The 87,803-nt window shown below is 45.8% G+C and carries 78 protein-coding genes; 43 read left to right on the top strand and 35 right to left on the bottom strand.

The annotated features are described in order from the left end of the window. Together QUB16_RS05450 and QUB16_RS05445 are read right to left on the bottom strand one after the other, a co-directional pair. On the bottom strand, positions 1-562 hold a 562-nt coding region (locus QUB16_RS05450; RefSeq protein WP_333314592.1), incomplete at its 3' end, for a hypothetical protein. Positions 563-696: 134 nt separating this feature from the next. Further along, the gene (locus QUB16_RS05445; RefSeq protein WP_333314590.1) at positions 697-960 is read right to left on the bottom strand and encodes an HNH endonuclease; all 264 of its coding nucleotides are present in this window, start codon (positions 958-960) and stop codon (positions 697-699) included. A 1,045-nt stretch (positions 961-2,005) separates the two neighbouring features. Here QUB16_RS05445 and QUB16_RS05440 point away from each other — a divergent pair. Next, positions 2,006-4,180, top strand: coding sequence for a glutamine synthetase III (locus QUB16_RS05440; RefSeq protein WP_333143841.1), 2,175 nt, complete (start codon positions 2,006-2,008; stop codon positions 4,178-4,180). Positions 4,181-4,342: 162 nt separating this feature from the next. Here the strand turns inward: QUB16_RS05440 and QUB16_RS05435 are convergent, their stop codons facing one another. Then, entirely contained in the window at positions 4,343-7,261 is a 2,919-nt protein-coding gene (locus tag QUB16_RS05435) for an S-layer family protein (RefSeq protein ID WP_333314589.1), read from the bottom strand. 428 nt (positions 7,262-7,689) lie between these two features. On the opposite strand from QUB16_RS05435, the gene QUB16_RS05430 reads away from it, so the two are divergent. Continuing rightward, a complete protein-coding gene (locus QUB16_RS05430; RefSeq protein ID WP_333314587.1) occupies positions 7,690-8,244 on the top strand; it encodes a ubiquitin-conjugating enzyme family protein in 555 nt (184 codons plus the stop codon). Positions 8,245-8,507: 263 nt separating this feature from the next. After that, complete coding sequence (locus tag QUB16_RS05425) at positions 8,508-8,813, top strand: hypothetical protein (RefSeq protein WP_333314585.1); 306 nt, start codon at positions 8,508-8,510, stop codon at positions 8,811-8,813. A 151-nt stretch (positions 8,814-8,964) separates the two neighbouring features. Here QUB16_RS05425 and QUB16_RS05420 read toward each other — a convergent pair whose 3' ends face one another. The 7 genes from QUB16_RS05420 to QUB16_RS05390 form a co-directional block, all read right to left on the bottom strand. Beyond that, a complete protein-coding gene (locus tag QUB16_RS05420) occupies positions 8,965-9,558 on the bottom strand; it encodes a pentapeptide repeat-containing protein (RefSeq protein WP_333314584.1) in 594 nt (197 codons plus the stop codon). A gap of 545 nt (positions 9,559-10,103) precedes the next feature. Further along, on the bottom strand, positions 10,104-11,513 hold the full coding sequence (locus tag QUB16_RS05415; protein WP_333314583.1) for a cation:proton antiporter: 1,410 nt from the start codon (positions 11,511-11,513) through the stop codon (positions 10,104-10,106). Positions 11,514-11,856: 343 nt separating this feature from the next. Next, entirely contained in the window at positions 11,857-12,630 is a 774-nt protein-coding gene (hisA, locus tag QUB16_RS05410; RefSeq protein WP_333314581.1) for a 1-(5-phosphoribosyl)-5-[(5-phosphoribosylamino)methylideneamino]imidazole-4-carboxamide isomerase, read from the bottom strand. A 146-nt stretch (positions 12,631-12,776) separates the two neighbouring features. After that, a complete protein-coding gene (locus QUB16_RS05405; protein WP_333314580.1) occupies positions 12,777-13,454 on the bottom strand; it encodes a TIGR02117 family protein in 678 nt (225 codons plus the stop codon). Positions 13,455-13,597: 143 nt separating this feature from the next. Continuing rightward, complete coding sequence (locus QUB16_RS05400; protein ID WP_333314609.1) at positions 13,598-14,800, bottom strand: glycoside hydrolase family 10 protein; 1,203 nt, start codon at positions 14,798-14,800, stop codon at positions 13,598-13,600. A 259-nt stretch (positions 14,801-15,059) separates the two neighbouring features. After that, complete coding sequence (locus QUB16_RS05395; RefSeq protein ID WP_333314578.1) at positions 15,060-16,196, bottom strand: serpin family protein; 1,137 nt, start codon at positions 16,194-16,196, stop codon at positions 15,060-15,062. 113 nt (positions 16,197-16,309) lie between these two features. Next, positions 16,310-17,719 (bottom strand): amidohydrolase, encoded by a 1,410-nt coding sequence (locus QUB16_RS05390; RefSeq protein ID WP_333314575.1) that lies wholly within the window; start codon positions 17,717-17,719, stop codon positions 16,310-16,312. Positions 17,720-17,928: 209 nt separating this feature from the next. On the opposite strand from QUB16_RS05390, the gene QUB16_RS05385 reads away from it, so the two are divergent. The 4 genes from QUB16_RS05385 (at position 17,929) to QUB16_RS05370 (ending at position 21,542) form a co-directional block, all read left to right on the top strand. After that, entirely contained in the window at positions 17,929-18,699 is a 771-nt protein-coding gene (locus tag QUB16_RS05385) for a cysteine hydrolase family protein (protein ID WP_333225831.1), read from the top strand. A gap of 161 nt (positions 18,700-18,860) precedes the next feature. Continuing rightward, the gene (locus QUB16_RS05380; protein ID WP_333314574.1) at positions 18,861-19,313 is read left to right on the top strand and encodes a cupin domain-containing protein; all 453 of its coding nucleotides are present in this window, start codon (positions 18,861-18,863) and stop codon (positions 19,311-19,313) included. Positions 19,314-19,582: 269 nt separating this feature from the next. Beyond that, positions 19,583-21,181 carry a CocE/NonD family hydrolase gene (locus tag QUB16_RS05375; RefSeq protein ID WP_333314572.1) on the top strand — a complete coding sequence of 533 codons (1,599 nt, stop codon included), beginning with the start codon at positions 19,583-19,585 and terminating at the stop codon, positions 21,179-21,181. Positions 21,182-21,194: 13 nt separating this feature from the next. Continuing rightward, positions 21,195-21,542 carry a DUF952 domain-containing protein gene (locus QUB16_RS05370; protein ID WP_333314570.1) on the top strand — a complete coding sequence of 116 codons (348 nt, stop codon included), beginning with the start codon at positions 21,195-21,197 and terminating at the stop codon, positions 21,540-21,542. A gap of 262 nt (positions 21,543-21,804) precedes the next feature. Here the strand turns inward: QUB16_RS05370 and QUB16_RS05365 are convergent, their stop codons facing one another. Then, complete coding sequence (locus tag QUB16_RS05365) at positions 21,805-23,055, bottom strand: CCA tRNA nucleotidyltransferase (protein ID WP_333314606.1); 1,251 nt, start codon at positions 23,053-23,055, stop codon at positions 21,805-21,807. Between the two features lie 107 nt (positions 23,056-23,162). Here QUB16_RS05365 and QUB16_RS05360 point away from each other — a divergent pair, with 107 nt between their 5' ends. The 3 genes from QUB16_RS05360 to tsaB all read left to right on the top strand — a co-directional run bounded on the left by QUB16_RS05360 (position 23,163) and on the right by tsaB (position 26,277). Next, complete coding sequence (locus QUB16_RS05360) at positions 23,163-23,411, top strand: Ycf34 family protein (RefSeq protein WP_333314568.1); 249 nt, start codon at positions 23,163-23,165, stop codon at positions 23,409-23,411. Positions 23,412-23,698: 287 nt separating this feature from the next. Next, on the top strand, positions 23,699-25,411 hold the full coding sequence (locus QUB16_RS05355) for a serine/threonine-protein kinase (protein ID WP_333314566.1): 1,713 nt from the start codon (positions 23,699-23,701) through the stop codon (positions 25,409-25,411). A gap of 2 nt (positions 25,412-25,413) precedes the next feature. After that, positions 25,414-26,277, top strand: a complete 864-nt coding sequence (tsaB, locus tag QUB16_RS05350; protein ID WP_333314564.1) for a tRNA (adenosine(37)-N6)-threonylcarbamoyltransferase complex dimerization subunit type 1 TsaB — start codon at positions 25,414-25,416, stop codon at positions 26,275-26,277. A gap of 43 nt (positions 26,278-26,320) precedes the next feature. On the opposite strand, the gene QUB16_RS05345 is transcribed toward tsaB, so the two are convergent. Further along, positions 26,321-26,650: a hypothetical protein gene (locus tag QUB16_RS05345; RefSeq protein WP_333314562.1), complete on the bottom strand. Its 330-nt coding sequence runs from the start codon at positions 26,648-26,650 to the stop codon at positions 26,321-26,323. Between the two features lie 84 nt (positions 26,651-26,734). On the opposite strand from QUB16_RS05345, the gene QUB16_RS05340 reads away from it, so the two are divergent. Further along, positions 26,735-29,557 (top strand): CHAT domain-containing tetratricopeptide repeat protein, encoded by a 2,823-nt coding sequence (locus QUB16_RS05340; RefSeq protein ID WP_333314559.1) that lies wholly within the window; start codon positions 26,735-26,737, stop codon positions 29,555-29,557. Positions 29,558-30,115: 558 nt separating this feature from the next. Here QUB16_RS05340 and QUB16_RS05335 read toward each other — a convergent pair. Both QUB16_RS05335 and QUB16_RS05330 read right to left on the bottom strand, forming a co-directional pair. Then, the gene (locus QUB16_RS05335; RefSeq protein ID WP_333314558.1) at positions 30,116-30,937 is read right to left on the bottom strand and encodes an SDR family NAD(P)-dependent oxidoreductase; all 822 of its coding nucleotides are present in this window, start codon (positions 30,935-30,937) and stop codon (positions 30,116-30,118) included. Between the two features lie 697 nt (positions 30,938-31,634). Continuing rightward, positions 31,635-33,068 carry a carotenoid oxygenase family protein gene (locus QUB16_RS05330; RefSeq protein WP_333314555.1) on the bottom strand — a complete coding sequence of 478 codons (1,434 nt, stop codon included), beginning with the start codon at positions 33,066-33,068 and terminating at the stop codon, positions 31,635-31,637. A gap of 73 nt (positions 33,069-33,141) precedes the next feature. Between QUB16_RS05330 and QUB16_RS05325 the strand changes: the two genes are divergently transcribed. From QUB16_RS05325 to QUB16_RS05295, 7 genes are all read left to right on the top strand, one after another. Next, positions 33,142-34,155, top strand: coding sequence for an LD-carboxypeptidase (locus QUB16_RS05325; RefSeq protein ID WP_333314604.1), 1,014 nt, complete (start codon positions 33,142-33,144; stop codon positions 34,153-34,155). 104 nt (positions 34,156-34,259) lie between these two features. Then, positions 34,260-35,018, top strand: a complete 759-nt coding sequence (locus QUB16_RS05320) for a class I SAM-dependent methyltransferase (RefSeq protein WP_333314553.1) — start codon at positions 34,260-34,262, stop codon at positions 35,016-35,018. Between the two features lie 221 nt (positions 35,019-35,239). Beyond that, positions 35,240-36,241, top strand: coding sequence for a cytochrome c oxidase subunit II (locus QUB16_RS05315; protein WP_333314550.1), 1,002 nt, complete (start codon positions 35,240-35,242; stop codon positions 36,239-36,241). Positions 36,242-36,319: 78 nt separating this feature from the next. Next, positions 36,320-38,125: a cytochrome c oxidase subunit I gene (gene ctaD, locus QUB16_RS05310; RefSeq protein ID WP_333314548.1), complete on the top strand. Its 1,806-nt coding sequence runs from the start codon at positions 36,320-36,322 to the stop codon at positions 38,123-38,125. 290 nt (positions 38,126-38,415) lie between these two features. Then, positions 38,416-39,039 (top strand): heme-copper oxidase subunit III, encoded by a 624-nt coding sequence (locus QUB16_RS05305; protein ID WP_333314546.1) that lies wholly within the window; start codon positions 38,416-38,418, stop codon positions 39,037-39,039. Positions 39,040-39,232: 193 nt separating this feature from the next. Then, the gene (locus QUB16_RS05300; RefSeq protein WP_333102328.1) at positions 39,233-39,613 is read left to right on the top strand and encodes an HNH endonuclease; all 381 of its coding nucleotides are present in this window, start codon (positions 39,233-39,235) and stop codon (positions 39,611-39,613) included. A 165-nt stretch (positions 39,614-39,778) separates the two neighbouring features. After that, positions 39,779-41,011, top strand: a complete 1,233-nt coding sequence (locus QUB16_RS05295) for a hypothetical protein (RefSeq protein ID WP_333314543.1) — start codon at positions 39,779-39,781, stop codon at positions 41,009-41,011. A gap of 14 nt (positions 41,012-41,025) precedes the next feature. Here QUB16_RS05295 and QUB16_RS05290 read toward each other — a convergent pair whose 3' ends face one another. The 4 genes from QUB16_RS05290 to QUB16_RS05275 form a co-directional block, all read right to left on the bottom strand. Continuing rightward, positions 41,026-41,325, bottom strand: a complete 300-nt coding sequence (locus QUB16_RS05290) for a (2Fe-2S) ferredoxin domain-containing protein (RefSeq protein WP_333314541.1) — start codon at positions 41,323-41,325, stop codon at positions 41,026-41,028. 123 nt (positions 41,326-41,448) lie between these two features. Continuing rightward, positions 41,449-42,423: a cysteine synthase A gene (locus QUB16_RS05285; RefSeq protein WP_333146687.1), complete on the bottom strand. Its 975-nt coding sequence runs from the start codon at positions 42,421-42,423 to the stop codon at positions 41,449-41,451. A 65-nt stretch (positions 42,424-42,488) separates the two neighbouring features. Then, positions 42,489-43,070 (bottom strand): Uma2 family endonuclease, encoded by a 582-nt coding sequence (locus tag QUB16_RS05280; RefSeq protein ID WP_333314538.1) that lies wholly within the window; start codon positions 43,068-43,070, stop codon positions 42,489-42,491. A 300-nt stretch (positions 43,071-43,370) separates the two neighbouring features. Beyond that, positions 43,371-44,009, bottom strand: a complete 639-nt coding sequence (locus QUB16_RS05275; protein ID WP_006632618.1) for a peroxiredoxin — start codon at positions 44,007-44,009, stop codon at positions 43,371-43,373. Between the two features lie 160 nt (positions 44,010-44,169). Between QUB16_RS05275 and QUB16_RS05270 the strand changes: the two genes are divergently transcribed. From QUB16_RS05270 to QUB16_RS05245, 6 genes are all read left to right on the top strand, one after another. Continuing rightward, positions 44,170-44,445 (top strand): hypothetical protein, encoded by a 276-nt coding sequence (locus QUB16_RS05270; protein WP_333145777.1) that lies wholly within the window; start codon positions 44,170-44,172, stop codon positions 44,443-44,445. 628 nt (positions 44,446-45,073) lie between these two features. After that, complete coding sequence (locus tag QUB16_RS05265; protein ID WP_333314535.1) at positions 45,074-45,235, top strand: cupin domain-containing protein; 162 nt, start codon at positions 45,074-45,076, stop codon at positions 45,233-45,235. 561 nt (positions 45,236-45,796) lie between these two features. Next, positions 45,797-46,672 (top strand): ChaN family lipoprotein, encoded by an 876-nt coding sequence (locus QUB16_RS05260; protein ID WP_333314533.1) that lies wholly within the window; start codon positions 45,797-45,799, stop codon positions 46,670-46,672. 52 nt (positions 46,673-46,724) lie between these two features. Beyond that, complete coding sequence (locus QUB16_RS05255; RefSeq protein ID WP_333314531.1) at positions 46,725-47,978, top strand: AAA family ATPase; 1,254 nt, start codon at positions 46,725-46,727, stop codon at positions 47,976-47,978. Beyond that, positions 47,975-48,625, top strand: a complete 651-nt coding sequence (locus QUB16_RS05250) for a retron system putative HNH endonuclease (RefSeq protein ID WP_333314529.1) — start codon at positions 47,975-47,977, stop codon at positions 48,623-48,625. The genes QUB16_RS05255 and QUB16_RS05250 overlap by 4 nt, the downstream gene beginning before the upstream one ends. A 493-nt stretch (positions 48,626-49,118) precedes the next feature. Next, positions 49,119-49,700 (top strand): NAD(P)H-dependent oxidoreductase, encoded by a 582-nt coding sequence (locus QUB16_RS05245; RefSeq protein ID WP_333314527.1) that lies wholly within the window; start codon positions 49,119-49,121, stop codon positions 49,698-49,700. Positions 49,701-49,777: 77 nt separating this feature from the next. On the opposite strand, the gene QUB16_RS05240 is transcribed toward QUB16_RS05245, so the two are convergent. Beyond that, the gene (locus QUB16_RS05240; protein WP_333314524.1) at positions 49,778-50,401 is read right to left on the bottom strand and encodes a hypothetical protein; all 624 of its coding nucleotides are present in this window, start codon (positions 50,399-50,401) and stop codon (positions 49,778-49,780) included. A gap of 90 nt (positions 50,402-50,491) precedes the next feature. Here QUB16_RS05240 and QUB16_RS05235 point away from each other — a divergent pair, with 90 nt between their 5' ends. Continuing rightward, the gene (locus QUB16_RS05235; RefSeq protein WP_333314522.1) at positions 50,492-50,962 is read left to right on the top strand and encodes a helix-turn-helix domain-containing protein; all 471 of its coding nucleotides are present in this window, start codon (positions 50,492-50,494) and stop codon (positions 50,960-50,962) included. A 3-nt stretch (positions 50,963-50,965) separates the two neighbouring features. Continuing rightward, positions 50,966-51,535: a PIN domain-containing protein gene (locus QUB16_RS05230; protein ID WP_333314520.1), complete on the top strand. Its 570-nt coding sequence runs from the start codon at positions 50,966-50,968 to the stop codon at positions 51,533-51,535. A 196-nt stretch (positions 51,536-51,731) separates the two neighbouring features. On the opposite strand, the gene QUB16_RS05225 is transcribed toward QUB16_RS05230, so the two are convergent. The 3 genes from QUB16_RS05225 to QUB16_RS05215 form a co-directional block, all read right to left on the bottom strand. Continuing rightward, positions 51,732-51,896, bottom strand: a complete 165-nt coding sequence (locus QUB16_RS05225) for a hypothetical protein (RefSeq protein ID WP_333248978.1) — start codon at positions 51,894-51,896, stop codon at positions 51,732-51,734. 154 nt (positions 51,897-52,050) lie between these two features. Beyond that, a complete protein-coding gene (locus tag QUB16_RS05220; protein WP_333314518.1) occupies positions 52,051-52,881 on the bottom strand; it encodes an inositol monophosphatase family protein in 831 nt (276 codons plus the stop codon). Between the two features lie 75 nt (positions 52,882-52,956). Next, the gene (locus tag QUB16_RS05215) at positions 52,957-54,390 is read right to left on the bottom strand and encodes a BCD family MFS transporter (protein WP_333314516.1); all 1,434 of its coding nucleotides are present in this window, start codon (positions 54,388-54,390) and stop codon (positions 52,957-52,959) included. Positions 54,391-54,540: 150 nt separating this feature from the next. On the opposite strand from QUB16_RS05215, the gene QUB16_RS05210 reads away from it, so the two are divergent. Both QUB16_RS05210 and QUB16_RS05205 read left to right on the top strand, forming a co-directional pair. Further along, on the top strand, positions 54,541-55,485 hold the full coding sequence (locus tag QUB16_RS05210) for an aldo/keto reductase (protein WP_333314601.1): 945 nt from the start codon (positions 54,541-54,543) through the stop codon (positions 55,483-55,485). Positions 55,486-55,643: 158 nt separating this feature from the next. Then, on the top strand, positions 55,644-56,159 hold the full coding sequence (locus QUB16_RS05205) for an isoprenylcysteine carboxylmethyltransferase family protein (protein WP_333314515.1): 516 nt from the start codon (positions 55,644-55,646) through the stop codon (positions 56,157-56,159). Positions 56,160-56,270: 111 nt separating this feature from the next. On the opposite strand, the gene QUB16_RS05200 is transcribed toward QUB16_RS05205, so the two are convergent. After that, entirely contained in the window at positions 56,271-56,486 is a 216-nt protein-coding gene (locus QUB16_RS05200) for a hypothetical protein (protein WP_333314514.1), read from the bottom strand. 471 nt (positions 56,487-56,957) lie between these two features. Between QUB16_RS05200 and QUB16_RS05195 the strand changes: the two genes are divergently transcribed. Then, the gene (locus QUB16_RS05195) at positions 56,958-57,356 is read left to right on the top strand and encodes an ASCH domain-containing protein (RefSeq protein WP_333314511.1); all 399 of its coding nucleotides are present in this window, start codon (positions 56,958-56,960) and stop codon (positions 57,354-57,356) included. Between the two features lie 158 nt (positions 57,357-57,514). Next, positions 57,515-57,643, top strand: a complete 129-nt coding sequence (locus QUB16_RS05190) for a hypothetical protein (RefSeq protein ID WP_333314506.1) — start codon at positions 57,515-57,517, stop codon at positions 57,641-57,643. A gap of 137 nt (positions 57,644-57,780) precedes the next feature. Here the strand turns inward: QUB16_RS05190 and QUB16_RS05185 are convergent, their stop codons facing one another. Continuing rightward, a complete protein-coding gene (locus QUB16_RS05185; protein WP_333314504.1) occupies positions 57,781-58,395 on the bottom strand; it encodes a pentapeptide repeat-containing protein in 615 nt (204 codons plus the stop codon). A gap of 74 nt (positions 58,396-58,469) precedes the next feature. Here QUB16_RS05185 and QUB16_RS05180 point away from each other — a divergent pair, with 74 nt between their 5' ends. The 5 genes from QUB16_RS05180 to QUB16_RS05160 all read left to right on the top strand — a co-directional run bounded on the left by QUB16_RS05180 (position 58,470) and on the right by QUB16_RS05160 (position 63,810). Beyond that, positions 58,470-59,903, top strand: a complete 1,434-nt coding sequence (locus tag QUB16_RS05180) for a hypothetical protein (protein WP_333314502.1) — start codon at positions 58,470-58,472, stop codon at positions 59,901-59,903. 411 nt (positions 59,904-60,314) lie between these two features. After that, entirely contained in the window at positions 60,315-61,898 is a 1,584-nt protein-coding gene (locus QUB16_RS05175; RefSeq protein ID WP_333314501.1) for a chloride channel protein, read from the top strand. A gap of 62 nt (positions 61,899-61,960) precedes the next feature. Further along, positions 61,961-62,836: an Rpn family recombination-promoting nuclease/putative transposase gene (locus QUB16_RS05170; RefSeq protein WP_333314600.1), complete on the top strand. Its 876-nt coding sequence runs from the start codon at positions 61,961-61,963 to the stop codon at positions 62,834-62,836. Positions 62,837-62,967: 131 nt separating this feature from the next. Continuing rightward, a complete protein-coding gene (locus QUB16_RS05165; RefSeq protein WP_333314498.1) occupies positions 62,968-63,447 on the top strand; it encodes a J domain-containing protein in 480 nt (159 codons plus the stop codon). A gap of 90 nt (positions 63,448-63,537) precedes the next feature. Further along, entirely contained in the window at positions 63,538-63,810 is a 273-nt protein-coding gene (locus QUB16_RS05160; protein ID WP_333314495.1) for a DUF3143 domain-containing protein, read from the top strand. Between the two features lie 138 nt (positions 63,811-63,948). Here QUB16_RS05160 and QUB16_RS05155 read toward each other — a convergent pair whose 3' ends face one another. The 3 genes from QUB16_RS05155 to lysA all read right to left on the bottom strand — a co-directional run bounded on the left by QUB16_RS05155 (position 63,949) and on the right by lysA (position 67,258). After that, the gene (locus QUB16_RS05155) at positions 63,949-64,695 is read right to left on the bottom strand and encodes an isoprenyl transferase (RefSeq protein WP_333151307.1); all 747 of its coding nucleotides are present in this window, start codon (positions 64,693-64,695) and stop codon (positions 63,949-63,951) included. Between the two features lie 20 nt (positions 64,696-64,715). Beyond that, the gene (gene cdaA / locus QUB16_RS05150; RefSeq protein WP_333314492.1) at positions 64,716-65,609 is read right to left on the bottom strand and encodes a diadenylate cyclase CdaA; all 894 of its coding nucleotides are present in this window, start codon (positions 65,607-65,609) and stop codon (positions 64,716-64,718) included. Between the two features lie 230 nt (positions 65,610-65,839). Continuing rightward, positions 65,840-67,258 carry a diaminopimelate decarboxylase gene (gene lysA, locus QUB16_RS05145; protein ID WP_333314597.1) on the bottom strand — a complete coding sequence of 473 codons (1,419 nt, stop codon included), beginning with the start codon at positions 67,256-67,258 and terminating at the stop codon, positions 65,840-65,842. A gap of 180 nt (positions 67,259-67,438) precedes the next feature. Between lysA and rimI the strand changes: the two genes are divergently transcribed. From rimI to QUB16_RS05115, 6 genes are all read left to right on the top strand, one after another. Continuing rightward, entirely contained in the window at positions 67,439-68,053 is a 615-nt protein-coding gene (rimI, locus tag QUB16_RS05140; RefSeq protein ID WP_333314489.1) for a ribosomal protein S18-alanine N-acetyltransferase, read from the top strand. Positions 68,054-68,475: 422 nt separating this feature from the next. Continuing rightward, positions 68,476-69,036, top strand: a complete 561-nt coding sequence (locus QUB16_RS05135; protein WP_333314486.1) for a hypothetical protein — start codon at positions 68,476-68,478, stop codon at positions 69,034-69,036. 221 nt (positions 69,037-69,257) lie between these two features. Beyond that, a complete protein-coding gene (locus QUB16_RS05130; protein WP_333314483.1) occupies positions 69,258-69,866 on the top strand; it encodes a hypothetical protein in 609 nt (202 codons plus the stop codon). Between the two features lie 218 nt (positions 69,867-70,084). Beyond that, positions 70,085-70,693 carry a hypothetical protein gene (locus QUB16_RS05125; protein WP_333314481.1) on the top strand — a complete coding sequence of 203 codons (609 nt, stop codon included), beginning with the start codon at positions 70,085-70,087 and terminating at the stop codon, positions 70,691-70,693. A gap of 402 nt (positions 70,694-71,095) precedes the next feature. Beyond that, entirely contained in the window at positions 71,096-71,611 is a 516-nt protein-coding gene (locus QUB16_RS05120; protein WP_333314478.1) for a hypothetical protein, read from the top strand. 49 nt (positions 71,612-71,660) lie between these two features. Further along, positions 71,661-73,382, top strand: coding sequence for a hypothetical protein (locus QUB16_RS05115; RefSeq protein WP_333314475.1), 1,722 nt, complete (start codon positions 71,661-71,663; stop codon positions 73,380-73,382). Positions 73,383-73,508: 126 nt separating this feature from the next. Here QUB16_RS05115 and QUB16_RS05110 read toward each other — a convergent pair whose 3' ends face one another. The 8 genes from QUB16_RS05110 to QUB16_RS05075 all read right to left on the bottom strand — a co-directional run bounded on the left by QUB16_RS05110 (position 73,509) and on the right by QUB16_RS05075 (position 83,513). Continuing rightward, positions 73,509-74,939: a mechanosensitive ion channel family protein gene (locus QUB16_RS05110; RefSeq protein ID WP_333314473.1), complete on the bottom strand. Its 1,431-nt coding sequence runs from the start codon at positions 74,937-74,939 to the stop codon at positions 73,509-73,511. A gap of 168 nt (positions 74,940-75,107) precedes the next feature. Next, positions 75,108-75,359: a hypothetical protein gene (locus tag QUB16_RS05105; RefSeq protein ID WP_333314471.1), complete on the bottom strand. Its 252-nt coding sequence runs from the start codon at positions 75,357-75,359 to the stop codon at positions 75,108-75,110. Positions 75,360-75,548: 189 nt separating this feature from the next. Further along, complete coding sequence (locus tag QUB16_RS05100) at positions 75,549-76,352, bottom strand: hypothetical protein (RefSeq protein ID WP_333314470.1); 804 nt, start codon at positions 76,350-76,352, stop codon at positions 75,549-75,551. Positions 76,353-76,693: 341 nt separating this feature from the next. Then, positions 76,694-78,613 (bottom strand): globin domain-containing protein, encoded by a 1,920-nt coding sequence (locus QUB16_RS05095; RefSeq protein ID WP_333314468.1) that lies wholly within the window; start codon positions 78,611-78,613, stop codon positions 76,694-76,696. A 133-nt stretch (positions 78,614-78,746) separates the two neighbouring features. After that, on the bottom strand, positions 78,747-79,064 hold the full coding sequence (locus QUB16_RS05090; RefSeq protein WP_333314467.1) for a hypothetical protein: 318 nt from the start codon (positions 79,062-79,064) through the stop codon (positions 78,747-78,749). Positions 79,065-79,275: 211 nt separating this feature from the next. Beyond that, positions 79,276-81,285 (bottom strand): EF-hand domain-containing protein, encoded by a 2,010-nt coding sequence (locus tag QUB16_RS05085; RefSeq protein WP_333314466.1) that lies wholly within the window; start codon positions 81,283-81,285, stop codon positions 79,276-79,278. Positions 81,286-81,441: 156 nt separating this feature from the next. Then, positions 81,442-83,409: a histidine phosphatase family protein gene (locus QUB16_RS05080; RefSeq protein WP_333314465.1), complete on the bottom strand. Its 1,968-nt coding sequence runs from the start codon at positions 83,407-83,409 to the stop codon at positions 81,442-81,444. Continuing rightward, a complete protein-coding gene (locus QUB16_RS05075) occupies positions 83,373-83,513 on the bottom strand; it encodes a hypothetical protein (RefSeq protein WP_333314463.1) in 141 nt (46 codons plus the stop codon). Before QUB16_RS05075 ends, QUB16_RS05080 begins: the two co-directional genes overlap by 37 nt. A 713-nt stretch (positions 83,514-84,226) precedes the next feature. On the opposite strand from QUB16_RS05075, the gene QUB16_RS05070 reads away from it, so the two are divergent. Beyond that, a complete protein-coding gene (locus tag QUB16_RS05070) occupies positions 84,227-86,704 on the top strand; it encodes an ATP-dependent Clp protease ATP-binding subunit (protein WP_333055947.1) in 2,478 nt (825 codons plus the stop codon). A 398-nt stretch (positions 86,705-87,102) separates the two neighbouring features. Then, a complete protein-coding gene (gene lepB, locus QUB16_RS05065) occupies positions 87,103-87,696 on the top strand; it encodes a signal peptidase I (RefSeq protein ID WP_333314462.1) in 594 nt (197 codons plus the stop codon). Positions 87,697-87,803: the final 107 nt, after the last annotated feature.

Here is an 87,803-nt window from a genome sequence, read left to right as displayed (position 1 = left end):
CAGGAGGTTCTTTTAATACTCTTCTCATGCTGAGGAATTGGCAGTTGCACTCCGGGTTAGAACGAGGGTAGCTATTTCTTAGCTTGCCTTCTGGATCTTGTTCTATGTAAAGTTCAAGTTCGAGACCAATCCGCTGAATAGTTTCTTTCTGAGAACTTTCAATCATGCCATCCAACCCGCTGAGCGTAAAATCGGGTAATACTTCGAGCCGAGTTGTTTCCCCAGCATCCACCGCAATCGGTGCATCTAAACTAATTGGAGCATCTGTGTCAGGAGAGTACAAATCTTGAATTCGCCAACCCAGGTAGCCGTTGATCCAGTTGACAAAACTTTTTGAAACAGAAGGCGATCGCGGTTCAAATTTAGCAATGTCGCGGCTGACCCATGCTAAAGTAAGGTTGAGGGCTTCAGGATAATTTTGATGGGCTGATTTTTTGAGTCCTGGTAGTTGCTGAATTTCCCATAAGAGCTTGTGCATGGCTGTTCGCCCTTTTCTACTGTTAGCTGGGTTGTCGCGCACCTCTGCAATTAGAGCGCTTAACCGTCCATCTAGGTCATCCATGCGACTTTTTTGAGGAGCAAGTTAGTTTGTTAGACATCTCCCATAATTGTTGTGGAACAGGCATCCTGCCTGTTCTTGACAGGCTTTTTGGGAGATGTCTATTAGCTATGAAAATTCGCGATCGTGCGAAAATCCTAAGCTATTTTCTCATGTGGTTGAGCTCTTTGTGTGCGTAAGTTCTTGCCGGGAGGAGGCAAGAGGCTATTTCCACGCGAATTATTGCAACTGAAGCAGGCTAAACGCAGGTTGGAGAGTGCGTTAGACCCGCCTCGGCTTTTCGGGAGTAAGTGTTCGATGGTTGTTTCTGATTTCTGCATCGACTTGTTGCACCAGTGGCAGCGGTTTCCGTACAGTTCCAGAAGTTGGCGTCTTTTGTTGCGTCTTGAAGCTGGGGACATAAAGCTTTGGGATGCTCACGGCTGTTACGTGTTCATTTACGTATCAGCTCCCTGCTAAAAATTTACGCAGCAGTTTCTAACAGAGGGATAACATTTGCCTTAAGTCTTTTCATCACCTTGAAATGAATTTAAATATCCAGCTATACGTCTGTCGCTTGTTGTATAAGAGAGTCGGTGATTTTGTGAGAAGTTAAATTTTTAATTTGATGACGATTGCTCAAAAGTTTGAAAAAGCGAGATCCCTTTCTTGGTACACTATATATAGTATCCCTCGATAAGTCCTGTAAATGTACGATCGCCCTCAGTTTCAGCGCCCCGCGTCCTGTTACACTGAAATCCTGCGGTTGTGTGCGATCGGTGCGACCCTTCTGAAAAAAAACATAAAATTCTGTAGCCTACAATACATTTATTTGGTTAATGATTGTTTAAACTCTCCAAGTGTAGATTGTGTACTCTCCATAATTCTCCAAAACCCCTAAACGAGTGCGTTGTTTGCTGGACTGCGATTTATCGATCGTCGAACCGTTAAAAACCATAAGTAGTTTTGACCTGAATTCATCGGAATTGATTCGCACAAAATTTTTGAGCTGACCAGGGTGAATATTAGTTACTAAATTTGTGCAGTGCAGACATCTATAATGTTGACTCAAGTTTGTACAGGCTCTTGCCATCTATCTTCTTGCTAATAACCGAAATCCAACCGCATCTCACACAGGATTGTCACGCCCGGTGGACGGCGAAGTGATTGCGCCTCGCTCATCCAATCTTGTAGAGCCTGCCAAAAAAGGCATTCTCGCAAAAGTTAGCTTTGACAAAAAATGTTGGGTAAATCTCATATGTTGCACCATTCTCAATTAGCCTTTTATGAACAGGCTGGACGGGCTGTGAAGCGAGAAAATTGATCTCTTGTGGAACGGGCCGAAGAGCCCGTTCTTGAGAATGGTGCAAAATCTTGGGTAAATCCAACATATTCGTCAATCGTTAGACTTTTGCTAACATCTATTTTTTATCAACAACTCGTCCTGCAATCCCAATAAAAATAACCATGAGTGGAAACCAATCGCGCGTTCAAGCAATTTCTCAAATCGTCAACCGCAAACAGATGCCTGCCCAGCCTCCCAAGCGGCTAGAAGATTTGTGGGCAACAGACGTTTTTAGTCTGAGCAAAATGCAAGAAAGTCTGCCCAAAAGTATTTTCAAATCAGTAAAAAACACCGTTCAAACAGGCCAAAAACTAGATGATTCCGTAGCTGATGTAGTTGCCGCCGCAATGAAAGATTGGGCTATTTCCAAAGGAGCCCTCTACTACGCCCACGTATTTTACCCGCTAACCAACAGCACCGCCGAAAAGCACGATGCTTTCATCTCAGTGCAAGGCGATGGCTCCGTCATCTCAGAATTTGCCGGCAAAGTTCTGGTACAAGGCGAACCCGATGGCTCCTCATTCCCCAACGGCGGCATCCGTTCCACCGCCGCCGCTCGCGGATATACAGCCTGGGATGTCACCAGCCCTGCTTATGTCATGGAAACAGACAACGGCATGACATTGTGCATTCCCACTGTTTTCATCTCCTGGACAGGTGAAGCCTTAGACAAGAAAACGCCGCTTTTGCGTTCCATTGCCGCAATGAACAAAGCAGCAATCCGAGTGTTAAAGCTATTAGGAAATACCGAAGTTGCTCCCGTCAATTCCAGTTGCGGGCCCGAACAAGAATACTTCCTGGTAGATGCCAATTTCACCACCAGTCGCCCCGATTTACTGCTAGCAGGTCGCACCCTTTTTGGCAAACCTCCTGCGAAAGGTCAGCAATTTGACGACCACTATTTTGGAGCGATTCCAGAGCGCGTTCAAGTCTTCATGCAGGAAGTAGAAGAAAGAATGTACCGTCTGGGAATTCCTGCCAAAACCCGCCACAACGAAGTAGCTCCCGGTCAGTTTGAAATTGCACCAGTTTTTGAAGCTGCAAACGTCGCCAGCGACCATCAACAATTAACCATGACAATTCTCCGCAACACTGCGAAGAAACACGGTTTTATGTGTTTGCTGCACGAGAAGCCTTTCGCCGGCATTAACGGTTCTGGCAAACACGTCAACTGGTCGGTCGGCAATGCCACCCAAGGAAACTTATTAGACCCAGGCGATACACCGCACTCGAACATACAATTTCTAGTATTCTGCGGCGCTGTGATTCGCGGAGTTCACAAATACGGGCCGCTATTGCGCGCGGTAGTTGCGACTGCCAGCAACGACCACCGATTGGGTGCAAATGAGGCTCCGCCAGCAATTATCTCTGTCTATTTGGGTTCGCAATTAGAAGATATCTTCGGGCAAATTAGCCGGGGAGAAATTAAGGACTCTCAATGTCGGGGAATTATGAACTTAGGTGTAGAAACACTGCCTACTTTCATGAAGGATGCTGGGGACAGAAACCGGACTTCGCCCTTTGCCTTTACTGGAAACCGATTTGAATTCCGTGCAGTAGGTTCCGGTCAGTCTGTTTCCGGGCCGCTGGTGGCGATGAATACAATCCTTGCAGATTCTTTGGACTGGATTGCTAACAAATTAGAAAGCGATTTGGCTAACGGAACTGAACTGAATGCTGCCATCCAAACTGTTTTGAAAGAAGTGATGGATGAGCACGGCGCGGTTATATTTGGCGGCAATGGCTATTCGGAAGAATGGCACAAAATGGCTGTTGAGGAACGGGGTTTAGCTAACTTGCGGACTACGGCAGATGCTTTGCCCGTATTGAAGGAAGGATACATTGAAGACTTGTTTGAAAAGACAGGTGTTCTGACTCCCGTTGAATTGGAAAGCCGTTACGATGTTTATGCAGAGCAGTATTTGCTGGCAATTGAAGTCGAAGCAAAACTGGTATCAAGCATGGCAAAAACCATTATTTACCCGGCAGCGGTGAGGTATTTAGCTGAACTTTCCGGCACGATTTCTAAATTGAAAGAGATTGGGATTGAACTGGAAAAGGAAAGTGCTGAAAAAGTAGCGGTGCTGGTTAAGTCCATGATGGATACTGCGAGCAAGTTGAGTGATGCTTTGAGCAAGCACGATTTTGCTTCGACAGAAGACCATATGCAGTATGCTTCGCAAACAATTCGTCCTTTGATGGATGAGGTTCGCCAGTATGCGGATGCTCTGGAAGGTGAAGTGGCTGATGATTTGTGGCCTCTGCCTACTTATCAAGAAATGCTGTTTGTTAAGTAATAGCAAACCTGGTTAATTTCCTGTAGGGACACGGCACTGCCGTGTCCTTTAATATTATGGTTAAAATCGGAATGATTTAACCACAGAGAACGCAGAGAACACAGAGGGAAATAAGAGAGATGAATAATGCTGATGAAGAGCGGATTTGATATCGATCGCATTTCAGCGCTCCTGGCAAACAGGCAAAGTTCGTCCCGATCGCTGCTGCGGAACTTGAGCAGTTGGATTGTACGCTACAAGCGTTACTTGCCCTCGATCGTCCATTACCCAACTTTGAGCGGGAATAACTTCTCTCGAATTACCTGTACCACCCGCCGGCAATCTCTCTGTTAAATTCGGAACCGTTTCCGTTGTCGAACTCCTGACAGCACTCGGTTCGACCCAACTAAACTGAGCAGAATCGCTACTTAGCACATCATTCGGATTCGGCGGTACTCCTCCTTTACCAGTAATCGTAAACTCATTCCCAGCCTCTTGATTGCAAGGATTAGCCACAATTAACTGCGTTGGATCGACAACATTTTGCGGCAATTCTACTAATCCTTGAGCAGGATTTACTCCTGTAGTGCTAAACGTTACCGCCCCTTGCAAAGCCGGCCCAGCCTGTTGAGAAATGGCGGCGATATCGCTAGTGGGAAGTAAAGAAGTTGGATTGACTTGTAAGGCAGCAAATTCCGCATCAGTTAATCCTAAACTGCTTCTAGCTCGATCGCGATTAACGGCACTAAAACCAAATATATTCGGTACATTGACCCTAACTTGTCCTCCAGTAGCCGTGCGAGCATTAGCTGTAATGTCGCTATTTTCTCGCGGGATGGCAACCAAAAGATCGCTGTTAATTCTGATATTTCCACCCTCAGAAATACCTGCATCGGTGGTAATTCTGCTGCCGCGCCGCAACTGAATGGATCGCGCTTGGAGGTTAACATTTCCCCCACCACCAGAGTCAGTTGTACCGTCAATACTGGCTTGATTATCTAGGGCAATTGAGTGGGCTACAACATTAATATTGCCAGCTCTTCCCGTTCCCAAAGCCTCAACATTGACTGTGGCTCCATCTCGGACAATCAATCGATTTACATTCAAATTCAACGAACCCGCATTCCCCGTAGCGTTGGGATTGACAAAAGTATTCGCGCTGCCAACCGAAGCCTCAATTTTACTCCTAAAGCCACCGTTACTCGCCATGCCTTGCACTTCTGTGCGATCGGCATTAATTGTAATATCTCCCGCATCTGCTGCACCCAAAGAAGCCACAGAAATAATTCCCCCATCCCGTACAGCGAGCATGGGCGTTGAGACGCGGATATCTCCACCCCTACTAGAGGTTGTAGTTTGAGTACCCAGAGCACTCGGTGCGACGAAGCCGGCATTCCCCAAAACTCCAGACACGCCGCTCACTTCGATCGACTCCGAGGCTCTGACAGTTAAACTTCCTCCAGGTCCCCCACTCCTAGAAAAAACGAATCCGCCAATAATCGCACCCGTCGATAAAGTAATTACAGCTCCATCCGAAACAGTCAGCCGCTTAGTGTCGATCGTAATATCTCCGGCTTTTCCATTCCCATCGAAAGAGTTAGCGCCGATCGCAGTTTGTGCCGTACTTCCAGGGAGACTCCCCGACAATTCTACAGATTCATTCGTTTTAATCGCGATATTCCCCGATGCTCCATTACTGCGGCTGATGCTGACGAGATTGGAGCCATCGCGCAGGATTAACCGTTGTGCGTCAACAGTTATGCTTCCGCCAGAGCCGGTACTTCCCCTAGTTGTTCCGTTGTTGAGTACAGAACTAACGATCTCGACGCTATTCGCGCGAAAAGTCATATTTCCGCCATTTCCAGCACTAAATGTGCTGCTACCGCCCACTACCCCATCGCGCACCAGCAGCCGAGGAGTGTCAACGTTAATATCTCCGGAGGCTCCACTGCCAACAGTACCAGCATTCAGAACAATTTGCGGATCGAAGGGGTTGAGCGTTCCAGATGCCACATATTGGGTGTAAACTCGCTGATAGCCTTCAATTCCCAGCCCCCTAAGTTCTACTGAGTCAGTAACGCGGATGTTGATATCACTCCCCTTGCCCTCTCCTAGTGTAGAAGTGAAAATTTGCGACCCTTTATCTACTCGCAAGTTTTGGGCATTGATGTCAATCCCTCTGCCATCAATATTTCCCAGTGTCAGTCCATAAATTCCCGAACCGCTGAGGGTGACGTTTGATCCCCTGATGTCGATTTTTCCACCTCCTAATCCGCTGGTATTTATAAACGCACCGTTCATTTCAATATTGCCGAAGTTCTGAATATTGCCGTAGTTTAAATTCACACTTAAAGCTGTTGGTTGAAATTGTACCAAACCTGAACTCTTGACGCTACCCAGCAAAATTTGTCCGCTATAAGCTGTTAAATTTCCTGCTTGCAGTTGGATGTCTCCCCCGATTAACCCTAAAGTTTGACCGGGGTCTACTGCTAAACCAACTTTGTTAGAAATTGGAGTTTCTACGGTCAGTGGCGGTAAGGTTGGTGTTGGGCCAATTGCTTGGGAAGTGTTGACAATTGTGCCGGGATTTTCTCGAAATCTCAAACCCACAGGAATATTAATCGCTAACAACGGTACGGCGCTGGGGTTCGCGCTGCTAAATTCAAAGCCGTTGTTAAAAACAATACTATCAGCAGTTGAACCGATAAACGAGCCGCGCACATCTAACCGCGCATTGGGGCCGAAGACAATTCCTTTGGGATTGAGTAAAAATAAGTTGGCGTTTCCTTGTACTCCTAATGTTCCTAAAATATTGGAAGTATTGCCGCCTGTGATGCGGGTGAAAATGTTAGCAATGCCGTTAGGATTGGCAAAATATGCGCCTCTGCCTTCACCAATATTGAATTCGCGGAAACTGTGAAATAAGTTAGGGCCGCGAGCTGCACCGCCTTCAATGCGGTCTGATGGTATGTTATTGATGGTGTCGGAAACTGTGCGGGAGTTTTCAGTGCCTAAAGTGCGATCGGGGACGATTTGAGCAATTGTCGCAGTGGGAAATAGCAATAAGAAAGCAAACAAAAGAGTGGAAGATAGGCGGGACATAGTTTAACCTCTCTTAGAACTTATATCAAGTCCGAGCGATCGCTTATAATTAGGGCTTGCTGAATAATCTATCGCAAACTAAGAACAGGAGCGATATATCTAGGGGTGGCCCACTGATTCTAATTCCTTTTTATTTGCACCATGCTCGGTTTTCTCTTGTACGGTAAATGCGATCCTCTTCTGCAAGCTTCGCTAACGGCATGAACTGATTCTGGATAGTATCCCGTGAACCTATGATATGCTTCTACTATTCAGCAAGCCCTATCTAGAAGTTTCAATGCTCTATCTACAGGCTTTCAGCCATCTCGTTGCACTGAGCCTCAAATTATGCACCTGCCAAAGTGACAGGCACCCGATTCGCTTCCACTACTCGCTACAGCAACCTCATTGACCACCGCTATTCTTAACGCGCTTAGGAAATTAAATCTATGAATGCAGCTTTGAAACGAATTGACGAACAAATGCAGAAGTTAAGGCAGAATCCTCCGTATTGTGCCTCGGCAGAAGCTGTACCCGGTAATCCTTGGCAGTGGCAGGGGCTGATTAATGGACCCGTTGGTTCTCCTTATGAAGATGGAACCTTTCATTTTGAGATTAATTTTTCAAATGAGTTTCCCTACGAACCGCCCAAGATTGTGTGTACAACTAAAATTTGCCATCCCAATATTAGTAGCGCAGGAGAAATTGGCTTGCAGAGCCTTAGCCCGCAATTCTGGTCGCCATCGATTACGGTGACAAAATTGCTTAAACAAATTGTGGATTTGTTTAAACAACCGATCTTGAATGAACCTGAATCAGTGCTAGAGACCAAAGTAGATGCAATTTTGAGGCTAAATCCACATAGAAATCGAGATGAAGTCAAAGCGAGACTTCCAAAACCCGTAACCGTGGAATTAAACGCAGAGGTTGCTGATCTTTTCAAAATGGATGAAGGACAATACAGAAGAACCGCAGCGGATTGGACGAAAAGATACGCCTTGTAAGAACTACAGGGCGTATGCAAAAATTTCTGTATCAATCAACAGCTTGCTTTTTAGGCTCTATTGCTTGCTAAGCATGACTTATAAGCTTCTCACGGGTTGAGTCTGCTAATTGTCTCGCGTCAATTATACGTAGATCTGTATTGCCTATGCTGCTTGACCTCATGCATCTTCTATAGTCGCCAGTTAATAGTTTCCAGCTTCACTTCTTGTTGACATCTAATACTGGAGTTTGCTAGTATTAAAAAGTACTAAAGGGTAACAGTATGTCAAATCAGCCTTTGGATAGCAGCTTCAATTCACCGAGTAACTTGCCTTCTCTTGTTGACGAAGCTCTTCAGAAAATTCAAGAATACGCCCAACAATCTAGTGCTTCTGTTAGTCGCTTTGCGAAAGCTGTTGAAGAACAAAAAGAGCGTGCAGAAAGCAATCACTCTCCTCGAAAACCCTTGATTGATACTAGTGTATCTGCTGAAGCAAACAAAATGGCAGGGCTTAATGTATTACAGCAGTCATCAGTCAATATGCAGAATAATCACATGCCTCATCTAGCTAATGAAATAATTAGCTAGATTTCGTGGGTAGCTGAGGTCTTAAGTTGCAGACTCTAACTAAAGTTTGCAACTTGTAGCCTGCTGCAAATGGGCATATGCAGCGTCAATTCGTTAATTGGCTTAATTGTACTTCCCTGCTTGCTCCTGGCTTGAATCCGACTTCTTCTACCTAATCCTTTTTCCACTTATCTATACGCTCGTAATTTAGTTGAGCATCATCATATCGAAAGCCAGCCTCGTACTCACTGAAGTCCCTCAAACTAGCTAGCTTAGTAGTTATATCACCAATCGCCCCCTGCATCTTTACACCCCTGAGTCTCGCTGCATAAAAGATAGCTCCACGCAGGTTGGTGTTACACAAATTGGTACTAATCAAGCTAGCATCACGAAAGCTTGCGTTACTTAAATTAGCGCCTTGAAAGTTAGTTGATAAAAGGCTGGAAGACTTCAGATTTGCATTGCTTAAGTTTGCATTGCTTAGGTCAGTTCCATCTAGCAGAGTTTGACTTAAGTTGGTACCGCTTAAATTTGCTCCGCTTAAGTTGGCACCATTTAAATTCGCTCCACTTAAGTTGGCACCGCTTAAATTCGCTCCACTCAGATTAGTCCCTTGTAGGGCGGAGTGAGTCAAGTCAGCATTGCTAAAATCGGCATTGCGAAAGTCGGCTTCCCATAGACAAACACGACTCAAGTTCTTATCGCCGGATCTCGCTTTTGCGATACCCCGAGCCAATATAGCTGCATTGTGGGGGTTATCAAACATTACCTGTCTCCTTAAATTAGGTTTAGGACTATATATATGCTAACTTTAATCGCATTTCTCAAAAAAGTCAATATCTGAAAGCTCGGTTAAAGATGTTTGATTGGGGTGATTCGGATGGGGGGCTTGGGGCAAGCGAGCGCTTTTCTGTACACTATCGCAGGTGGTGATGCACGGGTTTTGACCTATTCTACCTGTTTATTTTGCACTTTACCCTCGATAGGAGCGATCGCATAACCTTTCGCTACGTCAAGTGCGATCGATATATTCAGCAAGCCCTAATTATTGTTTAGTGCGAGCGTCTAGGTCGCGAGCTAGACGCTCGCACTCAAATGATAACTAATTAACCGGACATGATATTACGGCGAAAAAAATTGGACGCTCGACATTTGTGTTTCCAAATCAGCCGATCGCCCTAATACAAAATCCGGGTTAAAAACCCCTTTATTGTTGGAGAGGGGGAGAGGGGGAGAGGGGGAAAAATGAGCTGCGCGAGTTCCCCAAGGGGGTGAGTAACCCGGATTTTGTATTAGCTCAAATTCTCTCAATCAAACGATTTGCTTGCTCGCAGGTTCCCCGCTAGCTGGAGGTTCAACCGTATCGCCAAAAGCAACCCGCAGAAAAGGCGGCGCTAAAAATGTCGTCAGAATCACCATGATAATAATCGAGACTTCTAACGGTTTATCCAAAATCCCACTCGCCGAACCGATGCCGGCAAACACTAACCCGACTTCGCCCCGAGGAATCATCCCCACTCCGATCGCCAATCGATTGATTCCCGGCAGACCAAACACCACCCAACCAGTCACCAGCTTGCCCAAAATCGCAACCACAATCAAAAATACGGCAATCAAAAGACCAGCCCGATTATCCGGCACTGTTGGGTTCAAAACCCCCAAATCCGCCCGAGCTCCCACGGTTACAAAAAAGATTGGCACAAATAAATCGGCGATGGGTTTCACCAATTCATCCAACTCCTCGCGGGCATCGCTTTCATCCAACACCAAACCAGCCGCAAACGCACCCAAAATCGCTTCGAGATGAATTGCATTGCCCAGAAAAGCCATGAAGAAAGCAAAGATAAATGCCGGGATGACTATATTGCCGCGAGTTTTGAGTGTGTCTACGACGGCAGAAAAGCTTTTGTTAAACACACCGCCCAATAGAATCGAACCTAGCAGAAAGGCAGTTGCACTGACTATCAAATAGATGACATTAACAACATCAATCTCACCGGTTTTCGCTAAACTGGCAACAACAGCCAGGACAATAATTCCTAGCACATCATCAATCACCGCCGCACCAACAATGATTTGACCTTCTTTAGATTTGAGTTGTCCTAATTCCGACAAAACTTTGGAGGTAATTCCGATGCTGGTTGCCGTCAAAGCAGCCCCCGCAAAAATCGCCGGAATCGCCGCGGTGTGGAAAATGAGCATCAAGCCCGCAGTACCGGCGGCAAAGGGAACTGCCACGCCGACACAAGCGACAACGACAGCTTGAACCCCCACTTCTTTGAGTTGTCTGATATCCGATTCTAAGCCAATTTCAAACAGCAGAATAATTACGCCTAATTCAGCCAGCACTGAAATGACTTCACTCTGGGATTCAAACACACTGGTGAGGGCGGCAGGAGACAGATGATTAATCGATTGCAGAACTGTCATAATCCCTGAGTTGGATGCTGACAGCCCTGCTTCGGGAAAAATGATTAGGTGTAAAGCAGATACGCCAACAATTACCCCTGCTACAAGTTCACCCAAAACCGGCGGAAAATCGAAGTTTCTAGCCGCTTCTGCGCCTAATTTACTGGCGAGATAAATCACTACTAAAGTGAGCAAAACTCCGCTGAGGACGATCGGCGAATTTTCTGCCTCGACTGTTGCTAACAGAGGTATGGGAGCAACTAGGGATGCCATCCCAGAACTTAAAGCTGTAATTGTATGGTTCAAAAACATGGTTACGATGATGGTAAGAAAGACGATTCTACGTTAATTGATGATTGAATTTATGAAGTGTAGTAGGGACACTCCAAGAGTCCATTAGTGTCCACTTAAGCCGAAAGACCGCCAGGGACTGAAGTCCCTGTCTAATAGCGAAAGTCCTCGCTATGAGGACTGATGAGTTGTTACCCATTTCTTTAGTCCTCATAGCGAGGACTTGTGCTTTGAGACAGGGGTTTCAACCCCTGTCGGACTGCGGGTTTGACGTGGAAAGTTGACACTCCTTGGGCGAAAGCCTTTGTCCCTACGGGGATTGAGCCATAGGCGGGTGTACTTCATAAATGTGGAATTTGCTATATCAAGCAAAGCTTGAAGAACCCAAATCTGGCGGTACATCCTGCCACCGCCCTTGGCCGACTGCTTGAATTGCTTCTTTTAGCAAGATGTCGCCGGTATAAATTGCCCTACCGACGATCGCACTTTTGACACCAATTGGTTCCAAAGCCAGCAAACTCAACAAATCGGCGATCGAACTAACGCCGCCGGAAGCAATCACCGGAATCGAAATAGCGTTAGCAATCTCGCGCAAAGATTCCAAATTCGGCCCTTCCATAGTACCGTCACGGTGAATGTCGGTGTAAATAATTTCAGCCGCCCCTAACTCGGCCATTTTTTGCGCCAATTCTGTGGCTAAAACTTCCGAAGTTTCTAGCCAGCCTCTAGTAGCAACTTTACCATTTCTGGCATCGATGCCGACCAGAATTCGATCGGGAAATTCGGCGCACAATTCGCCGACTAATTGCGGTTGTTCGACGGCGACAGTGCCGAGAATGACGCGCCGCACGCCTAAATTGAGGATACCAGCAACCGAGGCGCGATCGCGCATTCCCCCACCTACTTGACAGGGAACGTCTACCGATCGGACGATCGCTTCAATGGCTGCTTGGTTGACTGGATGACCTGCTTTGGCACCGTCGAGGTCTACTAAATGCAGCATTGTCGCGCCTTCATTTACCCACTGTCTCGCGACTTCGACGGGGTTGTCGTTAAAAGTTTGAGACTTCGCGTAGTCTCCCTGATACAATCTGACGCATTTTCCATCCAATAAGTCGATCGCTGGAATTACATTCATAATTTTTCCTCAAATTGCTAATTATACCAGTTAAAAAAAAGAATGCAACTTTAGGCAATATCCAAACCCATACATAATCATTCATTCCGAATTCTAAAATCTAAAATCTCAAATCTAAATTCTAAAATCGTATTACCTAATACCATTTATTTGGGACATTCGCAACCGCTATTTAAATGAAACATAATCGCCGAAGAAAGCGTTGACCATAAAGGAGTATTGACATCGGTTTTTTGCAAAGCTTCGGCAGTCCAGTCGTTGCAAGTTCTCAAAATAGAGTAACTGCCTTTTGCTTCATAAAAACTATCGCTGTTACCGTAGCCGTAGCTAATTTTAATTTTATTACCTGCTGCGTCTAATAGGAATGAATTATTAATAAAATTTACCATATTACGATAATTTTTGCCGCTGATTTTAACACATTTGGTTTCTATAATTGAGGGGAAAACCCGATAACTTTGAACGTGTACGGTAGACGGAGTAGCGAGAAATAGCGCCTTGAAAGCTGTAACTGGGTTGATACTTCCTGATGTGGGAGTTTCCAACATAAAAGCTCTATCTCCCCAGCCAAAAGACAAATATTGATAATCAGAAGTGGCATCCCGCCCTATTTCTGTTAGCGGTAAAAATTGATTCCAGTCAAAATATTCATTTTTAACTGGAACAATAATTTCGGTGTGAATGCCTTGGTTGGAAATGTATAGAGAGATTGTGCAATCTGCCTGCGAGTAATTTCCCCATTTTCTGGGAGTGAGATAGCCAATTATTAGGAAAGCGGTCAAAGATAAGATGACAATTCCTAAGCGCTGTATGATTTTTCTCATTTTAACCGTGGGTTTCAAATTCGGGAGCATCTCAGTTTTGTAAAAAGCATTTTTTTTATTGTAGTGCGAGCGTCCCCGCTCGCGTATTGTACAATACGCGAGCGGGGACGCTCGCACTGTAAATGCAAAACTGAGATGCTCCCTCAAATTCTGCCTTCGGATGGCGGGCGCTGCATCTTTGTGGGGAATAATTCTTGTAAGGCATAATTGCGCTGTTCGGGGGTTTCCCTCGCCCAATTTGACAAACTTTCGTAGAAAAAGAACGACACGCCAGCGAAATCTCTTTTTCGCACTTCTTGCACTTGTTCTTGAATTTGTTTGAGGGGAACAGAATTATTTTTAAGACCGGTTAAAATGCCGATCGCAGTTGGAATGTTAAGTTTAGCCAATTTAACTTCTTCCCGTTCCAGTTCGGCACTAAAACGCTTGATATCGCTGCGATAAACCTGCAACACAATTTCGTCGATGAAGCCGCGTCTTTCCCAGGTAAACCAGTCCTGCAAGTGGGCGGGTAAAGCAAAGTGAAAAGGGTTCGGAGATAAGCTGACAATACATTTTTCTTTGCGGGATTTGATGGCGCGGGAAACTCGCCCCACGAAGTCGTTAATTTTGTCAGCGCGCCACCGCACCCAGAAGGTTTCGCGGGGGTCATCAGAGGGAGGGCTTTTGATTTGTTCCTGATACATTGACACTGTTAGCGGCTCGTAGCCAAATTCTACTGGCAAGCCAAAATGGTCGTCAAATTGAATGCCATCTATATCATAATTATCGACAACTTCTAGGATTAAATCTAAGATAAATTGCTGCACTTGGGGATGAAAGGGATTCAGCCAAACTCGATCGTGTTTGCCTTCTTTCCAAATAGTTGAACCGTCGCGCCGCTGCGCCAGCCAGTCGGGGTGAAGTGTGGCTAATTCTGATTCGGCGGGAGCCATGAAACCAAACTCAAACCAGGGGATTACTGCTATACCTTTTTGGTGGGATTGTGCTATAATTTCTTTGAGGATGTCTCGGTCTTTCAATCCGGGCGATGGGTCGATCGACTGTCCGAATACTCGTTCGGCTGCAGCACTGGGATAAAGCGTATAGCCTCCTTGCCAAACCGTGGGATAGATGGTATTAAAATTAAGTTTGTCCAGTCGATTTACAGCGTCAATGATGTTGTTGCGGGAGAAAATAACCTCGCTGTCAATGTTCGTCAGCCAGACGCCGCGCAATTCGGTTGTTGGGGTTTTGGGCGGGGTTTGAGCCAAGAGACGCGGGGATAAAATCGCGGAGGAGGTAAGGGCGATCGTAAAAACAACTATTAAAGCCAGTATCCGCTGCCATTTGTGCAGTTTAATCATCAATTTGTCGCAAATATGATTATTTTTAGACTGATATTTTACCGTATAATTAGCTTGGTAGGGTGCGTCAGCTAGGGTTATTTGATTAAAAGTCGATCGAACATGGGAGCATCTCAGTTTTGTAAAAAGCATTTTTTTATTGTAGTGCGAGCGTCCCCGCTCGCGTATTGTACAATACGCGAGCGGGGACGCTCGCACTGTAAATGCAAAACTGAGATGCTCCGTCGAACATTTCCTGACGCACCTACTATTTTTGATATTATTGGGGGTCAACAATGATACCCATAAATAATATTGTTCCTGTAGTATGGTCTTGAATGGCACAAAAGAATGGACGGTTTACATTCATTTTAAAAGGCGGACAGAAGAACGCCTTTGAACTCACTGCGGCTGCTTCTGTACCTTCTTCGTTCACTTCGACAAATGTTTTGTGTTTTACTGAATCTACTGCTACGTTGTCATCAGTCATCGGAGAAAAGTCGGTTTTTGATATATCAAAAATTCCTGCCATTCCCAAAGCTATGAGTGTGCTGTTGAGTTCAACTTCATACTCCATTTTGAAGCGCGGTATTTCAATACTCCCAACTTCCCTACTAAATTTTAAAAATTGCATCCATTGATTCCAGTTTTCTGGTGTTAATTCCTGCAAGAAAGTTGCCAAATTGCTATTGGAATTGGGCAAGAAAATATACATGGCCAGAGCGCCTTCTTCTCCGTAAGGTAAACTGACTGCTTGAAATTTGTCTGTTTCGTAGTACCCATAACTGTCTTCCTGAGACATGATCGGATGCTGCTTGGAAGTGCCATCGGGTAAAGAGAAAGTTTTGTTGGCAGTTTGAGATTTATCAAAGGGCGTTTCCCAGTTGCCTTTGAAATAGATGGCGTTAATCAAAAACAAGAGTTGATCGGCGCTAATTTGATCGACTATTCGATCAATTTTTCCGTGAGTTTTTTCGCTTACCCAGTTGTTAATGATGCTGGGAGCTTGCGGATTCATAAAGTCGAGTTCGGTAAGATTAGCTTTGTAGTATTCTTGATTTGTTTGCAGAAATTCTGGTTTGAAGGAGAAGCCTTGTTTCGCCCAAAGCGAGTTGGCAATTGATACTTGGACAGTGGGGTCAACTTTCTGCAAACTATTTTGCAAAGCTTGATTTGCTGCGTTGATTTCTTGGGGAGTCATTCCCGTTAATTCGAGAACTTTTGTCATTTCTTGTTTCGTTTCTCCGCTGACTCCGTTGTATGTCATTGACAGTGCGAGGGCGACAGAAGTAGGGGAAATAAAGATATTTTGATTCGGCTGTTGTTTGCTGAGGGTGTTCAACAAGTTAAAACCAAATTTGGTATTAGCTGCAACAAGTCTGGCGTCTACATTTATCTGGTTGTTAGGGGGTGTCATGGCTAGTGCTTCTGAGTGATTGGGATTTGCGAGGTTGATTGCGTTAATTTTTAGTGGCGACGCTAATTATGTGATTCAACCGGACATGATATCATATTCTATTGGTTAATTTTTTAAGAATAACCTTGCAGTTTCATAACTTGGCGGTAGTGCGCTTCAATCTCGCTCACCGTTTGCGATTGACGCTTGCTATTCCACTCGCTGCGATCGAATAAGTCCCGCCTCAAAGCATCAACATCGATCGTTTTTACCTTACCTTCGGCGATAATTTGCTTGCCGTTTACCCAAACGCTGTCTACCGCATTAGTCGGGCGTCCCAAAATCAGCAAGCCAATTGGATCGGTGCGCGGCAGCAATGATAAACTGGTTAAATCATAGAGTACAAAATCGGCTTTTTTACCGACTGTCAGCGAACCCATTTCATCGGCGAGATTCAAGCCTTTTGCTCCTCCCAGGGATGCCATTTCTACAGACTGGCGCGGTGTAATCCATTGGCGGTAATCCAAATCCGTGATATTGTGCAAAATCGAACCAATTTTAATGGCTTCCAGCAAATCTTGAGAGTCATTGCTAGCAGCGCCGTCGCAGCCAAAAGATACGTTGACTCCCGCTTGACGGTATTTCAAAATCGGTGCAATGCCGCTTCCTAGCCGCAAGTTGCTGAGGGGATTGTGTACGACTGTCGCTCCCGTTTCTGCCATAATCGCAATGTCGGAATCGTCCAGCCAAACGCAGTGCGCTAAGGAAGTCCGGGGACTCAAATAACCAATTCTTTGCAGGTGTTCGACAGCGCTACAGCCGTATTTTTCATGAGCTAACTGTTTTTGAGCGGGGGTTTCCAAGAGGTGGGCGTGGCGGCAAAGATTGTAGCGATCGCTCAATTCTATGCAGCCTTCAAACAAAGCATCGGAACACAGTTGAATTCCCGTCGGCGCCACCAACATATTAACACCTTTTGCGGGATTGTGAAACTGTTTTATGGCTGTTTCCATTAATTCCAAAGTTGCCTTAGTCGATCGAATGTAAGCCGCGTGTTCGATGCCGCTATCGCCCGCCGGCATTCCCGCCGTCAGGGATTCATCTTGAATTAACGGCCCGATAAAAGCGCGGATGCCGATTTCTTGATAAGCGCGAACTGCGGCGGCGATTGTCTCTAATTCTTGCCCCGGAATCAAAACTAAATGATCGACTACGCTTGTACCGCCCGACAGCAATGTTTCTACCGCAGTTCCCAAGGCACTCAAATAAACTTGTTCGGGATCGAGAGGTGTAAAATCGTATAATTCGGCAATCCATAATTCCAGCGGCAAAGGGGGAATTATGCCCCGTTGCCACATTTCTGAAGAGTGAGTGTGCGCGTTGACAAAACCGGGTAGCAGCAGCTTATTTTTGCCGTTAGTAACTGTTTCCGCAGGTTCTAAATTTGGCCCGATCGCACTTATGCAATTATCCACCACTTGCACATCTGCGGTTTCATAACCGCTATCAACCGGAATTAAAGCATTTTGAATTGTAAAGCTCATAGATTTACCCTTTTTGTAAATTTACCTTAATTTTTATTTGATGATTCCCCGGCGTTAACATTTGCGATCGCCTGTAATAAAGTTAATAAATCCTAAAATTTCTCAAAAAGTTGCCACGGATACTTAATTATAACAAAGATTTAAGATATGACAAGTTAGTAACAATCAAATAGTTATAAGATTGAAATTGTTTTTGAGCCAAAATCCCTATGAATCCTGATTCTCTCCGCACCTTGGGCGTACCGCCGAATGCTTGGAAAGTTGATGCCAAAATTGCCGATATCACCCGATCGCCGATCGCGCCTCAACCTGTTACCCTGGAAACAGAAACTAAAACCCTGCGTTTGGACTTAGCAAAAGCAGCAATGTTGGTGATAGATATGCAAAACGATTTCTGTCATCCCGACGGTTGGCTAGCACATATTGGCGTAGATGTAACGCCCGCCCGAACTCCAATTAATCCTTTAAAAAATTTGCTGCCAAAATTGCGATCGCACGCAGTACCAATTATTTGGATTAACTGGGGGAACCGCCCCGATTTGCTCAATATTAGTGCAGCTTCCCGTCACGTTTACAATCCCACAGGCGACGGCGTAGGTTTGGGAGATCCGCTGCCAAAAAACAACGCACCTGTACTGATGGCAGGGAGTTGGGCGGCGCAGGTTGTCGATGAATTAAAACCCAAACCGGAGGATATTTGTGTTGATAAATATCGAATGAGTGGCTTTTGGGATACTCCTTTAGATAGTATCTTGCGGAACCTCGGCCGAACTACACTTTTCTTTGGGGGAGTAAACGCCGATCAGTGCGTCATGGCTACCCTGCAAGATGCTAATTTCCTCGGTTACGACTGTATTTTAGTCAAAGATTGTACAGCTACCACATCTCCAGAGTATTGCTGGCAAGCTACTCTTTATAACGTTAAACAATGTTTTGGCTTTTTGTCGGATTCTCAGGCTATGTTAGAAGCAATTAAATAGTAGTCAGCAATGATTCCTAGAATGAGTGTAGGGGCAATCCCCCCGTGGTTGCCCCTCTTGATTAAGAAACTGAGTAGGCGGGTACGGGGCTGGGCGGGTACGGGGCTGGGCGGGCACTCTTGGCACCGCCCCTACGATAATTAACAATTAAGCACAAAAAAATGACAAACCAGTGCGTGATTCCTGTTATAAAGTCTCCGAAAGACTACCAAGCATTTCGCATCAGTCCTGGCGATACTAATAGATTAGCTATCGTCTTCGATCCGGTAATAGCTAATGTTTCATTAACAGTTTGCGTGGAAATTTTCGATGTGGGTGGCAAAACCCCTCCCAACCGCCATCAATTTGCAGTAGAAATGTTTTTTGTACTCAAAGGAACAGGGCAAGCAACCTGCGACGGCAAAACAGTTAGTATTCAACCGGGAGATAGTTTGTTAGTGCCTCCAACAGGCACTCACGTAATTGAGAATACGGGCAGTGGACGTTTGTACACTTTGTGCATCATGGTGCCGAATGAGGATTTTGTGGAACTAATTCGCAGCGGCACACCAGTCGAACTCGATGAGGAAGATATGAGAGTTCTCAGGCGATCGGATGTACTCGTACCGTGCTAGGTTTGTACTAAGGACTTGAGTTCTAGGTTTGTAGTAAGAACTTGAGTGCTTAGAGAAAAAGCTAAAGCCCTTACTACGGAGATGTTGCACCATTCTCAAGAACAGGCTTTTCGGCCTGTTCCACAAAATTTATCTCTTGTGGAACAGGCCGAAAAGCCTGTTCATAAAAGGCTTATTGAGAGGTGCAAGATGTTAGTTACATTACGAACGTTTTTATTTGATGTTTTTTAGGATTTATGCTGAAACTTTGCCCGAAAGAAACAGCGTCAATGCTAACTAAAGATGGCGTGCGTTTAGATGCTGACATCTACCGCCCCGATGCGGAGGGCGAATTTCCAGTATTATTAATGCGGCAACCTTACGGAAGGGCTATCGCCTCTACAGTAGTATATTCCCATCCCGCATGGTACGCCAAACACGGCTACATCGTTGTCATCCAAGACGTGCGGGGACGAGGCACTTCCGAAGGCGAATTTAACCTATTTGTTAGCGAAACACAAGACGGTTTTGATAGCGTCAATTGGGCAGCTAATTTGCCGGGAAGTAACGGCAAAGTCGGAATGTACGGTTTTTCCTACCAAGGCATGACTCAACTCTACACTGCCGCTGCTAAACCGAGGGCTTTAATCACAATTTGTCCGGCAATGGTAGGCTGCAATTTATACGCAGATTGGGCCTATGAAGGCGGCGCATTTTGCCTGCAATCAAATCTCGGCTGGGCAATTCAGCTAGCGGCAGAAACCGCTCGCTTAAAAGCCGATATTTCTGCCTATCAAGCCTTGTATGCAGCTTCGAGAAATCTCCCGCTATACGATACCGTGCCGGCGCGTCCTGAGATTATTAAAAAGCTGGCACCAGACTCATATTATCACGATTGGTTGGATAATTATCGACCGAGCGAGTATTGGCAAAAGTTATCGCCAAACATCAAAGATTTAGACTTGCCCATGCTGCACGTGGGGGGTTGGTTTGATACTTATTTGCGGGGAACAATCCATCTTTACAAGGAAATGGCTAGCCGGAGTTCCTGTCCGCAGCATTTGATAATTGGCCCTTGGGCGCATTTACCTTGGGGGCGAAAAGTGGGAGCGTTGGATTATGGTTTGGCAGCTTCAAATCCTGTGGATGAGTTGCAAATTCGCTGGTTCGATCGCTTCCTCAAAGGAGTTGATACAGGAATATTAGACCAGCGGCAGATTTCACTATTTGAGATGGGGAGGAATGATTGGCTAAAATTTGATAAATGGCCTAATAATAATCATAAATCTTATTTTTTAGCAAGTACCGGACTTGCCGCGATGAGAGAAGATGCGGGTATTTTAACAGAGAGTGGCGCGGATGTTTGCACTGATGATATATTCGTACATGACCCTTGGCGGCCGGTGCCGTCCTTGGGAGGTCACGCTGCATTTCCTGCAGGTGCGATGGAGCGATCGACTATTGACTGCCGCACCGATGTGTTAACATACACAACGGCCCCGCTAACAGCCGATTTGCACTTAGCTGGAGATATAATTGTCGAAGTATTTTGTACCGCCGATGCGCCGAGTTTTGATTTGTGTGCGATACTTTCTGAGGTCAAAGATAGCGGCAGCGTCTACAATTTTACTCAAGGTTACGTGCGGGTGAATTCAGATGAAACACCTGTAAGAATTGTGCTGCAAGCAACTTGTATGCAAATTGCCAAAGGTAATGCGTTGCGTCTGAGTGTGAGTGCGACTTGTTTTCCCGCTTACGACGTGAATCCGGGAACGGGTGCGCCGGACGGTGAAGCGCGGGCGATCGATGCTAAAATTATCACGCTGACAGTAAGTTGTGGCGGGCATTGTCCCTCTCAAATTTTGCTGCCAATTGTCAATTCAACCTAGAACTTATTCAATTATGAGCATTATTTTTCACATCACCCGCAGCCAACAGTGGGAAGAAGCAAAACAAGTTCAATCCTATCGCGGCGATACGCTAGATACTGAAGGATTTATCCACTGTTCGACTCTGACACAAGTTCTTAGATCTGCTAATAAATTTTTTGTGGGACAAACAGGATTGCTGCTGCTTTGGATTGACTCGGACAAACTAGAAGCTGAACTTAAGTATGAATTGGCGGCGGGTGAGAATTACCCGCACATTTACGGGCCGCTGAATGTTGATGCTGTGTTGAAAGTTCTTGAGTTTAAAGCGGGTGCAGATGGCAAGTTTGACTTGCCGGAAGAATTAAGGGATGTTGTTTAATACTCATATGTTGCACCATTTTCAATTAGCCTTTTATGAACAGGCTTTTCGGCCTGTTCCACAAGAAAATTTATATTTTGTGGAACAGGCCGAAAAGCCTGTTGCTGACAATGGTGCAAGATATCAGTTAATATGCACATTTTGCACCATTGTATACTAACTTTTTAGGGCGTTGCTCAGAGCAACGGCCCACAATACAATTAAGTGTCTTGTGGAACGGGCATCTTGCCCGTTCTAATTTCTGCAATATATCAATTTAAACTTACTGATTAACCAACTCTGCCGCCAATTTCAGCGCATCTTCGCGAGTCGCAATTCTCCCCTCCACCCGCGCTAATTGAATCTCCATTAAAAATTGACCGATGCGCGGACTTCTCGGCAAATTTAAATATTCCATTAAATCATTGCCGCTAACTAATTGTGTGGGATGAGCAATAATATCATCAGCATCCAGATAGCGATTAATTAACAGTGAAATCTCATCAACCGCAACTCCCGCCGCCACCGCCAAAACCGCTAAAACTGGAAATACTATTCCCACATCCCGAAACAAAAAATACTGTTCTCGCAAAGACATTTGGGCGATTGGTTTTGCTGGCAATTTTGGCAAGTATTTCAAAATCCCGATCGCACTTTTAATCTCCGCATTGCTGTACTTCAACCGCAGCAACTGGGTTTCAGCAATTGTCGGGTCGGAATCTGCCAAAACAGCCAACTTCGCAACCGCCAACAACGGCGTTTTAATCGTATCTCGAATCGATCGCGAAAATTCTCTCCCTAAATCTGGATAAATTGCCGCTAACTTGGCAGCAGACGCATCAATTTTTGTCAAAATATCAAAACGGTCGATCGCACTTTCAAACCAAATCGAAAACAAACCATCTTCGCAACCGCGACAAATCCAAGGAACACCGTCAGGATTGCTCAACAAATAACCCAATTCACTCCGCACCCGTTCCACGGCTACCCGACTCAACAGCGGCGCCAATTCCCGAATCGCCGATTGAGTTTCAGCTTCGATCGCAAAACCCAACTGCGCCGCTTGGCGGTAAGCTCTTAATAACCTCAGCGGATCGTCCTCCAAATTTGACCGCGAAACCATCCGCAGCACACCCAACCGCAAATCAGTTTGACCGTCCAAAGGATCGATGATTTCTCCTGTAAAAGGATTGCAGGCGATCGCATTTATCCGAAAATCCCGGCGCAGCAAATCCCCCTCCAGACTCCCCCCTTCCGCTTGCGCCAAATCCACCGTACCGCCCGCAAACACCACCCGTGCAATTTGGCGTTCCGCATCCAACAAGACAAATCCACCATTCGTGCGATCGGCAATTTTTCGAGCAGTCTTCACGGCCCGTGTTAGCATAACGAAATCTAAATCAAAATAGTGCGATCGCCTCCCCAGCAGCGCATCCCGCACCGCACCGCCCACCAGATAAGCAGGCGGTGTCAGCAGTTCCAAATCAAACGGCCAAGAATCAGGAGATAATGAAGAGGGCAAATTAATCGGCATCGCAACAAAAATCAACAAACTTACAAACAATTAAGCTCTTGCTACGCTAGATTAACAGAAAGCTCAAATTTAACCAATCTTTTTGAAATGCACAGAGGATATCAAGAATGTGTATTTGTATTAACTGCCACTATGTAGACCGCTGCTTCACCTACCACGCCGTAGAAGAACAGCACGAACAGCTTCACCTTACCGAAACACCCGATTTCGACCCCGTAGAACCCACCATCAACGTCAACATCCGCCCGCGCCAAGACGCAATTGAAATGGAATGGGATGTCGTTGGGTGTGAGAGTTTCAAGCAAGAGACCGGCAAATGGGCCTCATTGCGGCCAGGCGAACTCGTCCCGACTTAAGGAAGAAGTCATTAGTCATTAGTCATTAGTCATTAGTCATTAGTCATTAGTCATTAGTCATTAGTCATTAGTCATTAGTCATTTGTTGGTTGTTGGTTGCTATTTGTTGTTTTTTATAGGTTTTTTGTGAGTTGTTGGCGATAACAACCAATAACCAATTCCCAATTCCCAATTCCCGATGCCCTGTTTGGCCGATGCCCTGTTTGGCCGATGCCCTGTTTGGCCGATGCCCAATTCCCCATTCCCCATTACAAATCTAAAATCTAAAATCTAAAATCTAAAATCCAATGTGCTATTGCTTAAACCCAACTTGTCAGAATCCGCAAAACCCAGGGGATGCAGAATTGTGCCAAAGTTGTGGCTCAAAATTGTTGTTAACTCTTGATTCAGAAACGCCATCAGCATCTCGCTACCGAACCCTAAAGCCGATCGGGCAAGGAGGCTTTGGCCGAACATTTCTAGCAGTTGATGAAACCAAACCCCTGATTTTTTCGCAGTGCGTAATCAAGCAATTTTTGCAGCAAAATACCTCAGCCGAAAAAGCCGCTCAACTATTTCACAAAGAAGCAGCCCAGCTAGAAACCTTGGGAAAACATCCCCAGATTCCAGAATTAATCGCGCATTTTGAACAAGACGGGAGACAGTATTTAGTACAAGAATTTATAGACGGCAAAAACCTAGCCAGAGAATTAGAACAAAAAGGAGCATTCACCGAAACTCAAACTCGGCAAATCCTCAACGATTTATTGCCAGTGCTCCACTTCGTCCACAAATCCAAAGTTATTCACCGCGATATCAAACCCGAAAATATCATTCGCCGCCGACTAACTCCAACTCCTTTACCCGCCTTAGAAAATTCCTATCAGCCCTCTCCTTTCCAAAAAGATATTGTTTTAGTAGACTTTGGTGCAGCTAAGAAAGTAACAGCAACCGGGTTGCCGCAAACTGGTACAATCATCGGCAGTGCTGCTTATACAGCCCCAGAACAATTGATGGGGAAAGCAGTTTTTGCTAGCGATATCTACAGTTTGGGCGTTACTTGCATTCACTTGCTGACTGAAATTCCTCCCTTCGACTTGTTCGACAGTACAGAGGATTCTTGGGCTTGGCGAAATTATTTGAAGACTGCTGTTAGCGATGATTTCGGCCGCATCCTCGACACCATGCTTCAAAGTGCCACCAATCGGCGCTACAGTTCAGCATCAGCAGTCATCCGGCACTTGAACCCCAAACCGGTGTATTTAGACGCACCGCCGGTGCTAGACGCGCCGGAAACGCCCGCAGAACGGGTGGTTACACCTGCGCCCGGTGTCTCGCTTTTCACTCGCCAACAGCAAGCCGAAATTCAGCAAGCTTTACAAGAGGATCTCGCCCCGTACAATGTTACAATCCAAGTCAGTCAAGCCAAGCAACAGCTCAATATCGTCATCAACAGAACCGAAGACAACCCCGTTTACTATCCGCACTTATCTCAAATAATTGCCACCAGACTCACCGATTTGCAGTTAAATAAAGTCGCAGCCGTAAAGCTGTTGGGAAGACTCAACAATTCTCGCCGCCCGGAGTGGAAGCAAATATTGCAAATCGATCCCAAGATTAAATTGAGAAACAAACTCGTGCGGCTGCAACACAATCAATTACTCAAGAAAGCCGCCTCTGTTACTACCCAAGAATTTTGGCTGCCGAAGTTGAAAACTCAAGATTTTTGGATAGATGCGCTAATGTTTGCCTTAGTTTGGTTTATCTTTGGCTCTCAAATAGTCATTTTTAATTCTTGGTTTGCGCTAATAGTTACGTCGGGTTTTATGACGGTGAAGCATCAAGTTTCCCAACATAAAGAATTTGCTAATAAAAATTTATTTGCAAGTTTAGTAGTGCTGTTTTTGATGACTGGGGGCATGGGTAATTCTAGGATTTTAAATACGGGAATATTTGGCATTCTTTTGGGTTGCTTAGTTGTGGCTTTACCGCTGTTTTTTGTTAAGGAAAATTATCAGTAATCGTGAATAGCAATCCCCAAGACGGAACATCTGTTAAAAAATACGGCTTAGCCCTGCACACAGCTAGTCGCGAACTCGGTTTAGCCATCAGCAATTTTGCCGGGGATTCTCGCTGCCAAACTTGGAATTTGGATCGGGATTTAGCGACTCATTTGCATCAGTATTTAGTCGAGTTTATTGGACCGCAAACTTGGGCGGATTTGGCTTTTATTGCAGTGGCGAAGGGGCCCGGAGGTTTCACGGGGACTCGGATGGGTATGGTGACGGCGCGGACTTTGGCTCAACAGTTGGATATTCCGGTTTTTGCGATTTCCACTTTGGCGGCTGTGGCTTGGGCGGAACCCCCCCAACCCCCCCTTGCTAAGGGGGGGCTTTTGAGTGCAGAACCTCCCCGCGATTTTGTAGGGGCGGTGCCCCCGTGCCCGCCCCCACCTACAGATGATTTCATGGGCATTTCAGGCATCGGGGCAACCACGGGGGGTTTGCCCCTACAAGAAAATGAAACCGCCCTGCCCCAACCAGGGCGGGTACGGGGGCACCGCCCCTACAAGGGGGGGCTTTTGAGAGAGGATATGGCTCTGCAAATGCCTGCACAGCGGGGTCAATTGTTTGGTGCTGTTTATTCAGTTAACAGTAATTCTGGTGTAATTGAGTTGTTTCCTGAGACGGTGATGACTCCTGAATCTTGGCAAGAAAAGCTGGATAATTGGGGGAAGTCTTATCAGTTAATTGAAGTTGGTAGCGAGTTGGGTTGGTCGGTTTCTAGTGTGTTAGAATTGGCTTATTTGGAGTGGCAAATGGGAAGCCGTCCTGATTGGTCGGATGCTTTGCCTTTTTACGGGCAACATCCGGTTAAGGGACACTGAATATTGGGAATAGGGAATTGGTAATTGGTAATTGGTAAATTGTTTATTTAAGGGCGATACAAACTTCGAGGCAAAAAGTTAATGTTAGGGGGTCTGGGCTTTCGGTTCGCAATCGATCGATCTCAGCTCGATCGCAGCCGCGAGATTCCATAAAATCAAGCATCCAGTTCGTTATTGTAGCGAGATCGATGTATTTTGCTCCGAGACAAACAGGGCAAATTTCTGGGCTGAGGGTACCGGTGCCCCCGCATTCGGGGCAATCCCAGTGGGTTGTTACGGGATCGGGGGTAGTTAGGATGTTGTTCATGCTGGGAAAAAGTACGCGCGGCGTAGCTATCCGGCAGGGAATCGCATTACTCGTTAACTCTAGCAAAAATGCCGATCGCCCTGACTTCTTCCTGCCTTTACACTAAGGGGGCTAGCGACTAAAATTGACAACAATACAAAAGGGGTGGCTATGTTCGATCGCACTCAATGGTTTTTGGCTGGTATGTCGATCGCACTTTCGGTTCAGTTAAGTCAGCCACTTGCAGCAGCCGTGCCCGTTGGTAAAGTCGTACAAACAGCACAAACTAACGGTAACGAGGCTGCTAAAAAAGTATTTGAAGAGGCAGAAAAACTTTACCAGCAAGGAACAGAGAACTCAAAAAGAAATGCGATCGTCAAATATGAAGAAGCATTAAAACTGTATCGGGCAATCCGCGATCACCGTGGGGAAGCTCTCACCCTCAACAACATAGGTAAAATCTACGGACTATTGGGAGAATACAAAAAAGCGCTAGAGTATTACAGTCAGTCCCTTCCCCTATTTCGGGCAATCGGAGATCACCGTGGGGAAGCTCACACCCTCACCACCCTTGGCAATCTCTACGGAGTATTGGGGCAAATACAGAAAGCGCTAGACTATCACACTCAGTCGCTTCTCCTATATCGGGCAATCGGCGATCGCAGTGGGGAAGCTGCCGCCCTCAATAGCATCGGCGGTAAATACTCAGCTCGGGGAGAACACGAGAAAGCACTAGAGTATTACAACCAGTCGCTTCCCCTGAGTCGGGCAGTAGGCGATCGCGGTAAGGAAGCTCAAGCTCTCCTAGGCATCGGCAGTGTCTACTTAGAAGTGGGAGAAAAACAGAAGGCGCTAGACTATCACAGTCAATCGCTTCCCCTGTTTCGGACAACAGGAAATCGCCGTATGGAAGCTTTCACCCTCAACTACATCGGCGGTATCTACTCAGAATTGGGAGAACAAAAGAAAGCATTAGAGTATCACAGCCAGTCGCTTCTCCTGAGTCGAGCAATCGGCTCTCGTCTTTTTGAATATCGCAGCCTCACCAACATCGGCAATGTCTACTCAGCATTGGGAGAAAAAAAGAAGGCGCTAGAGTATTACAGCTCGTCCCTTATCCTGATTCGAGCATCAGGTGGTGATCGCGTTGGGGAAGCTATTATTCTTAACAACATCGGCAATGTCTACTCAGCATTGGGAGAAAAACAGAAAGCGCTAGAGTATTACAACCAGTCACTTTCCCTGACACGCGCACTAAACGATGTCGCTGGGGAAGCAAACACTCTTTACAACATAGCTTCTGTCAAACGCAACCAAAACAATCTTTCTGAAGCCCTCAACTACATTGAATCCTGTCTCAAAATAATTGAAAATCTCCGCACCAAAATAGCCAGCCCAGAATTTCGTACTTCATACTTTGCCACAGTACAAAACTATTACGAATTTTACATCGATTTGTTAATGCAACTGCATAAAACTAATCCTAAATCCGGTTATAATATCAAAGCACTAGAAGCCAGCGAACGTTCAAGATCCCGCAGTCTTCTCGAACTTCTTTTTGAAAGTAACGCCAACATTCGCGAAGGCATTTCACCCGACTTAGTGCAACAAGAAAAGAGCGTGCAACAAGAACTCGATGCTATTGAAAAGCAGCGCATCAAAACAATCAGCATTCCCAGTCCCAACGCAGCTAAAATTGCTGAAATTGATAAACAGCGCCTCGTACTTTTGGAACAATATCAGCAAATTCAAAACAGGATTCGTACTGCTAGCCCCCGTTACGCAGCCCTCACCCGGCCCCAACCTTTAACGCTACCAGAAATTCAGAAACAGATTCTTGATAAAAACACTATTTTATTGCAGTATTTCCTTGGCGAAAACCGCAGCTATTTGTGGGTGGTAACATCAACAAGACTAACCAGCTATGAATTAGCAAAACGCGCAGATATTGAAACAACAGCTAAGAACTTCTTAGAAGCAATAACTAGCCCAGTCCAGAGAAATATTTCCCAACAAGTTGCCCAAGCAAGTACAAATCTGGGTCAAGTGATTTTGCAACCCGCCGCAGCCCAATTAGGCAATAAACGGTTATTAATTGTTCCCGACGGCGTGCTGCACTATACCCCTTTTCAAGCTTTAACTCTTGCCAAAACCGCCGGAGAAAATACCACTGTTCCCTTAATAGCCGAACATGAAATTATTACCTTGCCTTCGGCCTCAACTCTCGCCATTCTCAGGCAAAACTACGGAGATAGAAAACCACCCAGCCAAACTTTAGCAATTTTAGCAGATCCTGTTTTTAGTCCAGATGATGAAAGAATTAAAGGCAAAATTACCCAAGCAACGACAGAAAAATTAGAAGCAAACAACCTCGGTTTAAATCGCTCGCTTCGTGCTTCTAATCGGCAATGGCCGCCCGAACGCCTCGCATTTACCCGCCAAGAAGCCCAAACAATATCCAGCTTATTCCCCTCAGCTTCTAGCAGTCAAATACTTGATTTTGATGCCAGTCGCACTACGGCTACCGAGGGGAGTTTAGTTAATTATCAAATTGTTCACTTTGCCACCCACGGCCTTGCCAATAGCAAAAATCCCGAACTGTCAGGAATTGTGATGTCGATGGTAGATGACAAGGGCAATCTTGTCAATGGTTTTTTGCGCCTCACGGATATTTTCAACTTGAAACTGTCAGCAAATTTAGTGGTTTTAAGTGCTTGTCAATCGGGCAGGGGACAGAATATTAAAGGCGAAGGAATGGTGGGATTAACAAGGGGCTTTATGTATGCGGGGGCGCAGCGGGTGGCGGTGAGTTTGTGGAATGTGGATGATGAGGGAACTTCTGTGTTAATGCAAAAGTTTTATCAAAAAATGGTGCAACAAAAGTTAGCGCCGGCGGCAGCTTTGAGGGCGGCGCAGATGGAAATGATGCAGCAGGAAAAATGGAAATCGCCCTATTATTGGGCGGCTTTTACCTTGCAAGGGGAGTGGAAATGATATACAGCACTTTTGCTGGTAAGTAAGTACATAGCCCTTGTAGGGACACGGCAATGCCCATTGGTGTCAACTTAACGTTAAACCAGTAGTCCGACAATCCGATAGTCCGATAGTCCGACAGTCCGATAGTCCGATAGTCCGACAGGGAATGAATTCCCTGTCTCATAGCTAAAGTCCTCTGAAGAGGACTAATGAGTTTAAAAATTCGGCGTTGCTGGGCGTTGCTACATACAGGTAGGAATTCAGATTTCCCAATTGCTATAAGACAAGTAGGGTGAGTTTTGTAACATCAAGCAAAAAGTTGATTCCTACCGTGAATCAGCAACGTCAAAAATTCTTTTTCCCAGTCCTCTTCAGAGGACTTTCGCTATGAGACAGGGATTTCAATCCCTGGCGGACTACGGGGTGGGCGGGCAGACTACCGGGTGGGCGGGCTGACAGCTTAAGTTGACACCAATGGGCCGAAGAACCCGCAACGGGCAAGATGCCCGTTCCACAAAGAATGAGTTTTCTTGTGGGGAGTAGGGGTTGGGCCGGAGAGCCCGCCCATAAAAGGGTTTATCGCCCGCTAGCTAAAGCCTCCCGCAATTTGCGGCCCCGCGATTTATCCCGAAGTTCGGGAGTTGCCATCCGCAACACAAAATCCAGCAACCAAGGCGCAATTCGGTGACACCAAACTGCTAGATGACTTTGCCATCCTACCAAGATTTCCGGCGCATCTTTCTGCAATCCGGCGACAAGTGCTAGGGCAACTTTTTCAGGAGTTGTGGGCACTACCCAGCGGAATTGCTCCAAGTCTCGCACCATGTCGGTATCTGTTAGTGATGGCAGCAAAGCTGTGACTCGAACATTGTACTGAGTTAACTCGCTGCGTAAAGCTTGGGTGAATCCCAAAATGGCAAATTTGGTAGCAGAATAAGTCGCCATTGTGGGAGCGGCTATTTTGCCCATTAAGCTCGAAACATTGACGATTGTTCCCTCTTTTTGAGTCGCCATTCGCCGAGCTATCAAGCGGGTAATTGTGTAGGTTCCGAGCAAGTTTAAGGCGATTTCTTCCTCGATTAATGGCAGCGGCGAACGCAAGAATGATGCTTGGTGCGCGACGCCTGCACAGTTGACTAGCAGGTGAATCGGGCCCCAATCTCGCCAAGCTTGGGCGATCGCAATATTCACCGCTACTGACTGAGTTAAATCCAAAGCTAACGGCACTACTTCTGTGCCCAAAACATCGATTTCCTCTGCCAGTTCAATTAATTGCTTGCGGTTGCGCGCCACAATCAACAAGCGTTTGACTCCTTGTCTCGCTAATTCCAGGGCGATCGATCGCCCAATTCCGCGCGAAGCTCCTGTAACAAGAGCCGTTTTTCCTTGAAGTTGCATAGATTAAACCTTTTGGTAGATGCTCACCGCGGCACGGAGTTATGAGTTGTGAGTTGTGAATTATTAGTTATGAGTTGAATGTTTTGGCGGTAACAACTCATAATTCATAATTGTTGAAAAGGCTATCTTGTTTCGATAGACCTCATTTACTTGTGGGGTTAACTCAAAACTAAAAACTTTTGAATCGCTAACGTGCGCGTGAGTTGAACTAAACTTTGGGTTGGCCAGAAATCAGTCAAATATCTGGTCATTTAACCTCATTCAAGCAGACAAACCTGAGATGGGCAAACCTAGTCGAGAATCATGTCAAAGCGGGCTTTATTACCGCTTTTTCTTCAGTCTGCAGAGGCGGACTTTGCCTGTGTAGCCGCGAATTTATTCGCCGGGTATTGGTTTCCTTCAGTCTGCAGAGGCGGACTTTGCCTGTGTAGCCACGAATATACGCCGGGGATTGGTTATTCGCCAGGGCTTAATTACCCCTTTTTTTAGTCCGCAGAGGCAGACGATATCCTGTGCCGCCGCGACTTACAATCGCTGGGGATTCGTGCGAATTGGCACAGGATAATTGAGCAATGCAGATTATCAATTCCACACCTCCTAGATATGAGAATTTCCTATCTACACACACCTTAACAACTTGACAGAGAAGCGGCAACAATTTTTAATAAATCTTCCGCAACACTTCTTTACAATTTTCTCAGACTGCCGATTTCCAAGTGCCGTGAAAGCCCAAAGGTATGACACCGGGCAGTTCTAGCTTGCAAACAGGTTCGCGGGAAAGTCCGTCGCTGTCAAATATCCAGACTTCGCTGCTGTCAGAATTGCCGTCGTAAACAACTGTTACTATCCAACCTTTCTCCGACGAAATATCTGGAACGTAGATGGGCTCTGTGGGATAGCGATTTTCGCCCAAGTCGGCAATTGTGAGATTGCGGGTTTGCGTGTCCAAACGGGCGATCGCACCGAAACGTTCCGGTACAATATCAACGTCAGGGCGATACATTGCCAGATAAATATATCGTGCGTCTTGCCCTATTTCGGCAGCAGGTACGATCGGAAACTCACAAGGTTTATCCAACAATTCTTCTATTCCTGTCACTTTCGCCGTCAGAGGATTGAGATGCACCCGCCACAGAGTCCCCTCCGCATCGGTGCGAGTTTCACCTGTCGCTACTTCTTTGAGCCGCTGATTAGTTTTAAAGTCAGCGAAGCGCACAAAATCAACCGCCACCGAACCATCTTCCTTCACAAAACCATTAGCAAAATGCCACTGGAACCAAGAATCTGTTTCGCCGCGACTAACTAAAGATAGAGTTTCCGAGTCCAAAACTAATATCTGGGTTCCTAACTCGGGTTTCCATTCAAAAGAGTCGCTATAACTGCTAATTCCAGCTAACACTGGTAAAGCTTTTAGTCGCATCGGCGGTACAAAAAATATTAAATACTTGCCAGCTAAAACAAAATCGTGGATCATGGAAATTCCATCTAAAGCCACAGTTGCTTTTTGCTGAATTTTGCCTGTAGCATCGCTTTTATAGAGATTCAACTTTGTAGTAGCACCAATAGTAACTCCAAAGTTGTAAATATTGCCAGTCCTGGGATCGCATTTGCCGTGAGCAGAATAGGGAAATTCTCCTGCAGGATTTCCTAAATTATCGATGCCAATAGTTTCTAAAGTTTGCAAATCGAGGCTGTGAGGCGGGCCTGCTTCCCACAAAGCTAAAAGGCGATCGGGCAAAGCTAAAACAGAAGTATTGGCAACATTTTTAACAGTTTTAGTCCACCGCAACCACACAGGGCCCGGTGCTGTCATGCCATAATTACTGTAGAGAAATTTATCAGCTTTTTCTTCAGCTTGATAGCCCGCTGTTTGCACGTAGCGATAAACAGCAGCAGCACCGGCATCGGTAAAATGTACTGCCAAAATTGCACCGTCGCCGTCAAACCAATGTCCCGCATTCATGCCGCCGCGTTCCAAACGTGCGGGCCCGTTGCGATAGAGAGTGCCGCGCAATCCTTCGGGAATTTTACCAGTTTTAACCAATAGCTGAGTCAGCGGAAACTCTGCCGCCGGACGCGCTAAAGATTTAGCCCAAGATTTTTTAGCGGAGATTTTAGTGTCGGTTTTCATTGTAAACTCGCAATTTTAAACTGATCTGACAGAAATTTTGCTATACAATTATAGCAAAAATTACCTAACACCTATGACTCTCCGCCGCCGTGCTCTGCTCAGAACTTTTGGGCTGACTGCTATTGGTACTCAGCTTTTGCCCCTCGCCCAAACTAACCTATCTCCCAAAAGTGCGATCGAGCCGCGCCGCCTGCAAGTCGGCGATACTGTAGCTTTAATCAATCCTGCCGCTTTCAACTACGAAAAAGAAGTGCAGCCATTTTTTAAAGTTCTGGATAACCTGGGTTTAAAAGTTAAATTGGGAGAGCATTTTTACGATCGCTACGGCTATTTAGCCGGCAAGGATGCCGATCGCGCCGCCGATGTCAACGCAGCCTTTGCCGATGACTCAGTGCAAGCTATTTTTACCGGGATGGGCGGCTGGGGCTGCGGTCGGATATTGCCACTCCTGGATTACAATATTATCCGCAACAATCCCAAAATTATTATGGGATTCAGCGATATTACTGCGCTGTTATTGGCGATTTATGCTAAAACTAATATAGTTACTTTTCACGGCCCTTTAGGTGTGTCCACTTGGAGTCCCTTTACAGTAAATTACGTCAAAAAAGTTTTGTTTGAGGGCGGCTCTATAACCATGCAAAACTCCCCAAGCGTGCAAGTTCAAACAATCGGGCGCGGAACCGCTAGGGGAAAACTAATCGGTGGCAATTTATCAGTAATAGCAGCAATGGTGGGTTCTGCATATTTACCGGAGTGGGAAAACAGTATTTTGTTTGTTGAGGAAGTTGGCGAAGAGGTTTATCGCATCGATAGAATGTTGACCCAGCTCAAATTAGCGGGCATTCTCGATCGAATATCAGGTTTTATTTTCGGACAGTGTACCAAGTGCGAAGCTGAAAAACCCCAAGAGTCCCTAACCTTACCTCAAGTCTTGTCCGACCACATTGGCCCTTTGAATATTCCTGCGTGGTATGGTTCAATGGTGGGACACATCCGGGAGCAGTTCACTTTGCCGATCGGCAAACAAGTCGAAATCGACGCTGACTCTGGTACAATCAAACTGTTAGAATCCGCTGTCCATTAAATCTTGAACTCTTCTGGATATTCCCGATGCAGAGCCTCTGGATCTGCGTTACCAGGCACAGCCAGGGAACGAGAAATAAATTTAAACACAAAATCCGAAATATCGTGAAAAAAACCGCACAATTAATTAAACCCTTAACAGTAATAATATTGACAATTCTTTGCCTGTTGCCGCTTAATGCCTGTGCAGCAGCAAGTAAAACTGCCAACAGCGACTCCATTTATCAGCAGCGAACTGTCCACAATCCCGACGGAATCGGCAAATTTTACATGGGTCGAGAAATTGCCCAAGTCATGGGATATCAAGGCGCTAGTTGGCTGGAAAGACCGTCTCGCGGCATGGAAGAAAAATCAGCTCGATTAGTCAACAATCTCGATTTAAAACCCACCGATATTGTCGCCGACATTGGAGCTGGAACTGGCTATTTTAGCTTTCGCATCGCTCCCTTAGTTCCACAAGGAAAGGTTTTAGCAGTTGACGTGCAGCCGGAAATGATTAATTTTCTAGAAGTGAATAAACAAGAAAAAAATATCGCTAACGTTGAGCCAGTTTTGGGCAGTATCGACAATCCGAATTTACCGGAAAACAGCGTAGATTTAGTTTTGATGGTCGATGCTTATCACGAATTTGCATATCCCAGAGAAATGATGCAAGGAATTGTGAAAGCACTCAAACCGGGAGGCCGCACGGTATCGATCGAGTATCGGGGCGAAAACCCGCTGATTCCCATTAAAGGTTTGCACAAAATGACGCAGAAGCAGGTGAAAAAAGAAATGGCCGCCGTGGGTTTAGTATGGAAAGAGACAAAAGATATGTTACCCCAGCAGCATTTGATGGTGTTTGAGAAAAAATCTCAAATTTAGCAGCCAAACAGAGCGATTATATACCATTTTTAATCATTTTTGTCAAGGTACAAAAGACGTATTTTTGAGGCGCGCGGGCGATCGGTCAAAAATTCTAAGCCTTAAGTAACCCTTAAGAGAGACATTTTACTAAAAATACCATTTACAATTAAAAATTGATAACCCAGAGGCGCTTCCTTCATTTTTCAAGCGAAGAAGTGTCGCTATTAAGAAGTACCAGCGTGAACATTCCAAGTTCCATCCTCACCATGCTCGCCGGCATCGGAGTGACTCTGATCAGTCTCTGGTACGGGCAGAATCACGGTTTGATGCCGATCGCCGCCTCTGACGAAGCATCCGACATAGACGCACTTTTCAATACAATGATGACTATTTCCACTGGACTATTTATCATGGTGCAGGGAATTCTCATCTTTGCTGCAATTAAATATCGCCGCCGTCAAGGAGACAACACAGACGGGCCGCCTTGGCATGACAACTTTCCCTTAGAAATTCTTTGGACAGCCGTGCCGGCGGTGATTATTTTAGGAATCGGAGTCTACAGTTTTGAGATTTACAACTCAATGGGGGGCCTCGATCCGATGGGGAATCACGACCACGGCACCATGCAAGCGCACTCTAAAATGCGGGGAAGTGCGATCGCAGCCACACTCTCAGATACACCCCAAAATGCCCCTCAAATTCCGTCTCAAAAACTGGTTGCTTTAGGCGTAGGCGCTTCCCCAGAAAATGAAGACAAACCAGCAGATTTAGTTGTAAATGTCGTGGGTTTGCAGTACGCCTGGATTTTTAGCTATCCAGAAAGCGGCGTTAGTTCCGGCGAACTGCATATGCCAGCCAACCGCGACGTACAGCTAAATATCTCAGCTCAAGACGTGCTGCACGCATTTTGGCTGCCGGAATTTCGCCTCAAACAAGATGCAATTCCCGGGCGGCCGAGCGAACTGAGATTTACACCAACTAAAACCGGCGAATACCGGGTTGTTTGTGCTGAATTGTGCGGCGCTTATCACGGAGCGATGAAAGCTGTAGCAGTCGTTCACACGCCCGAAGAATTCGACGGTTGGCTGCAAAGCCAGCAAGTTGCTAGCAGTCAAAACTTAGAGCAAGCAGTTGCAGTCAATCCAGGGGAATTGTCAGACGGTGAATTTTTGGCTCCCTACGTCAGGGAAATAAAAATTAATTCCGACACCCTAGAACAACTTCACCCAACTCATCACTAAAAATAGTCATTAGTTCCTGGCACTGGGTCTTCGATCCTGAGCTAATAACTAATGACTAATAACTAATGACTAATAACTATGACACAAGCACAGTTCCAAGAAAGTGCAAACACTGAGGCTCGCGGAACAGCGCCCGCCGATAGACATTGGCGCGACTACTTCACTTTTAATACCGACCACAAAGTCATCGGTATTCAATACCTGGTAACAACATTTATTTTCTATCTAATCGGCGGCGTGATGGCAACTTTGGTACGAACCGAACTCGCCACCCCCGACGCCGATTTTGTCACACCCGAACTCTACAACAGTTTATTTACTGTTCACGCGACGGTGATGATCTTCCTGTGGATCGTACCCGCAGGAGCCGGATTTGCTAACTTTTTGATCCCCTTAATGATCGGGGCCAAAGACATGGCATTTCCCAGACTGAATGCGATCGCCTTTTGGATGATTCCCGTAGGTGGCGTGTTGCTGTTGAGCAGTTTTTTGGTAGGAGCTCCGCAGGCTGGTTGGACATCCTATCCGCCTTTGAGTTTAGTTACTGCTCAAGCCGGGGAAGAAATTTGGATTCTCAGCGTTTTGATTCTGGGAACTTCTTCGATTTTGGGGGCGGTGAATTTTGCCATTACCATCTTCACCATGCGGGTTCCGAGCATGGGTCTCAATGATATGCCTTTGTTTTGCTGGGCGATGATTGCGACTTCAGCGCTGAGTTTGATTGCTACTCCAGTGTTAGCCGCAGCTTTGATTTTGCTGTCGTTTGACTTGTTAGCAGGGACGGCATTTTTTAACCCGACCGGCAACGGCGATCCCATCGTCTACCAGCATTTATTCTGGTTTTATTCGCACCCCGCAGTTTACATTATGATTCTGCCCTTTTTCGGGGTGATTTCAGAAGTTTTGCCGGTGCATTCCCGCAAGCCAATTTTTGGTTATTTGGCGATCGCCTATTCCAGTCTCGCGATCAGCTTTTTGGGCTTGATCGTGTGGGCGCACCATATGTTTACCAGCGGCACTCCCGGCTGGCTGCGGATGTTTTTTATGATCACGACTATGATCATCGCCGTACCAACTGGGATTAAAATATTTAGCTGGTTGGCAACTATTTGGGGAGGAAAACTCCGGCTTGTCAGCGCCATGCTATTTGGGATGGGTTTTATCTCAACATTTGTCCTCGGCGGCATCACCGGGATCATGGTAGCTTCCGTACCTTTCGACATTCACGTTCACGACACTTATTTTGTCGTCGCTCACCTGCACTACGTGCTGTTTGGCGGCTCAGTGTTTGGCATTTACGCTGCTTTTTACCACTGGTTCCCCAAAATGACGGGGCGGATGATTAATGAATTTTGGGGTAGAGTTCACTTTGTTTTAACCTATGTTGGCTTTACTGTAACTTTCTTGCCGATGCACGCTTTGGGGATGCAAGGAATGCCTCGGCGGGTGGCAATGTACGACCCGAAATTTACCACAATTAATGTCATTTGTACTGTCGGTTCTTATATGCTGGCAGTGTCTACAATCCCGTTTATCATTAATGTGATTTGGAGCTGGATGTACGGCCCGAAAGCAGGTGACAATCCTTGGCAAGCTTTGAGTTTGGAATGGATGACGACTTCGCCGCCCCCGATCGAAAATTTTGAAGGAGTGCCGGTATTGGCAACAGGGCCTTACGATTACGGCATGGAAAAAATTCAGAATACAGGGGAACGTCTCAGGCTCAAGCTGAGGGAAAATGCCACCCGCAACGCCCAGAAAACAGGTATTCCTGTTGCGGAGGCTCAAGCTTCAACTTTCTTTGGCGGTACTGCCACTTTGGTCGCTCCTGAATCAGAGATAGATGTTGATTCTCCTGCTGATGAAAGTCAAGATGGCGAATAGTTATTAGTCATCAGGCATTAGTTATTAATGTCAACAAACACGTCTAACGTAGTACGGATCTGCTATCTGACGATTAAGCTCTCGATCCCCCCTAGCCCCCCTTAAGAAGGGGGGAACCGGACACACTCTTTCGTCCCCCTTCTTAAGGGGGATTGAGGGGGATCGAGACTCCGCTATAAACGAGAGATACAAAGATTCTCAGGCAATTGTTGGCACTAATGTCCTCTTCCTTCTTCCTTCTTGCCTCTTCCTTCTTCCTTCAACATCTCATTACCAACTAGCAATTTCTTATGCAAATTCCAGCGATCGATCCGACAAAAACAGCCCTAAATTACCACCACGAGGGCGAAGTAGAAGCACACGGTGTCGAGCATCCCGACCACCGAATGTTAGGCGTAATTGTGTTCCTGTGCGCTGAAGGCATGATATTTTTCGGTATGTTTGCCGCGTATTTGATTTATCGGGCGATGGCCCCCGTGTGGCCTCCTGAAGGTACGCCGGGGCGAGAGTTATTGCTGCCGGGAATCAATACGGTGATTTTGATTGCTAGCAGTTTTGTGATTCACAATGCTGATAGTGCAATCAAAAAGAATGATGCCGCGGGAATGCGGAATTGGTTGCTCGTAACTATTGCTATGGGCACAGTTTTCTTGGCAGGTCAGGTTTACGAATACACTCATTTAGAGTTTGGCTTGACGACTAATTTGTATGCCAGTTGCTTTTACGTTTTGACTGCTTTTCACGGCTTGCACGTTACGTTTGGAGTGCTGTTGATGGCGGGGGTAGTGTGGCGATCGCGCACGCAAGGCCATTATTCTAGCGAGCACCACTTCGGAATCGAAGCGACTGAGATTTACTGGCACTTTGTCGATGTGATTTGGATTATTTTGTTTTTGTTGCTGTATATTTTGTGATCCCAGAGGCTTTTCAACCTCTGCCACAAGAGATTTGTATGACCCCCAATTGGGGGTTTTTTTATTGTTTGGAGAGTGCGATCGACTTTCATATCAAGTCCGGTCGAGCGACCGCGATTTTCGTAGGGGCGGGTTCACCAACAATACCTGCCAATAATTGACAATCTCAAAAACCCGCCCCGACCGGGATATTATGGTTAATCGATCGACTTTCATTCACCTCCTCAAAGCCGATCGCGCTAAACTAAAAGTAGCAATTCTCCTATCCAGCAGCATTGAGAAAATTATGCAGTGCGAATTGTGCGATCGACAAATGGAAGCATTAACCGCCCATCACCTCATCCCCAAACAAAACACCAAGCGCAAAAACGAAGATCCAAGCCCGACAATCGACATTTGCTCAGCCTGTCACCGCCAGATTCACTCTCTATTTGACAACAAACACCTCGCCCAAGAGCTCAACACCCTGGAAAAGCTCAAAAATAACCCAGAACTCCAGAAATTTGTCTCTTGGATTAAGAAACAAAAAACCGACAAACGCATTCAAGTACGCGGCAAAAAAGCTCGATCGTAGGGAGCGAGCTCAAATATATAGTCCTCGACGCCCTTACTGTTTCAAAGCCAATTTATTCATAAATTTTTCGTTTCCTAACCCAAAATTTTGCAGCGCAGCCCGGTTTGTTGGCCTAAATCTTAGTATAGTAATTTACTTATTCGTAACAAGCTGCCAACTATTATCATGAACCTCACCTCCCTCGAACTCGCAAAAGACCGAGCGCGCATCTTCAAAAACTATCTCCAAATGGAAATAGATGCCCAAGCTAACATCAACAAACTAGCTTTTTTAGACCGGGGCATTGAAAAATCTCCTTACCAACAACACATTAAAAACTATCCCGATTATCTCAAACAGAAACCCGACGGCATAAAAGTAATTAGCTCTCTTCCCGGCCCCAATAATCCCCTCAAACTTACCCCATTTCCCAGCCTGGGAGAACTACCTCAAATTAACTCTCAAGCTTTAAGTTTCCTCCACGCAGACATCAAAGAAGCCTGCGTTTGCATTGGTACTTTTGTAGACGGCAAAATTCAGGCACAGTGGCTGGGAAAAAACGCACTTACCAATATTGAGCAGTGGAGTGCCACTAAAATTATCCCACTCCTTAATATCGTCAGTCAAGTAAATAGCAAATATCCCGACTGCGACATTGACAACTGCGTTGTTAGAGATGGCAACGGGCTAAGACACGATTTTTACTTTTACGATGTAGCAAAAGACATGATTAGCTATGCCTCAAATATAGGTAGTTCAAACTCCTTAGCTGCGATGTTCAAACGCTTCGATACTCGTATAGGACTAGAGCAATGGCTGAAGAGCGCTACTGGCAATAATGACCTAATTTTTCGCGGCGATTACGGCGAAAATCCTTATCACAACAACCCAAAAATCTTCGATCTCAGCAAAAAACAAGTGCTGCTAAGTGCCGCATTAAACAGCACCAAACAAAAAAATTCCGTATCTGCTTATGACTTGACCAGGCTAATTTCCATGTTAGGATGGCACTTCCATATCGAACAGCGATCGCGCATGAAAGGATCTCAGTGGAACAGCTTAGAAAGCATTGTCAGAGCAATGGGACATGATAGCGCTCGATATGTGGACGTAGCAATTAAAACTTTGGGGATGGATAGCCTTATAACTTCTCCAGTAATTATCTCAAAATTGGGTTACGGACTGAGCTCGATCAGGGGAACCCTAGAAACAGTTTATGTGGCTTTAGTGCGGTTTGTTGACGAGCGGCCGAAAGCGGCGGGAAAGCCGGCAAAACTCAGAACTTTAGCCATGAGTTTGCGGGCCGAAAAACCTGTAGGCGGTTCCACCAGTGTCGATCGCCTAGCGATCGAACAAGACGCCAGAGTCGCCGCCGAAGTCACGGAAATTCTCCGTCGGTTGTTTGCCGAAGAATTTTAAACGCGGGCTCACGACTACTTAGAAAGTCGGTGAAACTTGCGATAAAGCATCCTTTCCACTGGCTTTCCTCCCCGCAAATGTTGCTCAGTTATTGCCGCAACTTCTTCAGGGCAAACGCCATTGTACCAAACCTCTTCTGGCAGCACCAACACCATCGGCCCGTTGCCGCACTGTCCCAAACAACTGCTAGCAACAACTTCAACTTCTGAGGGCGACAATTGCTGAAAAGCTGCCAGTACCTTTGCTGAATTTTGCTTGCGACAAGTGCGGTTTTGACAGACAAGAACTTGCCTAGAAGATTCTGTGATTTTCATGTTTTTTTACTTGACATTCTGCTAAATATATGCTATTTTTTTATCATGGGAATAGGTGCGCGCATATACGCCCAGATTTTATATATGCCTAGATTTTAAGGTGCGCCGCAGCGCACCCTACGGTTAATCTGGTGACAAACCTTTGGAAGCCAACCATTGTCGATCGAACAAACGCGATTGATACCGAGCCCCGCCGTCGCAGAGTACCGTAACAATCGTATGTCCAGGCCCCATTTGCTTCGCTAAAGCCACAGCCGCCCCCACATTAATCCCCACAGAACCGCCCATAAACAGCCCTTCTTTTCTCAGCAGTTGGTAAATCACCCGGACAGCTTCAGTATCGTGAATTTGGATGGCGTCATCTACCGGGGCATTCTCCATATTTGCAGTCACGCGGGTGGTGCCAATTCCCTCAGTAATCGAACTACCTTCAGTCTTAATTTCCCCAGTTTTGAAATAACTGTAAAGCCCGCTGCCCATCGGGTCTGCCAAGACAATTCTAACAGCAGGATTTTTTTCTTTCAAAAACATTCCTACGCCAGCAAAAGTGCCGCCGGTACCGGTAGCTGTTACCCAAGCATCAATTTTCCCGTTTGTTTGTTCCCAAATTTCCGGCCCAGTTGTCTCGTAATGAGCTCGGCGATTGGCTAAATTGTCAAACTGATTTGCCCAGACTGCATTCTCCATTTCCTCCGCCAATCTTCCCGACAATTTGACATAATTATTCGGGTCTTTGTAAGGGACAGCGGGAACAGTCCGAACTTCAGCGCCCAAGGTTTTCAAAGCATCGATTTTTTCTTGAGATTGGTTATCGGGAATCACAATCATACATTTGTAACCTTTAGCGTTGCAAATGTGGGCCAAACCGATGCCAGTATTGCCCGCAGTGCCTTCAACAACAGTGCCGCCCGGTTTCAGCAAGCCTTTTTCTTCTGCATCTTTGATGATGTATAAAGCAGCCCGGTCTTTTACAGAACCGCCGGGATTGAGAAACTCTGCTTTACCGAGAATTTCGCAGCCAGTTTCATCGCTGAAGCTGTTTAAGCGAATTAGTGGTGTGTTGCCGATAGTGCCTACAAAGCCGTTTTTAATATCCATATTTTTTGCGTGTTTGCATCCTATTATTAATTTTTACAAGAAGTTGATATTTATTGCTACCACTTTTACCAAATCTTGCTCATATTGAGTACGAATCCCGGCAAAACGGGGTCGCCGCTGACTGTCGCGGGATTCTCCAAACATTCCTCTGGTAAACCAGGACGGTAAATATAAACTCTGCGATTTTTGCGGTCAATTAACCAGCCTAACTGCACTCCTGGTTCTCTCATATATTCTTGCATTTTTTCTTGCAAGGGCTTGAGATTGTCAGAAGCCGACCTCAGTTCTACTACAAAATCCGGGCAAATCGGGGCAAACTTTTGCTTTTGTTCTGGTGACAAAGCATTCCACCGTTCCAGTTTAATCCACGAGGCATCTGGAGACTTGTCACCCATTGCAAGCTTAAATCCCGTACTGGAGTCAAAACAAATACCGGTTCCATCTTGGCGAGCCCAAATATACAACTCTCCAAAGACGCTACCGCTGCGATTTCCAGTCTCCGAACCAGTAGGGGGCATAATTAGCAATTCTCCCGATTTGTTGCGTTCAATGCGTAATTCACTATTGATTTGACAGAACTCGAAAAACTCGTCGTCTGTCATTTGCAATTTGGGCGGTATTCGCAACACAATTGTTGATGACAGCATTTTGCCTTTCCTCCAATCTAAAGTGTTTACACAAGATTGCACAATTTCTTTGTTTGTAGTTAGGACTTGAGTCCTAAAAAATCAGGATTAAGGACTCAAGTCCTAAATGTAAGCTGTTGTGGACTCAATTCCGGTTGTATCGGAATGATTAAACCACAGAGGGCACAGAGGACACAGAGAAAGAGAAGAGAGAGATAATAATTCCGATGTCAACGGATTTGATATGACGCGGGAATTATAGAGGTAAGGTGCTCCGTGGGCACCCTACATAATTAGGTTCTGCTTCCAGGAATGTTAAACCTATTTATTCGGCTGAGGAGTCATCCGCAAATAAGGCTTAATCGGCGTGTAGCCTTTAGGAAATTTCTCTTCCAACTCTTTCGGGTCGGTAATCGAAGGTACGATTACGCAATCGTCGCCATCTTTCCAATCAACCGGAGTCGCAACGCTGTATTTGTCCGTAAGTTGCAAGGAATCAATTACTCGCAAAATTTCATTAAAATTCCGACCAGTGCTCGCCGGATAAGTAATGCTCAAACGCAATTTCTTTTCCGGGTCAATCACAAAAACTGTGCGGATTGTTAAGTTGTTTAGCGAGTTGGGATGGATCATATCGTAAATGTCGGAGACTTTACGATCGCCATCTGCTAAAATCGGATAATTGAGGGTGACATTTTGAGTTTCCTCAATATCTTTAATCCAGCCCATGTGAGAATCCACATCATCGACGCTGAGGGCAATGGTTTTGACGCCACGCTTTTCAAATTCAGACTTTAGACGGGCCACTGCACCGAGTTCTGTGGTGCACACTGGAGTATAGTCTTTCGGGTGAGAAAATAACACGACCCAGCTATCGCCAGCCCAGTCGTAGAAATTGATTTCCCCTTCAGAGGAAGCTTGGGTAAAGTTCGGAACTGTATCGCCTAATCGCAGAGTCATAACGGATTTCCTCTAATTTTATTTAAGGACTGTTCCTTATCATGCCATAATTGCCCGGTTTCTCGATCGAGCTGTAAAGGATTCTAAACTTTTTGGTCGATCGATCGGCAATTCCACTACTGTAATGTATGTGTGGCTTATACCGCTAAATTTTCTTGCTATGCTTTACTTTTTGCTTAAGGCAATACAGCCTATTTTAGTCCCGCTGTGTTTTGTGTCCGCCTGGGGCATAGTTTTTTTGCTGTGTTTGAGTGTCGGGCGTACTGTCACCGACTCGATGCGCCGAGCTCAGCGGATGCACCAAATCCCTTGTGCTAACTGCGTATTTTTCACCGGCGACTACCACCTCAAGTGTCCCGTTCAGCCTACAATAGCTTTATCTGAAGATGCGATCGACTGTCCTGATTATCGAGGGCATTCGGGAATTTACGGTTAAAAAATCCGGCCGTCGCTTTACATATTTCTTAACATCTCTGGCTCTTTCAATTAAACTTAACTTGTGGTAAAGAGATTTTCAGGAGCAAAACTTAAGTGCCAAATAGTTTCCCAAACTTATCCACAGTTGAGCGCTGAGAGAAAGTTCTATGTGGAAAGTGGCAGAGTTCGCACGCATTAGTAGGAGTCCTCATGTTCTACGTTACGGCGCCTTTGAAAGTGAAGGCAAGTTAATCCCTGACAGAACACTCTTGAACCAGCGCATTTACTCAGAAAGTCAGTTTACAAAAATTGGTCATACTTAACTTGACTGATTAACATTTTGGGCAGTATGATTACACCAATGCCTACAAAAGGCTTAATTATCTGGTTTGTAAACCACGGTTTTGTCAAAACTGACCAGCCTGTTACAAGGTCGAACGGGAGTCCGCGCTTCGTTAAATTGGTTGAAAATAGTGGATGACTCATAGCTAAAAGCTTCAACCAATTAGGGTGGGCTACGCCCGAATTAACGCCTGTGGACAAGAAGGGGCCGACTCCCTTGGATGAAACAGGAAGCAGACCCTTCAGAAGTAATTCTGATTGAATGGTGAGACTTAATAAGTTTAGCCAAGTTTTGTGTAGCAGAGATGCACATTGACGACGAAAATCAATTCGTGGAAGCCGGAGATGCAGTTTACATCCCGCCAAACGCCAAGCAGTTTATTTACAACTGTGGCACAAAGCCACTAATATTTATTTGTATCGTCGATCCCGCGTGGCGGAAGGAAGACGAGACAATTTTCGAGTAATTTTCTAGTTTTTCTCCTTGTATGCTTGTTACCAGGCTCTGCCCGGTAACGCATATCTAGAGGCTCTGCCTCTACTGAAAAAAACATCACAAACCGAAAATTTCTTTGAATAACAACTTTAACAACAACAGCACCCAGCCATATGTACCGAGTGATTTCCTCTTTTTTCAACTTCGATGTGGAGTTGCAATAATCCTCGGATTCAGTTGCATTGCTCCCCTCTAATTAGTTGAGGAAGTGTCAGCTTTGTTGGTGGGTGCTGCTATTGGTTTTTAATGAGACAGATGTGAGATTATACAGCGTTTTTACTCCTTAGATTCTATTGTGAACTTCGCTGTGGTATCTAGATGTGGTATCTGTCAGAGAAGCTTTTTGTTTGCTTCATATTATTAATTTAGCACCTTCTTCTAGAAGCGCAAGTACCTGCAACTAAACTTTACAACTTTAGAAGTAACGGCGGATAATTATGAAGTTAAATTAAGCATTGAGCTTTCTAGCTGCTCAGCTAAAATAGTAGAGTCCGGCTGTGCTTGCTGCTGCGAGAAACGGCATAATATCTGTATGAAAACAACCAAACTCATCAAACTGTGTGCCTTGTCGCTGAGTATCTTTCTGCTGTGCAGCAGTGCAGTGACAGCCCAAACGACGGCGAACCCTCAACCTGGGCAGATTTACACTAACCAAGAGATTCTGCAACAGTTGGTAAAGGCAAAAGTCGTGTATCTGGGAGAAACCCACGATAGCGCGGAAGACCACCAAGCTCAACTGAAGATTATCCGAGAAATGCAGCGGCAAAATCGGAAAATTGCGATCGCGATGGAAATGTTTCAGCGTCCCTTTCAAAGCGCGATCGACAACTACTTAGCAGGTAAACTGACTGAACAGCAATTAGTCGAGCAAACAGAGTACGATCGCAGATGGCGTTTTCCCTGGGAATCTTACGCCCCCATTTTGCGGTTTGCCAAAGAAAATCAACTACCCGTCCTCGCCTTAAATACACCTTCCGAAGTAACGAGAAAAGTTGCCCGTCAAGGTTTAGAAAGCCTCACAGCAGAGGAAAAAAAGCACATTCCGCCAATATCCGAAATTCGCACCGACAACGCCGAATACCGGCAACTGCTGCTAGAAGTTTTCCAGCAACACCAAAAGGCAGGACAGGGAAATAGTACGGCTTTTGAAAGATTCTTGCAAGCCCAAGTTTTGTGGGACGAAACTATGGCGGAAAAAATAGCTGAATTTGTCAAAGCAAACCCCGACTATCAAGTTGTGGTGTTGGCGGGGAAAGGACACATTATTTACGGTTACGGCATTCCCAGTCGCGTCGAGAGGCGTTTGGGAGTCGGGAAGGTAAAAATGCGATCGGTTTTATTCAATTCCACTGAAAATCTTCCTTTGTCGGCAGATAGACCCATTGCTGACTTTGTTTGGAAGCATTGATTTGATATGATCTCAAAAATATAACCCACTAAGCCAGAGCGAGAACCAAATCGTGAAAGTCAAGCGTCTAAAAATGAACTCATTCCGAGGCATCAGCGATTTGACCCTGGAGTTTGATACAGATGAGCCGACTGTGTTCATCGGTATCAACGGTGTGGGAAAATCCAGCATACTTGAGTGTTTGGCTATTCTTCTCTCCTGGCTGACAAAGCGAATTCAAACTCCCAATAGTAATGGACGTTCTTTCAACGAAGATGATATCAAAAAAGGATGCAAAGAAACTCACAACGAAATTACAATTTCAATCAATGACTGGTCGGAAGTGGTATGGTCTTTAACCAAGGTCAGTAAAGGGCGAAGCAAGGATACTAGCAGCAACCTTGGGGAATTAAAAAGAGTTGTCGATCGCATACACAGTGAGTTAGATGCTAATTCTTACGCAGCATTGCCTCTGGCTGTTTACTACCCAACTAACCGTGCCGTACTTGATATTCCTTTGAAGATTAGGACGAAACATTCGTTTGAGCAGATAACTGTTTATGACGAGGTTCTCACGGGAGGGCAAATCGATTTTAGGCGCTTTTTTGAATGGTTTAGAGATCGGGAAGATTTAGAAAACGAAGTACGACTAAATGATTCCGATCAGTATCGCGATCGCGAACTAGAAGCAGTCAGATATGCGATCGCTAACTTACTAGACGGCTTTTCAAATTTACGAGTTAGGCGATCGCCTTTGCGAATGACTGCAGACAAACAAGGCGATGAACTGATCGTCAATCAACTATCCGATGGTGAAAAATGCTTGTTAGCACTAGCAGGAGATTTAGCAAGGCGTTTGGCGATCGCAAATCCGAATCCAGATTGCAATCCGCTTAAGGGTTCCGGCGTTGTTTTGATTGACGAGATTGAGCTCCACTTGCACCCAAAATGGCAACGGGCGATTATTCCGAACCTGAAAAAAACATTCCCAAAGTGCCAGTTTATAATTACGACTCATTCGCCACAGGTAATCAGCGATCTCAAATGGGTTCATCTTTTGAGGTCAACATCTGAAGGAATTGCGATCGATCGAGTACCATCCTTTGGGAAAGATAGCAATCGGATTCTAGAAACGCTTATGGGAACTCCCGAACGTCGGCAGGAAATTAAGGAAGATTTACGCGAATTGTTTCGCTTGATAGACAAGGGCGAACTCGGAAAGGCACGGCAATTTCGCCAAAATTTAGCAGACAAAATGGGAGAAGAAGATCCTGAATTTGTGAGAGCAGATTGGCTAATTCAACGCAAGGAAATTCTCAATAAATGAAATATATTCAAAAGCGGCAAGAACCTCAAATTTTTTCCGAATGGAAGGCTAAACAGAGGGCTCTAGGTGTCAACTATAATAATTACAAGGATTTTCGCAATCCTGAGAAAGACCCAGTACACAGTTCTTTGCTAAGTGAACAAGGCTACATTTGCTGCTACTGTTGTCAGAGAGTTGATAAAACCAATAGCCATATTGAACATCTAGCCCCTCAGAGCAAGACTGATGCAGAATTATCTGTTGAGTACACAAATATGCTAGCTTCTTGTGGCCGAGATACAAATCAGCCAGGGTATCGTTGGCCAGATCATTGTGGCAATAAGAGGGGGAATCTTGCGATCGGAGTTTCGCCACTACAAGCCAACTGTGAAGAATTTTTTAATTACTCTAGCACTGGTGAGATACTGCCTGCAAATAATTTAGATGATCCAAAAGATGCTCAAACAACCATTGAAGTTTTGGGACTCAATCATTATGACTTAATGCAGGGACGAATTGAAGCACTTAAAGTATTGCAAGGAATCATGACACAGGAAGAGGCAAAATTATGGGCTCAAGATTGTCAACAAATGAATGCACAAGGGCAATACCAGCCTTTTTGTAATGCAGTTTTGTATTTTCTCAAAGATTATTTTGGTGTTTCTTAAGTTGAATGTTACCCAAAGATGGCGCGATCGATCGGACTTAATATAAACTTTACCCCACCGCATCACCCGATCGCACAAAATTAAATCGCTCGATCGCAGATTGCAGAAACTCGATGCACCAAGGCACACTTTACATATCGGTCATCGGTCGGTTATATTTACTACAAACCGCGCGCCTGGTGTGGGAGACTCCTCAGTCAATCGATTTTAGATTTTAGATTTTAGATTTTAGATTGAAGCATTGGCCCCACGGATAAATACGTTCGGCAAGTTTCATCGGATACAGGTTTTTTATTTCACCGGTCCTGAGTCTGCGAAGGAATGAATCACGTGGCGGGTATCCTGGATGCTTTCAGTCACGTCGGCCCGGTTTTTTATTGGTGACTATTTATTTAACTAATATATGTTAAGGCAAGAGACAGCGATCGCCTTACTTTGCTAAAATCTAGCTTGGAAATGTCAAGATTATCTTGTCAAAATATCAGGAACTACCGTGAACAATACACCAAAAATTCTCGCATTTGCCGGAAGTACCCGCGAAGCATCCTACAACAAACTGCTGGTAAAAGTTGCGGCGGCTGGGGCTACGGCGGCGGGTGCAGAAGTTACTTATGTAGATTTGCGCGATTTGCCGATGCCGCTATTTGACGAAGATTTGGAAGCAAAAGAGGGAATGCCAGAAAATGCGCGTAAATTGAAGGAATTGATGGTAGCGCATGACGGATTTTTGATAGCTTCCCCTGAGTATAACAGTTCAGTTACGCCTGTGTTGAAAAATGCGATCGATTGGGTATCGCGCCCAGCACCGGGTGAACCGGGATTGGTGGCATTTACTGGCAAAGTAGCGGTAATTATGAGTGCTTCTCCAGGCGGAATGGGCGGTTTGCGGGGATTAGTGCATTTGCGATCGATCCTGGGGAATATTAACGTATTGGTACTCCCGGATCAGAAAGCAATTCCCCAAGCTTTTGAAGCATTTAATGCTGACGGTACGATGAAAGATGCCACACTGCAGGACTCTGTTGAGAATCTCGGTGCTAAGTTGTCTAATGTGCTGTCGAAATTAATCGCATGAGGCAATAAATTCATTTTGCAGTAGGGACACAGCAATGTTGTGTCCCAATCCCAGCATCTGTTATTTTGCTGGCTGCATCAAGTGCGATTCATAGAATAAAAGCCTTGAAACGGCATTGTTAAAATGCCCAATATTCGACTAATTTCATTAATAAAAAAGTCTCGCTTGTTAATGAAAATTGTGCTCTTACTCAATTTAAGAAACTTCCAATCAGTACCCGTAGTAACAGCCCCATAAATGCTTTCAATTTGCTCTCCGCTGCGTTGATTAAATAATTGGGCGGCTACCCTTTCTGCAATACACTGGCCTAAACCGGATTTAATACTTTCATTCTTAGCCTCTGTGAGAGTAATTACCGGGGCGCGAATTTCATAGGAATCCTTCGATGCAGTGAGAATATAATCGCAATACCCGTTTAAGCCCGCTTCTACATCTACATTGAATTCTGAACCAGAGAAAAAACCAACTTGAAAATTAAATTGCCGCCTGACTTCCAATAATATTGGAGCAATAATTAATTCAGCACGAGCCTTTTCTGTATTAATTGCAGTAGCTAAAGACAGGTTTTCAGTTAAAGTCGTTTGCAAATAGGAACTTGGCTGTACCTCTGGGATATCACTAAACAAATCTAAAGGTTCTTCTACGGTTAAATTAAAAGATTCTCTAACTTTCGCTAAAGTTGTAAAGTCCCTGTATGCCACAGGTTAACCTCCTTGCTCGATTTGGGCGATCGCATTCTCAAATTGCTACAATTATAATTGATTGCCTGTTATTCTCACCCCCAAATTAACATGACATTCACCGGAGATCCCGACTCAGCACCTGTTTTACCGACAGCAGCAGAAGCAGCGGTTGCCAAAACCAGCAGCCGCGCTTTAGAATCGCACTTGCAAAATCATCCGTCTGGCGAATCCCTCAAATTGATATTAAACGAAAAAGAGGGAAAGACAATTGACATACCTGCCGCAGCATTGCCACTGCTATTAGCGATTTTGCAACAGACAAGCAGCGGCAATACTGTCAAGCTAACTCCAATTACTAAAGAACTTCATATTTATCAAGCAGCAGACATTCTGGGAGTTTCAGATAAATATATGCGGGAGTTGCTGGAGGCGGGCAAAATCCCTTACAAGACAGTCAGGAACAGTCGCCGGATACGTTACGAAGATTTAATGGAATATAAGAAACAAAGTTACGAAGAAAGCTGTAAAATTATGGATATGCTTGTAGATGAATCAGAAGCACTCGGTTTGTACCCTTAAAACATGGCAATTTTAACTGTTATTTACGATGCTAATGTTTTGTATTCGGCATCTCTTCGTGACTTATTTGTAGAGTTGGCAACTACCGACATAGTTGAGGCACGTTGGACTGAAGAAATTCACGACGAGTGGATGAGAAATGTACTGATAAACCGTCCCGATATAAGATTTGAACAGCTTGCCCGAACCAAAAGATTAATGAATGCAAGTGTTGAAAATTGCTTGGTGCAAGGCTATGAGACAATTATACAAGAGTTAGAACTTCCAGATCCGGGCGATCGTCATGTCCTCGCTGCTGCAATTCACTCTCGTTCTAAGTTTATTATTACTTTCAATCTCAGAGATTTTCCTGAAGAAGCCCTTGCAGCTTACGACATTTTAGCGCAGCATCCAGATGATTTTATTTTAGACTTGCTTGACCTCAACTGGCAAACAGTATGCAAAGCAGCCGAGAAACAAAGAATCAGGCTCAAGAATCCGCCAAAAACGCCTGACGAGTATTTACAAACGCTGGTAGAATTGGGACTGCCGCTGTCAGCAAATCGGATGCGAGAATTGTGCGATCGAGATTAGTTCGATCGCAAACCGCAGAGTTTTCCGAGTTTCTTCCCAGGTTTATTCTTGTATCTTCCCACAGGCTAACTCTTCGACCTAGCCAATATACCGCTCATCTACTTTTTCCAAGACCGCAGTAAATCTATTTACCCTTGTGCCTCTACTTGAAAACGGGTATAATTTTATTTCCGAGAGATAATAGGTCGTGAAAACATTACCACAAATTGTACCGAAACCGCATCACCCGATCGACGTAGAATAAAACCACCCGATCGCAGATTGCCAGAAATAGACGAGAGTAGGCATACTTGAACCATCGGTCATCGGTCGGTATATTTCTTCTAAACAGCACGGCAGACGTGGGAGACTCCTCCGTCACGCCTGCCCTGCAGTTTTATTTGATAATTGTGTGATTTGTGCGATCGCCAATGATACCAGTTCCCAAAAAGAATGAAACTGTAGATTATATTCAAACCCTTTGGGAATTAGTAATTCCTTAATCGAAAATCGAAAATCGAAAATCGAAAATAGTATCACCCCATTTTTTTCTTCTTCCAAGCCTCCACAAACGGCACAAACACCGACACCAACTCCTGCCGGTTCACCACCAAAGTCGGATAAGAAACTCTCCCGTAATTCTTCCCCACTTCCAGCGGAAAAATCCCCTGGGATTCCAGCGGCAACCAAACCGCACCAGCAGCCTTCACAATTACCCAACTCCCCGCAATATCCCAAATTTTCGGAGTCGCTTCCACCCCTCCCAACACCGCACCCGAAGCCACAGTCAAAAAATTGTAACTAGCCATACCCAACATCCGAACTTTACTCGGAAGATGAGGCCCCATTCCCACACTCCGCGAACACAAATTAAAAAAATGATTCCCGCTCATTTTATCAGCACTCGGCCGAATTTGCTGCCCGTTTAAAAACGCACCTTGAGGCATATTGTCAAACACGCCGCCCGCCAAATCAGGTGCATAAAAACCGTGAAAAGACTGATTAATTGGCGGCAAATGCACGCAGCCAAAAACCGGAGTTCCGCGATACAACAAACCCAAAGAAATACCCCAAATCGGAATTCCCCTAGCAAAATTAGTTGTAGCATCCAAAGGATCGACAACCCAACACCATTGAGTATCTGGGAAAACCTGTTCGCCTTCCTCGCTTAAAATGCCGTGAGTGGGAAAAGCAGATGCGATCGCACTTCTAATTTCCGCATCAGCCCAATTATCCGATTTCGTCACCAAACTCCCGTCATCCTTCTCATCCGCTTGCACGGAACCGAAATCTTGCAACAACTGCTGTCCGACTGTCTTGACAGTAGTCTGAGAAAAACTTAAAATAGAATCCCAAAAATCTTTCATTTGCAGTTTTTTTGTATTAAGGACTGAAGCCCTTGATTAACAAGAGAATGAGGACTAAAGTTCTCACTACAAACCTCAGTCTAATTCATTTTCAAGAATAGTGGCGATCGCACTTTTAGCATTATCCTGAAACTCCCGAACATCCACCCTACCCAACAGCCAAACAGCCAGAATCATACCCACCGCCGGCACAGCAAAAACCAACCCGTAAGCCAACATCGGCACCCCAAACAAACTTCTGCCCAAATCCAAAATAGCACCGCCGCTAATCGTCGCCACACCACGCGCCATCGCCTGCGACAAACCCCAAGCGCCAATAAAAGTCCCAGCAGTTTCCGCAGCCGTCAAATCCAACATCAAACTCAGCGCACCCGTCGTAGTAATACCCGAAGCAAAACCAAAAAACATTAAAGCCGACTTAAACACAATTGGATTTCCTGTGAATCCAGATAAAATAATTAAACCAAAACAAGCAGCCACCGACAAACAGCCCAACCTAATCGTATTTTCCTTGCCAATGCGCGGCACAATTAAAAAACCAGTAGCGCTCAAACCGATCAGAGTACCAGTACCGTAAATAGCATTCAACTGCGTAGTTTCCGAAATCGGCATCTTAAAAATTTCCCCGCCGTAAGGTTCCAAAACCGCATCCTGCATAAACAAGCAAATTGTCATAATCAGCAGGAAAGTAAAAAACAAACCGGTTTGGCGGCTAGCAGTCAAAATCCGCAGCGCACTTCCCAGAGTAATTTTATCTTCTCGATTCACTGCGATCGATCGCACCCCGTACCGCGAATACTTTTTCTCAACGCCAAAAGTTGCAATCCCCACCAACAGCAAAACCAGCGCCGGCACCTTCACAAACAAACCGTTAATCGAAGCCTGCAACACTTCCCGTGGCACATCCCCATCAATTTGCTTCAGCAAACCGCTGCTAACAATCGCCCCGATAATAATACCAACCATCAACATCGACCACACCACACCCACCAACTTCGATCGATCCTCCTCATCCGAAACATCCACCAACAAAGCAGCAAAAGGAGTCGAACTCGAACAAATAGCAATACCGTAAAGCGCAAAAATCAAACCCAACAAACCCACCCAACCGTAAGTAGGAGTCGTCCACCCCACAGCCTCCAAACTGCCGCCCAAGCGCCACATCACCTGTACCGCCAAAAAAGCAGAAATCACAAACAAAACGCTTCCTACCCACACATAACCCGTGCGGTGATGGCCAAACAAAGGCTTAGCATCAGACATCTGCCCAAACCACACCCTAGCCGGGGCGACAAACTGGTGCATCGCCAGCGTACCCGCCACCACAGTAGCCGGAATCGCCAACTCTTTAATCATGACGCGATTGAGTACCCCCAGCGTCAAAATCGACATCATGCCCAATCCCATCTGAAACAAACCCAACCGGAACATAGTCAGCAGGGTAACTCTCTTGATGGCAGGAGTCGCGGAATCTGTTAATCTTGAATCTGGTAAACGGTCGATCGACATAACTATTGAAATAAACAGAGCATTTGAATTTATAGTAACTGAGATATCGCAACCCGCCGCCTTTCCTCCCCAGGCTAGAAGCTCGATCGGGATTATTCGTATAAATTCATATAAAAATAAAGAGAATCAATAACTGTGGATTTACCAACCGTGACAACCATTACCCTAGGACAAAATGGCCCAGCCGTCATTCCCCTGTGCGTCGGAACTTGGGCTTGGGGCGACAAACTATTTTGGAACTACGGCAGCAACTACGGCGCCGCCGAAGTCGAAGCAGCATTCAAAACATCCCTAGACAGCGGAGTCAACTTCTTCGACACAGCCGAAGTCTACGGTAACGGCTTGTCAGAAGAATTGCTGGGGCAGTTTATCAAAAAAACCAGCCAACCCGTTCAAATAGCCACCAAATTCGGCCCCGTACCTTGGCGGATTACAGGAAAATCAGTTTCCGAAGCCTTGAGTGCCAGCTTAAAACGCTTACAAGTAGAACAAATAGCCCTCTACCAAGTTCACTGGCCGTTCACTTTTTTGCTGAGTCAAGAAACCCTGATGAACGCCTTAGCCGATGAAGTAAAACAAGGCAGAATTCAAGCAGTAGGAGTCAGCAACTATTCAGCAGAACAGATGCGCCAAGCCCACAAAATACTAGCAGCAAGAGGCGTTCCCCTAGCAACAAATCAAGTCCGTTACTCCTTGCTGTCGCGGCAAGTAGAAAAACAAGGGATTGTGAGTGCAGCCCGCGAATTGGGCGTCACAATTTTAGCGTACAGCCCCTTAGCCCAAGGATTGCTCACCGACAAATACACAGCCCAAGAACAACCTACAGGAGCCCGCAAAATGGACTCCCGCTTCAGTAAAAGCGGCCTCGAAAAAATTGAATTAGTCATGTCCACTCTGCGGAAAATGGGCAGAAAGCGCGATCGCACACCCGCCCAAGTTGCCCTAAACTGGTTGATATGCCAAAACGGAGTCATCCCCATTCCCGGCGCCAAAAACGCCAAACAAGCCCAAGAAAACGCAGGCGCATTAGGCTGGAATTTGAGCCAAGATGAAGTCAATCAACTAGAACTAATGACTCGTCCCTGGCGAGAATAAATTTGTTAATTGTTGACTGTTGACTGTTGACTGTAGGTTGTTTTTACTTCGGTCTACCCAACCTACAGTTCACTTCCTTCTTCCGATTCTTCACCTTCGATAATTAATCCGTGTATCCGTGTCAAAATCAGTGTCGTGCCTTCCCTCTTCCTTCAATTATGAAAATCTTAACTGACTGGGGCTTCACGCGCGAAGGCTGGCGCAATAACAGCCGCGGCGAATATTTAGTTTTGCTTCAAGGAGGATTGCTCACAGGATTTGTAATCTTACCAGTTTATCAACTGCCAGGATTAAAAATTCAATCAACTCACTTACTTTATATTATCTGGTTTATGGCCAGTATTCTCGGCTTAACCGGATTAATTTTCATCATCAAAGGATTGATAGACTTAGGAAAAAACCTCACACCTTTACCATATCCCAGAGAAGACGGAGAATTAGTCCAAACAGGCATTTACGGAATAGTGCGGCATCCATTATACAGCGGCTTAATTTTAGCAGCCCTCGGCTGGACACTTTTTCAAATGAGCATATCCCACTTAATAGCCAGCGCACTATTAATAATACTTTTCGAGATCAAAGCCAACCGAGAAGAAACCTGGTTAACCAAAAAATATCCAGCCTATTCAGAGTACCGCCAGCGAGTAAAAAAACTAATTCCGGGCATTTATTAAAAGTTCGATCGCCCGTAGTTGGCGCTCGCCAATGAATCAGTTTTGATTTCTGTATCGTTTTTACCTGAGTCTAGAGCCCCCTAAATCCCCCTTAAAAAGACCCATTTAGAGCTACTTTTCGAGCAATCGTTCTCTAACATACTCGGCGATCGCAGGTTGTAGCATTAAACTTGTTGATGAGGTATAATTGAGCGATCGCTCCGCTAGGGATTCCAATGCTTCCATCAGTTGTCGGCCCGAAACTTTGGGTAAAATTTCTGCTTTTAAATTCGCAGGAGTCGCTCTTTCTTGATTAATTGCAATCCAATACATAATTTGTTGTTGCATCGGCGGTTGAAACCGCGTCTACACATACGAAGTCCCAGCAGAGGGGCACTAAGAAATAAGAGGGGTATTTAACGGATTTGGGATGAGGTGAAATCTAAAATCTAAAATCTATCGGGGAATTTACGCAAGTTTAAAAAAGCTTGTCACTTTTTCTCATCGGCGGGGCGATCGAGTGGATTTACGCAAGTTTACAAAAGATGGTTACTTTTTCTCACCGGCAGGGCGATCGAGGTAATTTATATAAGTTTACAAAAGATGGTTACTTTTTCTCACCGGCAGGGCGATCGAAGAGGTTTATTCTTTGAGTTAAGGCAGAGCAGAAGGTGTTCAGACTGTTCGGAGTTAAACCGCAGATGTGCAGGATAAGCCGACTATGAAGAGCGTTGTACCGCATCTGCGACACTATTATAAGTTGTGTTGTTGCGCGCAGCGTGACAGAAGCGAGCGGACAAATTCGTTACAAGGATAGCTATGAGCGAGCAATGGTGGTCAAAACTTAACCAGTTCTCTTTTGGCGATACGCCGCAAATGGCAGATGAATTGGCACTTTTAGTCATTGGCGGGGTGAAAACGGGCAGCTCGTGGCATCAGAGTGAAGGCCAGCAAACACAAGTGGGGCAAAAGCACGTGGTGTTGGATGGGGAAGGTTCGCCTGTTGCCATAATCGAGACCGTAGAACTCCGACTACTCCGCTACGATGAGGTTGATGAAGCGTTTGCTTATGATAGTGGTGAAGATGATCGAACTCTTTCTTCGTGGAGGGCAGGTTATCGCAACTATTACGAGCGACAAGGCAAATACGCGCCAGATATGCTTTTGTATTGTGAACGATTCAAACTCATTGAAATTATTAAGTCCGTCGAACGGTGAGCCTAAGTTAATAAGTTTAGATTATTAAGTTGCGAGTTCAGCCTGCAAAACGCCAATGACAACAACACAACAAGGCGCTGCACCCGACCGCCTACAGTCCGTTCGTTCCTCGCTACCCCTTTGACGCACGCTGACAACAAGATATTGTTGGAGTTATCATGTTGCTCAACGATCGCCCTCACGTGCTCCATCAGCTCGATCGCCAACAATACACCAAACTGCTAGCTATTAGAATGGCGATCGCACCTCATCACCCCTTCATTCCCTCACCAAATAACGGGAAATGAAGGTTGCAGGCGCGATCGCTCTTTCTCCTGACTAATGCTAATGACTGATGACTACTGACTAATGACTGCTTTCGGAGTCAACTATCAACTATCAACTGTCAACTGTCAACTGTCAACTGACAACTGTCAACTGACTTTCATTCCTGCCGCGTACCATCAGGCATCACCGCACCCTTTAAATTCGCCCCTGCCAAATTAGTATCCAACAGCAAAGCATTTCTCAGATTAGCACCCTTCAAATTAGCACTTTCCAAATTAGCCATCCACAGATTAGCCCCCTCCAAATTCGCCCCCTCCAAGTCAGCAGTTACCAAAAAAACACCTTTCATAAAAGCACCTGTTAAGTTAGCATTTCTCAAATTACTCCCTCCCAAATAAGCATCCTCTAAAAACGCATTTTCTAAATTGCTTCCCTCCAAATTTGCCCCAGCCAAATTGCTGCTTATCAGGTAAACCCCAGCCAAATTTGCCTGTTTCAAGTTAGCGTTTACCAAATGCGCGCTCCACAAATTGGCATCTTTCAGGTTGGCTTTTTCTAAATTGACGCCTTCCAGAAAAACTTCGCTCAAATTCGCCCCGGAAAGATTGCAACCTTGACATTCCCTCGCTGTCAGCAATTGCCGGACTTGATGCTTGACTGACGAACGGTTCGCTGCGAAAATTATTAAACCTGTAGTTGCTAAGGCAATAATACTAAAAGTTACCAGCCCGATCGCACTTACAATCTTACTTTGCCCCGCACCTCTAAACATCTGCTTGCAGTCCCCTAAAAATATTTCGATAATTGTTCGTATTTATAACCTAGTTCCTTCCTTCCCCAGCCCCTATGAAAAAACAGTTTAAATTTAAATTCCTGACGATCGCACTTATTGTAAGCTTAGCAATAATGGGTGTCGGATGCGATCGCCTTTTCAAAAAACCCTTTCAACTTCCCGCCTCAGCCAAACAAGAACCCTGGCCAATTCAAACAGGCCTCCGAGCCGGCATCCTCCGCGAAAATATACCAACAGTCAACCGCGTAGTTTTAGTACCCGACGAAGCCACATTCTTAGCAGCAATCCAAAAATGGAATCTCAAAGGAAACTGGCCTATTCTCATCGAAGACAAAAAATATGCGCCCATGTTTTTGCAGCGCTTTCAACCCGAAGAAATAGTCCGTTTGCCAAGTATAAAACAGCAACTGCCAAAAAATCAAAAACTCCAGCAATTAATGCTGAACGCCGCAGCAGCAGCCTGGAATGCCACGGATACTCCAACCTTAAAAGCAAAATGGACGCAACTCGGCTGGGAACCCCCAGGAGTAGTAATCACATCAGAAAACGACCCCGCACGCTCAGCAGCAGTTGCCTTAGCAGCCGCTCACGGCCAACCTTTAGTATTTCTCGAAGGCAACTTCGGAAAACCCAACGATACCCTCAATAACACACAGTGGAAAACTCTGCAACTAGCAGTTACAAAAGCTGTCGAATCAACCGGATTTTTTTATTCTCAACTCGCAGACCCGATCGACACAATAACCATTGTACGCCAACTAGCAGTCAAATATCAATCTCCTGAAAAACCAGACGAACAACTAGCCGTTACCGACGGTTTGGGAAGACACCCCAACGGCGAACGCTGGGCGGCTGTTGGCTGGATTTACGGTTCCGAGGTGCGATCGATCTATCAAGCCATGTGTGCCATATTTTTAGACAGCCAAACAGCCATGCTTTATGACAGTTACCCCAAGGAAGGAAATTGGGCAAAATATGAAATGGAGGAAGCAGCTAGCGGACTAAAAAGCATAGGTTTAAATGTCCAAGTAGTGCAGCAACCAGAATCTACCCTGGAAAAGTGGAGGAGTTTAGCCTCAAAACCGTGGACATTTGACTTAATATTAATGAATTCCAAAGGCTATCCAAAATCATTCCAAGTCGGCAACGGCGACGCTTTAGTTGAAGATATACCAAAACTTCTATTTCCCGCAGCAATCCACATGATCCACAGTTGGTCAGCAGCAGCGCCAGATGACACAAACACCGTTGCCGGAAGGTGGCTAGAGAATGGTGCTTACGCATATGTTGGCAGCGTCCACGAACCTTTTTTATCTGCATTTATTCCACCTAAATTAATGGTCGATCGCCTAAAGCGAGGATCACCCTTTTTAATCGCAGCACGCCAGCTAGAATCCCCTCCCTGGAAAGTCGCCACCATCGGCGATCCGCTAATGTCGATCGCCAAACCCAGACCAAGAATCCCGCCCAATCAACAACCGATGTGATATTATGCGCGAACGAGGGATTTAAAATTGGAGATAGGAGATTTGTGGTTTGAGATTTGTGGTTGTCAGGTATAATATCCAATCGCCAATTCTTTAATTTGAAAGTTGTTTTGCACTGAGTTATATGATATGACCCGTTCACTGAGCCGATCGACCTAAGCGCCAAAACTATAAATATAGTTAATTAGGATGATTGCGAGAGTGTATCTAAGTTTGAATGTAAGTGAGTATACAATCACGCCAAATCCGCCGCTCCTCAGAATCAGTCATTCCACCCCAGCAGCCAGCCCCAAAAATTTACCCTAAAATACGCCTTAATATAAGTTGTCAATTCCCCTAAAATCACTCAAAATGAAAATAAGAAATAAATTGTAATATTATATAACTTCTCACCGAAGAATTAACCGCTAAATGAGAGCCATCCCTCCTGTGGATCTGCAGCCACCCGGGCCAACCGCAGCAACTCCCCAAGCCTCCCGCCTAAGCCCGCTATTCAACCGCCTGCACCCCAGCCCAGAAACCCTCCTGCTCATCCTCTCCCTAGTCATCGGGGGAGTTACGGGTGCAGGCGTCGTCACCTTTCACTACCTCATCCACTTCATCCACAGCCTGATGCTGGAAGACTTCATGGGGGCGATCGCCTCGAAAGGCTCTTGGACGCTAGCCTGCATTCCCACCCTCGGCGGAGTCATCATCGGGCTGATGCGGTGGCGGTTTCGGGACTTTGGCCCGAATATGTCTTCCTTAATTGCAGCCACCCGCGGCCTGCAAGAACTCTCCCCCCTCAAACCCATCACCAAAATGGTGGCAGCCTCAGTTTCCCTCGGCACCGGCGCCTCCCTCGGCCCGGAAGCCCCCAGCGTCGAAATCGGCGCTAATTTTGGAATGCTGCTGGCTCAAGTTTTGCAGCTCTCGCCAGAACGGCAGCGCTTGCTCCTGGGCGCGGGAGCAGCAGCAGGTTTATCGGCCGGGTTTAACTCTCCCATCGCCGGAGTCTTCTTTGCCTTAGAAGTCGTGCTCGGCAGCACCTTCGCCACTTCGTCAGTCAGCGTTGTCTTGCTCTCGGCGGTAGTTTCGGCGCTCATCGCTCAAATCTGCTTGGGAGCTCAGCCGGCCTTTTCTTTGCCAGTCTACGATGTCCGCAGCCCCCTAGAACTGCCTCTGTACATGGGATTGGGAATTTTAGCGAGCGGAGTGTCTCTAGCCTACACAGAAGCAATTCAATTGGCCGAGGGCTGTTTTCAAGGAAAAGTCCGAGGATTTGCTTGGCTCGGACGACTGCCCCGGCCGCTTCACCCGATCGTCGGCGGGGCCGCAGTCGGCTTAGTCGCCCTGCAATTGCCTCAAATTTTGGGTGTCGGCTACGAAACAGTCCAAGCAATGCTCCAAGATGTTAAATTTTCCTTGCCTTTGCTACTGCTGCTGCTGTTTGTCAAACTGGCGATGACAGCAATCAGCCTCGGCAGTGGTTTAGTTGGCGGCATCTTCGCTCCGGCGATGTTTTTGGGAGCTTCCCTGGGTTCGGCTTATGGCCTGTTTTTGGAAATGCTGCCGGCAATGAGCGATCGAGTCGCTGGCCCTGCCGCCTACGCAATGGTGGGAATGGCCGCCGTCCTCGCCGGCAGCGCCAGAGCACCGCTGACAGCCATCCTGTTGATGTTTGAATTAACCCGCGATTATCGGATTGTCTTGCCTTTGATGGCAGCCGTCGGATTGAGCGTTTGGCTGGTGGAGTGGGTCAACCGCCGATCGACAGCCCACAGCCTCAACCTTCAGCAAATGGGCGTAGACGTGGCTGTCAATACACCGATCAAAGCCAGAGAACAGTTGCAAGATTGGGAAGATGTTTTGGGCGATCGCATCGTCACAGAGTTGATTTCTTGCCAACTCCCCACCGACGGCGAACACAGGGACGATGAGCCTGTGCTGGCGATCGCCAATGCACATTTGCCGGAAAATGTCAAACCATTACCTGAAACAAAATCAGCCGTTTGACGGATCTCAAATCCCGTTGCTTCGCCACCAAACCGATCGCCTTAAAGCTAAATCTGACAACTATGATATTTATCAACCCGAAAACGGATTATGCCTTCAAAAAAATATTCGGTTCCTCAGAAAGCAAAGATATTCTAATTAGCTTTCTCAACGCTCTAATTTATGAAGGCAATCCCACCATCCAAGACTTAGAAATTATCAACCCAAATCTGCCGCCCAAACTAGAAGGCTTAAAAGATAGTTATCTGGATGTGAAAGCCCAACTTAGCGACGGCACTTTAGTAATTATTGAAATGCAAGTGCTCAACGTCCAGTCTTTTGGCAAGCGAGTTTTGTACAATGCAGCGAAGACTTACGCTTTTCAATTGGAAGCAGCCCAAGGCTATCGATTGCTGAAGCCAGTGATTGCTTTGACTATTACGGATTTTGAAATGTTTCCTAATAGCCCCGAATTTATTTCCCGATTTGTGTTCAAAGAAGTCAAGAAAAACTTTACGTATCCCGAAAACGATCTGGATTTAGTGTTTGTAGAGTTGCCGAAGTTTACCAAAGGACAGGAGGAACTTGAAACTTTAGCAGACAAATGGATTTATTTTATGAAAAATGCGAGAAGTCTGACATCGGTTCCAGAAACAATGGATAGCATACCAGAAATACATGAAGCTTTTAATATTGCGAATCAAGCCAGTTTGAGCAGAGACGAAGTGGAAGATTTGGATAGAAGAGAACAGTTTATTTATGACCAACAGGGAGCAATTATTAAGGCTGTTCAAGACGGCATAGAACAAGGCATAGAACAAGGCATAGAACAAGGAAAGCGAGAAAAGGCGATCGCGATCGCCCGACAATTACTTTCACAGCTAGATAATGCCACGATCGCCCAAGTTACGGGGCTTAGCGTTGAGGATGTCCAAAATTTGCGATCGACCAATTCATAGTTTAAAGTGGGCGATCGTACCTTGAGCCGATCGCCCACCCTCAACCCCTCGACATCGCAGATAGTGGCGCTACCCTCAAATCTGCTCTAAAATAATCAAAAATTATAAACAACAAGCCCAGAGGCGCTGAGGTGACTCTTAACGAGGGAACTGCACAAAACCAAAGTCAGAAAATACCCGGCAAAACCCCCTTGGGTTCTAGTTACTACGGCTTGTTAGGGCTGCATCCTTCCGCATCGGCGATCGAAATTCGGCGATCGTACCGGGAACTGAGCAAACTCTACCATCCCGATACCACCGAGCTGCCGCCCGCAGTCGCCACCGCCAAATTTCAGCAGCTCAACAACGCCTACGCCACCCTCAGCAACCCAGAACGTCGCCTCGCCTACGACCTCAAAATAGGCTATTCTCGCCTGAACGTGATTCAGTCGCCCCCAGGCTTCAATACTCCGGTTTCGGGATCGGGCAAAAAAACTTCCAACTCCGCTTACCTAGATCCCACGGATCGACCTCTTTCCCCCGGAGAAATTTTCGCTCTGTTTATCATGGGAGCTAGCTTAATCGGATGTTTGGTACTGGCGATCGCGATCGGCTTAATTCGCGGCAATTAAAGCCTCAAATCCCAAATCTCCAATCTAAAATCGGCAATCCTCAATCCGAAATCCCCAATCTAAAATCTAAAATCTAAAATCTAAAATCCCATGACTCTTCCTTCCGCTGACACTCCTTTGTACAACCACCCACTCCCGGAAATCGAGCAGTGGCTAAAAAGCCGCGGCTGCCAGCAAGATCGGCGAGAACTCCACTGCTGGCAGATCGATCGACCTACCTGGAAAGCAGAACTCTCCCTCGATATCGACCAACTCACCATCCGCTACATCAATGCCGGAAACGACGGCCAAGACATTCAGCGAGCATTCAAATACTCCCTCTCGCGTCAGGACATTGAAGCGGCCGTTTTCTCCGGCCCCTAATTGGATTTTAGATTTTAGATTTTAGATTTTAGATTTGTCCTCCAATTTAAAATCTAAAATCGTTATGTTGAGCAGGAGATGACCTACTTGGAAACTGAAAAATCAACCAAAAAATCTAAAATCCCAAATCCAAAATCGTTAGACTTTGCCAAATCGGCGGCTGCGCTTCTGATAATCAGACAAAGCGCGGTGAAACTCCGATCGATCAAAATCCGGCCACAGCGTCTCAGTAATGTAAATTTCCGAATAAGCCATTTGCCATAGTAAAAAATTGCTCAACCGCATTTCCCCGCTCGTCCGGATCAGCAAATCCGGGTCACAAACATCAGCAGTATACAAATAGCGTTTAAATAAAACCTCATCAATCTCCTCCGGCTGCAACTTGCCCTCTTTCACCTGAGTGGCGATCGCCCGACAAGCTTGTACAATCTCCTGACGCCCCCCGTAATTCGTCGCCACGGTAAACAAAATCCCCTGATTGTGCTGAGTTGCCGTTACAGAACGCTCGATTTCCGCCTGCAAAGACTTCGGCAAAGCCTGCAAATTCCCCATAAATTGAATTTGCACGTCCTCGTCCACCATCTCCCGCAATTCTTGCCGCAGCTTACCCTCAAACAAACTCATTAAAAAATCCACCTCTCCGGCCGGCCGCCCCCAATTCTCCGTCGAAAAAGCATAGGCCGTTAAAGCTGGAATCCCCCAATCTTTGCAGCAGCGCAGCAGTTCCTTCAGAGTGCTAGCTCCTCGGCGGTGTCCCGCAATCCGCGGCAACCCCCTCTTCTTAGCCCAGCGCCCGTTCCCGTCCATAATCACTGCTATGTGCTTAGGCAGTAGTTCTTGTTGCAGATCCTCCGGCAACTTTTCCAAGCAAATTCCTTGACTCATGGTTTCTCCCGATTACCCGACTAACGGCGCAGTATCCGTTTTAATAGCGTCACTCCCTTCAATCCTATCTGGCGTCCGAGATTGCCGATCGGAATTGGAGCCACAACTCTTTCTCCCTCGGACGGAAACAGCTTTGCTTCCAGCAATTCCTTAAGTTTGTTGCTAGTCAAAGGTCGATTTAAAAGTCCCATCTGGGCTAAAGAAATAGAACCCGTTTCCTCGGACACCACCACGCACACGCAAGCTTGCACCCGTTCCGTAATCCCCATCGCCGCCCGGTGGCGGGTTCCCAACTGCCGCGACGCCGTGCGATCGGACAAAGGCAAAATTACCCCCGCCGACACGATCCGCGAACCTCGAATCAAAACAGCTCCGTCGTGCAGCAAAGTTTGCGGCTGAAAGATAGTCTGCAACAATTCTTTAGAAACTTCAGCATTTAGCTTTAATCCCGGCACCGAAAAATCCCGATCGTCGATCGGAGAATCTGTTTCTATAATTAGTAAAGCGCCCGTGCGGTTTTGCGAAAGTTCTTTTACTGCGTCCACAATTTCATCTATTACGCTGTCCGGTTCGGGATTTGGTCGGCGATCGCGTCCAAACAATTGCCGAAATTCCCCCCGACCCAATTGTTCCAGAAATCGGCGAAACTCCGACTGCAATATTACCGCCATTGCGACAGCCGAACCAGTCACCAAGCTGTTGAGGGCAACGTGCAACAGCCTCAATCCAGCCCAGTTGCTCACCGCCGCCGCCAGCATCAAAATGATAAATCCCCGTACCATCCACAGCGTTCTGCGCTCGCCAACAATGACGAGCACCAAATACGCAAGGGCAAAAACCAGTCCAATATCGATCCCTTGAATCAATAAGGACTTAACGAGGGCCAAGTCAAAGCCAGATTGTTGATTGTTCATGGTTCATCGAACGCTACCGCCTGTGAACCGCGAACCGTGATGCACTCGAACCCGTGAACCATGAACAGTTTTTATAAGGAATACGCTGAAAATCCCCGTGTTTTTAGACCGGGGAGTGTCAATCCAATCGCGTGACTGAACAAGGCAAAAGTTAAAAGTGAAAAAGCAATCGTCACTAAGTAAACATGGATTGTCTTTCTTTTAACTTTTAACTTTTAACTTCTAAGTTTTTACTTTGGAGCTCCGAGTCGTTCAGGAAGGCGGTCAAGCCTCAGCATATCCTGGTAAGTTTCCCGCTGTATAATCGTGTTAACTTCCCCATTTCTCACTAAAACCGCTGCCGGTCTCGGTACTCGGTTGTAGTTAGAAGCCATGCTGTAATTGTATGCCCCTGTGGCCGTAACCGCGAGGACATCTCCGGCATGACACTCTGGCAATTTGGCATCTTTAATCAGAACATCGCCTGACTCGCAGTGTTTCCCAGCAATTGTCACTGTTTCCGTTAAGGGAGCGGACATTTTACCGGCTGCGAGGACTCGATAAACTGATTGGTAGGTAATAGGACGCGGATTGTCCGACATACCTCCATCCACAGCTAAATACGTCCGCATTTCCGGAATGACTTTTTGAGAGCCAACAGTATAAGCAGTGACGCAGGCTGTACCGACGAGCGATCGACCCGGTTCGCAAAGCAATTTTGGTAAGGGCAATTGCTGCCGCTCGCAAGCTGCTACCACTGCGGAGCAAATTGTACGAGCCCAATCTTCAATGCTGGGAGGATCGTCCGCTTCAGTATAGCGAATGCCCAACCCCCCGCCAATATTAATTTCTGTTGCTGGTAAACCATAACTCTGTGCTTTTGTCAAGGCCTGAATTATGACTTCAGCTAAATCGTCATGGGGTTGCAGTTCAAAAATCTGAGAGCCGATGTGAGCGTGCACTCCCACGCAAAATAACGACGGCTGTTGGCTGATAAATTTAAAAACTTCATCGAGCGAGTTGGGATCAAAGCCAAATTTACTGTCGATTTGACCCGTCTGAATGTACTCGTGGGTGTGACACTCAATTCCAGGAGTAAACCTCACCATAACTCGTGTCGGCCCACCTGTGAGGCTGCGGACACCCAATTCTCCCAACTCTGCTAGAGTCTCTAAATCCCGCCAATTGTCGGCTACAGTAATGCAGCCGCTTTCGACAGCTAGCCGCAGTTCCTCGCGGGACTTGTTGTTACCGTGGAAGTAGATTTTGTCGGGGCCCACGCCGGCTTGCAGTGCAGTGTAGATTTCTCCGGCTGATACCACATCTATGCCTAAACCTTCCGAAGCTGCGATCGCGCAAACTGCCAAACAGCTCCAAGCTTTAGAAGCATAGAGCACTTGAGATTCGCCCGGATAGTAACGCCCGAAAGCATCCCGGTACTGGGTACAGGCCGCCCGCAGCGTTTCTTCGTCTAAAATATACAACGGCGAGCCAAATTGCTCCACCAAAGCTGTCACCTCGCAGCCTCCGATTTCTAACCGATCGCTGCTGTTAACACTGGCTGTCAGCGGTAACAGTTCTTGATTGGGCGATCGAGTTTGCAGAGCTTGTTGAGACTCAGACAGATACTTAAGTCCCGATTCCACCCCGAAAGATTGAGTTGATACCATCGCGCAATAACTATCCTTACGGTCTTTCCCAGTGTACAATTGACGGCAAGCAATTGGGTCAGTTGCCCCCAGATTCATTCCGCAAGCAGGCTGACTGACTGAGACTCGATCGAACTGGAGCATCCTTGCAGTGAGTAATTATCAAATCTAAAATCTAAAATCTAAAATTTAAAATCGGCTGTGCGTTTTCTACAAATTAAACATCTCGCGGCAGAACACCTCAACAGTGCAGTCGAACTCGATCGACTTTGTTTTGGCGGACTTTGGGCGATCGAAGGCTACAGGCGCGAGTTAGACAGTCCTAACAGCGATTTATTAGGTCTTTGGACGTGGGAAACTGACGACTGTGAATCAGCTCCAAACCGGGCGGGCACGGAGACACCGCCCCTACAGATTCCCCCAACTCTCATTGGTATCGGTTGTTTGTGGGCAATTTTAGAAGAAGCTCACATTATAATGCTGGCAATTCATCCTCAGTTTCAAGGTCAGGGTTTGGGACAAGCTCTGCTTTTGGCTTTGCTAAAATCGGCTTGTGACAGGCAATTAGAGCGATCGACTTTAGAGGTGCGGGATTCTAATTTAGCGGCTGTTTCCCTGTACAAAAAGTTTGGTTTTAAAGAGGCTGGACGGCGCAAACGATACTACGAAGACACCGGAGAAGATGCTCTGGTAATGTGGCGCAGCGGCCTGGAAAAACCGGAATTTCAGCGATATTTGGCGGTTGAGAAAGTGCAGATGTGCGATCGACTTTACCAGAAAAAGTGGCATTGGGCGATCGACATTTTTGAGTTGTGAGCATGAGGCTCCAGAAACCGGGTTTTTTACAACAATACTTGATTGCCGCCCGTAAATTCGAGAAAAACCCGGTTTTTTTTGTCGGTAGTTATAGCATGAGGCGACAGAAACCGGGTTTTTTACAACAATACTTGATTGCCGCCCGTAAATTCGAGAAAACCCCGGTTTCTTTTGACTGATATTTTCACAATATATCCTAATTTCGCCTCAAAAACTATAGTAAATTTACGGTATCAAATACGGCAAAAAAGCTTTAATCTGTATCCCAAGATGTTGTTTTCGTTAATTGCTGCTACAGACGAAAACAAACTCGCTCTTGTGGGTGAAGCCTTTTAAATCAGGAATATTTAATGAACATAAAATATGGACTGACCGCTATCCTGGGAACATATTTAATATCCACATTAGGAGGAGCGACCTTTATGGCTAAAATCACAGGCACAATCAAAATCAACATCGTCAACGTCAACGTCAAATATCCCAAATTAGCGGGTGTCTACACTGGTGACTTTTCCTACGACGATACGCACCTGACCAAAATCGGCACGGAGGTCATGAATATTAGTGGTGCAAATGGAAATCGACCGGGACTGCTATCTTTTAAATTGAGATTTCTGGACTTTGCGGAGGGCTCAACTCTTGTCACCTATACAGAAAATGAGGTTTTAGACTTCCCGAACTGTGCTGTTTTAGCTTTCGAGAACGGACTTCCCAGTCAATTTTGCTTGCATAGTATTCTTGCTGGAAATAACGATCTCGGAGTTTGGGGTGGAAAGAACGGATTTATGTTTGTCGATCCTGCGGCATTTGTTTTCGTGTTGCGAAATGGAACTGTTTCAGGTTGGGGGATCGTGACCTTAGAAATTAACGAATCTCCTCCTGCTCCCGTACCGGAGAACGCCTCCCCCTTCGCCTCATTGTTGGCTTTTTTGGGCTTGGGTGGAGTTCACTTGGGGAGAAAGTCGAGAAAGGGAAACAAATAATCATCTTTACCAACCTAAATTGAAGCGGGGCGTAGATATAATTACTGAGATTTTCACAATATATCCTAATTTTGGCTCAAAAACTATAGTAAATTTACGGGCTTACAATACCGCTATAAAGCTTTAGTCTGTATCTCAAGATGTTGTTTTCGTTAATTGCTGCTACAGACGAAAACAAACTCACGGTTGTGGGTGAAGCTTTTTAAAACAGGAATATCTTAATGAACATAAAATATGGACTGACCGCTATCCTGGGAACATATTTAATATCCACATTTGGAGGAGCGACCGCTATGGCAGCCACAATAGGAGGCACAATCAGGGTTGATATAACTAGGGGCGACTTCGCGGGTGTCTACACAGGTGACTTTGCCTACGACGATACACATCTGACCAAAGTCGGCACAGAATTAATGACCATAAATGGTGGTGGTGGAAATGGAATTATACCGGGACTGTTATCTATGAACTTTAGATTTTTGGACTTTGCTACTGGCTTAAATCCTGTCACCTACACAGCCGATGATGTTGATGAATTTCCAGAGTATCCACTTTTGGCTTTCGAGAACGGAATTCCAACTGATTTTGGCTTACAAATTTTTTCTGCATCTGGAAATGACGGACTTATGTTCGGAGATCCCAGGTCATTTAATTTCGCCTTGCGAAATGGAACTATTGGAGGTGATGGGAGTGTGACCTTAGAAATTACTGAACCTACTACTGAACCTACTCCTGTACCGGAGAACGCCTCCCCCTTCGCCTCATTGTTGGCCTTTTTGGGCTTGGGTGGGGTTCACCTGTGGAGAAAGTCGAGAAAGGCAAACAATTAATCATCTTTAGCAACATAACTTGAAGCTGGGCTTAGATAGAATTACTTAGACTTTTAAAGTATTTAGTTATTTTGGCAAAAAATCTAGTAAATTTACCGATTTACAATACCGCGAGTCAGCTTTAATCTGTATCTCAAGATGTTGTTTTCGTTAATTGCTGCTACACACGAAAACAAACTCACTGCCGTGGGTCAAGCCTTTCAAAACAGGAATATCTAATGAACATAAAATATGGACTGACCGCTATCCTGGGAACATATTTAATATCCACATTTGGAGGAGCGACCGCTATGGCAGCCACAATAGGAGGCACAATCAGGGTTGATATAACTAGGGGCGACTTCGCGGGTGTCTACACAGGTGACTTTGCCTACGACGATACACATCTGACCAAAGTCGGCACAGAATTAATGACCATAAATGGTGGTGGTGGAAATGGAATTATACCGGGACTGTTATCTATGAACTTTAGATTTCTGGACTTTGCTACTGGCTTAAATCCTGTCACCTACACAGCCGATGATGTTGATGAATTTCCAGACTATCCACTTTTGTATTTAGAGAACGGAATTCCCACTCAATTTGCCTTCCAACTTTTTTCTACATCTGGAAATGATGGACTTATGTTTGGAGATCCCAGGTCATTTAATTTCGCCTTGCGAAATGGAACTATTGGAGGTGATGGGAGTGTGATCTTAGAAATTACTGAACCTACTACTGAACCTACTCCTGTACCAGAGAACGCCTCCCCCTTCGCCTCATTGTTAGCCTTTTTGGGCTTGGGTGGAGTTCACTTGTGGAGAAAGTCGAGAAAGAGAAACAACTAATCATCTTTACTAACTTAACTTGAAGCAGGGCGTAGATATAATTACTGAGATTTTCACAATATATCCTAATTTCGTATCCGCTCAATAATCCGGGGTAAATCGCTCAACGATGCACCTCAAAGGACGCAAAATCGTTCCTGAGTGGGTAGTCCGCCCCGAATTATTGAGCGGATACCTAATTTCGCCTCGGAAACTCTAGTAATTTTACGGGTTTACAATACCGCTAGCAAGCTTTAATCTGTACCTCAAGATGTTGTTTTCGTTAATTGCTGCTACAGACGAAAACAAACTCACTGCTGTGGGTCAAGCCTTTCAAAACAGGAATATCCAATGAACATAAAATATGGACTGACCGCTATCCTGGGAACATATTTAATATCCATATTTGGAGGAGCGACCGCTATGGCAGCCACAATAGGAGGCACAATCAGGGTTGATATAACTAGGGGCGACTTCGCGGGTGTCTACACAGGTGACTTTACCTACGACGATACACATCTGACCAAAGTAGGCTCCGAGTTCATGACCATAAATGGTGGAAATGGCGATCTAGCGGGACTGCTGTCTCTCAACTTTAGATTTGTGGACTTTGCCACAGGATTAACTCCTGTTACCTATAGGGCAAGTGACGATCTCGAATTTCCTAATTTTCCAAGTTTGCTCTTTGAAAACGGAATTCCCACTCAATTTGCTTTCCAAGTTTTTTCTGAATCTGGAAATGACGCATTTGGGTTCTTAGATCCCAAGCTATTTCGTTACGCCTTGCGAAATGGAACTTATGGAGGTGACGGAACTGTGACCTTAGAAACAACCAACGAACCTACTCCTGTACCGGAGAATTCCTCCCCCTTAGCCTCATTATTGGCTTTCTTAGGATTGGGTGCAGTTCACCTGTGGAGAAAGTCTAGAAAGGGTTAGTCAACAGAAACAAATAATCTTTAACAACCTAACTTGAGAGGAATGGACAATGGCAGTAATCGATACTAAGTTTCGGGTAACAGGTGGCGAAACTAAGAACCCACCTAGCAATGCTTATAGTGCAAGTGAGCGTGAAATAAATATTCTCGCGCCCTTTGGCGTTCCCTCTGCCGAGCAATGGAGCGGACAAAAAGTATGGCTGCTACTTCCGGGTTTCACAAATCCTGCCGATTATTACGATCCAAATCTGGCGGCAGCCATCAGGGATGCCAACCCAAACGATACGGTTTTAGCCCTTGACTGGACTCAAGTGAGCGGAACCAAGTTCTTCAATATTGGACCATTAGGGATCGCTGCTGGAGACCTTTACAGGTCTGGTTCGTGGATTACTCCAGTGGCAAGAGCCATCCGAGACAAACTTGCTCTTGAGTGGGGAATGCCCGCTGCAGCGCTCAATATTGTTGGTAATAGTCTCGGTGCTCACCTTGCTAGCGATCTTGCTGCCAGTTTCACTACCTACGGAAGTCAAGTGGGCTCAGTGACAGCTCTTGACCCAGCATCAAATCAAGCAAGGCAAAGAAGTCCATACGATACAACTAATGGCTTCGATACTGACTTATCAAATGGATACGTAAGGAATGGAGGAACTCCCGATCCAATCAAACGCTTAGATTTTGGTGGTGCTGCGGTTTCAAGAAGTTTTAATGGCATCAGTAGTTTAGCAGGAAATGAAGCTCAAGCTGGAACTGCCCAGGAATCATTCCTGTTTGACTTCGGCACCGATCCGAATGATATCGGGAAACAAATTGCTCAACACAACGGTGTCGTCACCGCCTTCACAAATTTGGTTACAACTGATGCAGGTGGCAATTCTCGTTTAGCCACAAATATTCTGGGTCTAAATGACACGCGGGCCGATCATCAATTTCGACCAAACTTTTATAAAGGGGATTTTAATGTCTCTCCTCAAGTGCATGAAGCAGTGATTCCTGTTGATACTGAATATAATCCTTTGTTTCTAGTTGGTGCTAAGCTTGATGGCGGGATAAATGACCGAATCATCTACGCGACTAACAGAAACGACGTATTAACGGGAACGGGAATTTTTGGGAAATATTACAACAACAACGGCAACCATACTTATTATTTTGGGGATGGGGACGATATTGTCTCTGCTGGCACTGGTAATGACATCATCTCTGGGGGGAATGGAGTTGACGCCCTTGGTGGCGGAGATGGAAATAATCTGATCTTTGGTGAGGCGGGTGGTGATTTTATCACTGCTGGCACTGGGAATGACACCATCTCTGGCGGGGCTGGAAATGACAACATCAATGGCGGAAATGGCAGGAATACCATTCGCGGTGATGAGGGTAATGATTATCTCACTGGTGGAAACGGCACTAATCTCTTGTTTGGTGGTTCTGGAAACGACACTCTCGGAGGTGGTGCCGGTCTGAATATATTAAGAGGTTCAGAAAACAACAGTTTGTCTAGTGCTGAGGTAGATACTTTAATCGGCAACAGCGGTCAATCTCTTAACACATTTTATATTGGTGATAATACAAGAAATTGGTACTCAGTTGCTGGCGGAAATGATTATGCCAAGATTGTTAACTTTAATGCAGACACTGACGTAATTTTGGGTGGCGTGAATATTGAGGCGCAAAACCTCATCACTCAAACTTTTCTCTGGGCGGGAAGTGAATTGATTGCAAAGATTGACGGTCTCTGGGCTTCGCAAATGCAGTTCCCTGTAAGGATATTTTAGGCTTGACCTTTCTCCGGTATTGCAGAGGCGGCTGTGATTCGTTATACTTTGCACCGTCATAGACCGTGCTTTTTCACCAGCCCCAAGAATTGTAAAATTGCCACAATATGAACACTTTCATCATCCTCATAGGGAATCAACCTTAGCATTTGACGAAACATCTGCCTGCGCGGCCATACTTACCGCTTTGCTTCGCGCTTCGATAATTTGACCGATCTCGCGCCCCAAGCTTGGTTGACGTTCAATCATCGTATTTACAGCATCTGAGTAGACGACAAGAACTTGCAAATCGTCAACGGCGACAACCGATACCGGACTCGGTTCCCCGCTAAACAGCGCCATCTCGCCAAAAAACTCACCACTCAAGATAGTCATTACCTCCAACTCCATGCCCAACTTGTTCGTGACTGTTACCTTAGCCTGACCCGCAATGATAATGTACAAAGCATTACCAGGCTCGCCCTGCCGGATGACTTTCTCTCCCGCACCAAACTTCTGTAAAATAGTTCCCTTAGTTAAGTCATCCAAATTTTTTGGCTCACGAGCATAAGGCATAAATCCGGGAATTGAGTGCAGGCTTTGGGCTAACTTACTTGAAGCGCTATCTGCCTTATCAGGAGCTTCCACAGCATAGGAGTATCGGTAGCGATATAGCGTCAGGTTGTTTCGCTGCGCTGCGTACCAGACGCGCGTCATAAATCGATCGAGTATCAGCTCCACATCTTCAAAGTTTTCGATAAAAAACTCCACCTCATAGATAATTGCAGTCTCATCATAGGATGTAGTTTTGCTCTCAGGTTCGGGTTCGGCTAATATCCCCTGTGTAGCCAAAGCTGTACTTAGCAGTACCTGCTTCACCAGGTTAGGGGGGCTATCGTAGGAAAAGCCAATATTGATACGTTGGTTGTAAATGCGTTCTGGTTGGCTGTAATTATGAATTATTTCTTTTCCAATGAACTGATGAGGAACGATAATCACCTGCCGCTGGAGAGTTAGCAGGCGAACAGAGCGCCAATTGATATCAATTACCTGCCCTTCGATATCTCCAATTCGCAACCAATCACCCACACTGAACGGGCGTTCTAGAAGCAGCGCAATGCCCGACATGATGCTGCCTAGTGTGTCCTGAAGCGCCAAACCGATCGCGATCGAGCTAACGCCCAATCCCGTAGCAAGACCCGCCAAATCTGCACCCCACACTGCCGCCAGCACGATCGCGCTTCCCACAAGCACCAAAAACAACCTAGAAAGGTCGATCGGCAGTTTGGGCATCCGCGCCCGCCATGTATTCGCCTCAGCTTCTTCAAACAAAATCACATTAAACAGCGAGAGACAGGCGTAGATAACAGATATCCAAAATAGGGTTTCGACGAGCTTGGGAAAATTCCCATTATCGATCAAAAACATATCGTAGTAACCGTATTTTTCAACTATATTGCGAAAAATAGGGTGGTAGCGGGCGTGAGCGCGGCTGTAAGCGCTGGCGTCACCAGGATTGTCCAGGGGAAGTTTCTTGCCAGCGGGGTTGGGGTTAGCAGCGATGTAGTGGTACTGCAACTAACGAGCCGCGGCTGTTTTTGGCGTGTAGGATTCGAGAACGGGCGAACCATCGTTCGTTGGCGTTAGTTTGGTTAGAAATTGTGTCCGGTAGTATGTATCAATTTTTGCCTCAAAATCCGCTGGTATTGTTGATTATTCAAGTTGGCGGTAGGCTGTCTTAAACTCCTACATGGCTCCCACGACTGTCAAATCTTCGCTTAAGGTTTGGCTGTGGTGGTAAAGGCTTTCAAAATAATCTTGGATTTGATAAGTTTTGGCAGCCCGAAGGCTGGTTAATTGGTTGAAGACTTTTTCGGTCAGAGTAGCTTTCCCGCTGCTAGAGCATATATAGGTGCTCGCGAGCATAGCGCAAAGGCTGACTGCTAGCAACATGACTGTGAGTTTTGTCTTTATACTTAACTGCTTAAGTAATTGCATAGGAATTTTTCCGTTCCTGTTTGCTTTCTTTTTGTGATTATACCTCTCGGTAAATTCTACCTTAGTCACTTTGCTACAATGAGTATTGTCGATCGTCTTGTACAGGTTGTCAATTAATGCTTGAAGATTAAAGCCTCTTTCCAGCATCTCTATAAACTGCCTTAGCTGGACTTTAGCTCTCTTAACTGGTTACACAGGTATTTTAGGCTCATCGTCATTCAATAGCCCCTCACGCAGTTGATTGTACGACTGCTCTAGAGATGACAAATCAATATCCGCACTAGATGTTCCGTTGTACTCAAAAGGATTCTCAAGGTCGTAGATGAGCAACAACAAATACATGAATGACGTAAATAGAAAACCTGAAATAATCAAATTGGTATAATACTCGTCGGTATGCGTTATTAACAAAGCAATACTTGAGCCAATTATCAGGATATGCAGCAATCCATAGGCGGATGCCAGAAAGTCGGTATCGCGAATCCTTTGAATTCGGGCAATCAGAAGACGAATCTTTGCCTGTTCACCTTGAAGGCGAGCCATCAAAGGAGCTTCGCAAAACTTTGATAATGGAACCAGTGATGAATTGAGGATTGTAACAGCATTCTCAACTCTGATGAATGGCTTACTCTGTTTCAAACAGAGTAGGACTGATTGGAGGATCTCAACTAACCCTTCTGTAAGTAGGGTTGGGTTATAGTCGGGCTGACGGGCTGCAATGAACAAATTCGTATCTTGAATCGTTTCAACTGCATTCGCAATCTGCGCGGGCATATCTTCACTGGTACGGTAATCAGTCAGCGTCCCGTTCAGCATAAACGCCAAGATGAACGTTACCGCCGCCAACAGAGAACCTATCTGACTATCGAACTTACCAATTTCCCACTGCATCTGATGAGCGATCCATTTTGCCAAGCAAAATAGCGGTGTTAGGGGAAGAATTTTGAGTAAGATTCCCCATTTTGAGATATCGGTAAAAGTTCTGAGGTTCATTACGTTTATCCTTTATGAAAGAGGTGTTTTTGGTGATGAACGAGTGCGCGAGCTTACCTCACTTTAGTATTGAATAGAAGGCGATCGCGCTACCATTTAGTACGAACTTGAAAGCCAGTTTCCTGGAGCTTCTGAGTCGTAACTGCAATAGTATAGAGGATATTAAGACAGATGTTGCTATTTTCCTTCTTATCACGAGCAGCACTTCAATGAAACGATTCCAGGTCAACCGCTGTCCTCCCGTGCGATCGCATTTCAGTAAGCCAAAGCTTTTCTACTCACGGTGTCGTCAGCTTGAGTAGAAAAGCAGACATGAAGGTCAAAAACAAGCTGGGATCAATTTATTTGTTTGTGGCCTCATCTTCCAGAGACTTATACTTCGACCCATCAGGCATAACAGCACCTGCGAGCAAAGCACCACTCAGGTCAGAAATGCTAACTTTAGCACCTTTTAGATTTGCACCAGTTAGGTAGGCACTCTTCAGGTTGGCACCACTCAAACTAGCATCTCTCAAATCTGCACCACTCAGGTTCGCATTACTCAAATCTGCACAAATTAAATTAGCCTTACTAAGATTCGCACTACTAAGATTAGCCTGAGTCAAGCGAGCAAAACTCAGTTTTGCATGACTTAAATTTGAACCACTAAGTTTAACATGACTGATATTAGCATTATCTAAATTGGCATAAGTCAAATTAGCATTACTCAAGTCGCTTTCCCTCAAATTGGCTTTACTGAGATTGGCATGAGGAAGATTAATATCTACTAACTCCGCACCAATCGCATCCAAACCTCTAAGAGAAACACCATCCTCATTCAAATCTTGGAGTGCCAGAATTCTGGCATAGCTAACTTTTACGCCGTGTGCTGCATCAACTATACTCCAAGCTTGGTAATGAAATTGCTTTCTGCGATCGGGTGCTTCCTTAATGAATAAAATTAAAGCAACGACAAGACTGAGAGCATCAACACTCTCCAAAATCTCTCCAATCAGGGAATTATCATCCGCCCCCACATAAATTATGATGAACAGAACGGCTGAAACACTAGCCACTAACCAGGCTGGTTGCGTCCAAAAATTATCAATGAATTTTTCTAAAATTCCTTTGAGAACTTCACCCAATCGCTGAACGAATGATTGACCTTGAAATTGCTGATAACTATCAGTTATTTTGGAGAGCATTTTTTGGATAATTTCACCATCCAACTGAATAGATACTAAAGGCTTTTTCTGTTCCTCGGTTGGTGGCGCGAGCGGCTTAGATTCGTTCAGTAATTGTGTTTTTGATTCTTGTGGCTGATGGTGGATGACATCTTTTTTATCTGCGACAACATTTGGTGAAGAATCTGCACCTGCGCCTTTTAACATCAAACCTGTAATTGCTTTGTAGGCATCTGTCCATGCCACCTTTACTTCGGGAGTCCAATCTTCTTGGAGATACTGCTCAAAAGCCATCAGCAGTGCGGCTCCAACTGGCTCATAATATTTGGGAATTACCCCATAGCCGATGTGTCTGCCTCCCAAGGCGTTGAGAACTGGCCCTAAAGCTTCTGGAGAGCGGAGATTTTCTACTACCACTACCAAAGAATTTATGAGCTTTTTCTGTTGCTTTTCTATATCGATATTGGCAAACAGCGGTTTAAATTCTGGGTGAGCGAGGAAGAGGTTTTCGTAGAAGCGAGCGGCAAATTCATCTGCACGAGGTTTGATTTTCTCGAAACTGCTTTCCAGTACCTCTACGGCCAATTTGGGCTCTTTTTCTGGGACGGATTCTAGTTGGTGATTAGCTGCTATAATTACCTGTTTTTCGGGGATTATCTCTGTTTCTAATTGAACTTCTTCAGGTGTAGTTTCTACACCGCCCCCTTTTAACATCAAAGCAGTAATCGCGCCGTAGGCATCGATCCATGCTTGTTTGACTTCCATAGTCCAATCTTGCTGGAGATACTGCTCAAAAGCACTTAGTAGTGCTTCTCCAACTGGACGGTAATATTTGGGAATTACTCCATAACCGATGTGTCTGCCTCCCAGTGCGTTGAGAACTGGCCCTAAAGCCTCTGGAGAACGGAGATTTTCTACTACTAAAACCAGAGCACTTATGAGCTTTTTCTGTTGCTTTTCCATATCAGTTTTGGCAAACAGCGGTTTCAACTCTGGGTGAGCTGTAAACAATTTTTCGTAGAAGCTAGCGGCAAATTCATCAGCACTAGGTTTGATTTTCTCGAAACTTTGCTCTAAAAGTTCAACATTTAAAGACATATTTTTGTTTCTCTCTTGAAAGTTGACGCTCCCTTGTCTTTAGACAGGGTTTTTTAACTAGCCCGCTCTAATGAATGCTTGTGATAGAGTGTTTGAAACCTGAGAGTTTCTTTGCTGACGCCAGGGCCAGATATTACAAACTCAATTTTTCCAACTCTTGCCCCAGGGTAGCCATAAACTCCTCTGCATCGTTGATGCCCATTTCTCCTAAAGCTTTCCACTCTTCACTGCTGTAATCTAAATCGAGTCCCATCACGTCTTGAGTCCAATAGGGCAAATTAGATGGGTTTTCCATTAGGTCACAGGTTATTTTTAAGATTTCTGTTCCGCTCGTCTTTTGTCTAGCTTTTGTCGCTAAGCAAAAGGAGAGCAATTTGGCTAAATTACTTTGTGGGGGAATAGCTATTAAAAATGCCATATTTTGTGCTAGTACAAACTTGTCAAATTTCATTGGATATTTTCCTCGTTTTTCGATATTCAAGTAAGGTTTTTTGGGAGATGACGGAGAGCAAGTTCAGGAATTACGCAAAAGTTCAAATAAACCGGGTTTCTCGACGGGGAGAAATAGCCATAAAGGCTATTTTACGTCAAAGAACCCCCGTTTCTGTGTAAGTCCTAAACTTATGACTTTAGCTGAAAAGCATCAATTGCCAGAAGTTTGGCTAGAAATTTTCTTTCCTATAGCCAAAGCCGTATTTATGGCAGAGATTTCTCAATTGTACCGAGAGTCCAGGAGGGCCGCAGAAATATACGTCAACTTTATTGGGCGCGTGTTGCTGCGCTACATCTTGAAAAATCTCCTCCCAGTCTGGACGACCCGTTTGTGTACGGCTCTTTAAACCTGTAATCAAATCAACCTGTGTTTGGGAATGCATCAAATCCATTGCCACAAATAGGGTGCTGGATTTCATATCTGACTTTTGCTGGGCACCTGTCAAATACAAATTAATGTCAAATAAGTTGTTAGTGTCTTGGGCTTCGATTCTGGATAAGAGTTCAACAAACCATTCAAATGCTTTTTGCTCTCGGTTGAGCCAGTAAAAATGTACCTTTTGCAAACGCATTCCTGAAGAACCGTGTTGGCTTCGGTACAGCATACTTTTCAGAATAGAGGCAAAGGGAGTTACGCCAATACCCGCACCGATGAGAATAGCGTACTTAGATTCAAAGATATGGGTACTTGGTGTGCCATAGGGCCCATCTAAATGGACAAGAACTCCAGGCTCGTATTTAGAATTACCTGACCGTATCCATTGCTCGTGCTGTTCTCGGAAAAGTTGATATAATTTTCCAGTCCAACTGCCCGCAGAGCGTATGTGTACAGATAAGACATCCTGCATTTCGGGGGCGCTACTAATTGTGAATGGATGCCATTCATATTTGGAGAGACTGGGACATTTAACAAACACGTAGTCCCCTGGTTGATAGTGGAAAGATTTCGGACGTGCAATTTCCAAACCTAGAACTTTGGAGGGGAGTAAAGAGGCATTAACTACATAGGCAGGCTCTTTTGTATTCTGCCGGCGAATAACCAGTTCGATCGCAAATCCCACAACAGGTAACAACACCCACTGCCAAAAAACTGGCCCGTGAACTAACGCCAGGGCAAACCACACGACGTACAACATATGAGCTGTATAGAAAAGCGCAAATTTTCCGCCTTTGCGGATTGGAGCTTGCGCTGTCACCCACATAATTGCGAAAACTAGCAGTAATAAAAATCCTGACAAGCCAGCCTTCGTTGCAAAAAGACTTTGTGCAAAGGGAACCGGCAATGTGGTGTAATTGAGAAAATGCGCGATCGTATGGACGATCGCAAAGGCAAACATGAATTGACCCACGAGCTTGTGAAACTCGATGCCCTCATCTATCGGCAGATAGTTGTTGATCCTCGTTTTGCGAAGCCAAGTCATAAAATGCCGCAACATGGGAATTAGGATTAATGCCCCGTTGAAGTTGAGCGCTGCGCCACATCCCCGCGCAATTTGAACGTACACATTTGCGCCTTGACTTGCATATCGATCGACCGCCCCAAAGAAAAGAACCAGATTGGCAATAAGATAGAGGGACAAAAAAGCGATCTTGACCCAGTTGTTTTGAATGTAATGCTTGATGTACGCCTTTGGCGACCTTTTCTCTTTGGGCGCAACTGGTATTGCGTCGTCTGGCTTGCGAGGTTTTAACCAGCTAACCGGGCTAACTGCCATCGCCTCAAGCAGATCGGGATGCTTTCCGATTAAACCTTTGAACTCTTCAAAAGAAATTTCGCCACTTTTATCGGTATCAGCTTCTAAAAACAAAATGTCAACCAGACCGGTAACTTGTTCCGGCGGAAAGGTTAAATTATTTTCCTTCAAGCTAGCAGCAATCAAGTGAGAAACTTCGTCTTTTTCGATGGAGCCATCCCCGTTTATGTCGTGCAATTGATAAGCAAATTTCAGTTTCTGATCTTCAGTTGCCAAGACAAGTTCCTCTACTGTTTTCAAAAATTCATCAAGGTCTATAACGCCACTTTTATCGTTATCAAACATCGCAAACATTCGCTCGGCAAAATATTCATCTTTCAGCCCCATAGCTTTCTTAAACTCTGAGCGATCGATTTGTTGGTCTTTTCCACCAATCTTGGTAAAGACTTGTCGCAATTCCTCTAAAATTTTTCTCGGAGTATCCATCGTGAGATTAACCTCGGTTTTTTTTTTCCAATTTTTCGCCAGTTATGGAGCCAGCTAAAACTATCATTCTTGCCTTCCTGCATACAGCAGTCGGACAAATAAGCATGACATCATTTTTCAAATTTGAATATGATGTCATGCTTATCGATCCCAAGTTTAGATTTGAGCAACGTTAAGGTTAGCAACCAACCCATAGGTTGATATGTACTCTTCTAACTCCGCTAAATCAACACTGCCATTTTTATCGGAGTCAAGAGTATTAAAAAGATAATCAGTGATGTAGCTTCTGACTTCTTCAGAGCTACGTTCGCCTGTTGTCATATCTTCGATTAGCCCTAACAACTCCATAATCTCAGTTCGTTCAAGCGCCTTACTTCCATCCGTATCCAATTGCAGGAAAAGCTTTTTGATATCTGCTGTTGCCACTCTCGAAGAACGCAGTGTTTCTCTCAGTATGTCATTGCCAAATGAATTCATGAACAATATCTGTTCGATGAGTGGTATGCAGAAAAAGCCTAGGGCTGCCCAAAAAATTGCATATTTTACGGCTTCTGGATTTGCAGTTGCACTAACTCCGATGAAAAGAGCCGCCCAAAGGAAAAAGTTGGGATTCACAAGCAGGATGTAAGCATCGCGAGCTTCTGCCTTGCTAAGCTTGCCCTTCGTAAATGCTGAGGTTAATACAGCCAAAACGCGCATTGAGACAAAGACCAAAGTTGCCAATGCTAGTTGTTGCAGACAAGCGAGCGAGCGATTCGGATCGGTTGAAGAAAATAGATCCGAAATGAAGGTTGATGGAGTAAACTGAAAGCCTGTTGCCAAGGCCATGAATGCGACAGCAAGCACTCCGATGAATTTCCAGTTTTTACTGTGGTGGTTTGATTCAACAGGGGATTTGTCGCGCCAAAACTGGGCGATCGCACCCGGTATTGCCAGACCTACAATTAGAATGACACCGAAAAAGATCAGGCTGTCAACGTTAATGGGTAAATTGGCAACCTTCAATGTAGCCAAAAGCGCCAGTGGAGCAACGATTGATAGCGTTCTTGACAAAAGAGCCGACGGATAAAGATTACCGCCCCAAAGCACTGATAAAACTGGTGAAGTAAGGGCTGGCGGAACCATCCAAAACAGCACCCACAAAACTTTGTACAGATCCGCTTCAGTCTGATACAAAAATCCAGAAAATATTAAAAATAGCCCAACTGCCCATCGCACTGCCATCCACCCGTAAACTAGATACTTCACAGTAGAGGTTACTTTGCGTTTACTCGCGGCAAAGTCAATGTCTAGGTAGGTATAAAACGTTGAGGCGGCAAGACACGCAACGATTATTGCTCGAAATAGGACTGACGGAATCCCTGCTTCTGAGGTGATGATTGCCCTTGCTAAGCTTCCCAGCAAGAAGGCGGTGGCATAGATCAAAATCGCCCACATAATTGAAAGATCGTTGATCTCTTTCCGCAGGGAAGCAGCACCGCCGGATTCCTTATCGCGAAACTTGACGAGATCCACACCGCTGAGAGCTTTACCGTTGGGGAGTTTCAGGTGTTTGTAAGCTGTCGGCGGCAGACCGCTTAAATAAAGTGCTAGAGGTTCCAATACATATTGGTGGCACACGACTAGAACTGTTTCGCCCCGTTCCAAGTGCGGTACAATTTTGTCTTCGTAGAAACGGGCAGCGCGAGAGTAAACTTGGGCAATCTTTTCGCCAGCCGGGGGTGCTTCGTTGTGCGAGTGCAACATTTCCTCAAACCCTTCGTAGCCCAGTGCTAGACGCAGCAAATTTAGGTTGCGACCCGCAAAAATGCCAAAGGATTTCTCGCTAATTCGATGATCTATCTGAACGGGGGTATCGGACGACTTTAGTGCCTGACTTTCAGCAAGGGCGATTTCACAGGTTTGTCGTGCCCGTCTCATGTGGGAGACATATACTGCGTCAAACTTTGTACCTTTTTTCTTCAGGTCAACACCTGCGCGGCGTGCCTGCAATCGGCCAAAGGATGTGAGGTCAACATCCAGAACTCCTGCAAAAATGTTGCGTTCGTTACTGGTACTTTCACCGTGCCGAATAAAGTAGACACGTCCTAGCTGTTCTGCATTGAATTCTTTGTGTGAAGCCACAGAAGTTGTTGTGGCTGCATCCTGGAATTTACCTGTAACTTCGATCGATCGATCGATCGATTGTCGGTACTTTCTACCTGGTCATCTAAGTTTCTAGTGTTCATTATTTACTTTCACTACGCCTTAAACAGGATTTAGATTCTTTTCCAAAATTGAAGTTTCAGACTTTTAAGTTCAGACGAGTTAACGACCAAAGAACTCTGCTACGAAAGCAATGTCTTTGACCGTGCTGAGTATAGTCTGAGGCAAACTCCTCGGAGTGTAGCAACGCTCACTAATTGATCGGGAGCGATCGCACAACTGACAACAGGAAGAATACTTAAATCTTCAAGGGAGCGGGGGCAAAATTTTAAATGAAGAAAGTCCAGCTCGCTCTCGCCATCCCAAACCAACAGGTTCTTTAGATGGGCAGCAGCTTAACCTGTATCTAGCTTAGGACATAGATAGTGCATTAAACTAATAAGTTTTGTACAAAACCCGCCCTCTGACTTGGAGAAATATCCATTTTGGGCCTGCATGACAGCCAAAAAGATTGTGCTAGAATCCATCAATACGCAGTCGTAGGTTGGGCACGGGCCGAGAAGAGCAATCTTCTTGCAGTCTAGGGGAGGTTGTAGGTCAGCCACCATTTGGGTCTTCCCAGTTGAAAGCCATCCTGCAACATGAGCCTGGAATCTGCAACCGCAGCCGAGTGCGGCAGATAGGTTGGGAGTGTCGCGCTAGAATAAGCAGTACGAGTTAACACTCGAACACAAACGCTCGTTGTGCGAGCGTGACCTCGAAACGGGCACATAGCAGCAGGTGATGGGAATAAATCATGTTTGAACGCTTCACAGAAAAAGCAATAAAAGTAATCATGTTGGCCCAGGAAGAAGCTCGCCGCCTGGGTCACAACTTCGTAGGGACAGAACAGATCCTCCTGGGTCTGATCGGAGAAGGAACCGGGGTTGCAGCGAAAGTCCTCAAATCAATGGGCGTCAACCTGAAAGACGCGCGCATTGAAGTGGAAAAAATCATCGGGCGCGGTTCCGGCTTCGTAGCAGTCGAAATTCCGTTCACCCCCCGCGCCAAGCGGGTTCTAGAACTATCCCTAGAAGAAGCTCGCCAACTCGGACACAACTATATAGGTACTGAACACCTGCTGCTGGGCCTGATCCGCGAAGGTGAAGGAGTAGCGGCCAGAGTCTTAGAAAACCTGGGAGTAGACTTGTCGAAAGTCCGCACCCAAGTGATTCGGATGCTGGGAGAAACCGCAGAAGTCGCAGCCACCGGCGGCGGCGCCCGCACCAAAACCCCAACCCTGGATGAATTCGGCGCCAACCTGACTCAAATGGCGGTTGATGGCAAACTAGACCCAGTAGTCGGACGGCAAAAAGAAATCGAACGGGTAATTCAAATCCTCGGTCGCCGCACCAAAAATAACCCGGTGCTCATCGGCGAACCCGGAGTCGGTAAAACCGCGATCGCCGAAGGCCTGGCCCAGCGCATCGCTAACAACGACATCCCAGACATCCTCGAAGAAAAGCGCGTCGTCACCCTCGACATCGGCTTGCTGGTTGCCGGTACTAAATACCGGGGCGAATTTGAAGAACGCCTCAAAAAAATCATGGACGAAATCCGCACAGCGGGTAACGTGATTTTGGTGATTGACGAAGTGCACACTTTGATCGGTGCAGGTGCGGCTGAAGGGGCGATCGACGCGGCGAACATTCTCAAGCCGGCTCTGGCTAGAGGCGAACTCCAGTGTATCGGCGCTACAACTTTAGACGAGTACCGCAAGCACATCGAGCGCGATGCAGCCTTAGAACGGCGCTTCCAGCCCGTTATGGTCGGCGAACCGACTGTAGACGAGACGATCGAGATTCTCTTCGGTCTGCGGGAACGCTACGAACAGCACCACAAGCTGAAAATCTTGGACACGGCCCTGGAAGCCGCAGCCAAACTCTCTCACCGATACATCTCCGACCGCTTCCTCCCAGACAAAGCAATTGACTTGGTAGACGAAGCAGGTTCGAGAGTTCGCTTGATCAACTCCCAACTGCCCCCCGCAGCCAAAGAACTTGACAAAGAACTGCGCCAAGTCCTCAAAGATAAAGACGAAGCGGTGCGTTCTCAAGACTTTGACAAAGCCGGCGAATTGCGCGATCGAGAAATGACCATCAAAGCCGAAATTCGCGCTATTTCCCAAGCCAAAAAAACCGACTCGGCCCGCACCGGCGAAACAGACCCATCGCCAGTAGTCACCGAAGAAGATATCGCTCAAATCGTGGCAAGCTGGACGGGCGTACCGGTAAACAAACTGACCGAATCCGAATCCGAAAAGCTGCTGCACATGGAAGATACCTTGCACCAGCGCTTGATCGGACAGGAAGAAGCAGTGAAAGCCGTTTCCCGCGCCATCCGCCGCGCTCGCGTCGGCTTGAAAAATCCCAATCGCCCGATCGCCAGTTTCATCTTCTCCGGGCCTACCGGCGTCGGCAAAACCGAACTCACCAAAGCCCTAGCAGGCTACTTCTTCGGTTCCGAAGATGCGATGATTCGGCTGGATATGTCGGAGTACATGGAACGTCACACCGTCTCCAAACTCATCGGTTCCCCTCCCGGCTACGTCGGCTACAACGAAGGCGGCCAACTCACAGAAGCAGTCCGCCGCCGTCCTTACACCGTCGTGCTGTTCGACGAAATCGAAAAAGCCCACCCCGATGTCTTCAATATGCTGTTGCAAATATTGGAAGACGGCCGCTTAACAGATGCCAAAGGTCGCACCGTGGACTTCAAAAACACGCTGCTGATTATGACCTCAAACATCGGTTCTAAGGTGATTGAAAAAGGTGGCGGCGGCCTCGGCTTCGAGTTCAGCGACAACCAAGCCGATGCTAATTACAACCGCATTCGTTCTTTGGTTAACGAAGAACTAAAAAACTACTTCCGCCCCGAATTCCTCAACCGACTCGACGAAATTATCGTCTTCCGCCAGTTGAACAGGGAAGAAGTCAAGGAAATCGCCGTCATCATGCTCAAAGAAGTGTTCAGCCGTTTGACAGAACAGGGAATCACCCTGGAAGTGACCGAAAAATTCAAAGAACGGCTGGTAGAAGAAGGCTACAACCCCAGCTACGGAGCCCGACCCCTGCGCCGCGCCATTATGCGCTTGTTGGAAGACAGTTTGGCTGAGGAAATCCTATCTGGCCGCATCAAAGACGGCGACACCGCTGTTGTTGATGTGGGTGAGGACGGAATTGTTAAGGTGCTGCAAGGTCAAAAGCGGGAATTGCTGCCCCAAGGCGTTGAGTAAGTTTGAGTAAGTGCGATATCGAGTAAAGTTTTGAAATAACCAATCTCGCGATCGCAAACAACTCAAAATCCTCAAATAAAAAAGGTAGAGAATTTAAATTCTCTGCCTTTTTTATGAGTTAATATCAAGAGGAGAGTTATGACATAAATCTTTGATTGATAGGGAAACCACAGATGCAACGCAGATGCCTTTCAAGATACTTTACAAAGGCTTGCACTTCACGTCTAGTAATTAACAGCGACATACTTCAATGGTAAGCTGTAGTGCATTTAAATTGTATATTTTGGGCGGGTTCGCGTCTCCAGCCAGCTCAGGCTTTGATTATTTCTAGAGATGCAATTTAAATGCTTAGCAAGCTTAATCAGATAATTAGTGGCAACTATATAGCGAGGACTTTCATGACATCTGAAAAAAAGAATTTGGGTACAGAAGTAGCAGAAAATCCGCCTGAAAGCTGGTGGCAGAAAGCGTGGAAGTCGCAGCGAGAAAATCTTCAAATAGTGATTATTGCTTTGAGTTTAGCAATAGTGATTCGAGCGTTGGTCGCCGAACCGCGCTACATACCCTCAGATTCTATGGTACCCACTCTGCACGTGGGCGATCGTGTCGTAGTCGAAAAAATCTCCTACTACCTCGAACCTCCAAAAACTGGCGACATCGTAGTATTTGCCCCGCCCGAACAGTTGCAAGAACAAGGCTTTACCCAAGACCAAGCATTCATCAAGCGGGTAATTGGCTTACCGGGTCAAACCGTCGCCGTTAAAAAAGGTTTAGTGTATCTCAACGACAAACCCCTGGTCGAAAAATATATTGCCGAACCTCCTAAATACCAGTGGGGGCCTTATCGCGTCCCAGAAAATGAATACTTTGTGATGGGAGACAACCGCAACAACAGCAACGACTCCAGCAGGTGGGGATTTTTACCTAAGCAGAATATCATCGGCCGCGCTGTAGTGCGGTTTTGGCCTCTAGAACGCATCGGGGAAGTTTGAATAAGTCATTAGTCATTAGTCATCAGTCATTAGTCATCAGTCATTAGTCATTAGTTATTGGTTATTGGTTGGTTGTTAGTTTGAATAACCAATAACCAATGCCCGAT

The organism is Microcoleus sp. D3_18a_C4 (assembly GCF_036702415.1).
Taxonomy (GTDB): domain Bacteria; phylum Cyanobacteriota; class Cyanobacteriia; order Cyanobacteriales; family Microcoleaceae; genus Microcoleus.
The sequence above is the reverse complement of the archived record's forward strand: the minus strand, read 5'-3'. Positions and strand labels throughout refer to the sequence as shown.

Coding starts and splice junctions, on each gene's coding strand:
- QUB16_RS05330 (WP_333314555.1), bottom strand. CDS start 33,068: ATGAAAACCGACACTAAAATCTCCGCTAAAAAATCTTGGGCTAAATCT.
- QUB16_RS05325 (WP_333314604.1), top strand. CDS start 33,142: ATGACTCTCCGCCGCCGTGCTCTGCTCAGAACTTTTGGGCTGACTGCT.
- QUB16_RS05395 (WP_333314578.1), bottom strand. CDS start 16,196: ATGACACCCCCTAACAACCAGATAAATGTAGACGCCAGACTTGTTGCA.
- QUB16_RS05090 (WP_333314467.1), bottom strand. CDS start 79,064: ATGAAATTTGACAAGTTTGTACTAGCACAAAATATGGCATTTTTAATA.
- QUB16_RS05250 (WP_333314529.1), top strand. CDS start 47,975: ATGAAATATATTCAAAAGCGGCAAGAACCTCAAATTTTTTCCGAATGG.
- QUB16_RS05115 (WP_333314475.1), top strand. CDS start 71,661: ATGGCAGTAATCGATACTAAGTTTCGGGTAACAGGTGGCGAAACTAAG.
- QUB16_RS05340 (WP_333314559.1), top strand. CDS start 26,735: ATGTTCGATCGCACTCAATGGTTTTTGGCTGGTATGTCGATCGCACTT.
- QUB16_RS05180 (WP_333314502.1), top strand. CDS start 58,470: ATGAAAAAACAGTTTAAATTTAAATTCCTGACGATCGCACTTATTGTA.
- QUB16_RS05170 (WP_333314600.1), top strand. CDS start 61,961: ATGATATTTATCAACCCGAAAACGGATTATGCCTTCAAAAAAATATTC.
- QUB16_RS05070 (WP_333055947.1), top strand. CDS start 84,227: ATGTTTGAACGCTTCACAGAAAAAGCAATAAAAGTAATCATGTTGGCC.
- ctaD (WP_333314548.1), top strand. CDS start 36,320: ATGACACAAGCACAGTTCCAAGAAAGTGCAAACACTGAGGCTCGCGGA.
- cdaA (WP_333314492.1), bottom strand. CDS start 65,609: ATGAACAATCAACAATCTGGCTTTGACTTGGCCCTCGTTAAGTCCTTA.
- QUB16_RS05220 (WP_333314518.1), bottom strand. CDS start 52,881: ATGAAAGATTTTTGGGATTCTATTTTAAGTTTTTCTCAGACTACTGTC.
- QUB16_RS05185 (WP_333314504.1), bottom strand. CDS start 58,395: ATGTTTAGAGGTGCGGGGCAAAGTAAGATTGTAAGTGCGATCGGGCTG.
- QUB16_RS05100 (WP_333314470.1), bottom strand. CDS start 76,352: ATGAACCTCAGAACTTTTACCGATATCTCAAAATGGGGAATCTTACTC.
- QUB16_RS05130 (WP_333314483.1), top strand. CDS start 69,258: ATGAACATAAAATATGGACTGACCGCTATCCTGGGAACATATTTAATA.
- QUB16_RS05290 (WP_333314541.1), bottom strand. CDS start 41,325: ATGAAAATCACAGAATCTTCTAGGCAAGTTCTTGTCTGTCAAAACCGC.
- QUB16_RS05280 (WP_333314538.1), bottom strand. CDS start 43,070: ATGCTGTCATCAACAATTGTGTTGCGAATACCGCCCAAATTGCAAATG.
- QUB16_RS05155 (WP_333151307.1), bottom strand. CDS start 64,695: ATGAGTCAAGGAATTTGCTTGGAAAAGTTGCCGGAGGATCTGCAACAA.
- QUB16_RS05235 (WP_333314522.1), top strand. CDS start 50,492: ATGACATTCACCGGAGATCCCGACTCAGCACCTGTTTTACCGACAGCA.
- QUB16_RS05230 (WP_333314520.1), top strand. CDS start 50,966: ATGGCAATTTTAACTGTTATTTACGATGCTAATGTTTTGTATTCGGCA.
- lysA (WP_333314597.1), bottom strand. CDS start 67,258: ATGGTATCAACTCAATCTTTCGGGGTGGAATCGGGACTTAAGTATCTG.
- QUB16_RS05360 (WP_333314568.1), top strand. CDS start 23,163: ATGTGTATTTGTATTAACTGCCACTATGTAGACCGCTGCTTCACCTAC.
- QUB16_RS05105 (WP_333314471.1), bottom strand. CDS start 75,359: ATGCAATTACTTAAGCAGTTAAGTATAAAGACAAAACTCACAGTCATG.
- QUB16_RS05175 (WP_333314501.1), top strand. CDS start 60,315: ATGAGAGCCATCCCTCCTGTGGATCTGCAGCCACCCGGGCCAACCGCA.
- QUB16_RS05125 (WP_333314481.1), top strand. CDS start 70,085: ATGAACATAAAATATGGACTGACCGCTATCCTGGGAACATATTTAATA.
- QUB16_RS05305 (WP_333314546.1), top strand. CDS start 38,416: ATGCAAATTCCAGCGATCGATCCGACAAAAACAGCCCTAAATTACCAC.
- QUB16_RS05095 (WP_333314468.1), bottom strand. CDS start 78,613: ATGTCTTTAAATGTTGAACTTTTAGAGCAAAGTTTCGAGAAAATCAAA.
- QUB16_RS05335 (WP_333314558.1), bottom strand. CDS start 30,937: ATGCAACTTCAAGGAAAAACGGCTCTTGTTACAGGAGCTTCGCGCGGA.
- QUB16_RS05295 (WP_333314543.1), top strand. CDS start 39,779: ATGAACCTCACCTCCCTCGAACTCGCAAAAGACCGAGCGCGCATCTTC.
- QUB16_RS05195 (WP_333314511.1), top strand. CDS start 56,958: ATGAGCGAGCAATGGTGGTCAAAACTTAACCAGTTCTCTTTTGGCGAT.
- QUB16_RS05370 (WP_333314570.1), top strand. CDS start 21,195: ATGAGCATTATTTTTCACATCACCCGCAGCCAACAGTGGGAAGAAGCA.
- QUB16_RS05400 (WP_333314609.1), bottom strand. CDS start 14,800: ATGATTAAACTGCACAAATGGCAGCGGATACTGGCTTTAATAGTTGTT.
- QUB16_RS05270 (WP_333145777.1), top strand. CDS start 44,170: ATGCTTTACTTTTTGCTTAAGGCAATACAGCCTATTTTAGTCCCGCTG.
- QUB16_RS05085 (WP_333314466.1), bottom strand. CDS start 81,285: ATGGATACTCCGAGAAAAATTTTAGAGGAATTGCGACAAGTCTTTACC.
- QUB16_RS05375 (WP_333314572.1), top strand. CDS start 19,583: ATGCTAACTAAAGATGGCGTGCGTTTAGATGCTGACATCTACCGCCCC.
- QUB16_RS05435 (WP_333314589.1), bottom strand. CDS start 7,261: ATGTCCCGCCTATCTTCCACTCTTTTGTTTGCTTTCTTATTGCTATTT.
- hisA (WP_333314581.1), bottom strand. CDS start 12,630: ATGAATGTAATTCCAGCGATCGACTTATTGGATGGAAAATGCGTCAGA.
- QUB16_RS05265 (WP_333314535.1), top strand. CDS start 45,074: ATGCACATTGACGACGAAAATCAATTCGTGGAAGCCGGAGATGCAGTT.
- QUB16_RS05285 (WP_333146687.1), bottom strand. CDS start 42,423: ATGGATATTAAAAACGGCTTTGTAGGCACTATCGGCAACACACCACTA.
- QUB16_RS05215 (WP_333314516.1), bottom strand. CDS start 54,390: ATGTCGATCGACCGTTTACCAGATTCAAGATTAACAGATTCCGCGACT.
- QUB16_RS05075 (WP_333314463.1), bottom strand. CDS start 83,513: ATGAACACTAGAAACTTAGATGACCAGGTAGAAAGTACCGACAATCGA.
- QUB16_RS05135 (WP_333314486.1), top strand. CDS start 68,476: ATGGCTAAAATCACAGGCACAATCAAAATCAACATCGTCAACGTCAAC.
- QUB16_RS05275 (WP_006632618.1), bottom strand. CDS start 44,009: ATGACTCTGCGATTAGGCGATACAGTTCCGAACTTTACCCAAGCTTCC.
- QUB16_RS05445 (WP_333314590.1), bottom strand. CDS start 960: ATGTCCCCAGCTTCAAGACGCAACAAAAGACGCCAACTTCTGGAACTG.
- QUB16_RS05430 (WP_333314587.1), top strand. CDS start 7,690: ATGAATGCAGCTTTGAAACGAATTGACGAACAAATGCAGAAGTTAAGG.
- QUB16_RS05300 (WP_333102328.1), top strand. CDS start 39,233: ATGGTTAATCGATCGACTTTCATTCACCTCCTCAAAGCCGATCGCGCT.
- QUB16_RS05205 (WP_333314515.1), top strand. CDS start 55,644: ATGAAAATCTTAACTGACTGGGGCTTCACGCGCGAAGGCTGGCGCAAT.
- QUB16_RS05420 (WP_333314584.1), bottom strand. CDS start 9,558: ATGTTTGATAACCCCCACAATGCAGCTATATTGGCTCGGGGTATCGCA.
- QUB16_RS05190 (WP_333314506.1), top strand. CDS start 57,515: ATGTTGCTCAACGATCGCCCTCACGTGCTCCATCAGCTCGATCGCCAA.
- QUB16_RS05160 (WP_333314495.1), top strand. CDS start 63,538: ATGACTCTTCCTTCCGCTGACACTCCTTTGTACAACCACCCACTCCCG.
- QUB16_RS05390 (WP_333314575.1), bottom strand. CDS start 17,719: ATGAGCTTTACAATTCAAAATGCTTTAATTCCGGTTGATAGCGGTTAT.
- QUB16_RS05200 (WP_333314514.1), bottom strand. CDS start 56,486: ATGCAACAACAAATTATGTATTGGATTGCAATTAATCAAGAAAGAGCG.
- QUB16_RS05260 (WP_333314533.1), top strand. CDS start 45,797: ATGAAAACAACCAAACTCATCAAACTGTGTGCCTTGTCGCTGAGTATC.
- QUB16_RS05365 (WP_333314606.1), bottom strand. CDS start 23,055: ATGCCGATTAATTTGCCCTCTTCATTATCTCCTGATTCTTGGCCGTTT.
- QUB16_RS05385 (WP_333225831.1), top strand. CDS start 17,929: ATGAATCCTGATTCTCTCCGCACCTTGGGCGTACCGCCGAATGCTTGG.
- QUB16_RS05405 (WP_333314580.1), bottom strand. CDS start 13,454: ATGAGAAAAATCATACAGCGCTTAGGAATTGTCATCTTATCTTTGACC.
- QUB16_RS05425 (WP_333314585.1), top strand. CDS start 8,508: ATGTCAAATCAGCCTTTGGATAGCAGCTTCAATTCACCGAGTAACTTG.
- QUB16_RS05355 (WP_333314566.1), top strand. CDS start 23,699: ATGTGCTATTGCTTAAACCCAACTTGTCAGAATCCGCAAAACCCAGGG.
- QUB16_RS05415 (WP_333314583.1), bottom strand. CDS start 11,513: ATGTTTTTGAACCATACAATTACAGCTTTAAGTTCTGGGATGGCATCC.
- QUB16_RS05440 (WP_333143841.1), top strand. CDS start 2,006: ATGAGTGGAAACCAATCGCGCGTTCAAGCAATTTCTCAAATCGTCAAC.
- lepB (WP_333314462.1), top strand. CDS start 87,103: ATGACATCTGAAAAAAAGAATTTGGGTACAGAAGTAGCAGAAAATCCG.
- QUB16_RS05380 (WP_333314574.1), top strand. CDS start 18,861: ATGACAAACCAGTGCGTGATTCCTGTTATAAAGTCTCCGAAAGACTAC.
- QUB16_RS05120 (WP_333314478.1), top strand. CDS start 71,096: ATGGCAGCCACAATAGGAGGCACAATCAGGGTTGATATAACTAGGGGC.